105 protein-coding genes and 9 pseudogenes (1 of these 114 cut by a window edge) are annotated in these 114690 nt (G+C 59.7%); 57 read left to right on the forward strand and 57 right to left on the reverse strand.

Going from position 1 to position 114690, the window contains the following annotated elements; translation table 11 throughout:
- Nucleotides 1–110 precede the first annotated feature (110 nt).
- The 4 genes from ROS217_RS21180 (at nucleotide 111) to ROS217_RS21195 (ending at nucleotide 3214) form a co-directional block, all read left to right on the forward strand.
- Nucleotides 111–1043: a DUF2493 domain-containing protein gene (locus ROS217_RS21180; protein ID WP_009819876.1), complete on the forward strand. Its 933-nt coding sequence runs from the start codon at nucleotides 111–113 to the stop codon at nucleotides 1041–1043.
- A gap of 88 nt (nucleotides 1044–1131) precedes the next feature.
- Entirely contained in the window at nucleotides 1132–1389 is a 258-nt protein-coding gene (locus tag ROS217_RS21185) for a WGR domain-containing protein (RefSeq protein WP_009819877.1), read from the forward strand.
- A 43-nt stretch (nucleotides 1390–1432) separates the two neighbouring features.
- Nucleotides 1433–1663 (forward strand): DUF6429 family protein, encoded by a 231-nt coding sequence (locus ROS217_RS21190; protein WP_009819878.1) that lies wholly within the window; start codon nucleotides 1433–1435, stop codon nucleotides 1661–1663.
- A gap of 165 nt (nucleotides 1664–1828) precedes the next feature.
- Nucleotides 1829–3214, forward strand: a complete 1386-nt coding sequence (locus tag ROS217_RS21195) for an IS1182-like element ISRssp12 family transposase (protein ID WP_009819879.1) — start codon at nucleotides 1829–1831, stop codon at nucleotides 3212–3214.
- Between the two features lie 423 nt (nucleotides 3215–3637).
- On the opposite strand, the gene ROS217_RS21200 is transcribed toward ROS217_RS21195, so the two are convergent.
- The 4 genes from ROS217_RS21200 to ROS217_RS21210 all read right to left on the reverse strand — a co-directional run bounded on the left by ROS217_RS21200 (nucleotide 3638) and on the right by ROS217_RS21210 (nucleotide 5565).
- Entirely contained in the window at nucleotides 3638–4030 is a 393-nt protein-coding gene (locus ROS217_RS21200; RefSeq protein WP_009819880.1) for a RidA family protein, read from the reverse strand.
- Nucleotides 4031–4400: 370 nt separating this feature from the next.
- Complete coding sequence (locus ROS217_RS24930; RefSeq protein ID WP_009819881.1) at nucleotides 4401–4526, reverse strand: hypothetical protein; 126 nt, start codon at nucleotides 4524–4526, stop codon at nucleotides 4401–4403.
- A gap of 52 nt (nucleotides 4527–4578) precedes the next feature.
- Entirely contained in the window at nucleotides 4579–4866 is a 288-nt protein-coding gene (locus ROS217_RS21205; RefSeq protein WP_009819882.1) for a hypothetical protein, read from the reverse strand.
- Nucleotides 4867–5358: 492 nt separating this feature from the next.
- Nucleotides 5359–5565, reverse strand: coding sequence for a hypothetical protein (locus ROS217_RS21210; protein WP_009819883.1), 207 nt, complete (start codon nucleotides 5563–5565; stop codon nucleotides 5359–5361).
- Between the two features lie 180 nt (nucleotides 5566–5745).
- On the opposite strand from ROS217_RS21210, the gene ROS217_RS21215 reads away from it, so the two are divergent.
- The 3 genes from ROS217_RS21215 to ROS217_RS21225 are packed head-to-tail and all read left to right on the forward strand — an operon-like array spanning nucleotide 5746 to nucleotide 8447.
- Complete coding sequence (locus ROS217_RS21215; RefSeq protein ID WP_009819884.1) at nucleotides 5746–6960, forward strand: helix-turn-helix transcriptional regulator; 1215 nt, start codon at nucleotides 5746–5748, stop codon at nucleotides 6958–6960.
- Complete coding sequence (locus ROS217_RS21220; RefSeq protein ID WP_009819885.1) at nucleotides 6950–8182, forward strand: helix-turn-helix transcriptional regulator; 1233 nt, start codon at nucleotides 6950–6952, stop codon at nucleotides 8180–8182. The genes ROS217_RS21215 and ROS217_RS21220 overlap by 11 nt, the downstream gene beginning before the upstream one ends.
- Nucleotides 8172–8447: a hypothetical protein gene (locus tag ROS217_RS21225; RefSeq protein ID WP_009819886.1), complete on the forward strand. Its 276-nt coding sequence runs from the start codon at nucleotides 8172–8174 to the stop codon at nucleotides 8445–8447. The genes ROS217_RS21220 and ROS217_RS21225 overlap by 11 nt, the downstream gene beginning before the upstream one ends.
- 44 nt (nucleotides 8448–8491) lie before the next feature.
- Here the strand turns inward: ROS217_RS21225 and ROS217_RS21230 are convergent, their stop codons facing one another.
- Both ROS217_RS21230 and ROS217_RS21235 read right to left on the reverse strand, forming a co-directional pair.
- Nucleotides 8492–9928, reverse strand: a complete 1437-nt coding sequence (locus tag ROS217_RS21230) for a LuxR C-terminal-related transcriptional regulator (RefSeq protein WP_009819887.1) — start codon at nucleotides 9926–9928, stop codon at nucleotides 8492–8494.
- On the reverse strand, nucleotides 9925–10737 hold the full coding sequence (locus ROS217_RS21235) for a LuxR C-terminal-related transcriptional regulator (protein WP_009819888.1): 813 nt from the start codon (nucleotides 10735–10737) through the stop codon (nucleotides 9925–9927). Before ROS217_RS21235 ends, ROS217_RS21230 begins: the two co-directional genes overlap by 4 nt.
- A gap of 183 nt (nucleotides 10738–10920) precedes the next feature.
- Here ROS217_RS21235 and ROS217_RS21240 point away from each other — a divergent pair, with 183 nt between their 5' ends.
- The 6 genes from ROS217_RS21240 to ROS217_RS21260 all read left to right on the forward strand — a co-directional run bounded on the left by ROS217_RS21240 (nucleotide 10921) and on the right by ROS217_RS21260 (nucleotide 15930).
- Nucleotides 10921–11334 (forward strand): nuclear transport factor 2 family protein, encoded by a 414-nt coding sequence (locus ROS217_RS21240; RefSeq protein ID WP_009819889.1) that lies wholly within the window; start codon nucleotides 10921–10923, stop codon nucleotides 11332–11334.
- Nucleotides 11334–12509: an MFS transporter gene (locus tag ROS217_RS21245; protein ID WP_009819890.1), complete on the forward strand. Its 1176-nt coding sequence runs from the start codon at nucleotides 11334–11336 to the stop codon at nucleotides 12507–12509. Before ROS217_RS21240 ends, ROS217_RS21245 begins: the two co-directional genes overlap by 1 nt.
- Nucleotides 12509–13051, forward strand: coding sequence for an amino acid synthesis family protein (locus ROS217_RS21250; protein WP_009819891.1), 543 nt, complete (start codon nucleotides 12509–12511; stop codon nucleotides 13049–13051). Before ROS217_RS21245 ends, ROS217_RS21250 begins: the two co-directional genes overlap by 1 nt.
- A 423-nt stretch (nucleotides 13052–13474) precedes the next feature.
- Nucleotides 13475–13837, forward strand: coding sequence for a YybH family protein (locus ROS217_RS24215; protein ID WP_009819892.1), 363 nt, complete (start codon nucleotides 13475–13477; stop codon nucleotides 13835–13837).
- Nucleotides 13838–13867: 30 nt separating this feature from the next.
- Complete coding sequence (locus ROS217_RS24220; RefSeq protein ID WP_157046742.1) at nucleotides 13868–14542, forward strand: hypothetical protein; 675 nt, start codon at nucleotides 13868–13870, stop codon at nucleotides 14540–14542.
- Nucleotides 14543–14559: 17 nt separating this feature from the next.
- Entirely contained in the window at nucleotides 14560–15930 is a 1371-nt protein-coding gene (locus tag ROS217_RS21260; protein ID WP_040652136.1) for an IS1182 family transposase, read from the forward strand.
- Between the two features lie 32 nt (nucleotides 15931–15962).
- Here ROS217_RS21260 and ROS217_RS24560 read toward each other — a convergent pair whose 3' ends face one another.
- Nucleotides 15963–16115 carry a hypothetical protein gene (locus ROS217_RS24560; RefSeq protein WP_217623022.1) on the reverse strand — a complete coding sequence of 51 codons (153 nt, stop codon included), beginning with the start codon at nucleotides 16113–16115 and terminating at the stop codon, nucleotides 15963–15965.
- Between the two features lie 367 nt (nucleotides 16116–16482).
- On the opposite strand from ROS217_RS24560, the pseudogene ROS217_RS21265 reads away from it, so the two are divergent.
- Nucleotides 16483–17655, forward strand: a pseudogene (locus tag ROS217_RS21265) (IS5 family transposase).
- 149 nt (nucleotides 17656–17804) lie between these two features.
- Here ROS217_RS21265 and ROS217_RS21270 read toward each other — a convergent pair.
- Entirely contained in the window at nucleotides 17805–18074 is a 270-nt protein-coding gene (locus tag ROS217_RS21270) for a hypothetical protein (RefSeq protein WP_009819899.1), read from the reverse strand.
- Between the two features lie 383 nt (nucleotides 18075–18457).
- Between ROS217_RS21270 and ROS217_RS21280 the strand changes: the two genes are divergently transcribed.
- Nucleotides 18458–18937, forward strand: a complete 480-nt coding sequence (locus ROS217_RS21280; RefSeq protein WP_157046743.1) for a hypothetical protein — start codon at nucleotides 18458–18460, stop codon at nucleotides 18935–18937.
- Here the strand turns inward: ROS217_RS21280 and ROS217_RS21285 are convergent.
- Together ROS217_RS21285 and ROS217_RS21290 are read right to left on the reverse strand one after the other, a co-directional pair.
- Nucleotides 18894–19427 carry a hypothetical protein gene (locus tag ROS217_RS21285; RefSeq protein WP_157046744.1) on the reverse strand — a complete coding sequence of 178 codons (534 nt, stop codon included), beginning with the start codon at nucleotides 19425–19427 and terminating at the stop codon, nucleotides 18894–18896. The two genes, ROS217_RS21280 and ROS217_RS21285, sit on opposite strands and share 44 nt — an antisense overlap.
- 148 nt (nucleotides 19428–19575) lie before the next feature.
- Entirely contained in the window at nucleotides 19576–20367 is a 792-nt protein-coding gene (locus ROS217_RS21290) for an AAA family ATPase (protein WP_009819903.1), read from the reverse strand.
- A 677-nt stretch (nucleotides 20368–21044) separates the two neighbouring features.
- Here ROS217_RS21290 and ROS217_RS24225 point away from each other — a divergent pair.
- From ROS217_RS24225 to ROS217_RS21305, 3 genes are read left to right on the forward strand one after another with little or no spacing between them, the layout of a single operon-like run.
- Complete coding sequence (locus ROS217_RS24225; protein ID WP_009819904.1) at nucleotides 21045–21593, forward strand: helix-turn-helix domain-containing protein; 549 nt, start codon at nucleotides 21045–21047, stop codon at nucleotides 21591–21593.
- Nucleotides 21586–23460 carry a relaxase/mobilization nuclease domain-containing protein gene (locus tag ROS217_RS21300; protein ID WP_009819905.1) on the forward strand — a complete coding sequence of 625 codons (1875 nt, stop codon included), beginning with the start codon at nucleotides 21586–21588 and terminating at the stop codon, nucleotides 23458–23460. The genes ROS217_RS24225 and ROS217_RS21300 overlap by 8 nt, the downstream gene beginning before the upstream one ends.
- Nucleotides 23461–23472: 12 nt before the next feature.
- Nucleotides 23473–25404 carry a type IV secretory system conjugative DNA transfer family protein gene (locus ROS217_RS21305; protein WP_009819906.1) on the forward strand — a complete coding sequence of 644 codons (1932 nt, stop codon included), beginning with the start codon at nucleotides 23473–23475 and terminating at the stop codon, nucleotides 25402–25404.
- Nucleotides 25405–25446: 42 nt separating this feature from the next.
- Here the strand turns inward: ROS217_RS21305 and ROS217_RS21310 are convergent, their stop codons facing one another.
- The 22 genes from ROS217_RS21310 to ROS217_RS23770 all read right to left on the reverse strand — a co-directional run bounded on the left by ROS217_RS21310 (nucleotide 25447) and on the right by ROS217_RS23770 (nucleotide 46034).
- A complete protein-coding gene (locus tag ROS217_RS21310) occupies nucleotides 25447–26511 on the reverse strand; it encodes a GIY-YIG nuclease family protein (protein WP_254656505.1) in 1065 nt (354 codons plus the stop codon).
- Between the two features lie 118 nt (nucleotides 26512–26629).
- The gene (locus ROS217_RS21315; protein ID WP_254656506.1) at nucleotides 26630–28510 is read right to left on the reverse strand and encodes a pseudomurein-binding repeat-containing protein; all 1881 of its coding nucleotides are present in this window, start codon (nucleotides 28508–28510) and stop codon (nucleotides 26630–26632) included.
- 343 nt (nucleotides 28511–28853) lie between these two features.
- Entirely contained in the window at nucleotides 28854–30281 is a 1428-nt protein-coding gene (locus ROS217_RS21320) for an ATP-binding protein (RefSeq protein WP_198134944.1), read from the reverse strand.
- Between the two features lie 41 nt (nucleotides 30282–30322).
- A complete protein-coding gene (locus tag ROS217_RS24230) occupies nucleotides 30323–30469 on the reverse strand; it encodes a hypothetical protein (protein WP_009819910.1) in 147 nt (48 codons plus the stop codon).
- A 2-nt stretch (nucleotides 30470–30471) separates the two neighbouring features.
- Nucleotides 30472–30771: a CcdB family protein gene (locus ROS217_RS21325; protein WP_009819911.1), complete on the reverse strand. Its 300-nt coding sequence runs from the start codon at nucleotides 30769–30771 to the stop codon at nucleotides 30472–30474.
- On the reverse strand, nucleotides 30771–30992 hold the full coding sequence (locus ROS217_RS21330; RefSeq protein ID WP_198134945.1) for a type II toxin-antitoxin system CcdA family antitoxin: 222 nt from the start codon (nucleotides 30990–30992) through the stop codon (nucleotides 30771–30773). The genes ROS217_RS21325 and ROS217_RS21330 overlap by 1 nt, the downstream gene beginning before the upstream one ends.
- Before the next feature lie 60 nt (nucleotides 30993–31052).
- Nucleotides 31053–33815: a class I SAM-dependent DNA methyltransferase gene (locus tag ROS217_RS21335; protein ID WP_009819914.1), complete on the reverse strand. Its 2763-nt coding sequence runs from the start codon at nucleotides 33813–33815 to the stop codon at nucleotides 31053–31055.
- Nucleotides 33812–34234, reverse strand: coding sequence for a type II toxin-antitoxin system VapC family toxin (locus tag ROS217_RS21340; protein ID WP_009819915.1), 423 nt, complete (start codon nucleotides 34232–34234; stop codon nucleotides 33812–33814). The genes ROS217_RS21335 and ROS217_RS21340 overlap by 4 nt, the downstream gene beginning before the upstream one ends.
- 3 nt (nucleotides 34235–34237) lie before the next feature.
- Entirely contained in the window at nucleotides 34238–34486 is a 249-nt protein-coding gene (locus tag ROS217_RS21345; protein WP_009819916.1) for a FitA-like ribbon-helix-helix domain-containing protein, read from the reverse strand.
- A 126-nt stretch (nucleotides 34487–34612) separates the two neighbouring features.
- Nucleotides 34613–35623, reverse strand: coding sequence for a P-type DNA transfer ATPase VirB11 (gene virB11 / locus ROS217_RS21350; protein WP_009819917.1), 1011 nt, complete (start codon nucleotides 35621–35623; stop codon nucleotides 34613–34615).
- A gap of 110 nt (nucleotides 35624–35733) precedes the next feature.
- Nucleotides 35734–36978, reverse strand: a complete 1245-nt coding sequence (locus ROS217_RS21355) for a TrbI/VirB10 family protein (protein ID WP_157046745.1) — start codon at nucleotides 36976–36978, stop codon at nucleotides 35734–35736.
- Between the two features lie 216 nt (nucleotides 36979–37194).
- Nucleotides 37195–37926 carry a TrbG/VirB9 family P-type conjugative transfer protein gene (locus ROS217_RS21360; protein ID WP_009819919.1) on the reverse strand — a complete coding sequence of 244 codons (732 nt, stop codon included), beginning with the start codon at nucleotides 37924–37926 and terminating at the stop codon, nucleotides 37195–37197.
- A gap of 3 nt (nucleotides 37927–37929) precedes the next feature.
- Nucleotides 37930–38574, reverse strand: coding sequence for a virB8 family protein (locus ROS217_RS21365; RefSeq protein ID WP_009819920.1), 645 nt, complete (start codon nucleotides 38572–38574; stop codon nucleotides 37930–37932).
- Nucleotides 38575–38576: 2 nt separating this feature from the next.
- Entirely contained in the window at nucleotides 38577–39551 is a 975-nt protein-coding gene (locus tag ROS217_RS21370; protein ID WP_198134947.1) for a type IV secretion system protein, read from the reverse strand.
- Between the two features lie 26 nt (nucleotides 39552–39577).
- Nucleotides 39578–40066, reverse strand: coding sequence for a hypothetical protein (locus ROS217_RS21375; RefSeq protein ID WP_151975968.1), 489 nt, complete (start codon nucleotides 40064–40066; stop codon nucleotides 39578–39580).
- A gap of 3 nt (nucleotides 40067–40069) precedes the next feature.
- Nucleotides 40070–40879, reverse strand: a complete 810-nt coding sequence (locus ROS217_RS21380) for a type IV secretion system protein (RefSeq protein ID WP_009819923.1) — start codon at nucleotides 40877–40879, stop codon at nucleotides 40070–40072.
- A complete protein-coding gene (locus ROS217_RS21385; protein ID WP_198134948.1) occupies nucleotides 40869–41900 on the reverse strand; it encodes a lytic transglycosylase domain-containing protein in 1032 nt (343 codons plus the stop codon). Before ROS217_RS21385 ends, ROS217_RS21380 begins: the two co-directional genes overlap by 11 nt.
- Nucleotides 41901–42122: 222 nt before the next feature.
- Entirely contained in the window at nucleotides 42123–44492 is a 2370-nt protein-coding gene (locus ROS217_RS21390) for a VirB4 family type IV secretion system protein (RefSeq protein WP_050766488.1), read from the reverse strand.
- Nucleotides 44482–44757 carry a type IV secretion system protein VirB3 gene (locus ROS217_RS21395; protein WP_009819926.1) on the reverse strand — a complete coding sequence of 92 codons (276 nt, stop codon included), beginning with the start codon at nucleotides 44755–44757 and terminating at the stop codon, nucleotides 44482–44484. Before ROS217_RS21395 ends, ROS217_RS21390 begins: the two co-directional genes overlap by 11 nt.
- A gap of 23 nt (nucleotides 44758–44780) precedes the next feature.
- Nucleotides 44781–45065, reverse strand: a complete 285-nt coding sequence (locus ROS217_RS21400; protein ID WP_009819927.1) for a TrbC/VirB2 family protein — start codon at nucleotides 45063–45065, stop codon at nucleotides 44781–44783.
- The gene (locus tag ROS217_RS23765; protein WP_296663607.1) at nucleotides 45062–45643 is read right to left on the reverse strand and encodes a lytic transglycosylase domain-containing protein; all 582 of its coding nucleotides are present in this window, start codon (nucleotides 45641–45643) and stop codon (nucleotides 45062–45064) included. The genes ROS217_RS21400 and ROS217_RS23765 overlap by 4 nt, the downstream gene beginning before the upstream one ends.
- Before the next feature lie 49 nt (nucleotides 45644–45692).
- The gene (locus ROS217_RS23770; protein WP_009819929.1) at nucleotides 45693–46034 is read right to left on the reverse strand and encodes a hypothetical protein; all 342 of its coding nucleotides are present in this window, start codon (nucleotides 46032–46034) and stop codon (nucleotides 45693–45695) included.
- A 197-nt stretch (nucleotides 46035–46231) separates the two neighbouring features.
- Here ROS217_RS23770 and ROS217_RS21410 point away from each other — a divergent pair, with 197 nt between their 5' ends.
- The 3 genes from ROS217_RS21410 to repC all read left to right on the forward strand — a co-directional run bounded on the left by ROS217_RS21410 (nucleotide 46232) and on the right by repC (nucleotide 48640).
- Entirely contained in the window at nucleotides 46232–46501 is a 270-nt protein-coding gene (locus ROS217_RS21410) for a hypothetical protein (protein ID WP_009819930.1), read from the forward strand.
- An 85-nt stretch (nucleotides 46502–46586) separates the two neighbouring features.
- On the forward strand, nucleotides 46587–47246 hold the full coding sequence (locus tag ROS217_RS21415) for a hypothetical protein (protein WP_009819931.1): 660 nt from the start codon (nucleotides 46587–46589) through the stop codon (nucleotides 47244–47246).
- A 200-nt stretch (nucleotides 47247–47446) separates the two neighbouring features.
- A complete protein-coding gene (gene repC, locus ROS217_RS21420) occupies nucleotides 47447–48640 on the forward strand; it encodes a replication initiation protein RepC (RefSeq protein WP_254656508.1) in 1194 nt (397 codons plus the stop codon).
- 369 nt (nucleotides 48641–49009) lie between these two features.
- Here the strand turns inward: repC and ROS217_RS21425 are convergent.
- A pseudogene (locus ROS217_RS21425) lies at nucleotides 49010–49207 on the reverse strand (transposase); the annotation flags it as partial.
- A gap of 262 nt (nucleotides 49208–49469) precedes the next feature.
- On the opposite strand from ROS217_RS21425, the pseudogene ROS217_RS21430 reads away from it, so the two are divergent.
- Nucleotides 49470–50660, forward strand: a pseudogene (locus ROS217_RS21430) (IS110 family transposase); the annotation flags it as partial.
- Between the two features lie 138 nt (nucleotides 50661–50798).
- On the opposite strand, the pseudogene ROS217_RS23775 reads toward ROS217_RS21430, so the two are convergent.
- From ROS217_RS23775 to ROS217_RS21470, 8 genes and pseudogenes are all read right to left on the reverse strand, one after another.
- Nucleotides 50799–51205: pseudogene (locus ROS217_RS23775) on the reverse strand (transposase); the annotation flags it as partial.
- A 455-nt stretch (nucleotides 51206–51660) separates the two neighbouring features.
- Entirely contained in the window at nucleotides 51661–53982 is a 2322-nt protein-coding gene (locus tag ROS217_RS21440; RefSeq protein WP_009819936.1) for a N,N-dimethylformamidase beta subunit family domain-containing protein, read from the reverse strand.
- Nucleotides 53983–53984: 2 nt separating this feature from the next.
- The gene (locus ROS217_RS21445) at nucleotides 53985–54323 is read right to left on the reverse strand and encodes a hypothetical protein (protein WP_157046747.1); all 339 of its coding nucleotides are present in this window, start codon (nucleotides 54321–54323) and stop codon (nucleotides 53985–53987) included.
- A 38-nt stretch (nucleotides 54324–54361) separates the two neighbouring features.
- Nucleotides 54362–56017 (reverse strand): branched-chain amino acid ABC transporter permease, encoded by a 1656-nt coding sequence (locus ROS217_RS21450; protein ID WP_009819938.1) that lies wholly within the window; start codon nucleotides 56015–56017, stop codon nucleotides 54362–54364.
- Nucleotides 56014–56895, reverse strand: coding sequence for a branched-chain amino acid ABC transporter permease (locus ROS217_RS21455; protein ID WP_009819939.1), 882 nt, complete (start codon nucleotides 56893–56895; stop codon nucleotides 56014–56016). Before ROS217_RS21455 ends, ROS217_RS21450 begins: the two co-directional genes overlap by 4 nt.
- 39 nt (nucleotides 56896–56934) lie before the next feature.
- Nucleotides 56935–57645 carry an ABC transporter ATP-binding protein gene (locus tag ROS217_RS21460; RefSeq protein WP_009819940.1) on the reverse strand — a complete coding sequence of 237 codons (711 nt, stop codon included), beginning with the start codon at nucleotides 57643–57645 and terminating at the stop codon, nucleotides 56935–56937.
- An 18-nt stretch (nucleotides 57646–57663) separates the two neighbouring features.
- Nucleotides 57664–58404, reverse strand: a complete 741-nt coding sequence (locus ROS217_RS21465) for an ABC transporter ATP-binding protein (protein WP_198134949.1) — start codon at nucleotides 58402–58404, stop codon at nucleotides 57664–57666.
- Between the two features lie 5 nt (nucleotides 58405–58409).
- On the reverse strand, nucleotides 58410–59645 hold the full coding sequence (locus ROS217_RS21470) for an ABC transporter substrate-binding protein (protein ID WP_198134950.1): 1236 nt from the start codon (nucleotides 59643–59645) through the stop codon (nucleotides 58410–58412).
- A 563-nt stretch (nucleotides 59646–60208) separates the two neighbouring features.
- On the opposite strand from ROS217_RS21470, the gene ROS217_RS21475 reads away from it, so the two are divergent.
- The 3 genes from ROS217_RS21475 to ROS217_RS21485 are packed head-to-tail and all read left to right on the forward strand — an operon-like array spanning nucleotide 60209 to nucleotide 63676.
- Entirely contained in the window at nucleotides 60209–60907 is a 699-nt protein-coding gene (locus tag ROS217_RS21475; protein WP_009819943.1) for a response regulator, read from the forward strand.
- Nucleotides 60904–62418 (forward strand): ATP-binding response regulator, encoded by a 1515-nt coding sequence (locus ROS217_RS21480; RefSeq protein WP_009819944.1) that lies wholly within the window; start codon nucleotides 60904–60906, stop codon nucleotides 62416–62418. Before ROS217_RS21475 ends, ROS217_RS21480 begins: the two co-directional genes overlap by 4 nt.
- Nucleotides 62419–62473: 55 nt before the next feature.
- Nucleotides 62474–63676 carry an ABC transporter substrate-binding protein gene (locus ROS217_RS21485; RefSeq protein ID WP_198134951.1) on the forward strand — a complete coding sequence of 401 codons (1203 nt, stop codon included), beginning with the start codon at nucleotides 62474–62476 and terminating at the stop codon, nucleotides 63674–63676.
- Nucleotides 63677–64012: 336 nt separating this feature from the next.
- On the opposite strand, the gene ROS217_RS25050 is transcribed toward ROS217_RS21485, so the two are convergent.
- Complete coding sequence (locus ROS217_RS25050; protein WP_009819946.1) at nucleotides 64013–64294, reverse strand: IS5/IS1182 family transposase; 282 nt, start codon at nucleotides 64292–64294, stop codon at nucleotides 64013–64015.
- Nucleotides 64277–64604: pseudogene (locus tag ROS217_RS25055) on the reverse strand (transposase); the annotation flags it as partial. The pseudogene ROS217_RS25055 and the gene ROS217_RS25050, both read right to left, overlap by 18 nt.
- 331 nt (nucleotides 64605–64935) lie before the next feature.
- Here ROS217_RS25055 and ROS217_RS21495 point away from each other — a divergent pair.
- The 12 genes and pseudogenes from ROS217_RS21495 to ROS217_RS21550 all read left to right on the forward strand — a co-directional run.
- Nucleotides 64936–65925, forward strand: a pseudogene (locus tag ROS217_RS21495) (IS1380-like element ISRssp8 family transposase); the annotation flags it as partial.
- 132 nt (nucleotides 65926–66057) lie between these two features.
- The gene (locus ROS217_RS21500; protein ID WP_083781612.1) at nucleotides 66058–67050 is read left to right on the forward strand and encodes an IS4 family transposase; all 993 of its coding nucleotides are present in this window, start codon (nucleotides 66058–66060) and stop codon (nucleotides 67048–67050) included.
- A gap of 273 nt (nucleotides 67051–67323) precedes the next feature.
- Nucleotides 67324–67464: an IS4 family transposase gene (locus ROS217_RS25060; RefSeq protein WP_368072262.1), complete on the forward strand. Its 141-nt coding sequence runs from the start codon at nucleotides 67324–67326 to the stop codon at nucleotides 67462–67464.
- A gap of 15 nt (nucleotides 67465–67479) precedes the next feature.
- Nucleotides 67480–67848: pseudogene (locus ROS217_RS23785) on the forward strand (transposase); the annotation flags it as partial.
- A 255-nt stretch (nucleotides 67849–68103) separates the two neighbouring features.
- Nucleotides 68104–70035: a flavin-containing monooxygenase gene (locus ROS217_RS21515; protein WP_009819952.1), complete on the forward strand. Its 1932-nt coding sequence runs from the start codon at nucleotides 68104–68106 to the stop codon at nucleotides 70033–70035.
- Between the two features lie 78 nt (nucleotides 70036–70113).
- Nucleotides 70114–70575: a hypothetical protein gene (locus ROS217_RS21520; RefSeq protein WP_157046748.1), complete on the forward strand. Its 462-nt coding sequence runs from the start codon at nucleotides 70114–70116 to the stop codon at nucleotides 70573–70575.
- A gap of 105 nt (nucleotides 70576–70680) precedes the next feature.
- Nucleotides 70681–71229 carry a TRAP transporter small permease subunit gene (locus tag ROS217_RS21525; protein WP_040652175.1) on the forward strand — a complete coding sequence of 183 codons (549 nt, stop codon included), beginning with the start codon at nucleotides 70681–70683 and terminating at the stop codon, nucleotides 71227–71229.
- A 38-nt stretch (nucleotides 71230–71267) separates the two neighbouring features.
- The gene (locus ROS217_RS21530) at nucleotides 71268–72584 is read left to right on the forward strand and encodes a TRAP transporter large permease (RefSeq protein ID WP_009819955.1); all 1317 of its coding nucleotides are present in this window, start codon (nucleotides 71268–71270) and stop codon (nucleotides 72582–72584) included.
- 201 nt (nucleotides 72585–72785) lie between these two features.
- The gene (locus ROS217_RS21535) at nucleotides 72786–73472 is read left to right on the forward strand and encodes a TetR/AcrR family transcriptional regulator (protein ID WP_050766489.1); all 687 of its coding nucleotides are present in this window, start codon (nucleotides 72786–72788) and stop codon (nucleotides 73470–73472) included.
- A 328-nt stretch (nucleotides 73473–73800) separates the two neighbouring features.
- Nucleotides 73801–75429: an AMP-binding protein gene (locus ROS217_RS21540; protein ID WP_009819957.1), complete on the forward strand. Its 1629-nt coding sequence runs from the start codon at nucleotides 73801–73803 to the stop codon at nucleotides 75427–75429.
- A 28-nt stretch (nucleotides 75430–75457) separates the two neighbouring features.
- Nucleotides 75458–76249, forward strand: a complete 792-nt coding sequence (locus ROS217_RS21545; protein WP_198134952.1) for an enoyl-CoA hydratase/isomerase family protein — start codon at nucleotides 75458–75460, stop codon at nucleotides 76247–76249.
- Nucleotides 76246–77049: an SDR family NAD(P)-dependent oxidoreductase gene (locus tag ROS217_RS21550; protein WP_009819959.1), complete on the forward strand. Its 804-nt coding sequence runs from the start codon at nucleotides 76246–76248 to the stop codon at nucleotides 77047–77049. The genes ROS217_RS21545 and ROS217_RS21550 overlap by 4 nt, the downstream gene beginning before the upstream one ends.
- A gap of 69 nt (nucleotides 77050–77118) precedes the next feature.
- Here the strand turns inward: ROS217_RS21550 and ROS217_RS23790 are convergent.
- The 8 genes and pseudogenes from ROS217_RS23790 to ROS217_RS21590 all read right to left on the reverse strand — a co-directional run.
- Nucleotides 77119–78093, reverse strand: a pseudogene (locus ROS217_RS23790) (IS30 family transposase); the annotation flags it as partial.
- 92 nt (nucleotides 78094–78185) lie between these two features.
- The gene (locus ROS217_RS21560; protein ID WP_254656511.1) at nucleotides 78186–78959 is read right to left on the reverse strand and encodes an MBL fold metallo-hydrolase; all 774 of its coding nucleotides are present in this window, start codon (nucleotides 78957–78959) and stop codon (nucleotides 78186–78188) included.
- Nucleotides 78960–79158: 199 nt separating this feature from the next.
- Nucleotides 79159–79725: a biotin transporter BioY gene (locus ROS217_RS21565; RefSeq protein WP_009819962.1), complete on the reverse strand. Its 567-nt coding sequence runs from the start codon at nucleotides 79723–79725 to the stop codon at nucleotides 79159–79161.
- Between the two features lie 53 nt (nucleotides 79726–79778).
- Nucleotides 79779–80945, reverse strand: a complete 1167-nt coding sequence (locus ROS217_RS21570) for an acyl-CoA dehydrogenase family protein (protein ID WP_009819963.1) — start codon at nucleotides 80943–80945, stop codon at nucleotides 79779–79781.
- Nucleotides 80942–82960, reverse strand: coding sequence for an acetyl/propionyl/methylcrotonyl-CoA carboxylase subunit alpha (locus ROS217_RS21575; RefSeq protein WP_009819964.1), 2019 nt, complete (start codon nucleotides 82958–82960; stop codon nucleotides 80942–80944). The genes ROS217_RS21570 and ROS217_RS21575 overlap by 4 nt, the downstream gene beginning before the upstream one ends.
- Nucleotides 82945–83739, reverse strand: a complete 795-nt coding sequence (locus ROS217_RS21580) for a crotonase/enoyl-CoA hydratase family protein (protein ID WP_009819965.1) — start codon at nucleotides 83737–83739, stop codon at nucleotides 82945–82947. The genes ROS217_RS21575 and ROS217_RS21580 overlap by 16 nt, the downstream gene beginning before the upstream one ends.
- 9 nt (nucleotides 83740–83748) lie before the next feature.
- Nucleotides 83749–85347: an acyl-CoA carboxylase subunit beta gene (locus ROS217_RS21585; RefSeq protein ID WP_009819966.1), complete on the reverse strand. Its 1599-nt coding sequence runs from the start codon at nucleotides 85345–85347 to the stop codon at nucleotides 83749–83751.
- A gap of 3 nt (nucleotides 85348–85350) precedes the next feature.
- Entirely contained in the window at nucleotides 85351–85965 is a 615-nt protein-coding gene (locus tag ROS217_RS21590) for a TetR/AcrR family transcriptional regulator (protein ID WP_009819967.1), read from the reverse strand.
- Between the two features lie 363 nt (nucleotides 85966–86328).
- On the opposite strand from ROS217_RS21590, the pseudogene ROS217_RS23795 reads away from it, so the two are divergent.
- The 5 genes and pseudogenes from ROS217_RS23795 (at nucleotide 86329) to ROS217_RS21620 (ending at nucleotide 90589) form a co-directional block, all read left to right on the forward strand.
- A pseudogene (locus ROS217_RS23795) lies at nucleotides 86329–87569 on the forward strand (IS256 family transposase).
- A 473-nt stretch (nucleotides 87570–88042) separates the two neighbouring features.
- Nucleotides 88043–88897 carry an SDR family NAD(P)-dependent oxidoreductase gene (locus ROS217_RS21605; protein ID WP_009819971.1) on the forward strand — a complete coding sequence of 285 codons (855 nt, stop codon included), beginning with the start codon at nucleotides 88043–88045 and terminating at the stop codon, nucleotides 88895–88897.
- Nucleotides 88890–89693: an enoyl-CoA hydratase-related protein gene (locus tag ROS217_RS21610; protein ID WP_009819972.1), complete on the forward strand. Its 804-nt coding sequence runs from the start codon at nucleotides 88890–88892 to the stop codon at nucleotides 89691–89693. The genes ROS217_RS21605 and ROS217_RS21610 overlap by 8 nt, the downstream gene beginning before the upstream one ends.
- A gap of 90 nt (nucleotides 89694–89783) precedes the next feature.
- Complete coding sequence (locus ROS217_RS21615; protein WP_254656512.1) at nucleotides 89784–90182, forward strand: PaaI family thioesterase; 399 nt, start codon at nucleotides 89784–89786, stop codon at nucleotides 90180–90182.
- Complete coding sequence (locus tag ROS217_RS21620; RefSeq protein ID WP_009819974.1) at nucleotides 90179–90589, forward strand: PaaI family thioesterase; 411 nt, start codon at nucleotides 90179–90181, stop codon at nucleotides 90587–90589. The genes ROS217_RS21615 and ROS217_RS21620 overlap by 4 nt, the downstream gene beginning before the upstream one ends.
- A gap of 18 nt (nucleotides 90590–90607) precedes the next feature.
- Here the strand turns inward: ROS217_RS21620 and ROS217_RS21625 are convergent, their stop codons facing one another.
- On the reverse strand, nucleotides 90608–91957 hold the full coding sequence (locus ROS217_RS21625; protein WP_254656513.1) for a TetR/AcrR family transcriptional regulator: 1350 nt from the start codon (nucleotides 91955–91957) through the stop codon (nucleotides 90608–90610).
- Nucleotides 91958–91994: 37 nt separating this feature from the next.
- On the opposite strand from ROS217_RS21625, the gene ROS217_RS21630 reads away from it, so the two are divergent.
- The 5 genes from ROS217_RS21630 (at nucleotide 91995) to ROS217_RS21650 (ending at nucleotide 96887) form a co-directional block, all read left to right on the forward strand.
- Nucleotides 91995–92822 (forward strand): glucose 1-dehydrogenase, encoded by an 828-nt coding sequence (locus ROS217_RS21630; protein WP_009819976.1) that lies wholly within the window; start codon nucleotides 91995–91997, stop codon nucleotides 92820–92822.
- Nucleotides 92823–92906: 84 nt separating this feature from the next.
- Complete coding sequence (locus ROS217_RS21635) at nucleotides 92907–94844, forward strand: AMP-binding protein (RefSeq protein ID WP_009819977.1); 1938 nt, start codon at nucleotides 92907–92909, stop codon at nucleotides 94842–94844.
- Nucleotides 94841–95695: an SDR family oxidoreductase gene (locus ROS217_RS21640; RefSeq protein ID WP_009819978.1), complete on the forward strand. Its 855-nt coding sequence runs from the start codon at nucleotides 94841–94843 to the stop codon at nucleotides 95693–95695. Before ROS217_RS21635 ends, ROS217_RS21640 begins: the two co-directional genes overlap by 4 nt.
- The gene (locus ROS217_RS21645; RefSeq protein WP_009819979.1) at nucleotides 95679–96410 is read left to right on the forward strand and encodes a helix-turn-helix domain-containing protein; all 732 of its coding nucleotides are present in this window, start codon (nucleotides 95679–95681) and stop codon (nucleotides 96408–96410) included. The genes ROS217_RS21640 and ROS217_RS21645 overlap by 17 nt, the downstream gene beginning before the upstream one ends.
- A gap of 21 nt (nucleotides 96411–96431) precedes the next feature.
- Complete coding sequence (locus ROS217_RS21650) at nucleotides 96432–96887, forward strand: PaaI family thioesterase (RefSeq protein WP_009819980.1); 456 nt, start codon at nucleotides 96432–96434, stop codon at nucleotides 96885–96887.
- Between the two features lie 103 nt (nucleotides 96888–96990).
- Here ROS217_RS21650 and ROS217_RS21655 read toward each other — a convergent pair whose 3' ends face one another.
- On the reverse strand, nucleotides 96991–98991 hold the full coding sequence (locus tag ROS217_RS21655; protein ID WP_040652188.1) for an NADPH-dependent 2,4-dienoyl-CoA reductase: 2001 nt from the start codon (nucleotides 98989–98991) through the stop codon (nucleotides 96991–96993).
- Between the two features lie 127 nt (nucleotides 98992–99118).
- On the opposite strand from ROS217_RS21655, the gene ROS217_RS21660 reads away from it, so the two are divergent.
- The 10 genes from ROS217_RS21660 to ROS217_RS21705 are packed head-to-tail and all read left to right on the forward strand — an operon-like array spanning nucleotide 99119 to nucleotide 111137.
- On the forward strand, nucleotides 99119–100300 hold the full coding sequence (locus ROS217_RS21660; RefSeq protein WP_009819982.1) for an acyl-CoA dehydrogenase family protein: 1182 nt from the start codon (nucleotides 99119–99121) through the stop codon (nucleotides 100298–100300).
- Complete coding sequence (locus ROS217_RS21665; RefSeq protein ID WP_009819983.1) at nucleotides 100297–101076, forward strand: enoyl-CoA hydratase/isomerase family protein; 780 nt, start codon at nucleotides 100297–100299, stop codon at nucleotides 101074–101076. Before ROS217_RS21660 ends, ROS217_RS21665 begins: the two co-directional genes overlap by 4 nt.
- Before the next feature lie 9 nt (nucleotides 101077–101085).
- Nucleotides 101086–102246 carry an acyl-CoA dehydrogenase family protein gene (locus ROS217_RS21670; protein ID WP_009819984.1) on the forward strand — a complete coding sequence of 387 codons (1161 nt, stop codon included), beginning with the start codon at nucleotides 101086–101088 and terminating at the stop codon, nucleotides 102244–102246.
- A gap of 26 nt (nucleotides 102247–102272) precedes the next feature.
- Complete coding sequence (locus tag ROS217_RS21675) at nucleotides 102273–103664, forward strand: phenylacetate--CoA ligase family protein (RefSeq protein WP_009819985.1); 1392 nt, start codon at nucleotides 102273–102275, stop codon at nucleotides 103662–103664.
- On the forward strand, nucleotides 103661–105268 hold the full coding sequence (locus ROS217_RS21680) for an acyl-CoA carboxylase subunit beta (RefSeq protein ID WP_040652101.1): 1608 nt from the start codon (nucleotides 103661–103663) through the stop codon (nucleotides 105266–105268). The genes ROS217_RS21675 and ROS217_RS21680 overlap by 4 nt, the downstream gene beginning before the upstream one ends.
- A gap of 10 nt (nucleotides 105269–105278) precedes the next feature.
- On the forward strand, nucleotides 105279–107285 hold the full coding sequence (locus ROS217_RS21685) for an acetyl/propionyl/methylcrotonyl-CoA carboxylase subunit alpha (protein WP_009819987.1): 2007 nt from the start codon (nucleotides 105279–105281) through the stop codon (nucleotides 107283–107285).
- Nucleotides 107286–107289: 4 nt separating this feature from the next.
- On the forward strand, nucleotides 107290–108249 hold the full coding sequence (locus tag ROS217_RS21690) for a hydroxymethylglutaryl-CoA lyase (protein WP_009819988.1): 960 nt from the start codon (nucleotides 107290–107292) through the stop codon (nucleotides 108247–108249).
- Nucleotides 108250–108261: 12 nt separating this feature from the next.
- Entirely contained in the window at nucleotides 108262–109176 is a 915-nt protein-coding gene (locus tag ROS217_RS21695) for an SDR family NAD(P)-dependent oxidoreductase (RefSeq protein ID WP_009819989.1), read from the forward strand.
- Nucleotides 109176–109970 carry a citryl-CoA lyase gene (locus tag ROS217_RS21700; protein ID WP_009819990.1) on the forward strand — a complete coding sequence of 265 codons (795 nt, stop codon included), beginning with the start codon at nucleotides 109176–109178 and terminating at the stop codon, nucleotides 109968–109970. The genes ROS217_RS21695 and ROS217_RS21700 overlap by 1 nt, the downstream gene beginning before the upstream one ends.
- Before the next feature lie 3 nt (nucleotides 109971–109973).
- Entirely contained in the window at nucleotides 109974–111137 is a 1164-nt protein-coding gene (locus ROS217_RS21705; protein WP_009819991.1) for an acyl-CoA dehydrogenase family protein, read from the forward strand.
- A 144-nt stretch (nucleotides 111138–111281) separates the two neighbouring features.
- Here ROS217_RS21705 and ROS217_RS21710 read toward each other — a convergent pair whose 3' ends face one another.
- The 4 genes in view from ROS217_RS21710 to ROS217_RS21725 are tightly spaced (at most 33 nt apart) and all read right to left on the reverse strand, a layout consistent with a single transcriptional unit that may run on beyond the window.
- Nucleotides 111282–112478 (reverse strand): phenylacetate--CoA ligase family protein, encoded by a 1197-nt coding sequence (locus ROS217_RS21710; RefSeq protein WP_254656514.1) that lies wholly within the window; start codon nucleotides 112476–112478, stop codon nucleotides 111282–111284.
- Nucleotides 112479–112505: 27 nt separating this feature from the next.
- Nucleotides 112506–113315, reverse strand: a complete 810-nt coding sequence (locus tag ROS217_RS21715) for an enoyl-CoA hydratase/isomerase family protein (RefSeq protein WP_009819993.1) — start codon at nucleotides 113313–113315, stop codon at nucleotides 112506–112508.
- A gap of 33 nt (nucleotides 113316–113348) precedes the next feature.
- Nucleotides 113349–114500 (reverse strand): acyl-CoA dehydrogenase family protein, encoded by a 1152-nt coding sequence (locus ROS217_RS21720; protein WP_009819994.1) that lies wholly within the window; start codon nucleotides 114498–114500, stop codon nucleotides 113349–113351.
- Nucleotides 114500–114690, reverse strand: partial view of an acyl-CoA dehydrogenase family protein gene (locus ROS217_RS21725; RefSeq protein WP_009819995.1) — the 3' end only. It continues 931 nt past the right edge of the window; the window shows 191 of its 1122 coding nt (coding positions 932–1122); the start codon falls outside the window, past its right edge — the gene reads right to left on this strand; the stop codon is at nucleotides 114500–114502. Before ROS217_RS21725 ends, ROS217_RS21720 begins: the two co-directional genes overlap by 1 nt.

Genomic DNA, 114690 nt, shown 5'->3' on the forward strand with positions numbered 1-114690 from the left:
TTCCGGCCCCGAAGGCGGGGTGAAGGGGCGGCCCCCGTGACGGCTTTCGCAGCCCATGAAGGCCGCGCGGGTTGTCGCGCGGATGAGACAGGCCCGGAGGCAAGAAACAGATGACGATCCACACCCACGACGACGCGTATGAACCCGCCCACACCGCATCCCAGACCGCCCATGCGCTCGACGAGTTGCAGCTTTATGGCTTCCGTCCTTTTGATGAGCCCGATCCGCGCCCGATGCCCGATGGGCAGCGCCTTGCGGTCGCCGTCGCCGACATCTTCGATGCCCTCGTCGCGAGCCTTGAAGACACCCGCATGGAACCCGACCTCGAAGAGGTGCTCTGGGGCCAGGTCAACCTCTTTCACCGCGCCACGGCGAGGATTGAGCGGTCGCTCGACGAGAACGAACAGGCGCAGCGCCGCCTCCAGCGCGAGCAGGACGGCTCCGAGGTGAAATCCGTCGAGCTCGAGCGCCTGACGGCCGAAGGCCTGACGCTGATCGAACGACGCAACTGCATGGACATGATGCGCGATCACGCCGCCACCGAGTTTGTCCATCACACGGGATCGACCTGGCGCCCCCGCACCGGCTCGATGGTGAACCGCCAGCACATGACCGCGGCGCTGATCGACAGCCGCGATTTCCTGGCCGCCAAGCGCCGCGCGGAAACCGAGGTGATGCTCCCCGCAGGCCCCAAGGTTGCCCTCACCGGCGGGACCGACTTCAACGATCACCGCCTGATCTGGGGCAAGCTCGATCAGGTCCGGACCAAGTATCCCGACGTGGTCCTCCTCCACGGGGGCAGCCCAAAGGGCGCAGAACTCATTGCCGCCAAATGGGCCGAGTCCCGGGGCGTGACGCAGGTCGCCTTCAAGCCTGACTGGACCAAGCATGCCAAGGCCGCGCCCTTCAAGCGCAACGACGCCATGCTGGATGTGCTGCCCGTGGGTGTTCTGGTGTTCCCCGGCACGGGTATCCAGGAGAACCTTGCCGACAAGGCCAAGAAGCTCGGCATCCCGGTCATGAAGTTCGAGACGGGGGCGTGAGCCCCCTTTTCCCCTTGCGGGGAAATCAAGGTGGAAGCACGCGCTTGCACCTGATATCATGGCATAAACCCCGCAACCGGATTGCGACATGTTTGATAGCGTCAGCCAACTGGAGATCTTCCCCACCGAGCTGCAGATGCGGCGGGTCGATCCCGCATGCAACATGCGTCGCTTCTACTGCATGAGTATCCAGCCTGACCTGTTTGGTGGCGCAAGCCTTGTGCGTGAATGGGGGCGGATCGGTGCGCGCGGTCAGATGATGATCGAGCAGCATCCCGATGAAGGGCGCGCCGTCACCGCGCTGATGAAACTCGCGCGCGCGAAACAGCGGCGGGGATATGCGTGACGCGCCAGCCGATACGGTACGAAACCAGCGCAAGGGGAGGCGGATGACACTCGACACGGACAAGATCGATGACGCAGCCCTCGCGATCCTCAGCCTGACGCTACATGACGGTGATCGGGTCTGGAAGGGGGTCGATTGGCACATCACCAACCGGCTTTTCGAGAAAGGCCTGATCCATGATCCCAAAAACAAGGCGAAGTCGCTGAGCCTGACCCCAGAGGGGGTCGCGCATGCGCGGGAAATTCTCGCGCGGGAGTTCAGCAAGGCCGAGTGACGGGCGGCTTTGCGGGTGACCTTCCAGTCGTTCGCTGCATCTGCGCGCAATTTGCCCGCATCCGCAGCATTAGCAACGTGCACGGCGTATTTTGTTGAAAAACTCGTGCTTGATCGAAGCGTAAGTTGCTGATTCACTTCTTCTGACCAGCGGGAGAATTGAGCAATGTTGGGACCGAGACAGGAAGCGCAGGCAGCACTTTTCTACGAGTTCTCGCTTGAGGATCACGTTCCGCAAGACCACCTTCTTCGCTCCATCGACCGGTTTGTCGATCTGAACAGCATCCGCACCCATCTTGCCGGTTTCTACAGTCACACCGGCCGTCCGTCGGTCGATCCCGAACTGCTGATCCGGATGCTGCTGGTCGGGTATTGCTTCGGCATCCGGTCCGAACGGCGGCTGTGCGAAGAGGTGCATCTGAACCTCGCGTATCGCTGGTTCTGCCGGCTTGACCTGAGTGACCGGGTCCCGGATCATTCGACATTTTCCAAGAACCGACATGGGCGTTTCCGCGACAGCGAACTTCTGCGACACCTGTTCGAGACGACTGTCGCGCGCTGCATCGCGGAGGGTCTGGTCAGTGGCCAACGCATGGCCATCGACGCCAGCCTGATCGAGGCGGATGCCAACAAGCAGAACTCGACACCGAAGGACGACTGGGACGCGGCGCGGATTGATCCGGCGGATGCACCCCGTGCCGTGCGCGAGTATCTCGACACGCTGGATGAGGCGGCATTCGGCGCTGCCAGCGAGGTGCAGCCCAAGTTCACCTCGCATTCGGACCCGGCCAGCCAGTGGACCGCCGCGCGCAAGGGGCCCGCTTTCTTCAGCTATTCCGACAACTACCTGATCGACACGGATCATGGCGTGATTGTCGATGTAGAAGCCACAAGGTCGATCCGGCAGGCCGAGGTCGGATCGACCAAGACCATGCTGAAGCGGGTGAAGGCCAGGTTCGATCTGCACCCCGAACGCCTGATCGCGGATACGGCTTACGGCACCGGGCCGATGCTGGGCTGGCTGGTCGATCGCAAGATCGCGCCGCACATCCCGGTTATAGACAAGTCCGGACGCAACGACGGCACTTGGACGCGGGCAGAGTTCGAGTGGGACGCCGAGAACGACCAATATATCTGCCCCGAGGGCCATGAGCTGAAGCAGTTCCGCCGCAACTACTCGGACCCGAACCGGGGACCAACCGGCAAGGGCACAGCCCGTTACCGCGCATTGAAGGACGTCTGCCAGGCGTGCCCATCCAAAGCCAAATGCTGCCCCAACGCCGAGGCGCGCAAGATCACCCGCGAAGAGCATGAAGACGCCCGCCAAGTCGCCCGCGACATCGCCAAGACCCGCCAATACGACATCTCGATGAAGCTCCGAAAAAAGGTCGAGATGCTATTTGCCCACCTCAAACGCATCCTTGGCTTAGGCCGACTGCGATTACGTGGTCCATGCGGCGCAAATGACGAATTCCTCCTCGCCGCAACCGCCCAGAACCTCCGGAAACTGGCCAAGATCTTTCCCGCACCGCAGCAAACGCGAAAAGCCTGACAGGAAAGGCGCTCGCGCCGCATTTGGAACAGACATTTCTGCGCTCGCAAACGTTAGTTTTTCCACACAATCGGCGGAAAGTGTGAATTCGCTGCACCTGCGCAGATGTTACGGCAGTTTGATAAAAGCTGACGTTCGAAGGTCGAAAGAATTCGGCAAATTATCTGCAACCCGCGTCATGATCGGCTGTGTGCCTGGCGCAGAATCCTGGCTTTGCAAAGTCAGGGTTTCCTGGCGTGGGACACTGTCACGACGGTGCCTGACCTGTATCCAAAACAGCATCGACCTTCTGCGGCGCGCCTCGCTTCAAGAGGTATTCGCGGGAGTAAGAATGTTTGAGTCTGGCGCTGCGACCGAAGTCCGGGCGTGCCCGCAATTATTACGGCGCGTGCCCGATGTCAGGCTTTCCTCGGACGAGCAAACTCAACTTCCGCTGCCGACCACTGCGACTGCTTCAATTTCAACCAACAGTGCAGGCATGACGAGAGCCGGTGTCGCATAGGCAGCACTGGCGGGAACACCTGCGGGGAAAGCTTCAGTACGCGCCCTGCTGAATTCGCCATATTGAGATATGTCGGTCAGGAACGTGTTTATCTTTATGACGTCGGCCATGCTGGCCCCGGCGGATGCAAGCAACTCTTCGATATTCTTCAGGGTCTGTTTTGATTGCGTGTACATGTCCTCGCCTACAACATTCCCGTCACTGTCGAATGCGACCAATCCCGAGGTGTAGATGGTGTCGCCAATTTTCACTCCAGCGGAAAGATTGAACTTCTTGGTCCAGGCCCATCGAGGATCGAGGCGCTGCTGTTTCATGTCTTGCTCCCAAGCTGAAAGGCTACTGGTTCAGATCCGTGCTTATCAGAGTTCCGGGATCTCGCGCAGGAAAATCTGGCAGCCCGGCCTATTCAAGCGACTTCCCGTCCGGCCTGAACTACATGACAGCCCTGAAAATGATGCTGAAATGATCCACTCGGATTATCTACTTCAAATCACGCTTTTCGATCTCGCAAGACCTGAAGGTCTCTGGGCGGTACGGTGGGGCCCCAGCCTCGTTTATCATCAACAATCGCCTCAAGACAGCTGTCAGGCGTTACCGCAAAGACTTGCGCGGCCTCAAAGCAGTGCTGTGGCTTTTCGAGCGCACGGATGAGCACGCCACCTCCCGCCCACTATCGCAAGCCTGTCAGTCGTTTTCAGAGATGTCGTTGCGGCCATCGAGCATGCCAGAGAAGGCCTTTAACTGCCCCCGGCGGTAGGCGAGCACTACGACGTCTTCGGTGGAGATCTCGTTGCGTGCGAGCTCGGCCACGAGACCGCTTCGATCTTCGAGCGGCCTAACCTCTCCGACCGAGCTGTTGACCTCAGTTCGCCCAATTGGCGATGACGTCGTAGCCCTCGGCCGTAGGTGGGCCTTCCAGATGCTCTGCGAACTGGCCCCATAGTGCCTGCACCTGTTCCGCGTTCGCATCTGATGTCTCTTCGCTCTCAACCACCGAGATCACGTAGCCACTGCCGTCCTCGTTCATCACGTTGACGAAGTTGTGCAGGCCGTTCATGCCCATGATCGTGTCCTTCAACCGATTCAGCAACACTGTCGCGGCATCCCGTGATCCAGGCTTCATCTTGTACTTCGTCACGCGTGCAAACATCGTCTATCTCCTCAAGCTTCTCGTTGGGTATCAATCCGCCGCAAACAGCCCAGCATACGCACCTTAGCACACGGCGACCAACCGGCTCAGAGAATTTAGATCGAAATCAATAGAACGCTGCACGGGGTACGAAAGGCAGAATTGCGAAAGTTGCACCGCGGCGTCGATCTGTAGAGGTGGCGGTGGTTTTGGGCCGTTCGTGACGGTCCCGCAGTCATGGCGAAAAGTGTGAGTTCATTGCACCTGCAAGGGCTTCTGTCAAAGACATGAAAGCTGCCATTCACGGCTCAGGCTCAACGTCACCATGCTGCACCAAGCACCAAGGTCAGTACGCGGAGAGCGGACTTTGTAAAGTTTCCCACCGCGTGCATGATTGACGGACCATCCAATCCATAAGCGACATTCAACGGGCGCGTCACTCTACAGCTGTCGTCGAGCGCCGGAAGGCTGAAGGCGGCGCCCGACCGATTTTCTGAGGTTGCACCTTATGCCTTAGCGATCCTGACGGGTGGGTTCGGGGGCCGATGCGGGGCGCGTCATTGTCTGCGTCCGCGTCACCGTGTCCTGTGTCTTGCGCTTCGTTTCGAAAGCGCCCTCGGCGGGCCAGAGCGACGGGACATGGGGCATGCCGTTCATGGCATAGGCACCGGAGGCGAGCGTCAGGCCGAAGACGGTGGCGATCAAAGTAAGGCGGGTCATGATATCGTCCTTTCAATGGGGCGGGCCTTTTTGGCGCGCTGTGATCTTATGTCATTGAGGTTAGGCCGGGGCGGCGGGTGACGCATGGGCAACTTTACCCAAGGCGATCGGATTTTTTGCGGGTAAGATGGGTCTGCGGCCCGTGATTTCGCCGCGTGATTTTCCCGAGAGGTATTCGAGATGAAACCCGTCGAGATTTCGCATGCAGAGCTGAGCGGCCTGATCGGCCTGATCTACGAATCGGCCCTTGAGGACCCGCAGTGGAAACGGTTTCTGGACCGGATGGCGCAGCTTTTTCCGGCGACGAGTGCCATGGTTCTCGGTCATCAGGGCAACAGGTTGTTTCCCGCCTATACGGGAACCGGGGTGCGGCACGAGAGGTTCGAGCGCGCGGGCATCGAGGTCGATTTCGTGAACCGTCGGAATGAGAATGCGCTCACATCCAATGCGAAGATGCCAAACGGCTTTGTCGGGCGCACCCGGAAGCTGGCCGACCATGAGGTGTTCTTCAGCTCGAATTTTCATCGCACATTGATGGCCCCAATGGGGCAGGGCCATTTCATGACCCTCAAGCTTGATTCTCACAGTGATCGCGGGGCGTTTATCGTATTCTCGGTCTCTGCCGATCCCGAAGTGGAAGCGGCCACGCATGATCCGCTCTTCGAGACGCTGAAGCTGCTCGCGCCGCACGCGGTGCGCGCGTTGAAGATGGCGCGGGCGCTGAGCATGGCGCGCAACGCGCTGAGCGTGATGGGCGGGTTTCTCGACACTATCGTGCTGCCGATGGTGGTGGTGACGGGCCGGACCGAGTTTGTCTTTGCCAATGCCGCCGGGCGGCGGCTCTTGGCGCGCGAGGTGCCGATGCGGGTAGCCGGGGATGGCCGGCTGCAGATGCAGGACGCTCAGGACGCCCGCGCCTTTGCCGCCAAGCTGCGCGAGATGGAGGGGCAGCCGGTGGCGGCAGGGCTACGGGTCGAGGGCGAGGACGGCCCGCTCTCGCTCTGCCTCACGCCGTTCCGGCCCAGCCTGAGCGATGTGAGCCCGCTCGACCGCGATCTCTTGCAGGAGGAGCGGCTGTTTGCGGTCTTCATCGGGCAGCGCGGCGGGGACGCGATCAATCTGGGCCTGTTGCGCGATGTCTATGAGCTGACCGCGCGCGAGGCGGAGGTGTGTGGCGCGCTGCTGGCCGGTCAAAGCCCGGCACAGATCGCCGACGGCTCGGGGCGCGCGCTCAAGACGGTGCGCAACCAGATCCAGGCGGTGTATGAAAAGGTCGGCGTTACATCGGTGGCGGAACTGAGCGAGGCGCTGTCGGTGTTTCGCACGGTGGGGGCGGTGTTTGACGGGGGCGCGGGCCCACCGCAATTGACAGGGGGCGGGCGCCATGCAGGTTGAAATCAGTCTTGATACGTTGAGCGAGCTGATCGGCCTGGTCTACGATTCCGCGCTGGAGCCAAACCAGTGGCGGGTCCTCAATGCGCGTATCGTCGAGATGTTTCCGGGCCATGTCGCCACGGTGCTGACGCGCGATGGCAACAGGCTGCTTGGGGTCTATACCCCGGTTGGCTTCAATTCCCGTGTGCAGTCTCTCTATGAGACAATGACCGAAGAGGGCCAGTTGACTGATGCGGACTCGGCGGTGACGCCCGATCATCTCAGCCTGATCAGCCGGGAGGGCGAGCCGCAGGTCGGTGACGTGACCCAGACCAGAACGGCAATGAGTGAAGAGGAGTTTCGCAGCACGGCCGCCTACAGGACGTTCCTGAAGCCTGCCGGGCTGGGGCATTGGACCGCGCTGCGCTTTGCCCAAAATGGCACGCGCATTGCCATACTGACCTATTGCGAGAACGAGCGCGACCCGACGCCGAAAGACACTGACGGCTTGCGCCGCGTGCTGGAACTAATCTCGCCGCATATTGTGCGGGGCGCGCGCATCGCTCGGGCGCTTTACATGGCCAAAGAGGCCGCCGAGACCTACAAGGGCTTTCTCGACGGGATCGCCCTGCCGCTGCTGATCGCCGATGCCGAGGGCCAGTTGCAGGTCGCCAACCGGGCCGGACAACGGCTGCTCGACCGCGGCGCGGTGTTCGAGGCGCGCCGCAATCGGCTGCGCCTGCTGAACGACGAGGACGATCACGGGTTCCGAAGGGCGCTGCGCGGGATCGCGGCGGACAGCACGCCGCGAGGGCAGCGCATCGCGGCGGAGGGCGGCGCGCTCTCGCTCTGCATAGCGCCGTTTCACCCGTCGATGAGCACGCATCTGTCTTCGGAACTCGACGTCTATCGCCGTCAGCCGCTATACGCTGTCTTCGTCGGCACGCAGGGAAAACATGCGGTCAATACCGGGCTCTTGCGCGACGTGTTCGATCTGACCGCGCGCGAGGCAGAGGTTTGCGCCGCGCTTCTGGCCGGTCAGAACCCGGCGCAGATCGCCGAAGGCTCGGGGCGCGCGCTCAAGACCGTGCGCAACCAGATTCAGGCTGTGCATGAGAAGGTGGGCGTCACCTCGGTGGCGGAACTGAGCGAGGCGCTGTCGGTGTTTCGCGCGGTCGGGGCGATGTTCGACGGGCGCGCGGGGCCACCGCAATTGACAGGGGGCGGGCGCCATGCAGGTTGAAATCAGCCATAAAGAGCTGAGTGGCCTGATCGGGCTGATCTACGAGTCGGCCCTTGAGGACCCGCAATGGAAACGGTTTCTGGACCGGATGGGGCAGCTTTATCCGGGTATCGGCGCGCTGGTTTATGGGCACGAAGGGGAGCGGATGTTTCCGGCTTACGTGCAGACGCAAGACTTTTTGTCGGATGAAGCCGAGGTTGATGTTTTTACCCCCGACAAGCAGTCCGCTCTGACGGCGACGCTTCGTGCCCCCAACGCTGTTTGACACGAGGGGCGGACAACGGACCTTCGCTGTACGCCTTTCGAATGTCAGATTTGCGGCTTCGCAGCAAATCCCGCAGCACAAAGCCGGTCTCGAAACTCCTGCATCTTCGCTGGATCCCGCAGCGGAATGCGTTCGGCATCCGCGAGCGAGATGCCCGGCAGCACAGCCTGACAGGCTGCGACAGCGGCACGCGCCGGTTCGGGTCGCCCGAGTGCGACGTGACTTGCCACCAACAGGAAATGCGCGAGATACCAGCGCGGCATGCGGTGTATGGCACGTTCAGCCCAGAGGATCGCCGCGTCGAAATCGCCTGCGGTGTAATGGGCCAATGCCAGACCCGAAAAGCGAAAGAAGATGCTGGGATCGCGCGGATTCATCCGGATCGCGACTTCCTGGTTCGCGATAGCCTCCTCGGCCCGACCGGCAATTGCGAGCGCGGTGCCGAGGCTGCCATAGGCAACTGAGCAGTTGGGATTGAGCTCGACCGCACGCTCAAGGGCCGCGATCCCCTCATCGAGCCGGTGCAATCCCCAGCAACTGATGCCAAGCGCCCAATGCGCATATTCATTGCGGTCGTCGAGCCGCGTGGCGCGCCGGGCAAGGGCGTAGGCCGCTTCCATGGCAGGGCCCGGGTCCTCGGCAAAACCCATCAAGGCGATGTGGTGATTGATCAGCGACAGGACCATGTTGGACTCGGCGCTTTCCGGGTCGATCGCAAGAGCGCGCTCCAGCAAAGTCTTGGCCGAGGCATAGGCCTCGGGCGTGAAATCATAGAGCAGGTGCCAGGACCGCATGGTCAGCTCCCACACGGTCAGGTCCGGGCGGTTCAGGCGTTCGACAGGTGCCTCGACGGTGCTGCGATGCACGATGGTCTGGACCTGCGCGACAACCTGCCGGGTGATCTCGTCCTGCAGGTCGAACACGTCCTCGATGCGGCCGTCATAGCGCTCGGACCAGACATGCCCACCGGTCAGCCCGTCGATCAGCTGTGCCGTGACGCGCACCCGCTCGCCGGCACGACGGACGCTGCCCTCCAGCACAAAGCGCACGCCAAGTTCGGTGGAGACGCGCCGGATATCGACGCTTTCGCCCTTGTAGGTGAAGGTGGTGTTGCGCGCGATGATGAACAGCCAGGGCGACCGGGAAAGGGCGGTGATGATGTCGGCAGTAATCGCATCCGAGAAATATTCCTGCCCGGGATCGTCCGACATATTCTCAAAGGCGAGCACCGCAATCGAGGGCTTGTCGGGGCGCGGCGGCAGGTCCGGTGCCGGATCGGCGGGCGATACGTCCTCGATGCGCTTGCGCAGGTCGAGCTTGGTGGAGACCCCGAGTTTCCGGTAGATCGTCGCAAGATGCGTGCGCACGGTCGAGGGGGCAAGGTTCAGACGGTCGGCGATCTGCTGATACGTCTCACCGTCGGCGAAGGCTTTGGCAATCTGGCGTTCACGCGGGCTGAGCGGATTGGCGGCAAGGCTCATGTCCGCGTCGCCTTCTGACGCAAGGCGTCGATCATCCGCGCATTGTCGAGCGCGATGACGCTCTGATCGGCAAAGCTCTGTGCCAGCGTGGTGGACTGCGCGCTGAAGGGCCGGACGGTTTGGCGGTAGATCGTGAAGGCACCGACCAGCGTATCGCCCGACATCATCGGAATGGCGACAAAGGACCGCGCGCCGCCGAGGACCGCGGTGGCATGGCGCAGCGGATCGTCGGTCTGGAAGATTTCCTCGGCCCGGACATCGTAGATATTCACGACACTGCGGCTCTGCGCGAGACGCCCGAGACCGGTGCGCGGGCCCGCCTGAAAGAGGCCCTGCGCGTTGAACCAGTCGCGGAACGGGGTCGGGATGCCCCGCGTATGGCTGGCCGCAAACCGCCCTTGCCCGTGATGCTCGAAGAGGATGCCGAACTCCGCCTCGCAGAGGTCAAGTGCAAAACCGAGGATCGCCGACATCACGGCGTCGATGTCGCCGCGCGACCGGCTGATGATGTGCAGCACTTCGGCCAGGGTCTGTTCGCGGCGCAGGGCCTCCTCGAGGCTCAGTGCGAGTTCCGAGATGATCGCCGCATGATCGGTCTGCATGTCTGAGGCGGGCTGCGCACCGCCCAGCCGGGCATGCAGGTCCAGCTTGGATGACACTTCGAGCTTGCGGTAGATCGTGGCGAGATGGGTGCGCACGGTCGACGGCGCGATGCCCAGCCGCGCCGCAATGGCCTGATAGGTATCGCCCTGCGCATAGGCGCTGGCGATCTCGATCTCGCGCGGGCTGAGGATTTCGTCGGGCGACACGGGACAGGCACATCCTTCGGCAGGGTTTCTCCCCGATCCTCTGGCACCGGGGTCAATCAGGCAATCCTGCAAATGCTGTAGCAGAATACTGCACGCTCGGGGCGCAGAATACAGCAACTGGCCGATATTCAAGGCCCGGCCACAGGCGCATCCTGATCGCAGGATCAACAGGGAGGCGGACCAATGACACTTGAACGGACAGCACGGAATTTCTTCGAGGCCTGCGAAACCGGCGGCGGCTGGGCCGCCTGCAAGGCATTTTGTCATGATCGTGCGAGCTTTTCCTGTCAGGCCGACGCACTGGCGGACACGACCACGCTGGAAGATTACGCGGAATGGGCGAAAGGCCTCCTGGGTCCGATCCCGGACGGGCGCTATGACCTGACCGCCTTTGCGGTTGATGCGGATCGAAGCACGGTGGTCGCCTCGGCGGTGTTCCAAGGCACCCAGACCGGCGCAGGCGGGCCGGGCGCGCCGACAGGAAAGGCCGTCGCATCCGACTACGCCTATGTCATGCGCTTCGACGGGGATCGCATCGCGCATATGACCAAGATCTGGAACGACGCGCAGGCGCTGCGTCAGCTCGGCTGGGCGTGATGCGCTGGCGCATCCTGGCGCTGCTCTTTCTCGCCCGTGTCGGGGCCGGTTTCCAGTTTCAGACCATGGGGTCGGTCGGCACTGAGCTTTCGGGTGCCTTCGGCCTCGACAATGCCGAGATCGGGCTCATGATCGGTCTGTTCATGGCACCGGGCCTTCTGCTCGCCTTGCCGGCCGGGTTTTCCGGGCGCTTCGTCTCGGATCGCATGCTGGTCGGACTGGGGCTTGCGGCGCTGGCACTGGGCGGCGCGATTTCTGCTCTGGCGACAGCCCCTGTCGGTATCGGTGCCGGTCGGGTGCTCTCCGGTGCCGGGTTCGTGATTGCGGGGCTCTATTTCACCAAGATGGTGGCGGACTGGTTCGAGGGCCGCGAGATCGCCACGGCGATGAGTGTTCTCGTGATGAGCTGGCCCTTCGGCATCGCCATGGGGCAGGTCGGGCACACCTGGCTGACAGAGATCCATGGCTGGCGCGCGCCTTTTGCAGTCGCCTCGGTCTGGTGCGCCCTTGCGGCCCTTGCGGTCTTCACGCTCTATCGTCCACCGAACGGCCTACCCTCCGGTGCAGGCACCTGGATAAAGGGGCTCCTGCCGCATGAGTGGGGGCTGGTTGTCTGTGCAGGCACCGCCTGGGGCGTTTTCAACGCGGGGTATGTCGTCTACCTGAGCTTCGGCCCGAGCATGCTCGAGGCGCAGGGCATGGGCACCTTGGCCGCGGCTTCGGTGATCAGCGTCGGCAGCTGGCTGATGATCCTGTCGGGGGCTGTCTGTGGTCAGATCGCAGACCGCTTCGGGCGACGCGAGACAATTCTGGCTATCTGCACCGCCGCTGCGGTTCTTTCCCTGCTGTTGCTCAAGATGCCCGGCACTGGGCTGGCGGCAAGCCTGCTCTTCGGCCTGGTCGGGATGGCACCTGCCGGCGTCATCATGGCGCTGGCAGGTCAGGCGGTGGCGCCCGAACGACGCGCGTTCGGCATGGGGGTGTTTTTCACCACCTATTATGCCATCATGACCGCAAGCCCACCGATTGCGGGCTGGCTCTTCGACCAAAACGGGGTGCCAGACAGCGCCATCCTCTTCGGTGCCGCGATTTTTGCTCTCGTCTTACCCGTCGCCATTATATTCCGGATGCTCAAGACCGGAGCCGCCGCAGAACCACTGAAGGAAACGGCCTGATGCTGATCCGAAAGACAATGCTGATCCGGGACCGGACCGAGACCGACGAGATGGGCACCCCCTGCGCCCCTCTCACCCGCGTAGCGGCGTTGGCCGTGCTGCGCAATCCCTTTGCCGGGATCGATCAGGACGACCTCACAGAACTATTCGAATTCGGCGCAACGCTTGGCGCGCAACTGGCCGCAGAGGCCGTGGCCGCCCTCGATACGCCGCCCGTCAGCTACGGCAAGGCCGCCACCGTCGGCGCTCATGGCGCGGCAGAGCACGGCGCGGCACTCTTGCATCCGCGACTGGGAAAACCCGTGCGCGCGGCGATCGGCGGCGGTCAAGCACTCATGCCCTCGATTGTGAAACTGGGTGGTCTTGGCTGTTTCATCGATCTGCCGCTCGGGCACAAGGACGAGGCCTGGTCCTTCGATCACATCGATACCCTGAGCATTGCAGTGCCGGATGCACCGCTCCCAAACGAGATCGTCGTTTGTGTCGGCATGTCAGATGGCGCGCGCCCTCGGGCACGTGTAGGAAAAGGTCCAAGCCAATAAAGTTGCGGTCCATTTCTGCTGGACAGACGAACTCTTGATCGAAGCAGACATTCACTGTGACCCAAGCCGATGTCAGCAATGCCTCGGGGCCGTTTCACGTCGCTCAAGCAAGCGCGGCGGAATTCCCGACTTTCTCTGCAGGTGTGAATAGCTCGTGTCCGGGAGGGAAAAGCGGCCATTCACGGCAAGCATGATCATGACAGCGATGCCGCACCATGCATCGAGGTTGGCAATGCGCAGGAAGCGGAGTCTTCAAAGTCATGGCCGTTTCCCTACACCGGACCTGCGTGCTATGTGCAACGCATTCGGGCTCTGAGTCCATTCTTGCCTCCCGCCTTTTCCGCCAACTTGGCATAATCCTTTTACTTTGTCTTACAATTGGTTCAGCATCTCACCAAAGCGTTTGAGGGGCCGAGAGCACCAATGGCGACGACTGACGAAATGCGGGTGCTGCTTCAAAAGTATCTGGAGGCCTACCGTAAAAAAGATGCCGCAGGATGTGCGGCATGCTTCGCGTCGAACGCTGTGTTGTACTCTTCCTATGCAGCGCCTGCTGAGGGCCGCGACGCAATTGAAGATGTACATCGTGATTGGGTCTCTGAAGGTGGTGCTGACAAGACGCTGGATATTTTACGCGCAGGTTCTGACAGGGAAAGCTCTTGGTGCGTTGCGCGTTTTTCCGACGGAGATCCGCCAAACCAAGGGTTTTCATTGAATGTATTCGAACGCGATGAAAACGGAGCTTGGTTGATTTCCGTGAGCAGCCTCTCAGAGTACGAAGGCTAACCCAAAGGTGATGTTCAAGAGCAGGTCAATATGAAGGTAATAGAGGCGAATCCTGCTCAATTCGAAGCCGCTATCAAGCTGATGACGCATTGCTTTATTGACGATCCCGTGTGCCGATACCTCTACCCGAACACGTCCCAGTATCTCGAGTTTTTTCCTGAATATGTGCGCATTTACGGTGAGAAGGGCGTGGCGCGTGGCGGGGCCCATATTTGCGGTGACCGTGGTGCTGCGCTCTGGGTTCCACCGGATGTCCATCCTGACGAAAAGGCGCTCGATGCCCTTCTGACGCGTAGTGTTGCGCCTGAAGCTAAGGCTGAATTCTTCGATGTTTATTCTGAGTTTGATCGTGCACACCCATCAGAGCCTCATTGGTTTTTACCGTTGATGGGCGTTGATCCGTTTATGAAGAAACGGGGCATTGATGATGCATGGATTGAATATGTGCGATCAGGACGGAACGATCGCCTACCTCGAGTCAACAAAGCCAGAGAACGTCCCATTTTACGAGAGGTTTGGCTTCAGATCGCACTACACAATAGATGTGGGCGGTCACCCAAAGGTCGTCACGATGGTGAGACCAGCGAAGAAGGCAAATCCGTAGGAAGAAGGTCGACAAGCAGAGTGCGCGAAGGGTCGCTTCGTCCGGATACTGTTGAAAAAGTCCGTTGCTTGGCGTTCGAAGCTTTGATTCACTCTTTCTAAGAGTGGAGGGCATCGCGATGATGGGGCCAAGGCAAGTTGCGCAGGGCGCGCTGTTTTACGAGTTCTCGATCGAAGGGTTCGTGCCTCTGGATCACCCGGTGCGCGGTATCGACCGGTTCCTCGATCTATCGTATGTGCGGCCGCTGCTGGCACCTTACTATAGCTCTGGCGGCCGCCCGTCGATCGATCCTGAGCTGATGATCCGCATGTTGCTGCTGGGCTATTGCATGGGCATCCGGTCCGAGCGGCGGCTCTGCGAAGAGGTCCATGTCAATCTGGCGTATCGGTGGTTTTGCAGGCTCGATCTGACCGATGCGGTGCCCGATCATTCGACATTTTCCAAGAACCGCCACGGCCGCTTTCGCGAGAGCGGCCTGTTCAGGAATCTGTTCGAGACCGTCCTGCAACGCTGCATGGATGAAGGTTTGGTCGGCGGCCACAGCTTCGGCGTCGATGCCAGCCTGATACCGGCGAATGCCAATCAGACACGCGGCATCGACAGCAAGGAAGGCCTGCCGCCGGACCTCACGTCCCGCGCTGTGGACGAATATCTTGAAACACTCGACGATGCGGCCTTCGGCGCAGCAACCGACGCCATTCCCAAATACGTCTCGCCGGTGGACCCGGCCGCGCGCTGGACGGGTGCCGATGGCGGTGCCGCCTACTTTGCCTATTCCACCAACTATCTGGTGGATCTGGACAATGCCGTGATCGTGGATGTCGAACCCACAGCTCCGATCCGGCCAGCGGAGGCGCGTGCTGCGCGGGACATGATTGACCGGGTGCAGGCACGCTTCGGCATCAAACCTGGCAAGCTGGTCGGCGATACAGGCTACGGGTCGGCCGAGATGCTTGGCTGGCTGGTGGAGGACCGCAAGATCGCACCTCACATCCCGGTCTGGGACAAATCGAAACGCACCGACGGCACCTTCTCGCGTGAGGACTTTGCCTACGATACGACCGCCGACAGGTATACATGCCCTGCCGGAAATACGCTCGAGACGTCCCGCCGGAAATTCTCGAAGCCGCGCCCCACGAATGTCAGCAAGGACGGTTTGATCCGCTATAGGGCGCGCAAACAGGATTGCGAAACCTGTCATCTGAAAGCGCGATGCTGCCCGACCCAACCTGCCAGGAAAGTGCTCCGATCCGTTCACGAAGCAGCAAGAGATATCGCCCGCGACATCCGCAAAACCGACGCTTACATGACCTCGTTCATGCAAAGGCGAAAGGTCGAGATGCTTTTTGCCCATCTGAAGCGATACATCGGGCTGCGAACGATGCGACTGCGTGGACCCAAAGGCGCAACCGAGCAATTCCAGCTTGCAGCAACCGCCCAGAACCTCCGCAAACTGGCCAAATTGGTGCCCGTGCCAGCCCCCTCATGAGGGACTGGCAACCGGCTCACTTTGGATGCCGGTCAGAACGTTTCGATCGTCGACTTTTTCAACAGTATCTCCGCTCTACCGACCTTCACCCTCCGAAAATGCTGCACGATGCACGAATGGCCGGTCTGGTGAAGTTGCGCCGCAGCACCGGTCACCTTGGCGAGCGGCAGCAATGGGCCGAACACGATGCTGCACCTGCGAAAGAGGCTTCCATGCTGCGATGTGCGTGACTGTCTGCAATGGTGAAGGTTTCGACATGGGCAAGCCCCGCAAGCGGGGCCGGGCTGCTGAGGCTCCGCCCTGAATTCTGACCTTGCTGTCTTCCTGTGCCAATACGTCTTGGTCTGTCTCATCCTGAGCCATCCCAAAACGTTTGCCACATGGTCGGCTTCACGATCAGCTTTCAGCCCTGACGGGTCTGCATCCCTCTTGCAAGGCGGACGCTGCCGCCGGGCGAAGCCGAGGGGCTCTAGCAGGTTGCTGAATTAGTCGGCCCTCGACGCGCTTTGAGGAACATGATTCACTCTTTGCACGGTAAATGCGGGGGTGGTGATGCGCGGGACGGATGACAAGAGCGGTTCGCTTTTCAGCTATGTTGATCTTGAAGATCGGATTCCGACCAAACACCCTCTGCGCAATATCCGGCGGGTCGTGAATGATGCTCTGGCCAGTCTCGATGCGGAGTTCGAGGCGCTTTACACCGATTTTGGGCGCCCCTAGATCCCGCCGGAACGTCTCATTCGGGCGAGCCTGTTGCAAATCCTGTTCTCTGTCCGGTCCGAGCGGCAGTTGATGGAGCAGATGGACTACAACCTGATGTTCCGCTGGTTTGTTGGGTTGGGCATTGACGACCCGGTCTGGGTGCCGACGGTGTTCACCAAGAACCGCGACCGGCTGTTGAGCACGGAGATGTCGCGCAAGGTGATGGCGGCGATCCTTGCGCATCGCGAGGTCGCGCCGCTCTTGTCGGATGAGCATTTTTCGGTTGATGGCACGCTGGTCAAGGCGTGGGCGTCGATGAAGAGTTTCCAGCCCAAGGCCGATGCCGCCCCGCCTGACGATGAAGGGCCGGGCGATCCGCCCAATACGGACACCACTCCCGAGACCAAGACTTCCGAAACCCCAGTCGAGACCGACCCGATGCCCCGAAACACCAAGCCCCACCGCAACGCCGAGGTCGATTTCAAGGGCGAGAAGCGCTCGAATGCCACCCATGCTTCGACCACCGATCCTGATGCCCGGCTCTACAAGAAATCCCCCGGCACCGGGGCGATGCTGTGCTTCATCGGGCATGCGCTGATGGAAAACCGCAACGGTCTCATCGTGCAGGGCGACCTGACCCAGGCCGACGGCCATGCCGAACGCAAGGCCGCGCTGGACATGGTTCATCGCCATTCCCCCGGATCGACCCGGCGACTGACGCTTGGGGCCGACAAGGGCTACGACGCGGGTGGGTTCGTTTCCGACCTGCGCAAGGCCTGCGTCACGCCCCATGTCGCACAGAAGGCGAGATATTCAGCGATTGATGGTCGCACCATCCGGCATAAGGGCTACGGCTTGTCCCAGAAGCACCGAAAGAAGATCGAAGAGGCGTTCGGTTGGGCTAAAACTGTCGGTGGCATGGCGCAGACAATGTATCGCGGCGTCGAACGTGTCCGGTCGCGGTTCATCCTGACAATGGCCGCCAACAACCTCGCCAGACTGCCCCGGTTGCTTGCAGCATGAAGTAGAGAAACGCCTCTCAGGGCGCATGTCAAACCGCCGAAAGGCCTCACAATAACGCGGTACAACCCTGATGAGGGGACAGCGTTCTGCCTCGGCGACTAATTCAGCGACCTGCTAGTGTTCGCCACCTGGCATAAGATTCCGAAGGGCTATGCGTCTGGCTTCTGGTCGAACAGAATAACGTGCGCGCCTTCTTCACTGTCAGGGTTGCCTACCAGCACGAACGGCATATCCGACCCGTACTTCTCGTAGAGACAGCGGTATTTCATCTGGCCGCTGAGCGGATCGCGCACTTGGTCATAGCGAAAGCTGTGCTGAACGCCGTCTTCGATCCAGGCCTTGACGCCATCGGGGGTCACCAGTGCAAGCGGCGCGCCGTCCAGCAAGATTGTCTCGCCAACGTTGAAAATCTCTTTCATCTCATGGGTCTCCTATCGGTTCTCTTTGGTAGCGTTGCAAGCCGTCGTCGCCTTTGCAACAATCTCTGCCCCGCGTGTTCTCTCTCTCGGTGTCATTGCCCCCGGATCACAATCGTGTCCTGCTCAGCTCGCTCGCGAGCATTTTAGGGCTGGAGGCGGTCTATCCTGCGTCCTCATAGGGCTCGTACCTCAGGTTCGCACCGTCCGACGGCTCAAAGTCATCGGACCATCTTGTACGGCGCATGCCGCAGATCCACTGGAATACGACGCCAACCTCGACATCTTCACCGTTTACCGACGCCCAAATGACTTCGACGGGGTAACCCGCATAATTCTTCATGCTCAACTCCTGACCTCCATTTGGTCGGAGCCGCAGTAATCAGGTGGCAGGTATCTGCCTGTACCTATATATGCGTGGCCAACACAAAACGGAGTTTACAAACTTGCTTTACAGGCCTCTACATATTGCGCTCTTTCTGGGCGCGGCTTCATCGGCTGTCGCTGCCGAGTGGGAGATCGGCTTGTCGCGAGGTCTGGAGACCTATGCTGCGACTTCGAACGACGGAACTTTGCTCTTAGTTTGCGATCCTGACCGTGTCTACAACCCAAACGTGAGCCATGCGTACTTTTTGTCGCATTTTGACGATGACCAATTCCCGCAACAAGTTGTTCTTCTCGCGGCGACCGGAGAGCAGGCTGCCTTTTCTGTGCAGAACGGGATCGCAACGCAACGCGATGCTGATCCTGCCGAATGGGCACAGCTCATCGACATGATCGAGGCGGGTGGTCAAATCGCTGTCGTGACTGCACGCGATGCCTTTACGCTTGATCAGGACGCGCTGCCCGGGCTTCGATGCCGCTGATCTTTTGAGCGAGTTCTTCGATCTCGGATCTCAGCAGTGCCTTGCCGAAGGCGGACAACAGTTGCGTCACCCCATACACGTTGAGCGGGTCATCAATGCTTGTCTGCAACGCCGCCACATGGGCTGCGTCGAGCCTGATCATCGATTTCATGAAGGGGGCACCAGTGCCTTTGGACTCGGCCAGGCGTGGTCGTGCAGCGGAGGCAACCTCATGCCAGGTCGCGGCGTCGCGCAGTTTTTGCATGCGGGCGCGAACCGCTTTGATCAAGGCACGCCGAACGTAGTCCGGGTCAAGGCCAGATCGTTCTGCCAGCGCATCAATCCGTGCCTGATCTTCAGCCCCGATGCGCACGTAAAAGGTTCGAGACTGCGCTTCGGTGCGAGTGCTGCAAGCATCATCCGCCAACGGCTGGGTAGATACCCCCGAGTTGATGCGCGCCGTTTCAGCCGAGCCTGCCTTTTCCCCTTTCCGGGGTTCTTTCTTGTCCACCGAATTTGCCGCTGGGCCTTCTGTCGCGACCGCTGCCGCCGTACTCTGATTGAATGCGGCATATTTCGTGGCGCTCGTGGCGAACTGCCGCGACCGCGCCAGCCTGTCTTCGTTCGAGACAGCGGTCCCGGACCGGTTTGGAATCTTCCTAGCCATTGGCAGCGTCCACCATGGCCTCGATGTCGCAAAGGACATCGCCGCACAGTGTCAGGGCTGAGGAAAGATGCCCCGCCTGCAACCGATGACGAAGATCTTGTTCATAAATGTCCCGCACATATCCCAGTGGTCCGGTCAGCGGCATGCGCTGGATCGCAGTGAGATGGGGCACCGGCGTGGGCAGGAGCGGCAGGGTTGAAATCACCTCGAAGACCTCAAGGTCCTGCCGGTGAACCCTGCGTCTTGCCGCATCACGCTCAAAGTCATCGCCTGCGGTCACGAAATCGATCGCGCGTTTGTCCGCGTTCATCAATACCGCTGAAAACAGCGGGGCGGGGTCATCCGGCCCGAGGGTCTCGATCATGCGCATAACCCATGTCAGGGTTTTCAGGGCCGCCACGAAATCCGATTGTACCGGCACGGCCGGCACTAGGATCATGTCGCAGGCCAGCGCCAGTGTTTCGGTGTCGGGGTGTTCGCCGGGGCGGGTGTCGATCAGAACCAGATCCACACCTTCAGCTTCAAAGCCGTCCAGCGCGTGGTATAGGCCTTCAACGGTCTCGGGGGCATCGGCCACGGTCAAGCCTGTGGGCCATGGAAGGCGTGGCAGATCACCAAAGTCGGCGCGCGCGCTTTTTGATTCCCATTCGAGGATCTGCTTGTCAGCATCCGCATCCATGACATGCACACGGCGGCCGCGTGCGAGCATGGCGGACGCAAGCATCTGTATGAGAGTTGTCTTTCCCGATCCGCCCTTTGCGGAGATGGCTGTCACAACAAGCATTCAATGTCTCCATCACGTATATTTTGCGCCGTTATGGCGATGCCTCGGGATGGCGTCCAGACCTTGCGCGATACAGGCGTTCAACCTTTGGGTCAGACAGATGTGCAGCTGCTGAGGCGATGTGCTGTTTTGGCGATCATCTACGTACGCGTTCGGTCAATCGGTCAGCCGGTCACTCACGCCGACCGTCATTGCAGCGCCCATCCTTTTCGCCATCGCGTCGTTGTGGCAATTTCTCAATGCTGCCCTCAGCCTTCGAGGTTTCGGGTCACCTGACCATCGACTATCCGTATCAGCGCCGACGTAATACGCACGGTGCTGCGCAGGCGTTCCAATCCCACAAGGTCTTCTTCTCCTTCCAGGAGAACCCCTTTGAGCATTCAACGCCAATGAAGCGATATCGTGTCGGCTGCGCCGACGTCATTCCCGCGCCTGTTCAGGATCCGGGCCAAGGTCCCGGATCGCGGCGCGGGGGAGGCGGTGTCCCTTCGGTCTGTTCGTTGTCGCGTGGGGTTTAAAGCAGGCATGGCCAAGGCCCTGCCTGCTGATCACCGAAGGTGCGACAACGGACCGAAGGGACGTTGACAGGAACGGTATTGTGTATGACAAAACTTGTACGGTGACTCATTAGAGTTTTCGTGTTTGCAAAAACTATCTAATGATAAATCTTGCCGCCCATGTCCAAACGCCTCTCCACCATAGCCCGACAGGAGGTTCTCCGGCTTGCCGCGCAAGGACTTGGCGATGGGGAGATCGCCGTGCGTGTTGGCTGCTCCCGGCCCACTGTCGCCCGCGTGCGGGCGCGCGGTGTGGTGACGGATCGAACCACAAAGGGCCGCGTGCTGCAGGTTCGGGTGTCCGCCCGTGAGGCCGAAGCATTCGAGGCGCTTGTGGCTGAGACGGGCATGACCACGTCGGGTCTGCTCCGGCACATGATCCGTCTGTCATCCGGCATTGTCGCGTTTCGCCGGGACGAGGTCACGGCGCTCAAGGCGTCAGCCAATCAGCTCAATGCCTTGGCGCGCAATCTTGTGCAGATGCTGAAGCTTGCCAATGCGGGCAAGCTGCGGTGGAACGCGCGCGACGCGGCAATGGTCGGTCGGCTTGCGGATCGGGCCGAAGAGGTTGCCCGGGCTGTGCAGGCTTTGCGCGCGGCCTCGCTGCGCGGGTCCTTCGTCCGGGTGTCCGATCTTCGGGACGTTGGGGAGGGGCAGCGCGATGGCTGAAACACGCACCCTCCAGCAGGCGGTATTGGGCGAGATACTGCCTCATGTGGGGCGGCGGTCTGCAGCCATGGCAGGCGAGGCGCGCGTCTCGCCGGGCCGTCGGCGGGGCACGTCCGGCGGGGCAGTTGCGGTAATGTCCTGGAACGCGCTGCGGGTGCCGCAAAGCGTGGTGAAGCGGGTTGGCACGGGCGGGTGTCATTCACCCAAAGAGTTGCGCAGACAGATGAAGTACATCCTGCGCGACGAGGCGCGGGTCGCAGCCTGGTCGAACCAGATCGGCATCGATCGTGTCTTTGGCGAGCGTGGCATGGAGAATGTCATTGCCGATTGGAGTGCCTCCTGGTGCGGGGCCCCGAAACGGGGTCATACCGATCACATCATCCTGTCCTTTCCCAAGGGAACCGAGGCGGAGTTGGCGGAAGCCATCTCGCGCGAATGGGCGCAGGAGGTGTTCGGCGGGGATTACCGGGATCGATATCGGTATGTGGCGGCCCTTCATTGCAACACAGATCATGTGCATGCCCATGTTCTTGTCGACAAGGTTGGAATGGAGGACGGCAAGTTCCTCTCGATCAGCCGCCATTCCGAGATCAGCTATGACATGATGCGCGAGCTGCATGCGCAGATCGCGGGCGAGCACGGGCTGGTGCTGAACGCCTCTTCCCGTCTGTCGCGCGGCATCATGGAAAACGCTCCGCGGGACACCGATTTGCAAGCGGCCCGCAAGGAGGGACGGGAGCCAGTGGTTGCCCCGCTGGATCCTGAAAGCCGCGCTCTGCGCGAGGCCGAGATACGCAGGCACGCTGAGGGGTATCGGCAGCTGGCGCAACTTGCCGGGATGCGCCTGGAGGCCGACACCCCTCCGGATGGATGGATGGGGCGCATCGCGGAGGGCGCAGAGCTTGCCGCCACCAACTTGATGAAAGGAATGCCGGTGAAAGAAGGGTTTGCCGAAGGGGTTGATATCCCCGCTGCCGGAGCGGATGTGATCGGTCGTCTGATCGCCGCCCGCGAGACATTGCAGGCGGAAGCCGACACCGCCTGGAGCGCCATTCAGGACATGGCGCCCGGTGCCGAGAAGGTAGAACTGGAACAGCTCTTTGCCGGGCAGGCCCGCGAAATGGGCACGCTTCTGGGCCGCGACTTTCTTGCGGATCATTCTTCATCGGTGTCGCCCGAGCGCGATCCCTACAGAGTTCAGGGGATTGCGGGGCTGGTCGCACGGGCAGGAGACGAGGACAATCCGCTCGTCGTTGAGGCCGATGCTGCACTGGGTCGTTTCAGAGCGGAATTGGCGCGGGTTCTGGCACCGATGGAGTCACGGCTCGAGGAGGCGGGCAGCAGCGTCGAAGAAGTCGCTGCCCGTTTCACCGCACCCCATCGCAGCGAGGCGCAACTCGAAGCCTCACGCCCAGTGGACGCACAGGAGCGCTCGGACTGGCTTGGGCTCGAACGCGACCTGCAGGCGCGCGCGCGTGATGTTTTTGCGGGGCTGCACATGGATCGTGATCTTTTGGCGGATCTGGCGCGTCAGGACATTCTCGACGCGGGGCAGGGCAGCCGCCTTGCCGACATCGCCACGCTGGACAAGCTGATCTCCGACGTGCGGCAAGACCTGCGCGACGGGGATATGGATCAGCTGGCAGCGGGCCGGATCGATCCGCTCATGGACCGCATCGAAGACCCTGGTCTGCGACAAGCCGTGTTCTCGGAGCTAAAGGCCATCGCCGCGGTGGATGCGGGTGATGACATTGCCGGGCGCGACAGCGAACCCGCCGCCACCTATCGGACCCGGATCGAGGCTTTCGAGCGCGCCGAGGAGCGGGGTCGCGACCGGGACGATACCAGTGGCGATTACGGGCTCTAGAGGATTCAAAACATGCTGCATGCAATGGAAAGCCGTTGGCGGTATCCGATCGCCATCCTGCTCGGTCTCGGTGTTGGCACCTGGATCGGTGCCGCGATCGCCACGCTCTATCTGATGGCGCGGTTTGGCGAAGACCTGGGTGGGTTCGATATTTTCGAACTTTGGCTGCTCAATCTGTCTGATCCACGGATCAAGGCAAACCCTGCTGTGGAACATACTGCGTGGCTCATCACGGCACTTCCTGCCCTGCTTCTGGCGGCGACAGGAGCGACATCCGTTCATCGCGGGTCGCTCACCGATTATGATGATGCGCATTTCCAGTCGCGTCCCGAGCTCCGCCGCAACCGTATGTCGGCGTCTCTTTCCCAGAACGGCTTTCTGTTCGGCAAGCTCGGGTCACCTGCGTCCCGCGCGCCTTTCGTGTCGGCCACGCCAGATCGCTTCCCACACGCAATGATGATCGCGCCAACGGGCCGGGGCAAAGGGGTAGGCTTCGTTTTGCCGAACCTTTTGCACTTCCAGGGCAGTGCCGTGATCCTCGACGTCAAGGGCGAGAATTTCGAGAAGACATCCATCCACCGCCAAAAGGCGCTGAACAATCAGGTCTGGTACTTTTCGCCTTATGACTACGTTCAGCCCGAGGGCAAGAACGGGCCCGTCCTGACCCGCACGCACCGGTTCAATCCTCTCCAGCGCATTGCCGATCTGCCCAGCCCCGAGCAGCAATACACCGCCGTCAACACCATGGCGGATTTGTTCCTCATCGTCGAAAGCGTGAACGCGCAGAGCTTTTTCCAGGCCGGACGCAGCCTGTTCGTGGCGTCTTGCCTCTACGCCATCGAGACCGGCAAGCCGACGATCGGTGAGGCGCTGCGGATCATGACTGGCGGCGGCAATAAAAAGGAATTCTACAAACGGGCCGCGATGCAGACCGCAAACCCGGTGGTGGCAGAGATTTTCCTGAGCATGGCCGACGAAGTGGACAAGATTCTCGATTCCTATGTCAGTGTGATCCGCGGGGCCGGATTGGAGCTCTGGCTCGATCCGGCGGTGGACCGGGCAACACAGGCAAGCGATTTCGACTTCGGGACGTTCCGACGAGAGCCACAGTCGCTCTATATTGTTGTGCAGCCGGAACACCTGAAAACACTGGCCCCCCTGATCCGGCTCCTGTTCGCCGATGCCATCGCATGTCTGCAGCGCGCGCATCCCGGACCGGACGAGCCACATCCCGTCATGTTCCTGATGGATGAATTCGACCAACTGGGCAAACAACCCCTGGTCTTGCAGAGCATAAAGACGATCCGCTCCTATGGCGGGCGGCTCTTTATCATCTCGCAGTCGATCCCCGGTCTTGAGGGCATCTACGGCGAAACCGACCGCCGTGCGCTACAGGCCGGTGCGGGTGTACAGATTTACATGACCCCGCAGGATGATCGCACCGCCGACGTGCTGTCCGCAGCCCTGGGCAAGCGCACGATCGTGGGCAAGACCAGATCACAGGCAACCGTGCGCAAGCTCTCGGAAAGCGCAAATATCAGCCGTCGCTCGGAAGAACGGGCGCTGGTATCCCCCGCTGAATTGCTGCGTTTCCCGCTCGACAAGGTCCTTGTCCTGCCCGAGGGGCAATATCCCATCAAGGCGGATCACATCCGTTACTATGCGGACCGGCATTTTGAGGAGATCGACAAAGCACGGCAGGGGCATGCCTTGCCCTATCCTCCTGCTGCAGCGCCAGTCTCGAACAGGCCGAAGAAAATCACCCTCGAGAAACCAGAACCCGCGGCACCCGCGGCGATCTCCATGGGCGACAAGGAATTCGAGACTGCGATCCAGACCTATACAGGAGCGCTACAGGGATACGCAGAAGCCGCGAGGGCAAAGCCAAAGAAAACACGTTTCGGTGGTCGGGCGCGCTCTTCGGACGCAAAGGCGAGGGGATGATCTGGAAATCGAATGTGGCTGTGCTGTTCTGCCATGCGCCAGCTATGAGACAGATACCAATCGCGCCTGTTTCGGGTCATAGACATAGCCCGAAATCGTCCCGTCCTTGATCCGTTCAACTGCATCCTTTATCGCGAATATTGGCACAAGAAACCACTCCCTCGGAATCACGGGCCTACCAAAGCGATCCATGATTTCGATCTCGAGCCGCGCGGGCTCGAAGATGCGATGGATCAGGTTCTCCAGTTTTGTCCGGTTGATGTTGTAGAGTTCATAAGTCGCAACCACCTCGACGTTCGCCATCAGAAACGTTGGTTGCAGATGTGCGCCAGCGATCCGCTTTTCAACGCTCATATTGGTGACGCCGATCTTGTGTACGAGGTCGCGATTTTCGGCCACAAGTGGATGATCGGACTTGCTGCGAAGCACATAAATTGTCCCGCTCGCCTCGTCACCATCGATTGTCTGATCGGAAAAAAGTGGCCCTGCCGATTGGTCGGTGATCCGCCGTCCGGCGTCGTCCTTGTTCAACGCGCGCTGAAGCGAGCGCATCAGCATGTTGCTCTCGGTCCCGTTGTCGAAAATCACCCGCAGACGCGCATCCGTGCGACCTTGCTCGTTGGTGATGGTCTCGCCCTTGTCGGCGACATAGGCTTTTTGACCACTGACAATGAAGAAGCGTCCCTTCTCGATCTCGGCTTTCATCTCGAACGGGCGAGTTTCGCGCAAGCCGCTATCCAGTTCTTTCTGGACCTGCTCAAACAAGGGTTTGAACGTCGCGAAATCCTCGCATTTCTCGCGGTTTGCGACTTCATCGGCAGCCTTTTTCTCGGCTGTTGACCGGACATGCTTCAATTCCGTGAGGGGTGATTTAGCAACTTCCACGCCCAGTTCGGCGAGGAGGGCATCGTCATCGAGGTCATCGGAGTCTGATGCTGAGGGCGTAGGGGTGTTTGCTAGGAGACCCTGCTCGTCAAGTGGGGCAAGGAGGTCGCGGCATTCCTGCAAGTCGCGGATCCGATCAAGACGCACGGCGTAGAGGCGTTCAAAGATATCACGATCCTCCCCGTGCTGGGGAGGCCGGCCATGCTCATCTGCAAATCGCAAGATTTCCTCAAAACCTGCGATGATGCGTTCTTCGCGTGGTGTGCGGCTGAGCTGCTTCTTGACCTCGACCTCGACGCCAAGCTCAGCAAGGAGGGCATCATCTTCGTCGGTGAAACTCTTAGCCATTGGCAGCCTCCTGCTTCATGCGCGCGAGATAGGCCACGCCTTCGGCCATTTTCTTTTCCCACGGATCAGGCGATGTGATGGAAGGCAGACGGCCCCGCTCCTGCTTGAACTTGACGGCGCGTTTCGCCAGATCTCGCGCCTCGTCCGGTGACAGTTGCACCTTTTTCGCAGAGATGACGGCCTGGACCTGCCGAAGGCTTTCCTCGCTCATCGTCTTTGCCAGAATCGAGTAGGCTTCGCCGAACGGGTTGATGCGATCAATCAGATCGATGTCGAGTTCGCGCACGTCCATTGCGAATTTGCGCACCCCGTCGATCAAGGCGGTATTGCCGGTTGTTTCTGTGTCATCGCGGTTCGACAGCGCGATCTCTTTCGCCTTCTGGGTCAGGTTCAGCGCAGCAACTGCGTGTTGGCGCACCGCTTCCTGATCCTCTGCATCTAGCTCTGGGAACCTGGCACCGACAATCTTGCCCATGCGGACCTGCGTCAGTTCCTCCGGCACCAGCTCCTCATCGAAGAGCCCGCGCTCGATCGTGGTCTTGTCCTGAACGAAAGCTGTGATGACTTCGTTGAGGTCCTCCTGACAGATGCGTTTGGCTTCCTTGCTCTTGGGTTCGACCAGACCTTTGATTTCGATCTGGAACTGCCCGCTGGCCTCGCTGAAGCCAACGTTCTCTTTGTTGGGGTCATAGCCGCCCTCGCCGTAATCGAACCCTTCGACAGGGCCACTTTTCACGGTCTTGGGCGTGAAGTTGAAACGTGGGGCCAGCACCTGCTCCATCAGCAGGCTTGCAGCGATCGCCTTCAGTGTATCGTTGACTGCCTCGGTCACGGCTTCGGCCGCGGCGTCGGGCTCCGCGATAAGGTTGGTGAACCGCGCTCGGGTCTTGCCCTCGGCATCGCGGGTGGCGCGGCCGATGATCTGCACGATCTCCGTCAGGCTGGCGCGATAACCCACCGTCAGGGCGTGTTCGCACCAGATCCAATCGAACCCTTCTTTCGCCATACCCAGGGCGATGATGATGTCGACATGATCGCGGTTGTTCTTCTGCGTGGAGTCTTTCAGCGCGGCGGAAACCTTGTCACGCTTGGATGGCTCGTCGTCCACCAGATCGGCGATGCGTAAGACTCGCTCGTCGGGCGTCTTGACCAGCTGAAAGCCTGTGATGGGATCCGCTCCCTGCCAATCGCCCAGGGCGTCAATGATATGCTCGACCTCGCGATGCTTGTCCTTGGTGCTTTCGCGCGAGTTCACGTTCGGGATGTGAAGGATTGTCTTCTCGGTCGGATCCAAAACCTTGAGGATGTCGTCCGCATAGGACCCGGAATAGAAGAAATACCCGATGTCGAGCGTCTTGAGGTATTTGTAACCATTCAACTGCTGATAGTAGGTATAGGTGAAGGTATCGAACTTTGCCTCATCTTCGGGCGACAGAACGGCTTCGGCATCGCCGCGGAAATAGGACCCGGTCATCGCAACCAGATGCACCTTGTCGCGCGCGACCAGTGCGCCCAGATGCGTGCCCAGCTTGTTATCAGGGTTGGCAGAGACGTGGTGAAACTCGTCTACCGCGATGAGCCGATCATCAAACGCTTCAATCCCGAACTTGTCCACGGCGAACCGAAAGGTCGCGTGGGTGCAGACCAGAATCTTGTCGTCGCTCGCCAGAAACTTGCCGACAGCGCCGACCTTGCCGTCATCCCCGCCGGGAGCGTTGCATAGGTTCCATTGCGGTTGCACGGTCCAGTCTGCCCAGAAGCCGTACTTGCTCAGCGGCTCGTCGTTGAAGCTGGACCCGATGGACTTTTCCGGCACCACGACGATGGCCTGGCGCAGGCCCTGATTGTGCAGCTTGTCGAGCGCGATGAACATCAGCGCGCGGCTCTTGCCCGAGGCCGGGGGCGACTTGATCAGCAGGTATTGCTCGCCCCGCTTCTCATAGGCACCCTCTTGCATTTCGCGCATGCCAAGCTCGTTCGATTTGGTCGAGCTTCCATTGGCCGCGTAATTGACAGAGACGGAAGGAACCTGCTGTGTCATGATGTTTTCCTTCTGAGGGGCGCGGAATCATTCGCTTTGGGGCAGGCAATCAAAACCCGATCAAGTAGCGATACCGCACCCTGCCTATCGTAACAGTATGATTTATATGTATTTTCCAATTTACGCCCTCTAGCCTACATACGCACAATCAAAACCCGATCAAATGTTGTCCCTGTCACGCCCATGAGGGGACATATCCGGCCCGAGGGCGTTCAGCATCCGCAGGACGGATCAGACCAGTATCCAGCGTTGCGCGAATAACCCGCGACGCCTGCGCAGCGTTCTGGTCGTCGATGCCAAGCCGCTCCCGAAGTGTCGCGTTCGTCATCTTCTGTCCGCCCACGTATTTGAGCGCAGCATGTTGGTAACACGCTCGCACGGCTTCTTCCGGTGTCATGTCCGCAAAGCGGCGTGGTGCAAACAGAACTACGCGCACTGCGTCACCCTCCATGCGGAAATCCGGTGGCGGCAACTGGTGTAGCTCAACCGCCGAGATCACCTTGTCGATGCCGGTGCCTTGTTCTTCGCAAAGTTTCATCCGCCGCATCAACGACGCAAGGGCTTCATTTCGGGAACGCGGCGGCGAGTCCAAAAACCGGTCGGGGCTAACCAAGGGGGCGCCCGGATTAGTGATTTCCATTCGATCATTGAACAACTCGATGAGTGGTCCTGCACCGGTGATTGTCATGTCTTGGTGGATCAATGCGTTGGCGATCAATTCGCGGATCGCGATCGACGGGTAAAGCGGTCGCTCCTCGCGGAACGCTTTACCAATCAGTTCGTTGCGGGGCAGAAGACCGTCGATATAGTCCACCAAACCCTGAAAACCCGCTGCATAGCCGCGCTGGCCATCCTGGCGGTGACTCACGTCATCTGCACGTCCGGTGCCAGCATAGGCCACGAAACGGACGCCTTTGCGCTCTACAGAGGGGCCGAAATCGGCAAGTTTCTTGGCATACAGGATTGCACCCAGATTGGTGATGTTCCAACGGTCGCTTACATCTTTCTGGATCAGGCGATCTGCCAATAGCCTGTCGAAGATCCCCTGCCTGTTATCCGGCAAGGGCTGGCCCGTAAGATCGAAGTAGTTGGCGTAATTCAGCCGCTCAAGAACGTCGTCGCCGGTTAGGAACTGCGCTGCGACCCCTGTCTCCCAAGCGTAGGGTTGCAACTTGGCCCAGAGGGCGCGCAGGCGTTCTGGATGGTCGGACAGGCGCGGCGTGGCGCTGCCGATGCGCAAATAGGCTGTGCGGTCAAATTCTACCGGGGCGGTTGCGGCGGCGGGGATAGTTAGCAGGATCAGGCGCCCCCCATCGTGATCGACTTCTTCGAACCGAAACTCGATGCTTGGCGACAGGTGGTTCGCAATCCACAATTCGAGCGGCTGCCCCTTCTCCTTCTTCACGGTCGGCTCGAAACTCGTGCCGACAACCGCATGATCACCGTCTCTCACCCCCCAGACCACATAGGCAAAGTGCTGATCGGCCAGCCGTGCGGCATTGGACAAGGCCGAGATCAGCTTGCCGATCAACGGCCCGTCAGCATTGTTTTCCTTGAACTCGATCCAGGTGGTTTCCGCTGGTTTGGCGCGCAGATCATCCACCAGCCTGCGGGTGCGTTCGGCGCTCATGACAGGGTCAAGGGTCATCGCGTGTTCACTTTCTGAGCCACCACGCCCGGGCAGAGTTTGTCATAGGCGCGTTCCTGCATCGCGCGCATGCCTAGCTCGTTCGACCTGGTCGAGCTGCCATTGGCGGCGTATTTGACAGAGATGGAAGGAACCTGAGCCATGATCAAAACCCGTGAAACAACATGTCGAGCGCGGATGTGACCGCGTCGAAGTTTTCGGACAAATCCCCGACCGGGGCTTTCAAAATGCTGGCCGGGACAGCGGCGATGTATTGCGTCATCATCAGATGCGTTGCCCCCTCGATCTCGAACACCGGGTTCAGACGGCTGGCGGCGATGGGGGCATTGCCTTGCGGCAAGAGCGGCACCACCGTGCGCACGTTCAGCCCTTCCAGCAGGTCGTTCTGCACATCCAGCATATAGCCATCGCCCGTAGGGTTCGGGAACACGTCATATTGCGCCATCAGAACTGCCGGTAGCGTTCAAGCGGCAGCCCGTGCTTTTCCACCCAGTCATTCGAGCTTTGGATCGCGGCACGGTTTTCTTCCAGCCAAGCGGCGGCCTTGCGCGCACGCACGGCCTCGCGCAGGCTGGCCTCGAACGTGGCGGACAGGTTGATGTTCAGGCTGCGCGCCTCGTCCAGCAGGGCGGGGTCGATGGTCAGGTTTGTGGCGCGTTTGGTCATGGGTGCCTCCTGTGGGCCGATCATGCGCATTCATAGCACACATCCGGGCTATGGCAAAGGTCAGGCGCTCACCTTGGTCGTCATCCGCGTATACATCTCGAACAGTTTTTCCAGCCGCTCGGTGTCGTTTCGGAAGCGGCGGCCGATGTAGATGCGTTCCAGCACCTCGTCGTTGTGGTCATGCGCGGCGCGGAGGTTGGCGGGCATTTTCTCGGGGTTGTAGAGATCGGCGATGGTGGCGGGGAAATGCGCCTCGCGGGCCAGAAGGATGCCTTCCGCCGCCGCTGTCAGGTCGGCGCGGTTCTTTTCGGTCAGTTTGGGGACGGGGAAGGTGTTCCAGCCAAGGGTGTTGGAATAGCGGAAATCGGTTTTCATTTTCCCGCAGACCGTCGCGATCCAGACCAGATGCAAGCGCGAGGCGATCAGGGCCATATTCCAAAGCGGCGCGTCGTAGAGGGCGAAAGCGAGATTTGATACAATGCTACCGGGAGCTGAATAACCGCAAGGAAGATATGGGCGGCTCTCAGATGACACGCTCGGGACAATAATCACTGTTTCCGAACCTGTTTGCCGCACTTCCCCAAAGCGATGGGGCGTCGCTGCCAGCGCCTTGGTTGTTGCTCGATCCGATTTCTTGCGCTGTTGCTTCACTGCGGCAAAACGTTCTTTCAGCCACTCTACACAATTAGCCTCGTCGAGATCTTCATCTGTTACCCATACGCAACGTCGTTCGTTACCTCGAATAAACTCCTGCGATCCGACAAACGGACGAATGAATTTGCGCGGCACACCGTAGCGCTCAATCACTTCTTCTGCCTGTGATGCGTTCAACAGAAGGTGGCCGCCTTCGTTCGGCATGTTGCCAAAACTCATAGCATTTTGACCGCCTAGCGGTTTTGGGGCTGCGCTCACGGTGATGTTTGCCGCCGCCACCAAATAAGCGTTGATGTTATCAGCATCCTTGACCACTGCGCCACCATCATCGGCCAAGTTAAACAGCTTCCGCACCGGACCCGGGCGATTTGCAATGCCAACGATCACAACGGTCACACCTGCATTATGGCTGGCAAGGTTCGCCCATTTGAAACTGGTATGGGCAAAGGCGATCTCGTGTTCTGTCTCGAAAATTAGTGGCCATAGGGTTGCGACCTGTCGCCCCTGACAGACCGAGTTGGTGGACACGAAGGCCGAGACGGTGGGCGTGTGCAGCCCGTAATCGGCGGCCTTCATGAACCAGCCTGCGACATAGTCGAGCGATTTCCAGCTTTTCGTGCGCCCGTCGAAAATGCGCTGCAAATCCTCTTTCTGCTCTGTGCTTTGCCACTGGCTCCCCAGATAAGGCGGGTTCCCGCAGATATAGGTCTCGCCCCCCTCGTTCGCGAAGTCGATCTGCGCCTGATCCAGCGGCGACATGAACAGGTCATCGGCCTGAAACTTCACCCCCGTCCCCGTGGGCGGGCAGACCGACAGCCAGTCCAGCCGCAGCGCGTTGCCGCAGGTGATCCAGTTCTGCGCGTCCAGCGGCAGGAACTCGGCCAGCGCCTCTTTCTGGCCGCGATAGCGCACGTCGCATTGGTATTCCGCGATGATCAGCGCCAGCCGCGCGATCTCGGCCGAGAAGTCGCGCAGCTCGATCCCGCGATAGTTGGTCAGGGGAATGTCGGTGCGGCGCAGCGGCTCGCCCCGGCGCTTGTTGATCTCATACTCAAGGCTGCGCATTTCCTTGTAGGCGATGACAAGGAAGTTGCCCGACCCGCAGGCGGGATCGAAGACGCGGATCTTGGCCATGCGCGCGCGCAGATTGGCCAGCTTGCGCGCGTTGTCGCCCGCCGACTCCAGCTCTGCGCGCAGGTCATCGAGCAAGAGCGGGTTCAGCACCTTCAGGATGTTCGGCACGGAGGTGTAGTGCATGCCGAGGACCGAGCGCTCCTCCTCATCCGCGACGGCCTGGATCATGGACCCGAATATGTCGGGGTTGATCTGCGTCCAGTCGAGGCTGCCGATATGGGACAGGTAACGCTGCGCGATCTTGGAAAAGCGCGGCACATCGGTGCTGCCCGAGAAGAGACCGCCGTTCACGTAAGGAAAGGCGTCAGCCCAACGGGGCAGCTTGGCCTCGGCGCGTTTGGGTATGGCGGTGTTCATCGCGCGGAAAATCTCGCCGATGACTTCGTGCGTGTTGGACCCGTCGCGGTTGGCCATCTGGTCGATGGTGGCGGTGAACAGGTTGTCGCTGACGAAGATGTCGGTGTCTTCGGCGAAGAAACAGAAGATCAGCCGCGCCATGAAGTGGTTCATGTCGTGGCGTTTGTCAGCGCTGCCCCAGTCGGGATTGTCCTTGATCAGCTCGACATAGAGCCGGTTGAGGCGGCTGGTCGCGCGGATGTCAAAGGCGCTTTCGCGGATTTGCTTGACGGTGGAGATACCGGCGAGCGGCAGGAAGAAGCCGAAATGGTCGGGGAAATCGGTGTAGCGGCAGGCGATGGTTTCGCCGGTGGTGATATCCTCGGCCTCGAGGTCGATACCATCGGTGGCGAGGATGAACTTCGCCTTGGCGCGGGTGGTCGCGGGGCTGTCGCGAAGGGCGGTCAGGGTCGCCGCGATGTTGCCCGGCGCGCAGGTGGCAAGGTGGATGTTGTTGGTTTGCAGGACGCCGCCCCAAGGGCCATCAAAGTCGGACTTGTTCGACGCGCCGGTGCGCAGCCGCTTGATCGTCGTGTCCTTGTTGCCGAAGGCCAAGAGGAAGGCATAAGGGAATTCGGCCGCGTCAAAGGGCTGCTCGGCGAGTTCGGAAACGGCTTGTTCGATTTCAACGGCGTTCATGCGGCTGTCCAGGGGTTGATCAGGTCGATCTCGCAGCCCTCGAAGTCAGGCGTATTGCGCGTGGCGACGGTGGCGCCGCAGGCGTGGGCAATGGAGGCGATCTGGCAATCGGCCTGGGCAATTGGCCGCCCGGCGGCGCGACGTGCGGCGGCGATGGTGGCGTAGGCCTGCGCGGCGTCGCTGTCGAAGGGCAGAATGCGACCGGCAAGGTCTTCCCGCAGGATACGGTCCACGGCGTCAACCAGCGCGGCGCGGCGCTTGCCGTTCCCCATGATCGCGAGGCCATAGCGCAGCTCCGCCTCCGATATCGAGGTCAGGTAGACGTTGAGCCCGTCCTGGGCCGACAACCAGTGTTCGACCTTGGGCTCCGGGGCCGGGCGCAAAAGCTCGGAGATGACATTCGTGTCGAGGATGATCATGCTTCAGGCCCGATCAAATGCGGGCGGTTCACGCATGGCCTCACGCTGCGGAAGGTCGAGATCGACGCCACCCAGAGGTGCGACCCGTGCGCGGATGGCCGCGGCAAGATCGTGGGAGGGCTTCGCTTCGCCGACGACATGGCGCAAGATTTCTCGTGCCTCCTCTTCCATTGAACGGCCATGTTCGGCCGCGCGGATGCGAAGGCGGCGCTTCACGTCATCGTCAAGGTTCCGGATGGTAATGCTTGCCATGATATCCTCCTGAGAGGAGTGTAATCATCGCAATCAATGCGATCAAGTGCAAACGCGCTTATGTTGTAGCAAGACGGGAGAGATTACCGTCCGAAAGTACTCAATGCGCACGCTTCCAAACATCCTTCAGCTGGTCACTTCTGATTTTTCGATACCAGGCACCCACACCTGTTCGACCCCGCGCCGTCCGTCCTTGCGCCCAAGCTGCACCACGACATCGATGCTGGAGGCGGCATAGCGCCTTACCTCCTCAAAACTCATATTGATGCCCACAGACATGACCATGAGGGCAAGGCGGTCGAGCGCCTTTTGCGCCGTATCTGCGTGAATTGTGGTGAAAGAGCCGGAATGGCCGGTGTTGATCGCGTCGAGGAAGGTCTTGCACTCATCGCCGCGCAATTCGCCAAGAATGATCCGGTCAGGACGCATGCGCAAAGAGGTCTCCAGCAATTTGGCCGCGGTGCGTTCACTTGAGGGGATACGGTCAGCCTTGAGCATCGCGCGATTGGGCTGTGGAGGAAAGAGCTCGAATGCGTCCTCGATGGTCACGATACGTTCCGCCTCGGTCACCAGCGCGAGAAGTGCCCGGGCAAAAGTCGTTTTGCCCGTGGACGTCCCGCCGCTGATCATGATGTTCAACCGCTCATCGATGCAGAGTTTCATGGCGGCTCGAATATCCCCCGCTTGGGTCAGCGCGATCACCCGTTCGGCTTTTTCCTGTCGTTCGGCGTCCAGGTCCACCAGTGCACCGTGCAACAGACCGATGTCGCCCAAGGTGAGTTGGTCTTCACTGTAGCGGCGCAAGGTGATCGACGGCCCGCCATCCACGACCGGTGGATAGACGACCTGTGCCCGGATCGGCTTGCCGTTCATCTCGATCTTGCCGGAGACGAGCGGCTTTTTCTCGCTGATCTGTCCGTGGGTGGCGCTGGCAATGGATGTTGCAAGGTCCCGAGCTTGGGAAGGGGAGAAAAACACACCTTCGAGGCCGACCATATGCTCAGCCCCCCGGGTTTCCACCCAGACCTTTCCATCGGGATTGACCGCTATTTCGACCACGCAGGGATCGGAGAGCGGTGCAGCCAGAGGTTTTAGATAGGTCGAAAGAAAACTGGTTTTTTCTGCCGACGGGTTCATGGCTGGCCGCCTGTGCGTTTCAGGTTTGTGTTGTTTTGAGACACGCGGCCTCTCCCTTCGGTCGAACGCGTGTTTCGGCACATGATTATTTTGTCGAACCTGAAACGCACTCAATAGAACTCGAGATCACGGTCGACGATCACACTGATCGCAGCACCTGGCTGGACCGAGATAACCGGAGGCAGGGTGGCATATTCGCCGATCACCGCATCGGTGGTTTGCGTAAAACTGCCCGCGACATCCTCGGCAATTTCTGATCCGGTCTCGGAGCTGGCCTCGGATGCGGCGATTGCCGGTCCTGCGCCGATGATCGAGAGCAATGCGGCTGTGCCAAAGCGCAGCCCAAAGCGGGAGTTCACGGAGCCCGTCACGCCCGAGCGGCCCTGATCGTCCGCGCCAAATGCGGCGAGCTGAACCGATTGCCCCTCGGGTGTGACGATGCGTGACCAGCCAACCAGAATGCGGGCCTGGCCCAAAGAGACATTCGAATTATAGGTCCCGAAGAGGCGGGAGCCTTCGGGAATGAGAACGCGGGACTGATCGAAACTCCAGACCGGGTAGTTAACGATGGCGGTAATCTGTCCGGGCAATGTGGATTCGATGGCGGTTTCCAGTGACGCTTGAATGAGCGTGCCCTGCAGCACCGTATTGGAAGGATTGGCGATAACCTCCGCTGTCGCGACTTGAACGGGCAGGGCACCGTCCAACACGAAGGCGCGCGCCGCTGCATCTCCGACCGCAGGTCCCCTCTCAGGGTCAGATGCCGGACTGCCCGTCTGGCCGCCCGCATCAAAGATCACCCCTTCGGACCGGATTTGTGTGTTGCGCAGCGCCGCCGCCTCGGCACGCCGACGGTCCAGTTCAGCCCGTCGCGCGGCTTCCTCGGCAGCGAGCTGATCCCGCTCGGTTTGCGCGCGTAGAGCGTCACTCATACCGTCATCGATCTGCTGTTGCAGGGCGTCGTTCTGGCGCTGCAGTCCGAGCATTTGCTCCATCAACTGCTCCATCCGGCCATCGGCAACACGCGCGCGTGCGGCAACCTCATCAGCGAGACGTTTTTGCGCTTCAAGATCGGCTTCTGCCAACCGGGTGTCCATCTCGCTTTGCATCTGGGCGATGAGCGCCGTGTTCTGTTCCTGGACCGAGCGCAGCGCTTCGGCCAGCTCGGCGGAATTGTCGGGGGCAGGGGCCTCGGCCAGTCTTGACAACTGGGCTTGTAGGGCGACCACGTCGCTCGCAAGCTTGGCGTTCTGTTCCTCGAGGGCTTGGCGCTGCGCCGCGAGTTCATCCTCGATTGGTCCGGGATCGAACCTCGGCTCCGATCTTTGTCCGGTCGGTTCAGCGTCGGCTGTCATGCGGCCAAACCCGTCGCCGTCGACCTGATCCTGAAAGTCGTCGGCTTTCGATGTTTCAACGGCAGAAGTGATGCCGCTGCCTTGCACAAGCGGGTAGGCAATTATGGCCGTTCCCGCCAATAGGAGCGCACCCAGACCCAAGTCTCAGCCCGAGAGATGCACGCCGCCTGGGCGCGAAACTGTATTCCTTTTCCCCGGCTTTCCCGTCGCTCATGATCAGAACTCCCGTCCACGCAGGGCGGCCACGGCAGCAGCCTCGGTCGTGAATCCACCTGTCTCGCGGATAATGCAGATATGATCGTCGCCCATACGGATCGTGTAGGCGTCCCGCACGCCGGTGACCCTCACGACCGCACCTTGGGTCTGGCTGTTCTGGGTGATCTCGTAGCCTTGGGCGTTCAAGCCGAAGATCGAGGGCCGCACGCCGGGCCGGAATTCAAAGAAGGTCGAGCGCCCATCATTCCAGACCCGCACCGGGCGGATCGCACCGCTGCCCGCGAACTGATAGCCGGTATCTCGGCCTCCAGCCGCAAGCTGGCGCCCGGCGGGTCGCTCGTCGGGAAAGTTTACGACGACCCGGAAAGACTGTGTCCGCGAGCGTCCCTCTGTCAGATAGAAGGCGACAGCGCGGCGGTTGGTAAAGATCGTCAGGTTTGTCGCAGCCCGTGCCTCGACAGGCTTGATCGAGATCGTATTGCGGTTTGACAGAACCTCCACTTCATAGGACGCGGAGTCACCGATCAGGACTTGATTGATCCGTTCGCCGGGACCGAGTTCGATTGACGTGTTTACCCGAAGGTGGGTGTCGATCCGGATCACATCCGTAGGGTTGAAGGTCACGTGGCGAACGCGGGCGTCCTGACCCATGGTGACCGGTGCACGCTCGGCCCATGCGGGCGTTGCGAGCAATCCCCAGACCGTTGCGATGGCAAGAAGAAAGGATTTCATGAATTATTCTCGTGTCAGTGTTTCGGCATCGACCCGGTAAGCGGTCACCGAGAAGCCAAGGGGATTTTCCCAAACGCGTGTCAGGGAGCGTTCGCGGCGGGGGGCAAATTCAAACCCTACGGTGGCGATGAATGTTTGCGTGACGGGGGTCTGGTTGGGTCGGGTGAGGCGTTTGTCGAACCGGATCTGGGCCACTTCGTCTTGCAGGAAGGTGATCGCCCGCACGCGGACATCGACCTGCGCATTCGCGCCATAGCTGCGTGGTGGATAATTCTCGGACCCCGTGGTCCAGAGTTCTATCAGCGAGGCGCGCGCTGGCCCGCTGGAGCGCCGCTGGACACTTTCGAGCCGTTCTTGAATGCCGTTTCTAAAATAGCTTTCGCGGTCGCTGATATAGCTGACAAGCAGGGATTCCTTGATCGCTTCCTCATCGGTGATACCGGTCGGCTGAACCTGGTAGATGCGTTCTGCTGCACCCGACGTGCTGTCGACGAGGACCGTAAACACTTCGGTTTCGCGCAGGGGCAACATAACCGTAATGGTCAGAGCCAACAGCACGGATACGGCGCAGGAACAGCCCGCAACGATCCATGCGGCGCGCGCTGCCCGGCGCGGACCCATCACCAAATCGATATCGAAACCACTCATGACTATCCCTTCTTCATCTTTCCGGCGAGCTTGACCGCACCGCCCGCATAGCTCCCGGCACGGGCCGCGCTGGATGATCGGTCGGAGACGCCCTGTCCCTGAACTCCTGCGTTGAAGCCCCGTCGCATGTCATCGCCGCCCCGGATCGTGGCACCGGTATTGCGCCACGCGTTCCCCGGCATCCGCGCGGCATTTGCACCGATCGAGGCGAGGCCGATGTTCGTGGCGGCAAGCCCTTGCGCGAAAGTTGGCACGAGCAACATCAGGCCGGCGCCGATCATCATCACCACGACGAACGAAATCGCGTCCCCGAGTGTTTCGACGCTGTCGAGGCTCCCCGGCGCGACGGCGTTGCCAGTGGCAATGGTAAATCCTGCCATGGCAGCCACGAAAAGCGGCACAAAGGAAAAACCGATGGCGAGTTTGACCCAGGCCTCGAACAGCGGCGCGGATTGTTTGAACAATGTGCAGGCCACGGCCACTGGTGCGATGGCGATCAATACCGCCAACATGATCTTGGCAGCCGACAGAACGATGATGGTGATCGTCGCCATGGCGGCGGCCACAAGAAACATGACCACGCTGGTCATGGCACCGGCCAGCCAGCCTCCATTCTGGCTGATCACCTGTCCGACATTCAGGGCTTGGGAGTAGAGATCGTCGATTCCATCATAAAGGTTCCCAACTGTGCCGCCTGACAGTGAGTTCAGTATCCCAGCGCCGAGCTCCGCCGGGGCGTTTGTCAAAGCGTCATAGGGGACAGAGAGGTTCGCGAAGGTCAGGAACACGTTCACCAACGCCAAACGCAGACCAAGGGCGACGATCGTTGCACGCGTAAGTTCAACGCTTTGGATCAGCAAATTGGCACCAACGAGGATCGTTACTAATACGGACGCTGCTCGCACCACGGGGCGCACAGCTGCAACGGTGTTGTCATAGGTATCAGCTGCGACACCTGCCACAGTCGCGTCGACCATAGTCAATACGTCCGCGATGATCGCCATTACGAGCCACAGCTTTCTTTGCGAAAGGTTGCATACCGTTGATCAATGGTATTCCACTCAGCATTTCGATACCGGCGCATGGTATTGAAATCCGCCGCTGTGAGCGCATGCGCAGGCTTGTCGACCCGTTCAGTTGTGAACGCATCGAGCGACCCGAGATCATAGATGCAGCCGCAGAAGCCCTGCGACATTGCTAGCTCTCTCAGGTCAGTGCCAAAGCCCCATCGAACCGCTCCACGGAAAATCTCGTTGCCGAAAAAATCAGTGTCCGGATAGCTGAATGTGCAGGTTTGCGGCTTCGGGAACATCAAGAGCCCTCTTGCCTGTACCTCGCGCATCAGATCGAGGAGGCGTTCTTCCTCCCCATTTTCGGTGGCAGTGACGACCTCCCCGAGCAACGTATCGTCGGGCAGGTCTTGCAAGTCTTCCGCCCAGGCACTGCCTGCTAGGGCGATGAAAACTGCAACTGCTTTGAGTGATGTATTCAAGGGTCAGTCCTCAGCGCCGGAAAAATCAAAAAAGGAGCGTGTGCGGGCCTGCTCGGCCGCGAAATCGATGCCATTTTGACCTTGCGCCAAGCCTTGGGCGGCATTCAGGCGCCACATCTGGCCCAGCATGTAATTCGTCTCCGCGGCCATACGCGTGTTGAGATCGATCGATTCCTTGAGCGTTTCCTGATCGCCAATCGCTTCCACCAGCCCATCGATACGCTCGATGCTCTGGGCGGCTTCCTCGTAGGAAATTTGGGCTTGCCCGATAACCATGGCATTGGCAGCCGCCAGATCGGCTATGGCAGCGCCTTGCGGGTTCCCGGCGTCGTTCAGCTCGGTGAGCTTTTCCGAGTTGAACCCCGCACTGGCCATGGTCTCGCGCATGGCATCTGCGGCGCGGCGCTCACCCATGGTGACGTCGCCATCGAGCAGATCGTCCAGCAGGCTGTCAAAATCCCCGAGCGACAGACTGTCCATGAAACCCGATAGATCGGTGATCTTCTGGGCACGGGCACGCAGGTCCTCCACATCGTTGTAGAGGGCTGCGATTTCATTCAGGCCGGTAATTGAACCCAGGACGTCATCAAGAAGGCCCTGAATATCAGTGAGGCGCTCGATCTGGGTGCGCAATTCCTCGATTTGCTGGAGCTGGTTTTCCGCATCGCGCAGCGCGGCCTGCAGCTGCTCGATGTTCTGCGCGAGGTTCGATCCATCGATCACAGGCACACCCTGAGCGAGGGCAGGGGGCGGGTGTGCCGCCATGAGAGTGCCCGCGACAATAATTGCGGCAATGCGGGTGTCAGCCCTCATCGGAATACCTCCAGAAAGTGGATTGCTCTAGGTGATCGGCGGCCTCGGTCAAACCTTGTGCCGCTTCGACTTTCACGTGGGTCGCGCGCAGACGCAGCGTCAGCGCCATGAGCCGCGCCCGTTCAGCAAGCATATAGGTGGAGCGGTCCAGCGCCTCTTTTGCGTTACGGGGCGGATCTTCACGCAAAAGCGCCGCGATCCTCGTCATGGCCTGATCGATCTGGGTGCCCATGTAGGCGCCATAGCCGACCGAGGCATCCGCCCAGTAGCCCCAGGCGGCCGAGGCACCATCGAAGCCCGCCAGTGACCCCGTCATGTCGACGCCGGTGATGGTGCCAAGATAGTCGTTGTAATAGCCGTTGATGCGCCGGATGTAGGTCTGGGTTTCCTCGAAAGGAGGCACACCACCATATTCGAGAACACGGCCGGGGCCTGCATTATAGGCCGCCAGAGCGTGATCGATCCGACCGAAGCGGTTCAGTTGCGTGAGAATGTAGCGTGCGCCACCGTCCAGGTTTTCCCAAGGATCATACGGGTTCACACCGAGATCCGATGCTGTGCCCGGCATCAGCTGGCAAAAACCGCGCGCACCCACGTGGGAGACGGCTGCATTGTTGAAACGACTTTCCTGCTTGATCAGTGACTGAAACAGGATACGCCATGTCAGTGGCGTCAGACCGGCGGCCGCAACACCGGGATGACCCTCATAGCGCCGCGCCACCGTGATGATCATGCGCTCCACGTCGCTTGGCTCACCGAAGAGGCGATCGGCATCAGGATGATCTTCCTGGGCTGGGTAAGTCTCTGCAGCGCTCGCCCAGCCGGGCCCACCAGCCTCGAACCCACTCAGGTCGGTGACACCGGTGGTCTCCGCAAGGAAACGCTCATAGGCTTCAAGCTGCTCTTGATAGATATCCGCTTGTTCCTGGCGGGTGTCGCGCTTCTGGCCCTGTCGCAAGGCGTCGCGTGCGAGCTCTTCGACGCGAGACACAGCGCGGGCAAGGTTGGAGCCATCGATCACTGGCACGCCCTGCGCGGAGGCAAGCGACCCAAGACCCAAGGCCAACGGAATCGCCATTCTAGAAGCTCTGGAAATCACAATGCGCATTCCGTGAAACAAGGTCGGGAGCAGGGGCCGAGAACGCCATAACGGGCCGCTCAAAACAGGGCGATCGCACGCCTGTTGATGCACCTTCGCAAGCGCTCAGGACCGTCGTGGCGACCAACAGAAAAAATCGTGCTTTCACATCATGTCCTTCCAGAATTCTTCTTTCTTGCGCCAATCAGCAGGCGCCTTTTCCTCGCCGGTCTTGCCGCCACCAAGAACAGTAACCAGGCCGCCCAAGCCTGCGAGATCGGTATTGACGAACACGCTGTCGGCGCCGGAACGGATCAATGCCAGCCGCAACCCGGCTGTCGGGCTGGAAAGAAAATCCGCCTCGCGCGCGTTCAGGCGCAGGATGCTGTAATCCTCCGGATTTGCCCGTGGATTGGGAAACAGGATCTGGGTTGCCACACTTTCCGCGATGATCTGGCCGACCGAACTTTGGTCCAGATGGCCCGGTGTCTGGGTCAACATCATCACCACGCAGTTGCGCTTGCGCATGGTAACCAGCCAGTCATGGAGGCGCTTGACGAAGATATCGTCAGCCAACATCTTCCACGCCTCGTCGATCACAATGATTGTTGGTCTGCGATCCTCGATCACGCGCTCGATACGGCGGAAGAGATAGGCGAGCAGGGCGGAGCGTTCTGCGTCCTGGTCCAGAAGTTCGGTCATGTCGAGACCAAGGACATCCTCGCCAATGGCAATCGACTGGGCACTGGGCCTTGAGAAAAGCCAACCGTACCGGCCGACTTCTGTCCATTCCCGTACGCGGGACACCAGGTCGCCATCATCATCGGTAGAGGCCACGAGACTTGCCAAACCGTCGAAGGTTCTGAGGCCTGGCTCCGCGGCGGCGATCTGACGAACCGCCTCGTTCAGTGCTGCGGTCTGGACCGTCTCAAATGGACGGTGACGGGCCAGAATGTCGCCGAGCCAATCTGTCAGCCAGGCGGCCCCCCGCGCATCGGTCTCCGTGGTCATCGGGTTAAAGCCGGTGGGCTGGCCCACCTTGATTTCGCTGTAGCTGCCACCCAAAGCGCGGATCGCCATCTCCAACCCCTGATCCTTGTCGAAAACGATGACTCGCGCACCCACTCTTCGGGCCTGTGCCATGAGAAAAGCCGTGCCGAGTGTCTTGCCGGACCCGGTGCGGCCCAGAACAAGCGTGTGCCCGACGCTTGGTTCATCGGTCCGGCGCCCCGCTTCGTGAAAGTTGAACCGGTAGAGGCTGGAGGTCACGGTCGGGAAGGCCGTGATCGTCTTGCCCCATGGGCTGGCCTCAGGTCCGCGCCCTGGCCTTGTCTTATGAAACGCCGCAAGTTCCGCGAAATTGTGCGACGAAACGATCCCGTCACGGATCCGGTAGGCCCAGTTTCCCGGCGCTTGTGCGAAATAGAGTGCCTTTGCGGCCCAAGATTCCCTTACCAGAACGGCACCGGTCTCTTGCCCCGCCCGCCAGATCTCGGAAGCTGCCTGTTCCAGTTCCTCGGCGCTATCACAGAAGACCTGCACGGATGCATGGTGTGTCCCAAAGGTCGACCGGCCGGATGCCACGGCGTCGGCGGCTTCGATCAATTGCTCTGTCAGGCTGACACCAGCATCTTCGGAGGCACCCCGCTGACGAAAGGTGCGTTGAATGCGCTCAACCATCTCATTGGCGCGCCGCGGCGTGAAAGAGTTGGTGATCGTGATGTCATAGGGCAGTTCCAACGCATCAAGCATGGTTGGCCAGGTGCGACTGGGATAGGATTTTATCCCGAAAATCGCGCCGTATCGTGCGCTGTCGCCGCTTTCCAGCCGCATGGTTTTGCCTTGAAAGCTGACGTCGAAATTGCTCATCGTGTCAGCCAACAGTTGCCCGGGGGCCGCGATGATCTTGCCGTAGCTCTGTCCGTGAACCGCGGCCAACACTGCAAGCCAGTCCCCGCTCGAGACTGTCAGGCGCGCTGCACCTGCATCGGAATACATCGCCATGAGCAGGGTCATGGCCTCTTCCAGGGCAACAATTCTCGTATCGATGTCTTTCTGGAAATCGCGGCCGCCGCCAAGGGCGCCCAGAACCTTCGAGAATGCCTGCGGCATCGACGGACGCATCAACACTGTCAGCATCAAGGTGCGGGCTTTCAGCTCACGTGCGCGCAGGCTTCTCTGCCACGCCGCGTCTACCGCACTTGCAAAGGGCATGCCGTCAGGCGCAGCAAGGTCCGCGGCGTCCGGGCGTGATACCTTGTTGATGTGGAAACCGAAACGCTCGCCCAACTGACTGACGATCCGGGCAAAGCCTTCACTGATCTCACCGATCCAGGCGTCATCGCTGGTGAAGCTGTCGATCCCGCCAAGCGTGACCGACGCCATCAGATCACCCTGCCGCGTCAGGATGACATTGTCTCGCACCGCAGCAATGTAAGGTAGGTGCCGCCCGAGACGCTCGGCTTTCAAAACCTTGTCCCCAAGTGCATCCCGAACAGCGCTGCTGGCAATCAACCCCCGAAACTCACGCGACATAGAGATCGCCCCCATCACCGGATCGCACACTCGTTCGCGGTGTACGCGACATCACCACGTTCAAAATCTGAAACAGATGTGGATTGCGGTCTGCGACCAGCCAAAGCGGTGGGTAGCCCGCGAGGAAAACCAGCAGGAACCGCATGTCGTCAACCAGAATGAAAGGGATCACGGATGCGAAGACCAGCGCCACGAAATATCCAATCGGGAGACCGAATATCCGTGGCGGCTTGGTCAGCCCCAGAAAGAGTGGTGTGTCGCGCATGGAGGTCTCTGCGGCCTGTCAGATCAAGGAGCCGCAAAGCCGTCGATGATGGTCTCGGCCGAAAAGATCAGCACCACGCCTACAAACACGGCGACGAAGATCGGCCAGTTGAGGCGCCCGAAAAACATCATGACACCCGATCCCACGAGAGCGAGCACACCGAGGCCACGACCGATCGGCCCCGTCACCGCGTCGATGATGTTGTCGATCATGTCAGAGACCGGGCTAAGGTCTTGTGCGAGCGCCGGGGCCGCAGCCAACATCAGCAACGCGGCCAATGCCGCCCGGGTATAGTCGATGCGTTTCATATCTGGTCTCCGATGGATTGGGCATAGACGGCCATGACCTTGCGAACATGGCCTTGGGTTTCGCGGTAGGGGGGAATCCCGCCATGGCGCGCCACGGCTTCGGGGCCGGCGTTATAGGCCGCGAGCGCAAGTTGCGGCGTGCCAAAACGATCAAGTTGTGTCAGCAAGTAGCGGGCGGATCCATGCAGGTTTTGCTCAGGATCATGCGGATCGACGCCAAGCACGCGTGCAGTGTCCGGCATCAACTGCCCAAGCCCGATTGCGCCGACATGCGACCGCGCGCCTGGATCAAATGCGCTTTCAATAGCGATGTTGGCGCGAAACAATGCGAGCCACTCGCGAGTGGACATCCCGGCCCTGCGCAGGGCCGGGTGCTCCGCGTAGACCGACCCCACATCAAGGATCATGGTCTCGATCGCAGGGCGGCCCGATGGGGCCCGCGGCGGAGACAGGCGTGGTGAATCAAGAGGGACGACCTCAGAGCGTGCGACACCGTCGCTTTGCTCGGGTTGGGGTCTTGCAAAGTCGAGAACGCTACTGGTCAGTCGACCAATACGGTCTGGAGCATCGAGATCGATAACGGATTGTGCATGAGTGGAAGGGCCTGAAAGCCCCCAGAGAACGAGGCTAGCCGCTGGTAGGATACCTTGTCGTCTCAAACTCCCACGTGCCTCTCTCACCTTCTCGGAGAGGGCAGCTGAATACCTTTGCGTCGAGCTCCAGGCAGAAGCTCATGAGCCCTGCTGCGGTCTTGAAGACGCGTGGTTTCAGATCCCGGTTGGTCACATAGACCGACCGGTGCACACCGCCTTGACCGTCATTGGAGCAGACGAAAACCGTCCAGCCACCCCTATGCGTATTGCCGCCCTTTTCCGGGGCTTCAACGCATTCCACCTCGATCCATGCCCCACCCTCGATCGCCTCTTGCATGTGCGATGTTAGGATCACGGGGTATTTTGTTCCTGCCATTTTGCCTCCGAAGGAAAGAAGTTCCTACGGAAGTAACCTGCTTTTGCACCGCTTCAAACAGTGCATGTCACAAGATATGCGGCGACGTAGCGGAAAACACTTTACGAGGTCAATAGATATCTTTTGATTGATTACGATATTTTTTCGGTGATAGGTCCGACACACGATTCGCCCACAGATTGTCGGGAGACCACCAGATGTCGCGGTTGCTGGCATGTAGCACATTCATCGCCGTAGCGATCCCAGCAACCGCCGAGACGCTGGCGATGGACTGCGTGTTGCCGTTGCGGCCGGAGCTGGCGGCCTCGCCTGCGCTCCTGAACGAGTACGGCGATGACATCAGAGCCGAGTTCAACACCTACTTCGATGAGGCACAAACCTATCTGAATTGCCTCGCCGCAGCATCAGCTTCCGCGCAGGCCGAAGTCCGTCTTGTGCTTGACGCTTACCAGGAGATGTTCCAATGAAACGACGCACAAAATATGTCAGTAATTATGACTTGCGTAACATAAATCCAACTATACGCCAACAGGTTAGCGGCTGCGCTCTGTCATGAGGCGGCTTTTGTCAACTGCCGCGATCTTCGCGATCGGGTTCACACCGCTTGCTGTCAAACCCGCTGCCGCACAAGGCTACCAGATCGACTGTGCGATCCTGTTGTGCCTCGCAGGCGGTTGGCCTGCGTCGGTTCCCTGTGCGCGGGCGCGTGCGGAGTTCATCCGCCGCATAACACCCTGGCCGGTCGAGCCACCACTGCAGATCTGGCGCTGCCCGATGCGCGCGGCGCTTCGAGCGCCAGACCCGGTCGCGCGCCTTTACAGGCTGGCGGGGGTCAATCCCGGGCCAGCAGTTTCCCCGGCCCCCCAGATGGAAGGGCTCCATCTCGCGCAGGCTGTCGGACATGGTGCTGATATCGATGTCAGCGGGTCCGCCTTCGCGTTTATCCGCTCCATTGATGTGTTTGACGCTTATTTGTCCCAGGGGGTGGTCGGCGAAGGCGAGCATTGTCGTCGCACGGCCCGGATCCGGCATGGTTCATACGACAGCACCGGACAGTTTCGATGGCGGATCGCGTCTCCGGGGGAGCTACCACCGGCATTTCAGGGTGACGAGGGTTTTGGAGCCACCTGCCCGAGCATCCGGGTCCGTGCCGTCTTTGTCGACTGGGAAGATCACGAGGGCACTTACGGCTCTGAGCAGGTCAATTACTGATCCCCAACCCCGATAGAAGGACTCGACACCCCAGAAAAGAGAAACCCCCGCAAGGCGGCAACCATGCGAGGGGCTCAAAGAACAACGGAATTGGCGTTCCGACAGGTCAACTCAAACAGTGGCCTTGTTTTAGCAGTCCCGACAGTCAAGGCAACGAAAAAACGTATCTCTTGCCGGGATGCGGATGCCCAGTTGCTGCCTTGTCCCATACTGACAAGGACAAGATATTGACCTCCATTCGAAACCACCCGGCCTTGCCGGAAGGCTGGACCAAAGGCGCAGTCATGGCGCTTCTGTCAGAGGTTGCCCCTCATATCGGCTTGCGCCCGGCGCGCCTTGCGGTGCTGAACTACATTATCGGACGGACCCGCGCCTCTGACTGGACCTCTCCACACCGGGAACCGGTGTTCTTTGGGGCGCAAGACCTGGCGGCTATCGAGCTGGGCAAGACAGCGCGGCAGTTGCGCACGGATGAGGCTGCGCTGGCGAGGCTCGGCCTGATCGTGAAGCGCGTCGCCGCCAACGGAGCCCGCTTTGGTCGCGCCGGTCTCGGCTTGATCCTCACGCCGCTGATCGCGCGCCTGGAGGAGTTCATAGCCCTTCGCGATCGGCTCCGCGCGGAACGGAAGCATTTGCGCTCTTTGATGGATCTTCGGTCCCTGCGATTGCGGCACATGAAACGGGCCATCTCCGCCCTGCCCTCCTGGGCCACCGAGGATACGGAGGTCGCAGATATTCTTGGCAGTTTCGCAAGCTGGCCACGCAGCGATGCGTTGAGCCGTCTTGGTTTGGGCCGGCTTACCGCCCACCTGCAGGCGAGTTCCGATCTGTGCAACCGGATCGATGACTGGCTTGAAAAACACGGGCTTTCTTCCGGCGAACCAGCGCAAAACTTCCGGCCCTTTACACAGAGCACCAAGGAAGAATTTCAAAATGTAGAGGAGCCCTCTGCTGTGGATAACTCCGCAAGATGCGAAGAAGTCGCAGACAGTAAATTGTCGCCAGTACCTCCTTGCCACGCGTCACCGACTCTGACGCCTGAGAATCTTTATGACATTGCTGGCGACGGCCTACGCATGCTGCTTGACGCGCGCCAACAAAACAATGGGCCGCTCAGGGAACGCGACATAATCGAGGCCGCCTGGCGGCTATTGCCGATGCTCGATATCCATCCGTCAGTCTGGTTTGAGGGCCAGAGCACCTTGGGTGATCATGGATTGGCGCTCTGCCTTCTCCTAGTCGATGCTGGAAGAGATCACCCCACATACCATGTGCGCAATCCGGGCGGATTGATGCGCGAGATGATCCGTCGAGCCAAGGCTGGAAGGCTCGACATCAATGCAGGGCTTGTAGCTCTGAAACGGCGCCGTACCGATGTGTTCTTGGCAAAATAAACTTAGGGGCTCTATGTCCTCGACGACATCGGTCTGTTACAACTGTTCGGAAGGAACCAACGCGTGAGAGTTGCGATTTGAAACTGATAACATTCGGGGGTTCACAAATCGGCTGCTCGACGGGCGGCTTAACTTTCATCCGAGGGTGGCCAGAACAGCGTCTGGATTCGCAGAGGCACAGAGTGTCTTGCATTTTGCCATTTGAGAGATCGCATTTCTTTCAAAAGACGAGATCGTCGCGCAACTCAATGCGGCTTGATATGACTGGGCTATCCACAATCTTGACAGCCCAGAATTCTGGATAGTGTTCCGTAACATGGTGTAACTGGCGCTGATCGTCACGGTGATGTTCGGCGCGGGCCTGCTTGATCAGGATGCCACTGTGGGTAGGCTGATGACGGCATCATCGCCCATCGGCGCGATGGTTTCCAGTGTCATGTAGCGGGCACGCGGAACGACCCATTCGTCGTTTTGCTCCAATAGCAAAGCTCAAACAAAGCGGACGATGGCGTCATCGTTTGGAAAGATGCCGACGACATCGGTGCGCCGCTTGATCTCATCCGTAACCGGTATGAGGATCTCGGTGCCAATGTTTGGCTCTGATTCTCGGATCAGGGTGTATGCTGCGAGCATCCGGGACAGAGGCACCGGGAGCACGAAGGTGTGGGCAGGCCGATCCATACGATGAGCCGAGAGCTCGTGTTAGTAGCTGGCCGCCTCTGCGACTCGCCCGGTTGTGCCGAGAGCACGAATCCGTAGTTGTCGTGTTGCCCGCCGCTCCCGCTGTTTTCAACTGGCAAGGGAGGCGCGCATGCGACGCGTGATCGGAATAGATATCCACCGGACTTTCGGGGAGGTGGTGATCTGGGAGAACGGTCTGACCCGACATGAAGGTCGGGTCGAGATGACCCGCACGGCCCTCGAGGGGTTCGGCAGGCAATTGAAGAAGACGGACGAGGTGGTGATCGAGGCGACGGGAAACTGCATGGCGGTGTCCCGGGTTTTGTCGCCCCATGTGAAACGGGTGGTGATTGCCAATCCCCTTCAGGTGAAAGCGATCGCCCATGCCCATGTGAAGACCGACAAGGTCGACGCAGCGACGCTGGCCAGCCTGCATGCGGCCGGCTATCTGCCGGAAATCTGGACACCGGATGCGGCGACGGAACGGATGCGCAGGCTCGTGGCGCGTCGCTATCAGGTTGTCCGGCACCGGACCCGGATCAAGAACGAGGTGCATGCCATCCTGCATGCGCATCTGATCCCGAAATGTCCGCATGCTGATCTCTTCAACAAGCGTGGCCGCGACTGGCTGCACCGCCAGCCGGTGCCGGAAGACGAGCGCGCCGCAATAGCGCGCCATATCCGCGAGTTGGACCGGCTCGGTGAGGACCTCGCCGTGCTCGACCGTGACATCGCCCAGGACGCGATTGATGACGAGGCAATCCAGCGGCTGCTGACCATCACGGGCGTAAATCTGACGGTGGCGGCCGGGCTGATGGCGGCGATCGGGAGCATCGACCGGTTCAACTCACCCCAGAAACTGGTGAGCTATTTCGGGTTGAACCCGCGGGTGCGCCAATCCGGACTCGGCCCCGCCCATCATGGTCGGATCAGCAAGGCCGGGCGCAGCCACGCCCGCGCGATGCTGGTCGAGGCGGCCTGGGCTGCGGCGAAAGCACCCGGACCGCTGCGGGCTTTCTTCATCCGCATCCGAGCGCGCCGCGGACATCAGATCGCCGCAGTCGCTGTCGCACGAAAGCTCGCGACCCTGTGCTGGCACATGCTGACGAAGGGCGAGGACTATCATTGGGCCCGGCCAAGCCTGGTCGCCCATAAGCGCCGCGCCATGGAACTGGCCGCCGGCCAGCCACAGAAGAAGGGTAGCAAGCGCGGCGCGAGCTATGCCTACAACGTAAAGGATCTGCGCCAGCAGGAGGCACGGATCGCGGAGCACGCGGAAAAGAGCTATGAACAGTTCGTTGCCGCCTGGCAGACGCGCCCTCCGAAAAATAGCGGGGGGTGTGCGATCGCCTCAAACCGGCAGGGACTGAGTAGGCTGCCCGGTGACGCTTCCAGCCGACACGCCACGCTTCGCCACGAGGTCGACCGCACAGAGAAAAAATAGCAAAAACCAACAGAAAAGTCTTTTCGATCTCATCCGTTCGATCTCATCCGTCCGTTCGATCTCATCCGTGCTGTGCAAGTTCGCGCGGTGTTCTTTGGGAAGTTCGCGCCGGTCCGCCGCAGGCGGCAAACTGACCGGTGGACGGTTTGAGGCAAGAACGGGCGCAGCCCAATGTAGGCCAGCACGTCGTGCTCGGCGTCATCCATCAGCGTGGCCAGCCTAGGCACCTTGGGACGGATTTGATCAGCGACACTGCGCCCTTGGGCGCTGGCGGTCTCGGCCGTGTCCTGCGCAAAGGCGGTGGCGATGAAGGCGGAGACCACTCTGCGGCCGCTCTTGCCGACATGAGCGGCGATATTCCTTTGAAAATGGACGCGGCAGCGCTGCCACGTGGCGCACAGCACCTTCGACACTGCGGCCTTGATGCGCCCGTGGGCGTCCGGTTGCGTGGTCGCAAAGTGGACCCGCTTCCTGCCCGGAGCGACGACGCGATCGAAACTGACTTTGCACTCATCATACGGCTCGCCCGCACCTTGAATAGGGCATTGATGAGGTCAGGAATGCGACCGAAATGCAGTGGAGCAATGGTCAAGCCGAAGGTCAGATCAACCGACTGAACACCTTGAAGAGAGGGATGTATGGTCGAGCCGGGTCGAACTTGCTTCGGGCGCGAATGCTTCCGTTCCACAACACAAATGGAGGGTGACCCGATTTAAGGGCTGCGCGACAAAAAGTTAACCACAAAAACTTGGCAATACCCGGCGATCTGTTCAAGGCCCTCACCGGGGGGATCGGCGAGGGCGGTCAGCCCCCCGCCATTCGCCGGTTGGATATCCAGCGCAAGCGGTCTGAGGCGGAAGGCATGAGTACAGTTGCTAAGAATTGTCGCGTTTGGCTATCGCCACTGTTTCTCCTCCAAGGTCCATTTCTGTCCCGGAAGTGGTCCGTCCTTGATGAAGGCGTCCACAACATTGCCCAGCATTCTTGCCGCGCTGTTGTCGAAATTATTCGCAGGCAGTGCTTGCCCGTATCCGATCGAGCCGGTGCTGAAAACCGCCCCGTCATTGGGCGCGGTAAAGAAGGTCACGTCGCCGCGGATGCGATAATCCAGCGATCCGACCAGCCCTGCGTAGGCATACAGCAGTTCTTCGGTAACCAGCACGTAATTGTCCGAATGACCGCCCGAGGCCGCGATGATCTTGGTATGCGGCGGAGTTCCCAAGCTCAGGTCGTAGCGGTCCAGTTCGATACCCGCCGCCCCACCATAGGCAAGGCCCGCGTCACCGATGATCTCACCCTCGATGCCGTCGGTGATCCATGACACGGTGCGGTGCCAGGCATCGGGCATCTTGCGATAGGGCGAGGCCGTCTCGAATCCTTCGGCAATGAAGCCCACGCCAAGCAATTTCTGAGGTGCCCGGCCCCGGTTGCGCCAGAGGCCGCTTTTTTCGCCCGTGGTCTGAAGATAGTGCTCGCCCGGTCTGGCGGCCCAGGCGCGCATGCCGGAATCAAGCTTGCGGACCTCCATGCAACTGGGCTGCGCCGCATCAAAACCGATGGCCCAGTAATATCCGTTGCCGCCCATATAGATCAGGCGACCGCCCTGAATTACGAAATCCTCCTGCGCGTCCAGCATCCGCTCCGAGACATATTCTGGATGGGTGCCGGAAATCACACAGTTGAAGTTTTTCAGGAGGTCCAGCCCCTCGCGATGCAGGTCTTCGTCGGTGATGAATTCACAGTCATAGCCCTGATGCTCGATCCAGGCGACGATCGACAGATCGGCCGGGAACTGCCAGGTGATGTTCATGCTGGACATCCGGTATTTGGGCCGCATGTTAATGACCGGCCTCAGATAGGACGAAAAGCACACGCCGCCGCCATCCTCGAACGTGTCGTAGGTCGACAGACCGTACTCGCCGTGCTCGTAGGTTTCGACGTCGATGTCGGTTACAACAGGCGGCTGGCCTGTCATTGGCTGAATGATATGGGCATTAAAGCTGAGGCTTTCATTGCCATAGGCCAGATAGCTGGCAGTCGGCACCAGAAAGCACAGCTTTGCCTTGGGGCGCAGCGACCGGACGACGAACACGATGTATTCCTCGGCAATACCCTCGCCGGGACCGACCCGCAGACGGATGGCGTAGATGCCGCTTGGAAGGTCCTTGGGGATCGTCATGCGGTTGGTTTCCGGCCAGCGACAATCGGTGACGGCATCGGGGTGAAATTCGATCCCGCCGTATTGTGTAGGATCAAGCCGGAAACTGTCGTCCTTGCCGTTCCAGTTCCAGCCGGTCATGCCGCGCACAGGATGATTATACCCTGTCGCTGTCAAACCATGCGGGCCGGTATCCATCACATCGTGGCCGATGCCGTCCTTCGTGTATCCCGCCGCCGTGTCCCAATAGGCAAGGATCGTGTCTTCGGGCGGGCGGGTCCCATTTCGGCAGGCGTCCATTTCGGCGCGTGTCAGAACCCGGTTGCAGATCAAGGGCCGGTCAATCTTGCCGGCGTAGAGGTCATTGAAGAAAAAGCCGCGTTGCGAATGAAAGTCGCGCGCGCCGCCCACAAGGAACGGAACGTCCGGCTTGTTCACCTGGCGAAAGCGGAACGTCTGGCTGACGTGACTGCGGAAATCATACGGCACTACCGGGCCGATCAGCGAGTTATAGCGGTTCAACGCGCCCTCCTGGTGCAGTGTTGCCTTGCCGCTGGCAGGGTCCCAGGACACACCGACAAAATACCAGACCTTGGCCATCAGGGGCAGCTCGGAGGTGACGTAATCAACTTCCTTGCCGTCGCCCACCCAGAATTCCAGATACCCATCGGGATTGACGCCCAGACCATAGCCGGTCTTGTTCAACGTATCCCATCGCCCCATGATGACTTGCCGCATGCCGCGGCGCGGCATGGTGGGCCAGATGTGGCAAGACATCGACAACGCCCCGTTTACGGCCAGACGGTTTTCGGGATCGGCCACTTTCAGATAATTGCCAAGTTGCGTGAATTGTTTGCCGACGGTCCAGGTCCCGTTGATCGGATTGGCGATCTCGGCTTCGACATGGCCGGGCCCTGCTTCGTGCGCGTCGCCGTGGATCAGACGGACAAGCTGTGCCTCAGCTGTGGTCGCGCCATCGGCGTTGGCGTGAAATGCGATCTCTTCACCCTGCTTGACCGAAATGCGATTGGCATAGCCGAATATTTTCTGTTGAGCCATTGTCAGCCTCCTGTCAAATCTCTGATATGTTTTAGGAAAACGCCGTGTCTGGCGTCGTCAATTGTCGCGAAAACCGTTTCACCGACGTAGGCGGGAGGTATGCCGCGCCGCCCCGACATGCGGATGATCCGATAGCCGCCATCTGCCCCGAGGCGGAGCGAATATTGCTGATCTATCGGCCTGCGATGACACCACGCCAACAACCGCGCCAAAGGTTCGCTATGGTGCCCCATCTGTTTGTGGCGATGCTCCTTGATGATGTCATCGTTCAGCACCATCAGCAGATACTTGCGCGTCATGGCGTCAAAATTTTCCCGCACATGATCATCGGCATCCAGCAACGTGGGGAATGTGTCCTTATCTGTCATCATGGTGGCCCTCAGGTTTCCATCAGGTCGTGGACGCGGCGCATAAACACGCCGTGGTAACCCTCGTCCAGGGTTGCGTATTCGCGATCATCCACCAGACGGGGCGACACTCCGCGCACACCGGAAAACGCGATGATCTTGTAAGGCCCCTGTGCCCCCGCTCGGTGCAGCGCGTATTTGTCTTCCATTTTCGCGCGGCGGAAATAGAGCAGCACACGTTCCAGCGCCTCGCTGTGCTGGCCCAGTGGCTGTTTGCGGTGCTCTTCGATGATCTGTGGCGTGACCAGGCCCTTGAGATAATCGCGCTGCAGCTTGTCGAACCGGCGGAAATAAAGGTCGTCCTTGTCCTCGATCTCGGTCGCCTCTTCGGGCAGGGCCTCGCCACCCTTTTCAGATCTTGACGACCTCCATTCACCGCGCTTCTTGTCGCGCCACGCGTTGAACTGCTGCTTTATGCCGAAATAGCCATTGTTCAGAAACAGCACGACGCCTAGCATCAGTGCCCCGATCATGAAATGACGGATCGGGCCCAGTTCCAGCAACACCTTGTCCAGAAATACCACGACAAGCGTGCCCAGAATCGCGCCCTCGGCCTTGCCGATCCCGCCGATGGCCAACATGGCAAGGCCTAGCAAGACGGTATCGAACCCGAAGATCGAAAACGCGATTCCCCGGTATTGCGCCGAATAGAACCCGCCGATGAACCCCAGGGCAATCGATGTGACGACAAAGATAGTGATCCGCGCGCGCTTGTAGTCGACACCGCACGCCGCCGCGAAGGCCTCGCGCTTCTCAGGGGCCATGCGCAGGATGCGGCCTAACCGTTTGCCGTGGATCAGCCTAAACAGAAACAGGGCGCCAATCAGCAACGCGAAGGATGAATAGTAAGTCACCATCGACTGTGTAATCGGCTCCCAGGTGTCATTGACGAAGGTCGATGCCCCGTAAAGCCCGCCCGATGCCGACCCGAATTCATTGGAAGTGGTGAAAAACACGCGGCACAGCTCGTTCAGGCCAAGCGTCAGAAGCGCATAGTAAAATCCGTCCAGACGCAAAGCGGGAATGGCGATGGCCGCGCCAAAGATCAGGCCAACACCGCTTCCGATGAAGGGCAGAAAATACCACGGGATGCCGTATTTGATTGACACCCATGAGCTGATGAACCCCGCCGTGCCCACCACCGCGTATGTCGCGAGTGAAAAGATACTGGCCGTGCCTATAATCAGCGTCCAGCACACATTGATTGCAGCAAAGACACCAAAGATCGCGCCAGCAGTCATCAACGTGTTCATCATGTCGGCGGGAAAGAAAAGCGGTCCCAGTGCGATGATCAAAAGGCAGAGCGCCCAGTAGATCGGCCGACGGTCGATGATCTTCTTTTCGGCGGCCAGCGTCTTGCGGTTGTACTGTCCCTTGATGTGAAGCAGGTTGCGCCGCGTTGGCCACCAGCGCATCCTGTTCCACAGCCTGTCGCCATGTGTGGGCCAGATGATATAGTGTTTCAGGCGGCCAACCTTGTAGGTCGGAACCTTGAAGGCGCGGTTTTCATCCCAAACATCACGAGGGTCGGGCACCTCGATCGAGTCCGCCTTTTCATTGCCGGTGGCCGTTCCCCAAACCGCGAGCGGATTGTGCCAGACATAGTCTTTTCGGTTCGCGTCGCTCATTGTTCCCGTGCCTTGTCCAAAAGTCCCGAAATCCCTCTTGGCCGCACGATCAGCACCATGATGATGACCAGAAACTGCGTCATCAGCACATATTGGCCTCCAAGAAACTGATTGGTCAGGGCCTCGACCAGGCCCAAAAGGATCGCCGCGATGACGGCCCCCTGAACCGAGCCAAGCCCACCGCAAAGCGCAATACTGACCCCCTTGATCAAAGGCGTCAGGCCGCTGAACGGAGAGATGTAGTAGGTCTGTGACAGCAGGATCGCCGCCAGCCCTGCCATCGCGCCGGTCATAGCCATGACGTACACGCCCGTGCTGCGAATACCGATGCCGACAATCGCCGCCGCGTGAGGGTTCATCATCATCGCGCGTATTTCCAAGCCGCGCCGACTACCGCGCATCCAGAACACCACGACAGCCAGCATCGCGATGGAGCAGACCACGATGCCGATCTTGTCCGAGGTCAGGGTGATGCCCAGAAAATCAACCTTCCAGAACCCGAATATTTCGGGCAGCGCCTTGGGGCGTGGGCCGAAATACATCAGGAACGCCTGGCTTCCAATCAGGCTGATCGCCAGGGTGGCGATCATGCCGCGCGTCGTGAAATTCGGCTTGTCATGCAGGGGTATGAACACCGTAAGACATACGATAACTCCGCCCAACGCGCCCACCGCAATGCCCGTGGCGGCCACCAAGGCTGGGTTTTCGGTGACATATTCGGCCATCATCCATGCGCCATATCCGGCAAAGGAAAAGATGAACCCGTAGGCCAGATTGATCAGTCCCAGACTGGACCAGGTGATGGACACCGCGATTGCGATCAACCCGTATATACATGCCACAATAATGGCATTCGTCAGGACGAATGTGATGTCCATTCCGCTACCTTCCCGTATTCAAATCATGTTGAAATTGCATCAGCCGCCGCTGCCCAGCTGAACGCCGGACGATGCCTCGCCCTTCAGTTTGCCGGCGTGCATACCTATGATTCGGTCGACGCGCCCTTCCAGAAGGGCAACGTTCTGTTCGGCGATGAACATCGCGCTGTCCTTCAGATCGATCGCCAGCAGTGCATCCATCACGGCCAAACCGATCTTGGGTGCCAGGCCCAGAGAGGGCTCGTCCGACAGGTACAGCTTGGCGTCGGTCATCAGGCCGCGCCCGATCGACACCATCCGCCGTTCGCCGCCTGAAAGACGCCCGACTGGGGTTTTCATCAGCTTGCGCAGTGGGTCGAAAAGATTGAGCACCCGTTCCTTGCGCTCCTTGCGGGTGCGCCAGGCCTCGGGGGTGAAGGCCCCGCTGTCCAGATGCTCTTCGACGGTCAGCCCGTTAAAGATCTCGTCGCCCTGCGGCATGATCGCCAGACCCTGCCGCACGATCTTATGGGTGTACCGCCCCGCCCCCTGACTGCGCGACCGGCCGATCTGCTGACCGTTCAACAGGATCGAACCGCGCTGCCAGCCGGTCAGCCCGGCAATGGCATAGAACAGTGTTGTTTTTCCGTGCCCGTTCAGGCCGACGATACCGATCCTTTCGCCCGGATGGATGACAAGATCGAGGTCATGCAGAACGCGCAAAGGGCCATAGCCCGCCGAAAGACCTTCGACTTTCAAGACTTCTTTCATGGTGTTCCCCGCACTGTTTCAGGCCGTTTCGAAATAGGCGGCGCGCACGGCGGGGCTGTTTATGATGTCAGCCAGCTCGCCCTGGGCGATGACTTCGCCTGCGTCCATCACAATCACCCGGTCCGCTATCGATTCAAGCAGCTCGATCCGGTGCTCGACGATCAGGACGCCGACGTTCATCTCCTTGGACAACATCCGTAGAATCTGATCGATTTCGTCGATTTCGGCGTTGATCAACCCTGCCGCAGGTTCATCCATTAGCAATACCTTGGGCTGGCGCATCAGTAGGTTTGCCATCAGCAGCTTGCGACGCTCAAACGTCTTGAGACGGGCGCAGTGCGTGTCGTGGGTCGTGATGAAATTCACCAGTTGCGCGCCATATTCTGCATCAAACCGGGTAAGCCAGGGGCGAAACGCCTGACGGGCGGCCTTGAACGCTTCGCCGACTGTCAGATCTTCGGGGACGATCGGTGTCTGATATGTCCGACCTATTCCGCGCCGCGCCCTTTCAAACAAAGGCAGTTTGGTGATGTCTTTGCCTTCATAAATCACCTTGCCGGTCTTTGGCTGATACCTGCCGGAGAGAATCTCCAGCAGGCTGGTTTTTCCGGCACCGTTGGGTCCGATGATGCCCAGAACTTCACCCGGCTTCAGGTCAAATCCGATGTTCGTCAGAACCTCGCGTCCGCCAAGGTCCAGTGACAAGCTTTTGGCGGAAAACACCGCTTCGATATGGGGAGAAGCTTTGGTCACTGGCACCAACCTCACGTCCACCAAGGTGCCGGGCGCAGCGTGGATTCGGCAATCTCGTTCGGCCAGATGACCTTGTGTTCGCGGTCCTGCACCTGAACGAACAGCTGACCCATGCCGTCTTCCAGATTGGCGGCCTGATTGCCAAAACCGTTATCGGGAAAATGCAACGCCTCCTGAAGGTCGTTGTTCATGTTCATCATCCCGTTCACGCCGCGGTAGGGATTGTTGCGGATCCAGGCGACGTTGGCGGCAAAATCGTCCGGATCGCCTGTCGCTTCCCAGGCCAGCTTGAGGTAGTTCATGATGTCATAGCCGTTGCCGGTATAGACTAGGCCCATGTTGCCTTCAAATTCAGGATAGCGCGTGAGGTATTTCTTGCGGAAATCCTGGCCGTTCTGGTCGCCATAGACGCCCAGAACGGTGCTCCAGCAAAAGCCCTCGGTCGCGCTGCGGCCTAGTTCCAGAAATTCGGGCTGAGACGGACCGTATTGCAGATAGACCAGCGAATTCTCGACCGGATCAGCCGAGAACTGCTTGCAGAACGCTGCATATTCGGCGGCAACCCAATGGTTGATCATGATTGCGCCAGCGTCGACTTCTTTCAGCTTTTGGATGACGGGGCCCCAGTCGTTGACAGGATACTGGATGTCGGTCACTTCAACGAGCTCGAAGGTCGAGTTCGGTATTGCCTCGCGGGCGGCCTTGAGGATGGTCTGGCAATAGCCGACCTGTTCGGCCACGATGTGGATCTTGCGGTTCTTGGGGGTCCAGACGCCGGACTCTTCCATCTTTTCCAGCCACTTCGGATAGGTCCAGCCGTAGTTCACTTCGGACGGGTCCGTTTGCAGAATGTGGCTGTATTTCTCAGGGTCGGACCGATACATTTCTGTAGCAGCCCTTTGGGTGTTGCCGTTCAGATAGGGGCATTTGTATTTTGCTGACTCGTCCATCGCCGGGATTGGCGCGAACAGGAATGAATTCGATATTGCGTGCACTTTCTTGTCGATACAGGCCGCGATGGCCTGACGGCAGCTTTCGGGTGACAGCTTGTCAACGTCGGGCACGAACAGTTCGATTTCCCGACCCAGAATACCGCCGGAAGAGTTGATTTCTTCCAGCGCCAGATTGGTGCCGTTCAGATGATCGGTGTCGTCGGCAACGCCGTAAGGCGTGGACAGCGACGATGGAACGCCGATCAGTAGCTTGTCGCTCAACCCTTGGGACAGCGCCGGTGCAGCCAGGCCCATCGCCGCGCCACCCGCGGTCAGTTTGAGCGCGGTGCGACGCGATATCATACGCCCCTGAGAGCGGGAGTGCGTTTTATTGGTCATATTCATCTTACCTCCGGTTGGTGCAGCGCATTATCGCCCACCTTTACAGGGAGCAGTGCTGTCATTGTGAGAATCACGAGTTATATACCTAAATATCTAGACGTTATGATATATACTAGGAGGAGAAGAAATGGCCTGTCAACGCTGTTTGTTGCATCATGGCGGCCGAAATACCTCAAAATATTTGGAAACTCCTAATTCTTCATCGATATGCTTATCGAAAAGCACTTTGTATGCTAGGCTAATTATCTAGTTGAATATACGTGTAACGTATAGATTCTTCATCGTAATGTTAGATTATAGCTCTAGTTGAGCCGTCTGGTTAACAGCGCCCTGACGCAACGACAGAACAGTGACAAAGGTTGGCAATCTTGATGAATGCAATTAGATACTGGCGTATCCAAATGACCTGACGTCGGATCAGTCCTGCATGCGAAAGCCGCTTAGACATGACACCACAGCAATCTAGGAAGATTCCGATGGAAAGACCCGTCGTTTCGCCGCCCTCTTTTAGCATATTGATAGCGGACGATCATTGGGTCGTGCGACAATCGCTCAAGCAGGTGGCACGCGGGATCGACAAGGATGTCACGGTTCTAGAGGCATCCAGCTTTAACGAGGCGCTGTTGGTGCTGGCGCAGAATTCGGGCATCGGCCTGCTGTTGGTCGATCTGATAATGCCCGGATTCAGCGAATTCGAGGGCCTGCGCCTGATCCGCAGCAAGTTTCCGGAAATTCCTGTCGTGATCATCTCGGTTCACGAGGATTCGGAATATGTCCTGCGGGCGATCCAGCATGGCGTCATCGGGTATATTCCGAAATCTGCCAATGCTCAGGAAATCAAGCACGCCCTTTCGCGCGTCATCTCGGGCGAGGTGGCCTTCCCCCGGGATATTCTGGCCCGGACACTGGCCGAACCTGCTGCCTCGGCGGTGGTGACTGCGACCGACAGAGACAGCGATTTTGGCTTGACCCGACGCGAGGCGGAAATAATGACGATGCTGGGAGGCGGTGCCCCGGTGTCAGATATTGCGGATGCGTTGGACATAACGCGGCAGACCGTCCGGGTTCATCTGGCCAATGCCATTAAGAAGACCGGCCTGAAATCACGTGAGGCCGCTGTTCGCTTTGCCATGGAAAACGCCGCCATGCTTCGTTCAATCGCGGACAGGCCATGACGGATCCGCTGGCTGGAACTAGTGCCGACTCAGACGCCCTGCGCAGCATTGGTCACGCCCTTGCGATCTGGTCAGTAGAGTCCCGGTTGGTCTCATGTAATCCGGCCTACGCCGCGCTCTTTGAACTTGGGCCGGATCTGCGCCAGATCGGCTTTGAGAACAGCGCGTTTTTTGAGGACGCCAAAGAGCGGGGAGTTCTGATTGGCTTCTCACAGTCGAGCGATGATATCTGCGCCCCTTGCCCCCCGAATGGCCCCTGCACACGGTTGCTGTTTTCGGACGGAACTGTCTGTCTTCTGGAACAATGGCCGCTGCCGCAGGCCGGTGTCGTGACGATGCTGCGCGATGTGACCAATGCCGAACGCACGCAAAAGGCCCTTGCAAAGGCCCGCGATGCAGCGGCCGAGGCCGATCAAAGCAAATCACGGTTTCTGCGCGCGGCAAATCACGACCTGCGCCAACCTTTGGCTGCGCTCAAGATCCTTATCTACAGTTGTTATGATGCCGAAGACGCGCGGGAGCGCGAAGAAGCCCTGCATGCGATGGACGTGTCCGTGTCGATCATGGAGGACCTGTTGGGGGCCCTTCTAAACATCGGCCAACTGGATGCAGGTAAGATCAGGCCGAACGTCCAGACGTTCCAGATTTCGACCGTTCTGGAACGCTTGCGGGTTCAGTTCGCGCATCAAGCCCACGAAGCGGGTTTAGACCTGCACATTCTGCCCAGCAACGTCGCTGTGATCAGTGACCGTGTCCTGCTAGAACGAATCGTCAGCAATTTTGTTAGCAACGCCCTGCGCTATACTCCCAAAGGCAGAGTGGTCGTTGGGTGCAAACGCTATGGCAGCCGCCTGCGCGTGATGGTGATCGACACGGGTGTGGGGATCGAGGAAGAATATCAGGAAGCAATATTTCAGGAATTTTTCCGCATTGATGACAGCCAGATATCGAGTCGTCACAGTCTTGGGCTGGGCCTGAATATATCCAGACGGCTTGCCCAGATCTTGAACCACCCGATCCATGTCACAAGCACCCTTGGAAAGGGCACGAATTTTTCGATTGACCTTCCGATCGGCAACGTCCTGCATAGCTCCATTGGAGAACCGGAAATAAATGAAAGCATCGGTGGCCAGTTCGCCGGGCTGATCTGCCTCCTGCTGGAAGACGATGCCAACCTGCGTGAGGCATTGACCACCCTTCTGGTACGCTGGGGCATTGTGGTGATGCAGATGGACGTATTCGATGACGTGGCATCCAGCGTGGCTGCTTTGGAACATGCGCCCGACATCATCCTGACCGATTACCGGTTGCAGGGAAAAATTCAGGGCACGGATGTCACGCGCGACATCAACGCATTGCTGCATACCTCATGCCCCACGATTGTAATGACGGCAGATACCAGTCCCGAACTGATCCAGTCGATCCGCGATCAGGGGTTCCCCGTCATGATCAAACCGATCAGCCCGCCGGGCCTGCGCGTCCTTATGCACAACCTGTTGTTTGAAAACTAAGAAGGAACCGGGCACCGTCGAAGCGTGGGCGCGCCCAACCCAGAGGAATATCGCCTTGTCACACGATACGATCCCAATCGGAAGCATGGTTCCTTTGACCGGGACATCGGCAGAAGATGGTCACGAATTCCGCAACGGGTTGATCATGGCGATTGATGAGGTTAACGCGCGCGGCGGCGTCAACGGGCGCAGATTGGCCCCGATTTTCGTGGATACGGGCGATCAAAGCGCTGAAAAGGTTGTTCGCGCAGCGCGCATCTTGATCGCCGAGCACGGCGTTCATGCGATCATCAATGGCTATAATATCGGCTCGCAGAATTCGGAATATGAGGTGATCGCTGACGCCGGTATCATCTATATTCACCACAATACGCTTTTGCAGCATCATGACACTGTGGCCAGCGATCCACAGCGCTATTTTGGCTGTTTCATGGGCGATCCGGCGGAATACTGGTACGGTCAGGGGTTTATAAAATTCCTGTCATGCCTGCGCGACACCAAGCAATGGAAGCCACGCAATCGCCGCATTGCCATCCTGTCAGGGCCAAAACCCTACAGCATCGTCATCGCCAATGCGATGGCATCGGTTTCGGCGCAGTTCGGATGGGAGGCAGCACCCCCGCGCGTGTCGCGCAGCATTGTCGGAAACTGGCGCGCGATACTGGACGACATCCGCAAAGAGGACCCAGCCGTCTTGGCCTTTACCCATTTTCACGCAACGGACATCGCAAAATTCCATTTGCAATTCATGGAAAACCCTTTGCCCGCATTGCTTTACCTTCAATATGGAGCGTTGCACCGCAAATTTTCGGAGATTGTCGGTGAAAAGGGGCGTGGTGCGATTGTAGGCACGGTCATCGGGTTGCCACGGGATGAACTGGGCTGTCGGTTTGCCGAGAAATACATCGAAAGGTTCGGGCCACTTTCCACCCCCGAGGTCGGATGCCAGCCCTATACATCGCTGCACCACTATGCCATTGCGGCCGCGATCGCTGGCGGCACTGGCGGGCCGGGGCAAGACACGCAAAACCGGCGCATTGCGTCCGCTCTGTTGAATTTACCCTACCGCAGCGTCGCGGGGATGATCCGCTATCATCATAAATGGCAGGCTGCCGTGCCTTACCCCAACGCCACGAACGACCCTTCACTAGGGTTGCCCCATCTTTTCTACCAATTGCGCACTCCAGGCGAGCGGGCAAATCTGGTGGCCCCTGAGCCTTTTTCAGACTCGGCCTTCGAATTGCCGCCTTGGCTGTAAAATGGCTCGCTTCGGTCGGCGGTGCCGAGTGCATTGAAGCGATTGATAAGTACGATGCGGATGTGGACTTCGCGGTTTGGCGGTCGGGGATCTCGTGCGGCGTTGAGCTCACCGAAGGACTTGATGCAGCGCGTCTTGGCCTCGATACGGCTTGGGGCGTGGAGTCCGGTCCACCGTTTCCAGAGTGTCCTGCCATGGTGACGCTTAGTGCGCAGGGTTCCGTTGCGCGCTCGGGCGGCCGGACAATTCTCTTTCCAAGATCGGCCATTCTTGCGGATCGGAATAGATCGAGACCGCATCGCCTGCGAGGATAGCGTTGTGGCATCGGCGTGTGTCTTAGGCACCGTCCGCGGTCACACTGCCAACTTCTTCGTTGTCGGGAATCTTGTCCAGAAGGCCCGGCAGGATAGGGCTGTCACCGTCCCGTCTGGGAGCAAACTCGACGGCGCGGATGTCGGAGGTGGCCATATCCATGGCCAGATGGACCTTTTGCCATTGGCGCCGTCCCTTAACACTATGCTTGCGGGCTTGCCTTTCCCCCTCGCCAAGGAATTTGATGCCGGTGCTATCCACCAGCAGGTTGAGTTGCCCGTCGGTACGGCGATACGGTATCCGCATTTGGAGGGTCTTCTGCCTTCGCACAAGGTCGAATAGTCCGGCGCGGGCCAGTCTAGCCCCGCCAGCTGCAACAGGCTGGCGACCATCCCCGATGCTTGCCTGACGGCAGTTTCGAAAGTACCATGATCGACCGACAGAACTGGATCGCCACAATCGAGAACACTGGCGGGCGCCCTGGACGCCGCTCATGCGGCGCGTGCCAGGCCATCTTCTTGTCAAGCCAGAACAACAGCGACCCGCGCTTGCAAAGCGCTGCGCTATATCTGGACCAGTTTGTTGTGCGATAGCGGGCGGGTTCGGGCTTGCTCATGCCATCCGTCTAACCGCATGAATTCGCGAAATGAATCCTCGACGGCCAGAGTCTTACAGCAATGCCATTTCTCAATGCGGAAGCGGTATAAAAGCGCTTCCTGAACCTCTTTCCAACCCATCATGACCAGAGCCTATAACCCTTCTGATTCAATTAAATCAGTCAGTTAGCCCCTAGACTGATCGAAGAGTGATTCACCACCATCTACCCAAGTCGTCCCTTAACCCGGATAATTCACGAGAAGGCGGCGGAGGTATCGTAACCATCTGAAATGCTGTATGTTTTGGGTGCTACCGCCAAACATGCAGCTTTTGAGAGGACGACCCCCGCCATGGTCCAATCTACGTGCTCCACGCCCCGCCTGTCACCCCTCAATGGCAAGCCGATCCTGCTTGGATTTGACGGCGCAGACATGAGCTCCGACGCAGGGCTGACGCTGCTGCGCGAGATCGAGCGCAAGGCGGGTCTGGCGCAGCGGCTTGCAGATTGCCTGTGCGATCCGCGCGATCCGGCAAAAGTTCAGCATAGCCTGTGCGACATCATCCGTTTCCGGATCATGATGATCGCAGCTGGGTATGAAGACGGCAATGACGCGAACGCCTTGCGGCACGATCCCAGCTTCAGGATTGCACTGGAGCGCGGCCCGGAAACCGGGGCGGCATTATGTTCGCAGCCGACGATTCCACGCATGGAAAACCTGCCCGATACTCGCGCGCTGATCCACATGGGTCGCGAGATGGTCCGGTTCTACTGTGAGTCCTTTGCGCGCGCTCCAGGCCGGATCGTGCTCGATATAGATGATACCTTTGATGCGGTGCATGGCCACCAGCACCTGCGCCTGTTCAATGCGTTCTACGACGAGTTCGGCTTCCAGCCGATCGTCGTGTTCGACGGTGAAGGCCGGCTCGTGGGGATACTGTTGCGCCCGGCCCGCCGGCCCAAGGGAGCCGAGAGCGCGGCCCATATCCGCTGGTTGATCCGGCAGATTGCCAGGCATTGGCCCGAGACGGAAATCCTGCTGCGGGCGGACGGCCATTACTGCACCCCGGAGGTTCTGGACCTGTGTGACAGGCTCGGGCTGAGCTATGTCTTCGGTCTGTCAAAGAACGGCCGTCTGGCGCAAAACATCTCGGCTATGGAGGCATCGACGGCAGCGCGCTACACACGCACCCTTGGTCAGAAACTGCGCCGGTTCAAGACCTTTTCCTACGCGGCCCGGTCGTGGTCGAAACCGCGCCGCGTGATAGCCCGCGTCGAGGTTGGCCCAATGGGGCGCGATACCCGCTACATCGTCACCAATCTCGAGGGCGGCCGCGGCAAGCAGTAACCGCGCCATTGGCCTTGCAGTTACCCATAAGTTGTGTGGCAAATTGATTCACCCACTAGAGTTGGCCTTGCTCAAATTGACTCAACCATGATTCGTCATGTGGCACCGAATGATTGAGGTGGAAACATGGAGCAGAGTTGGGTGGAAACAGAGACCGCTGAGTGCGATCTTGGGGATGCGCGGCTAAACCGGCGTCTCGGGAGAATGCTCGAGGCTCTCGGAGAACATCCCGGGAAATCGCTGCCGACAGCGTTTCAGGATTGGTCGAACACCAAGGCTGCTTACCGCTTCTTTTCGAACGCAAATGTCAGTGAAGACAAAATCCTCGAAGGCCATTTCGCCGCCTCTGATTTGCGCACACGCGCGACCGATGGTCCAATTTTGATCCTGCAGGACATAACGGAATTCTCTTTCAAGCGCGCTGAGCCGGAGAAAGTCGGGTTTACCGGAACATCATGCGGCCGCAAGATGAAGGACGGGCGTCATCAGAGCCACGCCATCTGCGGCATACGGATGCATGTGAGCCTTGCCGTCACGCCGGAAGGCCTTCCACTCGGAATAACTGCGGCAAAATTCTGGTCGCGTGACAAATTCAAAGGCACGAGGGCCCTTAAGCGCAAAATCAATCCAACTCGCGTCCCCATTGAGCAGAAGGAAAGTATGCGCTGGCTGGACAACATACGCCTTTCAACCGAGTTGATCGGTGCGCCAGAACGCTGCGTTCATATAGGCGATCGCGAGAGCGATATCTACGAGCTCTACTGCCTGGCGGAAGATTTGGGGACCAGCTTCCTCGTCCGAAGCTGCGTTGATCGCTTGGCCGAAGACGGGGATACGACCGTCTCAAAGGTGGTGGCTACGATCCAAGCCAGTGGTACGCATGAAATTCGGTTCCGCGATGCGCAGGGCAAGACGCAGCAGGCCGTGCTTTCGATCAGGCGCGCTACGATGACAGTTCGCCCGCCGATCGGGAAGCAGAAGAAATACCGGCATCAACAGCTCCAGATCATCCATGCTGAAGAGCTCAACCCGCCAGAAGGCCGGGCGCCCGTGTTCTGGAAACTGATCACGAACCTGCCGGTTGCGACCCATGCGGACGCCATTCACAAGCTCGAGTGATATGCGCTGAGATGGAAGATCGAGACCTTCTTCCGGACCCTGAAAACCGGGTGCCGGATCGAAGGGCTGCGCTTGGCAACGGCTGGTGACTGGCAAACTGCATTGCACTGTGCTGCGTCGTGGCCTGGCGCGTGTCCTGGCTGACGATGCTCAGGCGCGAGACACCAAACATCACCCGCTGCCGTCTTCACCAAAGCCGAGCGCACCCTGCTCGAGCGCCTGACGACAGAAAACAAACAGAAGGTTACGCGCGATCTCGATTTCTATGTCAGGATTGTTGCGCGGCTTGGGGGCTATCTTGATCGCACATCGGATGCGCCACCAGGCACGACAGTCATATGGCGCGGCCTCTCCCGCCTCGCCGACCTTGTCGAAGGCGCTCGTATCGCAGAAAGACAGGAAACTTATGGGTAACTGCAAGATCAACGGGGCGCTTACGGCAAGCATCTTTACGAGAAGCTTTATTCCGCACGCGGTCAGGCGGAAAACCACATCAAGGCATGGAAGACCCATCTCCCATCAGACCGAACATCATGCTCGAAGGCGAACGCCAACCAGATGCGTCTGATGCTGCACAGTTGCGCCTACTGGCTCTGGTGGAAATTGCGCGCCGCCTGTCCAAGGAGATCCCCATGGCGCCGCGCCCAATTCGACACCCTGCGGCTGCATCTCGTCAAGCTGGCTGCAACCATCGTCGAGAAGAAGACCCGGATCAGCATCACACTGCCGACATCATGTCCGCGACAGGGTCTCCTCCATCTTCTCTTCGACGCGCTCGCCCCACCGAAAGCAGCCTGACGCGAGCGGCCCGACAACCCCGAAACATCAATCCATATTCAAAAACAACCACGTCAACGACCGGCCAGCAAACCGGACGCAAACATCGGATGCGCGCGACAGACCCGAGATCCGTGAAACCGGCCCCAGGAACACATGAAGGCAGCTTCATGAATTATCCGGGTTAAGTGCTGCCGGAAGAAAAGTATTTGACTGGTGAGTCACCATTCATGTAACCTCAATGAAAGCGAACATTACTTATTGATCTGGGAATCTATGAACGAACATCCGGCGGACTTTCTTAAGCGCAATATCGAAGCTGGGGACATGCGTACCCTGCTAATGGTTCTCGTGCAGATGACGGGTGATCTTTCCTGGCTTGACCCGCCTTACCGGCCAAAGCGGGATATTCGTTTGTTACCTGCGCGAGATGCGGGTCTACCGAAAGAAGTGCAACGTGCGATTCAAAATGCTCTGCTGAACTTCATTGGGTCCGGAAAAGAGCTGAAGTTACCTGATCCCGACGAAGAAACCTTACATAAAATGATGTCGGTATGCTTGGGGGAGGATGTACCTTTCGAATACGCGTCCTTGGTTCGCGAAGAGCTTGGCTTTGAGAAAAGGCAAGTCGAATGGAGCAATTCTGAACATAGATCCGCAAATGATAGTTCAGTGCTAATAGTTGGAGGCGGGGTAAGCGGAATCAGTCTGGCCGTTGCACTGAAAAATTTGGGCATCTCATTTACGATCGTCGAAGCCCAGGACGATGTCGGCGGTGTCTGGAATATGAATCGGTATCCTGGCTGTGGTGTGGACACTCCGAACTACGCATATGCCTATTCGTTCGAAAAGAACTTTTGGTCGAAGTATTTCTCATCGCGCGAGGAGATTCTGGAATATCTTCAGCGTGTGGCGACGAAGTATGATCTACGCAAGTCTATCCAGTTTTCGACTAGTCTGACTGGGGCTGTGTGGGACCCACGGCGAAAGGAATGGATTGCTACGCTGGAAAATGACGGCGAGACTACGACCGCACGAACGCGGTTTCTTGTCAGCTCGATTGGACAACTCAGCGATCCGTCGATCCCGAAGATAAAAGGGCATTCAGATTTTTCTGGCCCCATTTTCCATTCGGCACACTGGCCTGAAGATCTGTCGGTTGATGGTAAACATGTTGCCATAATCGGTACCGGCGCAACGGCCATGCAGCTTGTTCCTGCGATTTCCGACCGTGTCGAAAAAGTAAGCGTCTATCAACGGACACCGCAGTGGTCCCGTCCAATCGAAGGATATCTTGACGAAATCCGCGAGGAGGAGAAATGGCTGCTCAAGACGCTACCGTTTTATGCGGAGTGGTTCCGGTTCAACATGTTCTGGCGGTATGGCGATGGGCTCCTACAAACGCTTCGCCGGGATCCCGAATGGGTACATCCTGAAAGGTCGATCAATCGTACAAACGACCGGCATCGCGAGGAACTGATAAACTTTATAAACTCCGAAATCGGGGATCTTCCGGAGTTGGTGGAGAAATGTATTCCAACATATCCACCGTTCGGAAAACGTATACTGCTTGACAATAACTGGTATAAAACGCTGCGAAAACCCAATGTAGAACTTGTCGATACGCGGATAGAACACATCGGAAAGGATTATGTAAAATCCATTGACGGCGTGTGTCGGGCTGCCGACATCATAGTTTACTGCACAGGTTTCAAGATTAATGAGATGGCTTCCCGTCTGGGCATCCACGGCCGTGATGGCCTGTCGCTTGCCGATGCTTGGGCAGACGAGAACCCAACCGCTTATCTAGGCATGACTGTTGAGTGCTTCCCAAACTTCTTTACAATGATCGGGCCGAACTCGGGACCAGCACACGGGGGAAGTGTAGTATTTCAGGCTGAATGCCAGACCCGATACATAACCTCGCTGATAGTGCAGATGGTAGAAAAAGGTTTTAACGCCTTTGAAGTTAAGTCCGATGTACTTCGTCAATTTGTCGAAGAGGTAGATGCCGAGCACGAAAAGTTAATTTGGACGCATCCGGGCGTAGATACCTACTACAAGAACCGCCACGGTCGGGTGACTTCCGTAATCCCATGGCGTTTTGTGGATTACTGGAAGATGACGCATGATGCGCAATTGTCTGACTACGAATTCGAACAGGAGGGAAATCGATCACAGACCAATGATAATTCCTCTGTTGCGTGATGCTACTTTGCCTTGGAGGAGGCGCGGAAGTTGTATCAAGTAGCTTCGAAACGAAATAAACCATATGGGAGGATCACAATGAAACGCCGTAATTTTCTGAAATCTGCCGTGGGCGGAGCAACAGCAATGGGCATCGCAGCCCCTGCCATCGCGCAAACTTCAAAAGTTGGCTGGGACATGCCAACATCTTGGCCATCCGGACTCATGCTCCATGACTCTGCCACAATTTTTGCTGAACGCGTCACGGATCTGACCGACGGCCAGTTCCAGATTAGGGCCGAACATGTTACCCACTGCCAGAATCTTGATCGTATCACCATCGCGGAGCTTCAAAGTGGCGATGAAGACGTCGAGTTCCGCGCTCTGCCCGACGATATCCTCAATGCGCTTAAAGCTTCTGCGGAAAAGCATCTGAAAATTTTCAGCGATGAAAGTGAAGATTTCGCTCGCATTTACGACAACTATAATAAGTTCTCTACCGAGATAAGGGCGCTTCAGAACATGACCGTTTATCCGCTTGAGCGTCAACGCAATAGCTGAAAGCGGCGGTGAAGATGCTCGCCTAGATGTTGTCTGACGAAGCTATTTCTCAAACAGCATCTAGGCTGCAATAATCGGAATATAGTCCGGAATTGGTGGGTGAACGTGTCGTATTTATTGACGATCAGCTACTGGATTGATGCACTTAACGTCAGGATAGCAAGAGTTGTTGTCTGGTGTACGCTGGTAATGATTTTGCTGTCGTTCCTGAATGCCCTTCTCAGGCGCGTTGGTCGCACCATTGGCGAAAATCTCACGTGGGGAACGGCGACAGACCTTCAGTGGGTTCTGTTCGGTTTTATGTTTATGATGGCTGGCGGCTATACGATACTCACCAACTCGAATGTGCGGGTCGATATTTTCTACAGCAGCTTTTCGCCACGCAAGAAGAGTTGCATAGAAGCTGCAGCTGCAATTTTTTGCATAATCCCGTTTTCGGCACTGGTGATATGGATGTCTTGGCCAATGGTCTTCAACTCAATCTTCATATGGGAGCGGTCGACCGTTCCGGGGGGCATAAGCCCGTGGCTGGTCAAACTGATTATCCCGTTAGGCTTTTTCCTGATCCTAATCCAAGGCGTTTCGGTTGCCATCAAGCATATCGCTTTCCTGACCGACAAGGCACCCGATCCTAATGTACCTTTTGAACACTGACCATCCCTCTCCCATGACTTGAGATTTAGGAATTTAGCATGGCTTTATTGATGTTTCTGCTGCTGCTAGTGTTTCTTTTCACTGGAATTCCGGTCGTCTTCGTCTTGTTCGGTGTAACGCTTATTTCAATCGTCTTCGGCGTACTCACTGGCGAGTTTAATCCGCTGCTTTTGCAGGCTTTGCCGCAACGTATCTACGGAACCATGCAGAATTTCACTCTGCTGGCTATTCCATTTTTCATCTTCATGGGGCTGGTTCTTGAACGCTCCAAGATCGCGGAACAGCTTCTCAAGACCACGGGCTTGCTTTTTGGACGGTTGAACGGCGGCGTTGCCATTTCTGTCGTTGTGATCGGTGCGCTGCTGGCGACTAGCACGGGAGTGATCGGGGCCTCGGTGATCGCTATGGGGCTCATCTCCATGCCGATCATGCTTCAATACAAGTACAGCCCGCAACTGGCTTGCGGCGTGATAGTGGCCGCCGGCTCCCTAGGACAGATCCTACCCCCGAGCATCGTTCTGATCGTACTGGGCGATCAAATGGGGGTGTCGGTTGTCGACCTTTTCGTAGCCGCGATCATTCCCGGAATGATGTTGGTGCTGGGCTACATCGTTTTTATCGCAGTTCTCGCCATCGCGCGGCCTGCAACCATGCCGGCAATTCCGCTTGAAGAACGCCAGAAAACATCAGGGCGCGCATTGGCCAAAGAGGTGACCGTGGCAGTTGTGCCGCCGCTCGCCCTTATCTTGACCGTTCTGGGAAGCATCATCACGGGGTTTGCCACGCCAACCGAGGCGGGAGCGATCGGCGCGATCGGGGCCATTCTGTTGTGCTGGCTGAGGGGGCAGTTGGGAATAAAACTTTTGCGCCAGGCGCTGGATGCCACGGCGCGCTACACGTCGATGGTGCTTCTTATTCTCATCGGCGCAACGGCCTTTGCGCTAGTGTTCCGGGCAATGGGGGGAGACTATGTTCTTCAGGATATGCTGACAGGCTTGCCTGGCGGGAAGAATGGCTTTGTGCTGATGTCGCTTCTTACGATCTTTATACTCGGGTTCTTTATCGACTTTTTTGAGATCGTCTTTATCTCCATTCCAGTTATTCTGCCCGTTGCGGTTGCATTCGACGTTGATCTTCTTTGGTATGGTATTCTTTTTGCGCTTGTCATCCAGACGTCTTTCTTGACCCCACCTTTTGGCTTTGCCCTCTTCTACCTCCGCGGTGTGGCGCCACCGTCAGTGTCAACGTTGCATATTTACCAAGGGGCAGTGCCTTTTATTTTGGTTCAGCTTTTGGTCGTGGCCGGAGTCTATTTCTTTCCAGAGATCGCAAGGTGGCTGCCATCTCTAAGGTAGGCACACCGCTCGTTCGGCGCGAAGGAGAGTAGAGTCCCTAGTACTTGACTGTCCCGAAGTTGTAGTCTTGTCACTTGCAAGGGGTTACAGTTTCATATGGTGTAGGGCAATTTCACCCTCGCAAAAAACTGCTTATCACACACCACAGATTGACCTGACAGTGTATCACCAAACTTGAAAAATAATCTTAGGAGTTGCCTGTTGCGGAAAAATGACTTGGATTCTTCAGTCGGCGCCATCTCAAAAACGGGAAAACGCCGAAAGAGTTCGCGAGACGAGAAAAGTCAGGCTTTGCGTAAAGCCCTGTTCGATGCGGCTGTGAAAGTTGTTGGCACGTTTGGCTATGCAAAGTCAAAAATTTCGGCTGTGGCCGACGAGGCAAATGTCGCTCAAGGGACTTTCTACAACTATTTCGAGTCTCGTGAGGCGCTGTTTGACGAATTACTTCCGGCGCTCGGGGAAGAGCTGTTGAATTACATCAGCGCGCAGACAGCAGACGCGGAAAACTTCGCTGACAGGGAAATAAAGAGCTTTCGCGCCTTTTTCAGTTTCCTGAAAATCCGCCCCGAGTTCTACCGCATCCTGTACGAGGCTGAAGTTTTCGCGCCAGAGGCCTATCAACGCCATATGGACCGAGTAGCAAACGGGTATGTACGAACCCTAAAAAGGGCTGCGGCGCATGGTGAACTGCGCGAGGCGGACACCGAGTCGCTTGAGGCGCTGTCATATATTCTCATGGGGGCGCGGCATTACCTATGCATGCGCTATGCCCGGGCGGAAAACGAAATGCTGGACCTGCCGGATTGGGTGCTGAACGTCTATGTGGATCGTGTAGTCAATGGCATCTACATCAGGCCAAGGGCTGACGGCGAAAAGCCCGCTTCCTGAGCCCCGAGATGGGTGAGGAAAGCAGTTGAAACGCGGTCGGGGTATATCCATGCATAATTGTATGCTTCGGAAAGTTTATCATTTTATATTAATCAGTTATGGATAGAATATCAACAATATGAATCGTGACTCGAAGTTCATTTTTCTTGACTGACATTGAGGGCTCGCTTACAATTCAAGATGTAGTCAGCCGCAGACCTCGCATGGGCACTCAGGCTTTCAATGGTTTCCAAGGGGAACACGGGCGGAAGCCTTGGATCTACCCGCGATTGAAAACAACCTTTCAATTGCCACGTGTTAGAAGAAAACCACACTAAGAGTCAGAAATATGGATTGGACGACAGTGACTATCGGCAGAACACTTCGGATCGCGGCGGGCAATTCTCCGAACAAGACCGCTGTTGTCGATCCTTACGAACGCATCAGCTTTGCAGAACTGGACCGGCGGGTGGACAAGTTGGCCACAAGCCTGAAGCGGCTTGGAACGAACCGCGGCGATCACGTGGCCCTTTGGATGACCAACTGTACGACTTGGATCGTCACGTGGTACGCTTGCGCACGTATCGGTGCGGTCTTGGTTCCCATCAACACGCGATACAAGACCGAAGAAGCGCGCTATATTCTGAAACAGTCTGAATCCTCTGTTTTGGTCATGATGGACCGTTTCTGGGGCATCGACTACACGGATATGGTCGAGCAAATGATGCCGAGAATCAAGGATATGGATCCTCGGCGCCTATCCTCTGAAGAGTTGCCCGATCTTTCCGCCGTAATTCGTTGGGGGAGCGAAGAAAAAGACGGTTTTTTATCTCTTGACGGGCTTATGAACGAGGCTGGGGACGTGCTCTCCATAGACCATGCTGTCGATACGGATGATCCCACGATCGTGGTCTATACATCAGGCACTACGGGCGCCCCGAAAGGTGCAGTTCACAGTCACATTGTTCTGAGGAATTCCAATAACATTGCAAACGCCCTTCACATTGAGAATGACGACATCGTGCTCGGTCATATGCCATTTTATCACGTCGCCGGAGCTTTTGCCGCAGCTTTGACCGCATTGTCGCGGGAATGTACGTTGGTCGCCGTACCACATTGGAAACCCAAAGAGGTACTTGAACTGATAGACAAAGAGGCCGTGACCATCATGGCAGGAATTCCAACCCACTACATAGATTTGGTAGAGGCGGTCAAACAAGGCGGGCCACGCCCAAGCACGCTCAAGACTGGCTGGATCGGCGGCGCGGCCGTGACGCCTGACGTTGCCGCCACAGCGATTAACGAACTCAACATGCAAACGCTGCAAGTAGTCTACGGGATGACTGAAACGACATCGTCTACGACTCTCAGTCGTTTTGAAGACCATATAGATATAGTCTGTGACAATCGCGGCGTCCCCATAGGGGATTTTGAAGTCGCCGTTTTTTCGGAGGACGATGTAAAACTGCCCGTGGGCCAAGTTGGCGAGGTGCGCGTGCGGGGGCATTTGGTTATGCAGGGATATTACAAAAACCCCGAAGCAACGGCGAAGGTCATTACCCCCGACGGCTGGTTTAAGACCGGGGATCTGGGCGTGCTCGACGAGGTTGGGTATCTCAAGATCACCGGACGCAAGGCCGAAATGTTCATCGTGGGCGGGTCCAACACTTATCCCGCTGAGATCGAGAAAATGCTTCAGGCACATGATGCTATTAAGCAGGCTGTCGTTGTGGGCGTGCCGGACCGCAGGCTTGGTGAAGTCGGATATGCATTTATTCAGCGAGAGGCCGGAATGACACTGACCGAGCCTGAGTTGCTGGAATATTGCCGCAGCGCGATGGCGGACTACAAAGTCCCGCGCTTTTTCGAATTCGTGGATGAATTTTCCAAGACCACGACAGGAAAGCTGCAGCGCAGCGAATTGGTGGCGCGCGCCGTGTCCATGTCTCAACAAAACGCAGCGGACGGTCCGGCGTAAGTCGCTGCGGATAATTCGGAAAAGTCTCATGCCCATAATCGTTTCAACGCTTAACGGCGGAATAGCATCCGTCAAGATTTCAAACATTGCGCGTCGGAACGCGCTTGATCAGGACATGTTTGAGTGCCTGGCGGCTCTCTGGCCCCAGTTGGCCGCAGATGCATCTGTCAAGGTTGTCCTTTTGCAAGGAGACGGGTCTGAATTCTTCTGCTCGGGAGCCGATCTTTCTGCGGATCTCGAGAGCTTGGACAGTATAGACGAGCTGGTAGGCCGTGCGCTTTTGAAGACGCAATTCTTTCCCAAACCGATCGTGGCGGCGATCCAGGGAGGATGCGTTGCAGGGGGACTTGAACTGGCAATGGCGGCGGACATACGAATCGCCGCCAACGATGCAAAGATAGGTTTTCCCGAAGTGTGCTGGGGAATCGTACCTTCCGGTGGTGCCGCGATGAAGCTTGCCGACCAGATCGGGCAGACGTTTGCACTGGACCTGCTTTTGACGGGGCGGATCATCTCTGGCGCCGAAGCAGAGAAAATTGCGCTGGTTACATGTGCATGCCCTCACGATAGGGTTCTGGCGCTGGCGCTTGAGCGCGCGCAGAAAATAGCCACCAACAGCTCCATGGCCGTTCAGGCTACAAAGGAATGTGCACTGGGTCACCGGATGCGGCAGTACAGCTTCCTTGAGGTACAAGAGCGCTCCGTTGTCGCAAGAGTCAGAGCAAGCGGCGATTTCAAAGAGGGAAAAGCCGCTTTTCTGGAGAAACGCCTTCCGGATTTTGATAACAGCCGAAAACTCCAGGGCCTGAACCAAAAATGACCAAAGAAATCGAGAATGTCACGTTTCTGAATAAAATCGCGGTAGTCACTGGCGGTGCCAGCGGTATCGGTAAGTCCTGCGCCCGGCGACTTGTGGAGCGCGGCGCTACCGTGGTCATATGCGATCGCGACGCAGAGTCCAGCATGGAAGTGGCAACAAAGCATTGCTGTATATCAATTCCACTTGATGTTGGTGATCCAGCCGCGATCGAAGCGGTGAGCGACAGGATCGAAACCGAGATCGGTCCGGTGGACTTTCTCATTACAAGTGCCGGGATAATCCAATCGACTCCCGAATCTCCAGAAAACATTGGCATTGAAGAATGGGATGCGATTGTCGATATCAATTTGCGCGGCACTTACCTTTGCTGCACGAATTTCGCGAAACACATGTGCAAGCGCGGTTCGGGGTCAATCATCACAATCGCCTCGGTGATGGGCATGAGATCGGGTCCGTTTCACGCTTATGGGCCCGCTAAGGCCGGTGTCGTGCATATGGCGAAGACATTGTCCGCCGAATGGGGGCGCAGCGGTGTGCGTGTCAATACCATCTCGCCCGGTTACGTTTTAACACCTGTCCTGCAGAGCGCCATCGACGCCGGATTGCGCGATATTTCTGTCATGGAGGAAAGCTCAGCCCTTGGACGCATGGTTGACCCCGATGAAATCGCTGAGGCGGCCTGTTTTCTTTTGTCGGATGCGGCGTCCGCCATTACTGGGATCAATCTGCCTGTCGACAACGGGTGGCTGAGCGCTGTGAACTGGCATACTTATGGGGGTGTGCGCCAAACTGGCCGCTGAAATGGTCGACCTTCGAAGCAGTTGAGAAACCTGGTACACTCTCGGCAGGACATCGGCGGTAGTGTTGGTCCTGAATGCTTCCGTCGGTGTGCGCCAACCAAGACACTTTCTTGGGGTGCCGTTGAGGCGGTCGCAAATCGCCTTCATATTGCGATTTGAGAGCGCCGCGAGTTGGGTGTCACGGGGCAGGTATCGTCTTGCGCGTTTGTTAAGGTTCTCGACCGAGCCCTTTTGCCAGGGTGCTTGTGGGTCACAGAACCAGCTGTCAGTGCCGATGCCCGACTTGAGCTTCCGCCACTCCCTGAACTCGAAACCACGGTCGAAGGTGATCGATTTGCGGGCCGGCTGGGGTAGGGGTTCCATCACATCCATTAGCTTGCGCATGAAGTGGGTGGAGCTGCGATCATTGTTGCGGAACAATACGGCGAACCTCGTCTTGCGCTCGACAATGGAAGCAACATTCATGTTGCCTTGGGCGCGCTCAAAAATCATCAGATCGCCTTCCCAGTCGCCAAATATCTCGCGCGCGTCCACGTGCTCGGGGCGCTGATGAATGGACCGATCTGGCGGAAATACCTGTCCCCTAGGGCGTCTAGCATACCGGGGCCGCCGTTTCTTGCGGCGACTTGGAAGGTATCTGGCGAGTTGTTCCGATTGCCCTTCAGCGCTGTAAACATGGGTGTAGATAGTTTCATGGCTTACGCGAATGGTATGTCCTTCAAATGCAAGCCGACCGGCAATCTGCTCGGGTGACCAGCCTTCTTTCAACTGAGTGATGACGGCCTTCCGAAGCTTGGGGAGACGGATCAGTTTCCGCCGCCGCGCACGCCGGGCTTCTGCTTTCCGCTGTGCAATTACACCATAGTAGCCACTGAGATTCGACAGTTCACCATCGGTGCAAAAGTTCCTCTTGATGTCGCGATAGATTGTTGAGCGGTGTCTCCCAAGCTCAGCGGCAATTTTTCTGATCGAAAATTTTGCATTGAGCATGTCCTCGATTACACGTCTCTCACGCAAATCCAGCTCTGTGTGGGCCATCTTCATTCTCCTTGCTTTCCAACAAGATAGAGGATTTGTCGCAACCCAGTTTAGAATGTGCCCGTTGTACAACCTGTTGTCGTATAATGATAGTTATGTTAAGTGGCTTTCCAAATCCCTTCGTCCTGAATCACCCGCGATTCTGAAAGAAGCTTCTCCAGATGCGCCGCAACGTTCCGTTCGGCGGCCAATGCAATATGCGGGTCGGACTTCCTGTAGACCGAAGTGGCAATATTCTGGAGCGAATCGGAGGTATTCGAGAGGTGCGCGAGAATTTCTGCCTCCCGACGCATTCGATTGGCGAGCAACCGTTGGGCGTAAGGTCTCAGGTCGCGGAGTTCGGGTCCGTGCCCCGGCAGGCAGATCTTATCGTCGCGCTCAATGAGCCGCTGAAGCTGGGCGCAGTAATCGCGCATGTTGCCGTCAGGGGGGCTGACGATCGAACTGTTCCAACTCATCACGTGGTCGCCCGTGAAAAGCACTCCATCCGGCCTCGCGAAGCAGAGGTGATCGCTCGCATGACCAGGTGTGTGCAGGACAGTGAGACCAGCGACCACCTGTCCGTCTTCCAAGAACCCGTCAGGTTCAAACGCATCGTCAGGAAATGCCCGCGAAACATAAACCGGCAAACCTGTGCGTTCGCGCAATGCCGGCACGGCCCCGAAATGATCGGAATGGTGATGTGTCAGGAGAATTCCGGCTGGGTTGGCTCCCAAATTCTCGACGATTGCTTCGAAATGTGCACTGTCTTCTGCTGGACCGGGGTCGATAATGAACCGACCGTCAGGAGTATCAATGATATAGCTATTCGTCCCGTGATAGGTCATCTTCCCGGGATTGTTCGCAACGATCCTTAGGATTCCCTCGGCCACCTCTACGCCATGCGCACGAGGAGGGTCAGGCTCAGAGTAAAACATGTTGTTTCTTGTCATTCTTTACGACCATGTATTGACTGCGAACAATCCGGATCATGCAGCTCCGCCTCTTGCTCTTGCATAGATTCGGAATCCTCAGGCTGGTTTCCAGCGTCGGTCAAACCCGGCACTGGAACAAAGCAACGAAGCCCAGCGTTCAAACACGGCCCCGATTGTGGAACCCTGTATACAGCACCACAGCAATTGCCGCCTTGGCCAGATCTCCAAGCAGGAACGGGTAAAGCCCGACGTTCAGCAATTTTTCTCCATAGCCGACAAAGCCGCCCAACCATAACAGCCCTGCGCAATACATAAGTGCAGAACCGAAAAGTACAGCGACAGTTGCTCTGAATGCAGGCTGAAACCCTCTCAACTTTTGAACCATCCATCCGGCGGCAGCCGCTGCGAATGCGAACCCAATCAAGTATCCGCCTGTGGGGCCGGCAATATAGACCAATCCGGCCGGCGCGGGAGGCGTGCCAGCGAAAACCGGAAGGCCAAGCGCGCCTTCCAGAAGGTAGATTACTACAACAAGACCACCGCGAACCGGACCCAGAAAAAGTCCAAGGCCCAGGACTGCTAGGGATTGGGTCGACATCGGAACCGGGTAGAAAGGCACCAAGATTTTCGCGGAGAGTGTCAGAAGAATGGTGCCGATGAGTATAGTTGCGAACTCTCGGGACAGACTTGCGATCGGTTGGCGTTGAGTGGATTCCAAATTCATGTCGTTAGTCCTTGTGTCAGCTGGTCGTTGATATGGTTTTTGTAATGGTGAGGTCACATCCGCTTGGCGACCTCTTCGAGCATGACCTCGGTGGCACCGCCGCCGATGGCCTGGACACGGGCATCGCGCGACATGCGTTCCACGGGTGTTTCCCGCATATAGCCCATACCGCCATGGAACTGGACACAGTCGTAAAGCACGCTGTTCACCAGCTCGCCGCAATAGGCCTTGACCATCGATACTTCCTTGACGCAATCGCGGCCCGCGGCATCCAGTGACGCGGCGTGATAGATAAGCTGGCGTCCCGCCTCGATCCGGGTCTGGCAATCGGCCAGCCGCTGGCGCACCGTTTGCTTGTCCCACAGCACACCACCGAAAGCCTTGCGCTGCTTGACATAATCCACAGTCATTTCCAGTGCGGACTGCGCCTCGGCGCAGGCCATGGCGCCCAGCACGATCCGTTCGTTCTGGAAGTTCTTCATCACCGAATAAAAGCCCCGGTTGACCTCACCCAGCACGTTCTCTGCCGGGATGCGCACATCCTCGAAAATCAACTCGGCGGTGTCCGAGCACAGCCAGCCGGTCTTGTTCAAGGCCCGGCCGACCGAGAATCCGGGCGTGCCCTTTTCAACCGCGAACATGGTGATCCCGCGCGATCCCTTGGCGTCCGGGTCGGTCTTGGCGCCAACGAAATAGATGTCGCCATGCACGCCGTTGGTGATGAACATCTTGGTGCCGTTGATCACCCAGTCCGATCCGTCCTGCACCGCGCGCGTGCGCATCCCCGCCACGTCAGACCCGGCGCCGGGTTCGGTCACGGCCACCGCAGCGATCTTTTCGCCCGAGGTGATCGACGGCATCCAGCGCGCCTTCTGTTCGGGTGAGCCGGCGTTTTCAAGATGCGGCGAGGCCATGTCGGTATGCACCAGAACCGTGGCCGAAAACCCGCCGAAGGTGGAACGCCCCACTTCCTCGGCCAGCACGACGCTGGACATCACATTCAGCCCTGAGCCGCCATATTGCTCGTCATAGCGCATGCCCAGCACGCCCAGATCGCCCATCCGGCGCAGCACGTCGCGCGGCACCATGCCGTCTTTTTCCCAAGGCTCGGCCTTGGCCGTCACTTCGGTTTCGATGAACCGGCGCAGCTGCGCGCGGATCATGTTCAGGTCTTCACTGAACGGGCCTGTGGCCGCATCAGTCATGCCATGCTTGGTCATTGGATTTCCTCCGGATCGAGTTTTACAAGGGGCGCTTGCGCGGCGACGGTATCGCCGGCGGCGCAGTAGATTTCAGCTACGATGCCCGAAACGGGGGCGGTCAGGCTCTGCAGCAGTTTCATCGCCTCAAGCACCACCAGCGTGTCGCCGGCCGCCACCCGGTCGCCGGGCGCGACGCGCAGTTCGACCACGGCACCGGGCATCGGCGCACGCAGGGTGTCTGCCCCCCCGGCCTGTTCCGAGGCGCGTTGCAGGTGGCGGTCTGCCAGCGTTTCAAACCCGAAGGTGGCCATGCCGTCGGGCGCGGACAGATGCACCTGCCAGTGATCTTTGGCGCGGCGCAGATGCGCGGTGCGGGCAAAGGGGGTACTGTCGATGCGCCCGGTTAGGCGATTGGCGGCCAGGTCGGGCGCTGCAATCGCCAAATGGGCGCCGTCGGGCAATATCACTGCCAGCTTCGTTGCATCGCCCGCCACGCGGGTCGGATCGTCATCGCCCAAGGCCCAATAATATGCCGCACCCGGTCGACCCGCAGGCGCGGTCAGGCGCCATGCGCCCAGCGTTTGCCACGGGGAGTTGCCGGTCTTTGGCGCCAGATTCAGATGCAGGGCCAGTGCTGCCAGCGCGCGGCTTTGCGCATCTGGTTTGGGGGGTGTCCATCCGTCTGGAAACAGCTCGGCTAGCCCGGCGGTATGATGCCGGAGCGCGGCAAAATCGGGATGCATCAGCAAGGCGCGCTGAAACGCGAGGTTCACCCCCACCCCGCCCACGGCGAAGCGATTGATCGCGGCCACGCTCTCGCGGATCGCCGTTGCCCGGTCGGGGGCATGGACGATCAGCTTGGCCAGCATGGAATCGTAATGGTGGCCGACAACTGAGCCCTCACTGACGCCGGTATCGAGCCGAACGCCCGAAGGCGGCGCCCAAAGCGTGATCGTGCCGGTTTCGGGGCGGTAGTTTTCAGCCGGGTTTTCGGCGGCGATGCGCACCTCGATGGCGTGGCCGTCGAAGCGCAGATCGGATTGCGCAAAGCCAAGCGCCTCGTCCCGCGCGATGCGCAATTGCCACTCCACCAGATCAATCCCGGTGATCGCCTCGGTCACGGGATGTTCGACCTGAAGGCGGGTGTTCATCTCAAGAAAGTAATACTCGGCGTGCTCGGGGTCATAAAGATATTCCACCGTCCCGGCAGAGCGGTACCCGATCGCCTGCGCAAGCCGCACGGCGGCGGCGCGCATGTCCTCGCGCAGATCGTCCGGCAGATCGGGGGCCGGGGCCTCTTCGATCAGCTTCTGGTGGTTGCGCTGAAGCGAACAGTCGCGGTCGCCCAGGTGCAGCACGGTGCCGTTTGTGTCGCCCAGCACCTGCACCTCGACATGGCGGGCGCGGGGGGCATAGCGTTCCAGGAATACCGCCGGATCGCCGAATGCGCCCTGCGCCTCGGCCCTGGCAGAGGCGATCGCCTCGGGCGCGTCGGCCATATCGGTGACAAGGCGCATGCCGCGCCCGCCGCCGCCGGCGCTGGCCTTGACCAGGAACGGCGTGCCGAGCGCCTTGGCCTCTTGCAGCAGTCGCGCGTCGGACTGATCGGCACCGCGGTAGCCGGGCAGGACGGGCACGCCAGCGGCCTCGGCGGCGGCCTTCGCCGCGATCTTGGACCCCATTTTCGCGATGGCGTCGGGTTCCGGCCCGATAAAGACCAGCCCCGCAGCTTCGACCGCCGCCGCAAAATCGGCGTTTTCGGACAGAAATCCATAGCCGGGATGCACCGCACCCGCGCCCGTGGCGTGCGCGGCCCCGAGGATGGCCTCGATGTTCAGATAACTGTCAGATGGCGCGGCCCCGCCAATACAGATGGCGTGATCCGCCTCTGCCACAAACGGCGCGTCGCGGTCGGCTACGGAGAACACCGCCACGCTTTCCAGCCCCAGCTTGCGGCACGCGCGTTGGATGCGCCGGGCGATCTCGCCCCGGTTGGCGATGAGGACGCGAGTAAAGCTCATTTCACGCGCCATGACGGGCTGCCTTTGGCAAGAAAGCTGTTGATGCCCTCGATCCCTTCGCTGGTTTCCCAGGCATCGGCCAGCCGGTCGGCGGTGTAGATCATGTTGGTTTTCAGGTCATGCGCCGCGACATGGGCGATCAGCGCCTTGGTATCGGCCACGGCACCGGGTGCAGCCTGAAGGTGATCATGCACCACCCGTTCAACGGCAGCGTCCAGCGCGTCGGGGGCCACGACCTCGGTCAGAAGCCCGATCCGTTCGGCGCGCGCGCTGTCAAACAGGGCGCCCGAAAGCATGGTCTCGCGCGAATGAACCTTGCCGATGCGGGCGACCACATAGGGCGAGATATTCGCGGGCAGCAGGCCCAGTTTCACCTCGGTCAGGCCGAACCGCGCCTCTTCGGTGCTGATCGTATAGTCGCAAACCGATATCATGCCGACCCCGCCGCCATAGGCCGGGCCGTTGATCCGCCCGATCAGCGGTTTGGGCAATGTGTCGAGCCGGTGCAAAAGCTGCGCAAGCGTCGCACTTTGCGCGACCCGCTCGGCGCGGGTCTTTTCTATATTCGAGGCGAACCAGTTGAAATCCCCTCCGGCGCAGAAGCTTTTGCCGACGCCAGTCAAAACCACGATGCGCACATTGTCGGCGAATGCCAGCCGCCCCGCCGCATCATGCAGTTCCGCAATCAGCGTGCCGTTCAGGGCGTTGTGTTTCTCGGGTCGGTTCAGGGTTACGGTGGCGACACCGCGCGCATCGGTCCCGATCAGGAGGGTTTCATACGTCGTCGTCATGTCATTGCCTCACATTCTGAATACGGGTGTATGGCGCCCTGCCCCTGGCACCGATGTTACGATGGCCAGGCACAGGCCAAGGATGTCGCGGGTCTGGCCAGGTTCGATCAGCCCGTCATCCCAAAGCCGCGACGTGGCATAATATGGATCGGACTGTTCGCCATATTGGGCGCGCACCTGCGCCTCGATCCGGGCCATGTCGGCCTGCATCCGGTCAGGGTCGCCGCCTTTCTGGCGGCGCAGTTCCAGCATCACGTTGGTGGCGATATCGGCCGACATAGTGGCCAGTTCTGCCGTGGGCCATGCGAACAGGAAATCCGGCCCGAAGCCGCGCCCGCACATGCCGTAATTGCCCGCGCCGTAAGAGCCACCCAGCAGGACCGACAGTCGCGGCACCTTGGCCACAGACATGGCATAGACCAGCTTGGCGCTGTCCTTGGCGATGCCGCCGCGCTCGGCCTCTGTCCCGACCATGAAGCCCGAGATGTTGTGCAGGAACAAAAGCGGGATATTGCGCTGGTCGCACATCGAAACAAACTGCGCCCCCTTGAGTGAACTGTCCGACAGAAGCGCGCCGTTATTGGCCAGGATGCCGACGCGATAGCCATGGATGCGCGCCGTGCCGCAGACCAGCGTCTCGCCCCAGCCGGGCTTGAATTCCCGGAACTCGCCCGCGTCGATCATGCGCAGCAGAACTTCGCGCATGTCGTAGGGCTCCTTGCGGTCGGCGCTGATGATGCCGGGCAATTCGGAGGGATCATGTGCGGGCGGCGCGGGGGCTGCGTCGGGCTGCATCGGGCGCGATTGGCCGAGCTCGGCCACGATGTCGCGCATCAGCGCCAGCGCATGGTATTCATCCTCGGCAAGATGGTCGGACACGCCCGAGACGCGCGTGTGCATTTCGGCACCGCCAAGCGTTTCGCCATCGACCTCTTCGTTGATCGCCACCTTGACGATCGAGGGTCCGCCCAGATGGATGCGGGCGTTGCCGCGCACCATGATGACCTCGTCCGACAGGGCGGGGATATAGGCACCGCCCGCCGTGCAGCCCCCGAACACCGCCGAGATCTGCGGCAGCCCGCTGGCCGACATGTTGGTCTGGCGATAGAAGGAATTGCCGAAATGGCGGGCGTCGGGAAACACCCGATCCTGTTCCGGCAGATAGGCCCCGCCGCAATCCACCAGATACAGGCAGGGCATCCGGTTGTCCGCCGCGATTTCCTGGGCGCGGATGTGTTTCTGCACGGTCTCGTGGTAAAAAGAGCCACCCTTCACCGTCGCGTCATTGGCGATCACCATGCAGGGCAGCCCATGAACGATGCCGATGCCGGTCACGATCCCCGCACCAGGCACCTCGCCGCCGTATTGCCCGTAGGCCGCGAGCGACGACAGTTCCAGAAACGCCGTGCCCGGATCCACCAGCAGGTCGATCCTCTCGCGCACAAGGAGCTTGCCGCGTTTGCGGTGACGTTCCACCATATCGGGGCGTCCGCCCGAGGTGGCCTCGGCAATCCGCGCGCGCAGCGTCTCGACCCGCGCGCTTTGCGCCTGGTGATTGCGTGCGTAGATCTCTGATGCGGTCAGCACGGCTGTTTCAAGGCGCGCCATGGGTCAGGTCTCCTGTTCTTCGAGTATTCCGTGGAGGAACACATCGGCATAGGTTTGCGACAACGCATCTGCACTGCCGCGATCTGGGTCGAACCATTCAAGCGTGGCGTTCAACGCGCCAATCAGCATCAGGCGCAGGCGGCGAATGTCGAGGCCAGCTTTCAGCGCGCCGGTATTCTGAAGCCAGGACAACAGGTTGTCCCATTCGGCCTCATAGGCGCGGCGGGTGGGCAGATTGGCATCCCGGACGGATTGCGGCACCTGCCCGAAAATGCGCACATTGGCCGAAGAATAATCGCTTGCATCGAGAAGCGCGCGCAGATGCGCTCCGATTGCGGTTCTCAGGATCGCTTCGGCACCGGTGCCCTCGGGCAACGCGGAAACGGCTTGGCGCATGCTCTCGTGAACGACTTGAATACCTGCATCCAGAACGGCCGCGACGATCTCATCCTTGGAGCCGAAATGGTAGTAGATGCTGCCCGCCTTGATCCCTGCGGCCTCGGCGATCTTTCTGAGCGACACCGCTCCATAGCCCTGTTCGCGGAAGAGTCGCGCGGCAACATTCAGCACGCCCTCGCGGCCCACCACGTTGCGCGGGGTCTTGCTGGTCTCGCTCATCGTGGTATCCGGCAAGGCTTTTCTTTCGCAAATTACATAACTAACATACGTTAGGCATTCCAGCACTACCCTGTCAACCTTCTCGACACGTTTACCGGCGGTCTCTGAAATAGCCGTGGCCGTGTCGATGTCCTGATGAGTCGTCAAGACATATGCGGCCATCGTAGCCTCCCTGCTGCCGAAACAGTGCAACCAAGTTTTTCGCGGTGATTTGGTTTGCCCTGGGTAGTGCCCCACCGGGTGGTGTAAGAGGCCGCACGCGGAGCCTTTTGGCGTAGCGTAGCGTGCGGCCGGGCTGGCGGCCACCGCGCTTCTTCGTAGTCTGAGGTTGTTCAAAGACCGATGACAACGAAGGAGAGCACGATGACCGAGACCATGATTGACCTTCCGAGCGTGATCGCCAAGAGCGATGATGCCGATTTTCTGCGCGAGCTGATCCAGGATGCTGCACAGCGTCTGATGGACATCGAAGTGGCTGCTGTCTGCGGTGCCGGACACGGCGAGCGCAGCCCGGACCGGGAGAACCATCGCAACGGCTACCGACCGCGGCAATGGGACACCCGGGCAGGCACCATCGGCCTGAACATCCCCAAGCTGCGCAAGGGCAGCTATTTCCCCACGTTCCTGGAGCCGCGCCGGACAGCCGAGAAGGCGCTGATGGCCGTGATACAGGAAGCCTATATCCACGGGATCTCCACGCGGGCTGTCGACGATCTGGTGCGCGCCATGGGACTGACGGGCACCTCCAAGAGCCAGGTCTCACGGCTGTGCGAGGTGATCGACGAGAGGGTACAGGCATTCTTGAACCGGCCCCTCGAGGGCGACTGGCCCTTCCTCTGGCTCGACGCCACTTATGTGAAGCTGCGCGAGGGCGGACGCATCATCTCGATGGCGGTGATAGTGGCCGTCGCGGTCAACACTGACGGGCGGCGCGAGATCCTGGGGATCACTGTCATGCCCTCCGAAGCCGAGACCTTCTGGGTCGACTTGCCTCACGGTCTCTCACGCGTCGTGGGTTGCGTGGCGTGCAGTTGGTCATCAGCGATGCGCACGAGGGCCTCAAAGCGTTCGTCGGGCAAACGGTCCCCCGGACCGTTTGCTGATCCTCCTTACCACGCAAGGTCCTGGGCACCGGCTGGCAGCGCTGTCGCGTGCATTTCCAGCGCAACCTCCTCACCCGTGTGGGAAAGACCAACAAGCCGGTGATCAGCGCCGTGGTGAAGACCGTCTTCGCCGAGAAGGACCGCGACCAGGCCCATGCCCGCTGGCGCGAGGTCGTCGACAGCGTGCGCGAGCGGTTCCGGGATGTCGCTGAGCTCATGGACGAGGCAGAGCATGACGTGCTGGCCTACATGGCTTTCGATGAGAGCCTGCGCTCGAAGCTGCACAGCACCAACCCGCTGGAGCGCGTCAACAAGGAGATCAAGCGACGGACCAACGTTGTCGGGATCTTCCCCAACCGTGAAGCCGTGATCCGGCTCGTCGGCGCGCTGATGCTGGAGCAGAACGACGAATGGGCCGTCTCCCGCCGCTACATGCCGGTGGAAAAGCTGACCGCCATGTGCCACGATGAAAGTGAGACGGCGATGATCGCCGCTCAGTGAACGAGCAGCACCAGCTATGAAGAAGCAGGTGGACGCCAGTTCCTACACCACTCCTCGGGGCACTACCTTGCCCTGACCGCAGGTGTCATAACATCCTAGCCCTATAGCCTCGGATTTTTCCGGCCTTTGACATGGAACAATCCTGACATGGCCAACTTAAGCCTTGTCGCGCTTTTCTTTCTTTCATTTCTGATTCGGCGTACTATCAACGATGCGCCGGTTTGCCTCGCTGCCTGATCCGCCGCGCTTTCTGCTGATTTCGATCGTCTTTTGATCAAAGCAGATACGTACCCAGTTCTTGTCTCAGTTCGAGGGCCAGCGGCCGGGCAGTTGACGTGTTGCCAAAGCCTCCCCGCATCTTTCTTTCGCTTTGGGTGCAACGTCCCGTCGCAAAAAAGCTTGGCTTGATCTAATTTCTAACATGTGTTTGATTTCAGTCGACGCGATTGACACTCTGTTCGGCGGGTAAATACATGAGCGAAGAAAAAGCGCGGCGCTTTGCGCCAGACCTTATGGCCGGCCAGGTCGCGCTGGTTACCGGCTCCGGCTCGGGCATGGGTCGTGCCACGGCGCTGGAAATGGCTTCTTGCGGGGCTAGGCTGGCGCTGTTTGCGCGCCGTCAGGAGCCGCTGGAAGGGACCGCCCGGATGATCCGCGCGGCGGGTCGCGAGGCCTTTGTCGTGCCCGGCGACACCCGCGACGAAGACAGCATCGAAGCTGCGATGGGGCGCATCAAGGACCACTACGGGCAGCTTGACGTGCTGGTGAACAATGCGGGCGGCCAGTATATCGCTGCCGCGCGCGACATCACCAACAAGGGATTCGAGGCCGTGATCCGCAACAACCTGATCGGATCCTGGCAGATGACCCGCGCCGTGGCCGATCATTTCATGTATGACAGCGGCGGCTCCATCGTCTTTGTCACCGCCATTTCAGCGCGCACCGCGCTCACCGGTTTCACCCATACCGTCGCCGCCCGCGCCGGTGTGACGGGTATGATGAAGACGCTGGCCGCTGAATGGGGCGAATACGGTATCCGCCTTAACTGTGTGGCGCCGGGCACGATCAAGACCGAGGCGCTTGGCCGCTACCCCATTCCGCCGGAACGCTGGCAGGAACTCAACCGCTCGGTCCTGAACCGGATGGGCGCGGCCGAGGACATCGCCGGCACGATCATCTTCCTCGCGTCCCGACTGGGGAATTTCATTACCGGTGAAGACATCTATATAGACGGCGGGGAAACCCTGCACATGGCTCACGATGCCCGTGACATGATAAATCCCGAAATGTTCGAGAAACGCGAACGAGGAGATGGCAAGAATGAGTAAACCCCCCGTTCTTCTGGATATCTCCGACAGGATCGCCACAATCACGTTGAACGATCCCGAACGTCGCAACCCGGTTACCGGCAACGACATGATTGCTGTCCTTCTCGAGACATTCGAGAAGGTACAGGCAGACCCGCAAGTAAGCGTCATGATCCTGACCGGGGCCGACCCGGCCTTCTGTGCAGGCGGCGACATCAAGGAGATGAACGACCCCGAAAGTGTCTTTCGCAAGGAACCGTTTGCGGCGGCGCAGAGCTATGTCGACGGGGTGCAGCGCCTGCCTCTGGCGCTTTACAATCTGGATATTCCGACCATCGCCGCGGTCAACGGCCCGGCGGTTGGCGCGGGATGCGACCTGACCATGATGTGTGACATGCGCGTCGCCTCGGAAAAGGCGCGGTTCGGCGAGGTGTTCCTGAACCTCGGCATCATTCCAGGCGACGCGGGCAGCTGGTTCATGCTGCGCCGTCTGGGCCACCAGAAAGCCGCCGATCTGACCTTTTCGGGACGCATGGTCGATGCCGCCGAGGCGCTGGAGCTGGGTATGGTTCTGGAGGTCGTGGCCCATGACCGGCTCATGGACCGCGCCCGCGCCCGCGCGGCCGTCATCGCATCGAAGCCGCCGCGCGCAGTGCGTGTCGCCAAGCGCCTGATGCGCAATGCCGAACGGATGGATCTGCCCGATTTCCTGAATTCCGCGGCGGCCTATCAAGCGTTGATGCATCAGACCGAAGACCACCATGAGGCGGTCGCGGCGTTTCTTGAAAAACGAAAACCGAACTTCACAGGGCGCTAGGGGAAACAACGCATGCGTGACATTACACGGGAGAAAATTGACCAGATCGCACAGATGTGGAATGCGCGCGGTAAGGGTCTGATTGACCATATGGCGCTTGAGATCGAAGAAGTATCGACCGAAGGCGTTCGGGTGAGGATGCCGTTCAATCCGGATTTCTGCGTTGACAGAGATCAGACCCTTCTTCACGGCGGCATCCTGACGGCCCTTCTCGACAGTGTATTCGGACTCGCAAACTTTATTGCCATCCAGGGTGTCAGCACGATGGCAACGCTTGACCTAAGGGTCGATTACCTGCGGCCTGCACATTCCCGAGCAGATATCTTCGTGCGTGCCCATTGCTATCGTCAGACTCGTCATATCGCCTTCAATTCTGGCAATATCTGGTTCGATGGCCATGAGGATGCGGAGATTGCCCGCGGATCCGCCTCGTTTGCCTTGACGCGCGGTGAAACCAGCCTGTTTGACGCCATGACAAGGGAAAAATGAACATGATGACCTTGCAAATCGTCAATGCAAATGTCTCCCGGGTGCCGTTCTTCCGATTTCTCAACTTCGAGGTCCAGAGCATGGACAGTCTCCATGCCGAAGCTGAGATGACCTTTTTAGAACGCCATATCGGCAACCCGGTCATGGAGCATTACCACGGCGGCATAATCGCAAGCTTCATGGAAGCCACTTCTGCAATCGCTGTTCAGCCGGATTTTGCGGACGTCCCTGCCAAGCCGATCAATCTTACCGTCGATTATCTCAGGCCGGGCGTGAGAGGCCCGCTCTATGCCCGCGCTACGGTGACGCGCAAAGGCAAGCGCATCGCGAGCGTGAGGGTGATGGCATGGCAGACGGACCAAGAAAAACCAGTCGCGGAAGGGCTTTACCACTTCCTTTTGGTCTGATCGCAATAGTTGCGATCATTAAATTCCTGTTTGCGTGGCGCAACTGGCGTTATCCCTGTCGCAGATCCCTTCAAGAAGAAGCCTAATGAGCATGTCAGAAAACTCGGGCAGTGAAAGATACCCCTGCTTTTCTGCCTTGTTGGGATCGAACCACTCCACCGTCCAATTCAGGGCACCCAACATAACCTGACGCAGGGGTACAATTTTGATATCGGACCTGATAGCATCGTCTTGCTGCGCTTCGCGAAGAACCCTGTCCCAGAGTCGTCCGTATTCATGTCGAATCTTCCTGTGTCGCTCCCTGAAATGTTTGGGTAGCATACCGTAGCTTCTGATGTTGGCAGACGTGAATTCGCTTGCCTTGAAGAGAAAATGAAGATGTGTCCAGATTGCGGTCGCGATCCTTGCATGATGGTCATATGGCTTATGAAATTCTTCGACTGCGGCGCTGACACCAGATAGCAAATCGCTCAATCCGGCGTTCAGAACCTCGTTTACGATCTCTTCTTTGGATTTGAAATGGTAGTATACGCTGCCTGCCTTCATATCGGCTTCTGTCGCGATCTGTCTTAGCGTTGTCGCTTTGTAGCCATTGTCCCTTAGCACGCATGCTGCCGCCCTCAGGATTTCCGCGCGGGTATTTGCGGCCTTGGTGATCGATTTAGCTGCTTGGACGGGAATGGCGGCGCTTGTCTTCTGCCCCTCTGTGTTAGCTTTGTGGCGCGTACACATTCCGTCGAGTATCAGTTTGCTCATACGGTCCGAGAGGACACTCACGGGATATCGATCCACATCATACCATTCAACAGTCCAGTTCATTGCGCTCAAAACGAACTGGCGGATCGCGGTTATGGAAATGTCGCTTCTCAGGTGGCCGGCACGCTCCGCGTCTTTCAGAAAACTGCTCCATACCTCTGCATACGCGGCACGCAACTCACGGTGTGGGGCGCGGGCCTCATCCGACAGCATCGGATAGTTCCGGATATTGGCCGAGGTGAAGTCGCTGTCAGCCAAGAGAAAGGTGAGGTGCGTTTCGATGAGAATGGCGAAGGTCTTGCGAAAGTCCGGTATCTTTGCCAATCGGACGATGGCGCTGACCTTTTCGTAGAGTTCCCGAACCCCGATATCCAGCACTTCACTCAGAATTTTATCTTTTGATTCAAAATGATAATAGATGCTTCCGGCCTCTATTCTAGATTTCTGCGCGATGTCGCGCATCGTTGTCGCATAGAAACCTTCGTGCCGGAAAAGGTGAGCCGCCGCAGAAAGAATCTCCCCGCGAGTCCTCTCTGATTTGCTCAGATCGTCTTCCGTATTCTTGATTGCATCAAACGATCGTACCATTGGCTGTCGATACTTGTCTGCCACAAGAGTGTCCATTGCAATAAATCTAACAATTGTTAGAATGAACGATGAGACGCTTCGAATCAAGATCTTTACCAAGATGATACCGGAAAAGGAGGACCTCCATATGAGAGGGTTAAGGGGAAAACGCGTGATCATAACCGGCGGCGGCAGCGGCATCGGACGCGCGGTTTGCGAACGTTTCGGTGAAGAAGGTGCCGAGGTTGCGATTTTTGACCTGAACGACGAGGGAGCGCATGAAACGACCCGTTTGATCCAGCAAGCGGGGGGAACGGCGCAAGCATTCAACGTGGACATCACCGACCGCACCCAGGTCGACAAGGCCGTAGCCGCAGTCGAGGCCGGAGGCCCGATCGATGTGCTGGTGAACAATGCGGGATGGGACGAGATCAAACCGTTCCTCGACACGGACGAGGCCCTTTGGAAGAAGGTTATCGACATCAACCTTTACGGCCCGCTCAATATGCACCACGCGGTGTTGCCGGGCATGGTCAAGAACGGTGGCGGCCGCGTGATCAACATCGCCTCGGACGCCGGCCGCGTCGGCTCGTCGGGAGAGGCCGTTTACTCGGCCTGCAAGGGCGGGATCATCTCGTTCACCAAAACGGTCGCGCGGGAACTGGCGCGCAAAGGCGTCCAGTTGAACGCTGTCGCGCCAGGCCCGACCGACACGCCGCTCTTTGCCCAGATTGCTCAGGGTGAGGGCGGTGAAAAGATCGCAGAAGGTCTCAAGCGGGCCATTCCGATGAAGCGGCTGGCAAAGCCGACAGACTATCCGGGAATCATCTGTTTTCTGGCATCCGACGACGCCGGGTTCATCACAGGCCAGGTCATTTCGGTTTCAGGTGGCTTGTCGATGCACGGGTGATCGCGTCGCGATGCGATGTGATACGGCACAGCCGTAAGGCCGTGCCACAGGCGCGGCCTTGTCTGGCTTAGAGAAAGGTCAAGGATGTTCCAGCCATCTCCCGACATTCAGCGTTCAAGTACGCTTGCCGCTTTTCTGGCTGACTGTGCCGCGGACAGCTATGAAGATCTCGTCCGCCGCGCCAACGCCGCGCCGGACTGGTTCTGGCGCCGGATCATCGACCATGCCGGCATCCGGTTCAGCCGCCCCTACTTACAGCTTCGCGATATTTTCAAGGGACCCGAATCGATCCGATGGGCCGTTGGCGCCGCTCTGAACCTGACAGAGACATGCCTTGATGCGCGCATCGAGGAGGGGTTGGCGGACAAGATGGTGATCGACTGGGTCGGCGAGGATGCAAGCCGCCGCTGTTGGACCTATGCCGAGCTTGCCGCCGAGACCGCGCGCGTGGCATCGGCGCTTGCCGCGCGCGGGGTGAAACCGGGCGAAAGGGTGGGCATCTACATGCCGATGATCCCTGAAATCGCGGCGGCGCTTCTGGGTATCGCCCGGCTGGGGGCCGTGGCGGTGCCGCTGTTCTCGGGCTTCGCGCCGCCTGCCATCGTCAGCCGCCTCCAGGATGCCGGGGCGGTGGCGGTTCTGACGGCGGATGCCACGCCCCGGCGCGGCAAGCCCGTCTGGATGGAGGCCGCGCTGGCCGAGGCGCTGACCGAGGTGCCCGCGGTCCACACCGTCATCAGCCTGCGGCGATTCGGGGGCGTAGTGGCCGATCTGGCGCGCGATCTGGACTGGCAGGAGAGTGTCGGCAAGGCCGATCCGACACGCCCCGCCCATCCGGTCGAGGCCGACGCGCCGCTGCTAATCGCCTATACCTCGGGCACGACCGGCAAGCCCAAGGGCGTGGTGCATACCCATCTTGGTGTGCCGGCCAAGGCCACGGCGGATTTCCTGCTGTGCCTCGACATGAAGCGCGACGACCGGCATCTGTGGATGACCGATATGGGCTGGGTGATGGGGCCGCTCACCCTTCTGTCGGTGCTGCTTTCGGGGGCTACGCTGGTTCTGGCCGAGGGCGCGCCCTCGATGCCCGGCGACCCCTTCCGGCTGTTGCGGATCACCGCGGACATGAAGGTGACGCACCTGGGCATTGCACCGACGCTGGTGCGCCAGTTCATGACGCACGATCCCGCGCCGCTTTCCGGCTATGACCTTTCTCCCCTGCGTATCGTCGCCGCGACGGGGGAACCCTGGACCGACGATGCCTGGCTCTGGCATCTCGACCATATCTGCCGCCGCCACGCCGTGCCGCTGAACATCTCCGGCGGGACCGAGTTGTTCGGGGCCATCCTGACCTCGACCGTCCTGCACGAGATCAAGCCCGGCGGGTTTTCGGCCGAGGCCCTCGGTGTGGGCGCGAAAGTGCTGCGCGAGGATGGCAGCGAAGCCGCGCCGGGCGAGGTGGGCGAACTGGTCGTAAGCCAGCCGCCCATGGGCCTGACCCCGGCGATCTGGGGCGACCGGGAAAGATATCTTGAAACCTACTGGTCCACCTTCCCCGGTGTCTGGCGGCACGGCGACTGGGTGCGCCGCGATCCGGACGGCACATGGTATATCCTCGGCCGCTCGGACGATACGCTCAACATCGCCGGCAAGCGCATCGGCCCGCCCGAGATCGAGGCAGCCCTGACCGAAACCGGAGAGGTGGTGGACGCCGCCGCCATCGCCGCGCCCGATGATATCAAGGGCGTGGCCGTGGTCTGCATCTGTGTCGCGGCACCAGGTGTGACGCCCGATGCCGCCCTCGTGGACCGGCTCAAGGACCGGGTGGGCGAGGTCGTCTCCAAGCCCTTCCGCCCGCGCGAGATCCATTTCGTCGAGGCGCTGCCCAAGACCCGCAGCATGAAGACGATGCGCCGGATCGTCCGCGCGGCCTATCTGGGCGAGGATCCGGGCGATCTGTCATCGGTCAGCAATCCCGAAACCATGCAGCCCATTGCAGACCTGCGAAAGGAAACGCCATGATCACTGTCTTCGGAGCCACCGGAAACACCGGCGCGCCGCTTGTCGATACCCTTCTGGCCAAGGGGGCGGCAGTGCGCGCCGTCACCAGCGATCCCGCCAAGATCGAAAATCTCAAGGCCAAAGGGTGCGAGGCGGTCACCGCCAATTTCACTGACCCCGCCGCCCTGGAACGGGCCTGTGCCGGGGCCGAGAGGATCTACCTGGTGACGCCTGCGCATCTGGACATGCGCCGCTGGAAGGCGAATGCGATCGCGGCCGCCAAGGCCGCGGGCGTGCGCCATGTCGTTCTGGCCACCGGGCTGGGTGCGTCGCCCAAGGCCAAGGTGACCTTTGGCAAGTGGCACTCCGAGACGCAGGAACTGCTGAAGGAAAGCGGGCTTGACTGGACCTTCGTGCAGCCGACCTATTTCATGCAGAACCTGCTCTGGCAGGCCGACACCATCGCCAAAGACGGTGTCTATTACGACGATCTGGGCGGTCCTGTGGCCTGGATTGACGCCCGCGACATCGCCGATGTCGCCGCCGAGGCGCTGACCGGCCCGGGCCATGAGGGCAAGACCTATGGCCTGACCGGCCCCGAGGCCCTGACCGGCGAAGATATCGCGGCCATGCTGTCAGAGGTGACCGGACGCACCATCACCTGCGCGCCCCTGTCGGTCGAGGACTCCAAGGCGGCCATGATCGCCGCCGGGATGCAGGAAGAGGTCGCCGCAGCCATGGTCGAACTCGCCTCCATCGCCCCAAAGGGCTATCTCGCGGGGATCGAGACCACGGTCAGCGACGTGCTTGGGCGCCCGGCCCGCCGCCTGCGCGATTTTATCGCCGAGAATCGGGATGCCTTCGTCCAGTGACCTGACGGCGGCGCCGTTTTATCTCGAGTTCGCGCCGCCTGCGGGCGCGGAAGCACAGGTCGAGACTCTGTACGTTTTCCGCGACGCTGGCGTGCTGAGCCGTCGCGGAAGGGGGCTGTTCGCAACCGATCTGTTCGACCTGTCGGTGAGCGTTCTCAACGCCTGCGATACCGGCCCGCATGTGTCGCTCGCGCCACCCCGCCCCGGCTTCGTTCCCCGCCGGGCGTCTTTTTGCGGCATCGTGGCCGGGCTGCGGCTGTCGTCGCGACCGCAGCATATGCCCCCGGCCGAGACTTTCGACTCTTTGGCTTCGATCCTGCGACGGGTCAGAGTCGGCGATGACGCGATGCCTGAACTTGTCACCGCACTCGATGGATTGGCCGAAGACCTGTCATTCGCGGCGATCCCGCAGGCGTTCAGCGACCGGACCGGACGCCGCAGAATCCGGGCAGAGACCGGCATGTCACGAAGACGGCTCGCCGCGATCCGGCGTTTTCGCCGTCTGGTTGATGAACTTGCCTGCCAGACCCTTCCGTTGAGCGATCTGGCCCTAGACGCCGGGTTTTACGACCAACCGCATATGTCATCCGCTTGCCGGGCCTTTGCCGGCATGTCCCCCGGCGCGCTTCGCGGTCAGGCGGCGCGGCAACCGCTTGGCCATTTCTTACAAGATGAGCGGCTGAAGACCCGTGTAAAACATATCATCAACGGATAACGAGAGGAGCGAAACCAGATCATGCCGAATTTCGAGCCGCGAGACCCCGATTTTGATACGCGTGTGCGCGACAGTTTCAACCGCCAGAACGTGATGCGCACGATGGGGATCACCATCGCCGAGCTTGCGCCCGGTCACATCGTTCTGGAAATGCCGCATGATAACGCGCTGACCCAGCAGCACGGGTTCCTGCACGCTGGGGTCGTTGCGACCGCGCTTGACAGTGCGTGTGGCTATGCCGGGTTTTCGCTGATGCCCGCCGAGGCTGCGGTGCTGACGGCGGAATTCAAGATCAACTTGGTCAACCCGGCGGATGGCGCGCGGTTTCGCTTTGTCGCCGACGTGCTGAAACCGGGGAAAACCCTGACCATCTGCGAGGCGCGCGCCTATGCCGTGAAGGGCGGGGAGGAAAAGCTCATCGCCACGATGACCGCGACGCTGATGGCGATGGTGGGGCGGACCGGCGTGGCCGGGTGAGGACGCGGCGCTTGCCCTCGTGATTTCCCGCGCCGATCGGCTTCCCATGCAGGCGGTATCACCAACCGCCTGCTGACCTTGCCTGTCCCCGGCCGCTGTCGGGTCAGAGACCTTGCGCCAGACGTACCCCTTCATCGATGGCGCGCAAGGCATCAAGTTCGGCGGCCTCCTTTGCCCCGCCGATCATCGTGACCGGGACGCCACGCGCGGCGAGGGCCTCGGCCAGGGCGCGTTCGGGTTCCTGCCCGGTACAGAGCACGATCGTGTCGGCGGCGATGACCTCTGGCTTTCCGTCCACGAGGATATGCAGCCCCGCGTCGTCGATGCGGTCATAAACCACCCCGCCGATGGCCTCGACCCCATGCTTGCGCAGCGCGTTGCGCAGGATCCAACCCGTCGAAACGCCAAGCCCGGCACCCGGTTTCGAGGTTTTTCGCTGAAGCATGACCACCTTGCGCCGCGATGGTGTCGATGCCAGCGGATCGCCCACCAGCGCGCCCGACGCGGCGAATTCCGGGTCTACGCCCCATGTCTCGCAGAATGTGTCAGCGCTGCGGACCTCTGCCGATCCGGTCACGAGGAACTCGGCCACGTCATGGCCGATGCCCCCTGCCCCCATCACCACTACCGTATCGCCCGCCATGCTTTCGCCGGACAGGATTTCGGCATAGGTCGCGACCTTGGGATGGTCGATGCCCGGCAGGTCGGGAATGCGCGGCGTCACCCCGGTGGCGATAACCACATGGTCAAAGCCGGTCAGATCACCGGCGTCAGCCCGCTGCCCCAAACGCAGCTTGACCCCGTGTTTTATCATCTGACCGGTATAATACCGCAGGGTTTCGTCGAACTCATCCTTGCCCGGCGCGGCGCGCGCCAGGTTCAATTGCCCGCCCAGCTTGTCCTGAGCCTCGAACAGGGTAACGTCGTGGCCCAGCCGCGCCGCCTCGGTGGCCGTGGCCATTCCTGCGGCACCGCCGCCGACAACGGCCAGCTTGCGCGGCTGCGCGGCGGGGGTATCGCGGAATTCGGTTTCGTGGCCCGCCCGGGGATTGACCAGGCAACTCACTGGCCGGTCGGAGAAGATGAAATCCAGGCAGGCCTGATTGCAGGCAATACAGGTATTGATCTCGTCCGCGCGGCCCTCGCGCGCCTTTTTCACGAAATGCGGATCGGCTAGAAAGGGGCGCGCCATCGAGATCATGTCTGCATCCCCTGAGGACAGTATGTCCTCTGCCATTGCGGGCGTGTTGATCCGGTTGGAGGCGACCACCGGGATCGACACCGCCGCCTTGATATTGGCCGCCGCCTTGCGCCAGGCCCCGCGCGGCACCGGATAGGCAATCGTCGGCACGCGTGCCTCGTGCCAGCCGATGCCGGTGTTGAGAATGTCGGCCCCCGCCGCCTCGATCTTGCGCGCGAGCGCGGCAATTTCATCTGCGGGCGCGCCGCCCTCGATCAGGTCGGCCGCCGAAATCCGATAGATGATCAGGAAATCCGGCCCGCACCGCTCGCGCACCGCGCGCACAATCTCGACCGGAAAGCGATGGCGGTTCTCGGCGCTTCCGCCCCAGTCGTCTTCACGCTTGTTGGTATGCGTGACGGTGAATTCGTTGATAAGATAGCCCTCGGACCCCATGATTTCCACGCCATCGAACCCCGCTGCCTGCGCATTGGCGGCGGCTTTGGCGAAATCCTCGATAGTGCGGCGGATATCGGCATCGGTCATTTCACGCGGAACGAAACGGTTGATCGGTGCCCGGATCGGAGTTGGGGCAACGCAGCCTTCGATCTTTGCATAGCGCCCGGCATGAAGCAGTTGCGCGCAGATCAGGCTGCCTTCGGCCTGGACCGCCTCGCAGATCGGGCGCAGGTGCCGCGCCTGATCCGGGTCATCGATGCGCGGGCCTTCGGGATCGAATATCCCCTCGGCATTGGGCGAAAACCCGCCCGTGACCAGAATCGCCGCCTCGCCACGCGCTCTTTCGGCGTAAAAGGCGATCTGTTTGGCGAGACTGTCCGGCTCGGTTTCCAGCCTGGTGTGCATCGACCCCATGATAACACGGTTTCGCAACATGTGCCCGCCTGCGCGGATGGGCGAAAGCATGGTCCCGAAGCTTTCCCTCTGCGTATTTTCCACTGTGAACGCTCTCCTCAAAACTTCGCTTGATCTATATTCTAACATTCGTTAGATTTTTGGAAAGAAGAATTTTCGGTCACGGGGAGCAGCACCGATGCAATTCCAGCCAACAGAAGATCAAAAGGCGTTTCGCGAAACCGCGAAGCGATTCGCCACCGAAAAGCTAGCGCCCGGCTACCAGCAGCGCGCAAGCGGCCACACCTTTGATCGCGCGCTGATCAGGAAAATGGGCGCACTGGGTCTAATCGGTGCCGATCTGCCCGAGGCATTCGGCGGGCTTGGCGAAAGCTCCGTCACTGCGGGACTCATAGTTGAAGAGATCGCCTATGCCGATTTCAACGCAAGCTATGTCCAGCTTCTCGGCTCTCTCATGGGGGGAATGGTGGCCAAGCACGCCTCCAAGGATATCGCGTCGGAATGGGTGCCCAAGGTTGTCTCGGGGGATGCCGTCATCGGTCTGGGCCTGACGGAGCCGCGCGGCGGATCGGATGCGGCGAACCTGGTTCTCAAGGCCACCAAATCCGGCAACGGCTGGCGGCTGAACGGCGAGAAGACCTCGATGAGCTTTGCATCCCAAGCCGACGCGGCGGTCGTCTTTGCGCGCACCGGCGATCCGGACGGCGGCTCACGCGGGGTCAGCGCGTTTTTTGTCGATCTGAACCAGGAGGGCATCAAGCGCACCCATTTCGACGACATCGGCACCAAGCCAGTCGGACGCGGATCGGTGTTTTTCGACGATGTGTTTGTGCCGGCCGAAAGCATGATGGCCGAACAGGACCGCGCTTTCGGCACGATCATGGCGGGGTTCGACTATTCCCGTGCGTTGATCGGGCTGGAATGCCTGGGCGCGGCACAGGCATCGGTGGATGAAACCTGGGCCTATGTCCGGGAACGCGAGGCGTTCGGCGCCCCCATCGTGCAGTATCAGGGCGTCAGCTTCCCGCTGGCAGAGGCCGAGACGCAACTTACCATGATGCGGCAGCTTTGCTTTTACACGCTGGACCTGCGCGACCGCGGCTTGCCGCACACCTCCGAGGCGGCGATGTGCAAGTGGTACCTGCCCAAGACCGCCTGCGAGATCCTGCATCAGTGCCTGATCCTGCATGGGCATTACGGATACACCACCGACCTGCCCCATCATCAGCGCTACAACGACGTGCTGGGCCTACAGATCGGTGACGGCACTGCGCAGATCCAGAAACTTGTGATCGCGCGCGAAAAGGTCGGCCGCGTGGCGCTGCAATACGACAAGAAGGCGAAGGGAGTATCGAAATGAGTGATCCCGTCGCCGTAAGCATCGAAGGTAGCGTAGGCATCATCGAGTTGGCGCGCCCCGAGAAATTCAATTGCCTCTCACTCGAGGTGCATGAATGCATTTCGAACGCGCGTGCCAGCTTCGAGGCCGCCCGGAATATCCGGTCGATCCTGATCCGGGCGCAGGGCAAACATTTTTGCACGGGCGCCGATCTGACTGAGGTGAAGGGCAAACTGACCGACCCCGCCGCGCTGGACCATTTCATCTCCTTCGGCATGAAAAACCTGCGCGCGCTCGAGTCGAGCCCGCTTCCTGTCGTGGTAGCGGTGCAGGGCTTGTGTTTGGCCGGCGGGATCGAACTGATGCTGGCATGCGACGTATGCTTTGCCGCCGAAACCGCCCAGTTTGGCGATCAACACGCACAATTCGGCCTGATCCCCGGCTGGGGCGGGTCGCAGCGGCTGACACGTCTGATGGGGCTGCGCCGGGCGCTCGACCTGATGTTCTCGGCCCGCTGGCTCAAGGCGGACGGGGCCAGAGAGGCTGGTCTGGTCAATTACATCGTGCCGGATGCCGAGTTGCACAAGGCCGCGCTGAACTATTGCCAGACCATCGCTACCCGCTCGCGCCCCGGTATCGCCGAAATGAAACGGCTGGCGCGGGAAGGTGCGGACCTTGGCATCGACCAGCAGATGCGGCTTGAGCGCGATGCAGCCGTGCGCGCGCTGCCCGGCGATGACGTCGCCGAAGGGCTAGATGCTTTTGAGGGCCGGCGCAAACCGGCTTTTCAGTGTTGAGGAAGAACCATGGATTTCACCCTGAATGACGAACAACGCCAGATCTACGAATACGGCGGCCAGTTGGCGCAAAAATTCGACAATGATTACTGGCTGCGGCACGCGCGCAAGCACGAGTTTCCGCACGAGATGTTCCGGCAGATCGCCGATGACGGCTTTCTGGGCATCATGGTTCCCGAAGAATACGGCGGTGCCGGGCTTGGCATGACAGAGATGGCCCTGTTCATGGAGGGCACGGCCAATCACGGCATTCCGTTGCTGATGATGGTGGTCGGCCCAACCATGTCACTGGCCCATATCGCCAGCCACGGGACCGACTTCCACAAGAAAGAGCTGCTTCCGGCCGCCTGCCGGGGCGAAATCCAGTTCTGTTTCGCGATCACTGAACCGGGGGCCGGGTCCAACACGATGAAGACCACGACGCTGGCCAAACGCCGGGGCAACCGGTTCAGCCTGTCGGGGGAAAAGACCTTCATCACCGGGGCCGACGTGTCTGACTATTGCTTGGTGGTGGCGCGAACCAAGCCGCACACCGAGGTCAGCCGCAAGACCGACGGGTTCACCCTTTTTGCCGTGGACCTGAAAAAGAAGGGCGTCGCGCAACAACGGGTGAAGATCTCGATCCCCCTACCCGAAGAACAGTGGACCCTGTTTTTCGACGAGGTGGATCTGGGTCCCGAGGACGTGGTCGGCGAGGTGGACGAAGGGTTTTCCATCCTGTTCGACAGCCTCAACCCCGAACGCATCATCCTGGCCGCGCTGTGCTGCGGCATCGGCCGCTTCGCCCTGAACAAGGGGGTGGCCTATGCCTCCGAGCGCAATGTTTTTGGCCAGCCTATCGGCGCGCATCAGGGGGTGCAACACCCGATGGCCAGGGCGCATACGGCGGTCGAGATGGCCAGCCTGATGACCCGCCGCGCGGCATGGGAGTTCGACAACAAGCTGCCGGCGGGAGCCTCGTCGAACATGGCGAAATATGCCGCCGCCGAAGCCGGGATCGAGGCTGTGGACGCAGCACTTCAGGCGCATGGCGGATCCGGCTTTACCGAGGATACGGGGCTTTACGAAATGTATCCATTGGTGCGGCTGCTGCGCACCGCGCCGGTGAACCGCGAACTGTGCCTCAGCTTTATCGGCGAAAAGGTCATGGGCCTGCCAAGATCTTATTGATCTCACCGTCTGTCAGGGAGAACGACATGCAATTCGGAATGCGCTTCCGGCGGCAAGACGCCGCCGACAAGGTGAACGATCGCTTCTGGCACGAAATCGAGGGCACCCCCCTCAACGACGTGCGCCGCATCCAGGAAGAGCGGCTGCGCGAGCAGATGGCCTATCTCAAGGCGAACTCGACATTCTATCAGGAGAAGTTCGCCAAGTCGGGTGTGGATTTCGACGATATCCGAACCATCGAAGATATTCAAAAATTGCCTTATACCTACAAGACCGAGATCCGCGAAAGCCTGGCCACCGAGCCGCCCTTTGGCAAGCACCGCGCCGCGCCCATGGCCGATATCATCCAGATGCAGGCCTCGTCGGGCACCACCGGCAGCCCCTCATATGTTGCCCTTACCGAATCCGACGCCGAGATGTGGCACGAGATGACTGCGCGCTGCTTCTTCGCCAACGGGGTGCGTCCGGGCGATTTGGTGCTGCACGCGTTTTCGCTGGCCAAGGGTTTTGTCGGCGGTATCCCGATAATGCAGGGGCTGCAATACATGGGCGCGATCGATGTGCCGGTGGGGGCGGATGGCGGTGCCGAACGGCTGCTGCGCGCCTGTGACGACATCCACCCACGCTGTATCGTCGGGGCACCGAATTTCGTGTTGCACCTGGCCGAAAAGGCTCCTGAAGTGCTTGGTTGCAAGGCCAGTGAACTGGGTGTCGAACGGGTGGTTGTGGGCGGCGAACCGGGTGGCGGTATACCGGCGATCCGCGCCAGGATCGAAGAGGCCTGGGGCGCCAAGTGCACCGAAATGCTGGGTGGCACCGATCTGGGCGTGACCTATTGGGCCGAATGCGACGCGCAGTCGGGGATGCATATGGTCAACATGGACTATGTGCTCACCGAACTGCTCGACCCCGAAAGCGGCGAGATCATTCCATGGCAAAAAGGCGCTCAGGGCGAGATGATCTATACCGCGCTTGGCCGACAGGCGTGCCCGCTGGTCCGGTTCCGGTCGGGCGATTATATCGAGGTCATCGACACCGAATGCTCCTGCGGGCGCACCGGCCCCAAGATCCGCTGCACCGGGCGGACCGATGATATGCTGATCGTGCGCGGGGCCAATGTGTTCCCTTCCGCGATCAACAGTGTGATCACTGAAATGGCGCCGGAAACCAATGGCGTCATGCGGATCGTGGCGGATTTCGAAGGCCACACCACCCAGGACGCGCTGAAGGTGATCGTTGAACGCGGTCCCGGTCGCGATCCGGCGGATGACAACGCCCTCAAGAAGAAGATCGAGCAGCGCTTGCGCGATGCCCTCGTCTTCAAGGCCGACGTTCACCTGGTGGCGCCTGACACGTTCGAAAAACCCGGCGCCGCCAAGGTTGCCTTTGTTCTCAGAAAGTATCCTGACCTGCCATGACCAGAATGAAATCCCTGCTCGACACCAGGTCCGACGACTTCCGGGCAAATGACGCGGTTTACCGCGAAAAGGTCGGCGAGTTGCACGCTCTGCGGTTGCAGCAACGCGTCGGTGGCCCGGAAAAGGCGCGGGAACGGCATGTGAGCAAAGGCAAGATCCTGCCGCGCGAACGGATCGAGCGGCTGATCGACCCGGGCACGCCGTTTCTTGAGATCGGCGAGCTTGCCGGGCTGGACAAATATGACGGCGTGCCGCCGGGCGCGGGCATCATCACTGGCATTGGCGTGATCGAGGGCCGTCACTGCATGATCATTGCCAACGACGCCACCGTGAAGGGCGGCACCTATTTCGGCATGACCTGCCGCAAACACGTCCGCGCACAACGCATCGCCTGGAACAACCGCCTCCCGGTGATTACCCTGGTCGATTCCGGCGGGGCGTTCCTGCCCGAACAGGCGAACATCTTTCCCGATGATGGGCAGTTCGGTTCGATCTTTCATCAGCAGATCGGCATGTCGGGCGACGGTGTGCCGCAGATCGCCGTGGTCATGGGGCCCTGCACCGCGGGCGGGGCCTATATCCCGGCACTTTGCGACGAGGTGGTGATCGTGCGCGGGCAGGGTTTCATGTATCTGGGCGGGCCGGAGCTGACCTTTGCGGCGACCGGCGAAACGGTCGATGCCGAGACGCTGGGCGGTGGCAAGATGCATTCGTCCGTCTCTGGCGTGACCGACCACCTGGCCGAGGATGACGCGCACGCGCTGGCGATCACCCGCGAGATCGTCAGCCATCTGGGCGAAAAGGCTCTGCCCCGCAAGACGCCCATCACCCCGCGCCCGCCCGCCTACCCGGTCGAAGAAATCTATGGGCTGGTCAGCCGCGACCCGAAGGTGCCCACCGACAACCGAGAGATCGTCGCGCGCCTGGTGGACGACAGCGATTTTCACGAGTTCAAGCCGCTTTACGGCGACACGATCATGACCGGCTGGGGGCGCATCCATGGCCACGAGGTGGGCATTCTGGCCAATACCGGCGTGCTTTTCGTCGAGGCGGCGCTGAAGGCCACGCATTTCATCAATCTCTGCGTGCAGCGCGATATCCCGCTGCTGTTTCTCGCGGATGTGAACGGTTTCATGGTCGGCCGCGAGGTCGAGCAGATGGGCATCGCCAAGGCGGGTGCCAAGATGATCACCGCCATGTCCTCGGCGCGGGTGCCGAAATTCACCATCATCACCGGCGGTTCCTACGGGGCGGGGTATCTGGCCATGCTTGGCCGACCGTTCCAGCCGGACGCGATGTTCGCCTGGCCCACGGGCCGGTCCGCGATCATGGGGCCGGAACAGGCCGCCAGCGTGCTAGCGCAGGTGCGCGCCCAGATCAACGAACGCGAAGGCAAGAAATGGACACCCGAGGAGGAAGAGGCCTTCAAGGCCCCTATCCGCAAGGAATACGAGGATTTCCAGGGCGCCTACAACTTCGCCTCGAACCTCTGGATCGACAGCGTGATCGAGCCGTGTGAAACGCGCGATGTCATGGCGCTGATCCTCGATCTGGCGTCGCGCAGGCCCAGGGTCGAAACCCATTTCGGCGTGTTCAGGATGTGAGGCGGATCCCATGAAAATCAAGACGCTTCTCATCGCCAATCGCGGCGAAATCGCCTGCCGGATCGCGCGCACCGCGCGGGTCAGCGGCATCACTCCGGTCGGCGTGCATTCGCAGGCCGACGCCAACGCGCTGCATGTCCGCGAGATCGGCAAATCCGTCTGCATCGGTGCCGGTCCCGCCTCCGAGAGCTACCTGAAGATCGACGCAGTCATCGCCGCCGCGAAATCCGTCGGCGCGGATGCGATCCATCCCGGCTATGGCTTTCTTGCCGAGAACCCCGATTTTGCCCGCGCGGTCGAGGCCGCGGGCATGATCTTCATGGGGCCGACGCCCGAGACGCTGGAACGTTTCGGCGACAAGGCCAGCGCCAAGGCGGCCGCCGTGGCCGCCAGCGTTCCGGTGATCTCGGGCGCGCAGGGCGCGCGCTCGGACCCTCGGGAAATCGCCGAGGAAGTGCGCAAGATGGGCCTTCCGGTGCTGCTCAAGGCGGTGGGCGGCGGCGGCGGGCGCGGGCAGCGGCTCGTGACCGACGAGACCACGCTGGAGGAGGACATCGAGGGCGCGCTGCGCGAGGCAAAATCCACCTTCGGGTCCGAGGGCCTGCTGCTCGAACGCTTCCTGCCCGAGGCGCGCCATGTCGAAGTGCAGATCGCGGGTGACGGCAAGGGCCATGTGGTGCATCTGTTCGAACGCGACTGCACGCTTCAGCGCCGCCACCAGAAGGTCATCGAAGAGGCCCCGGCCTGGGGCCTGCCGCGCGCGCTTCTGGATGAGATTGCGCATGATGCGGTGCGACTGGGCGAGACGCTCCACTATCGCGGCCTGGGCACGGTGGAGTTTCTGGTTGCAGGGGACAAGTATTACTTTCTCGAAGTGAACCCCCGCATTCAGGTGGAACACCCTGTCACCGAGGCAATCACCGGGCTCGATCTGGTCGCGCTGCATCTGCGTATCGCCGAAGGTGCGGGCCTTGGCCTTGTGCAGGGTGATCTGAAGATCAACGGTCACGCCGTCGAGGCCCGGCTTTATGCCGAAGACCCGGCGATGCACTTCGCCCCTTCGACGGGGACATTGACCACGCTCAGCCTGCCTGACGGGTTGCGCATCGACAGCGGCGTTGAGCAGGGCGACGCGGTCACGCCCTATTACGATCCCATGATCGCCAAGCTGATCGTGCATGCGCCCGACCGGGAAACCGCGCTGGCGCGGCTGGCGACAGCACTCGATCATGTCGCGGTGGAGGGGGTTGAGACCAACCGCGCCTTCCTCAGGGCGCTGGCGGGCAACGCTGAATTCGGGCAGATGCAGGTTCATACCCGGTGGATCGACGGGCGCCTCGACGCACTGACGCAGCCACGCGCCCTGTCCCGTCCGGAACTTTGGAAAGCCGCCGCCGCCATTCTCTTTGTGGCAGCGTTGCGCCGCGATGCAGAGGCAGATCCCTGGACCAACCGTGACATTTTCACCGGTTGGCGGCTTGGCTTGGGCGGCGATGCGATCGAGGCGGGACAGCGTGTGACCCTCACGGATTCCGTCGGCATATCAGAGGAATTGCGCGTCGGACCCGTCAAACCCAAAGACAGATACACGGTCCTTTCGGAAAACGGCGATGCGGTGACCCTGACAGCGCGTGAAATCACGCCGGGCCGCTGGCGCCTGAACGAGGGCGATGCCGTCCTTCTGATCGACGCGCGGCAGCACGCCGGGGTGATCGAACTGGACACGCCCGAAGGCCGCCTGATCTTCCGTCCGGCGGCCCCGCTTGACTTCGTTGGCGGAGATGCGACGGCGGATCGCTCCGTGACCTCGCCGCTGACCGGCCTGATCGTCGAGATCAAGGTGGCAGAGGGCCAGACTGTGGCCGAAGGCGACGTGATCGCCGTCCTGGAATCCATGAAGCTCGAAATCTCGATTCGCAGCAACGCCGCTGGCACGGCCAGCAACATATCCGTCTCGAATGGTGATATGGTCGATCGCGGTCAGGTCATCGCCGAAATCCTAGCACCCGAGGAGTGAACACATGAGCGATTTTCCAAAATTCGTCGAATTTCGCGAAGAGGGCCCGCGGGAGGGCTTTCAGATCGAGAAGAAGATCTATCCGATCGAGCAGCGAATCGAATTGATCGACATGCTCAGCGAGACCGGGCTGAAACGCATTCAGGTGGGCAGTTTCGTCAGCCCGAAATATGTGCCGCAAATGGCCGATACCGGCGAGTTGTTCCAGCGTATCAAGCGCAGGCCCGGCGTGAACTACACCGGGCTCTGGTTGAACGACAAGGGCTTTCGGAAGGCGCTGACCGCGCATGAGGTCGATATCGACGCTCGCCTGCTGTTCTACCCGTCCGAGGCTTTTGCGCAGGCCAACAACAACTGCTCCGCCGCCGAAATGCGCGAGAAACAGCGCGAGTGGGTCCGAATCTATAAGCAGGAGGGCTACACGGTCGATGCTGCCTATGTGATGACGGCCTTTGGCTGCAACTATGAAGGCCCGATCCCGCAAGAGCGCATCCTTGATGATTTCCGCTTTATCCTGCAGATTTGCGAGGAAGAGGACATTCCGGTCCCGATCCTTGTCATCGCCGACACCATGGGCTGGGGCAACCCCGAGGCGGTCAAACGCATGATTGGCGCGCTGCGGGATCTGGCGCCGGATGCGCGGATCGGGATGCATATCCATGACACGCGCGGCCTTGGCATTGCCAATCTCTATGCGGCCCTGTCGATGGGGGTGGACATGTTCGAAAGCTCGATCGCCGGGCTGGGCGGTTGTCCGTTCGCTGGCCACGGCCACGCGCGCGCCGCAGGCAATGTCTGCACGGAGGATGCCGTGTTCCTGTGCCACGAGCTTGGTATCGAGACGGGAATTGATCTCGACAAGCTGATCGCGGCGGCGCTCAAGGCAGAAGAAATCATCGGCGCGCCGCTCATGGGTCGGGCCATGCATAGCGGCGGTCTGGACAAATATCGCAAGGCAAGTTGAGGAGGGAAAAACATGGCAAGGGCACTTGAGGGAAAGGTGATCCTGGTCACCGGGGCAGGTGGCGGGATCGGTCGCGATATTGCCTTGATGGCAGCGTCCGAAGGGGCCGCGGTGGTGGTCAACGATCTGGGCGCGTCGCTGAAAGGCACCGGCCAGACCGAAACCGCGGCGCAGAAGGTCGTCGGGGAAATCAAGGCCGCGGGGGGCGATGCGATCGCCGATGGCGGGTCGGTCGCCGATCTCGACGCCGCGCGCGCGATGGTTGAGGCCGCCGTCAAGGAGTTCGGCCGCATCGATGCGGTGGTGAACAATGCCGGCATCCTGCGCGACGGGTTCTTCCACAAGATGACCTATGAGGATTTCGACGCGGTGGTGAAGGTCCACCTTTACGGTGCCTTCAACACATCCCGCGCCGCCGCCGATTACTTCCGCGAACAGGAAAGCGGGGCGCTGGTGCATATGACCTCGACCTCGGGGCTGATCGGCAATTTCGCGCAGGCGAACTATTCCGCCGCCAAACTGGGGATCGCGGCGTTTTCCAAATCGGTGGCGCTTGACCTCAAGCGCTGGAACGTGCGCTCGAACTGCATCGCCCCCTTCGCCTGGAGCCGCATGATCTCGTCGATCAAGACCGATACGCCCGAGCAGCAGGCGCGGGTCGAGAAGATCAAGCAGATGACCCCTGCGAAGGTCGCGCCGATGGCCTGTTTCCTGATGAGCGACCGCGCGGAAGGCGTATCGGGCCAGATCTTCGGGGTTCGCATGAACGAGATATTCCTGTTCAATCAGCCCCGCCCGGTGCGATCCGTCCATTCGAGCGATGGCTGGACAGCAGATGAAATCGCCGAGCGCGCCATTCCCGCACTCAAATCGCAATTCACACCGCTTGAGGTTTCGGCGGATGTCTTTTTGTGGGATCCGGTCTGATGGGAAAACGCAAGGAAAGGATCAGCTCGAACATCGGCTGGAGCACCCCCGACAAGATCTGCGTGCGCGGCCTTGACCTGCCGAACGAGATTCTGGGCCACATGAACCTGGGCGATCTCGCCTTTCTGCAACTGACGGGCCGCAAGGCGACGCCCGAGGAAAGCCGGGTCTTCAACGCCATCGTGATCACCTTGGTGGAACATGGCATCACGCCTTCGGCGCTGGTCGCGCGCATGACCTATATGGGCGCGCCGGAATCGCTTCAGGCGGCGGTGGCGGCCGGGCTGTGCGGGCTGGGCACGGTCTTTGTCGGCTCGATGGAGGGCGCATCGAAGATGCTCTATGAGGCGCTGCCGCAGGACAGGCTCGGCACCGGCGCCGATCTGGATGCCATCGCTGCGGATACGGTGGAAAAACTTCGCGCCCGCAAGGACATCGTGCCCGGGCTGGGCCATCCGGTGCACAAGCCGGTTGACCCGCGCACCCCACGCCTGTTCCAGATTGCGGCCGAGAACGGAAAATCCGGCGAATATGTCGAACTGATCCAGAAGATTCAGGGCGTGGCCGAGGCGAAATCGGGCAAGATGCTGCCGATCAACGCGACCGGCGCCATTGGTGCGATCTGCTGCGAATTCGGCTTTCCGTGGAAGATCGTGCGCGGCTTCGGTGTGATGGCGCGGGCCATCGGGCTGGTCGGCCATATCCTTGAAGAAAGCGAGAACCCGATTTCCTTCGAACTGTGGCAACGCGCCGAAGAGGAGATCCTCGAAACCTCCGGCCCCGGAGCGAAATAGGCGATGCGGACATCGGCCCCTGAAAAGCATAATGACCTGCGCGACGCCCTGCGCGCGCTTTGTGCGCAGTTCCCGCCGGAATACCATCGCGAAGCCGCCGCCGCCGAGACCTACACCGAGGCGTTTGTCCATGCGCTGACCCGCGAGGGCTGGCTTGCCGCGATGATCCCCGAGGAATATGGCGGCTCGGGCCTTGGCTTGACCGAGGCCTCGATCATCATGGAAGAGGTCAACCGCTGCGGCGGCAATGCGGGCCATTGCCACGGGCAGATGTACAATATGGGCACGCTTCTGCGGCACGGCTCGGACGCGCAGAAGCAGAAATACCTGCCCGGCATCGCCAGCGGCGCGCTGCGCCTGCAATCCATGGCCGTGACCGAGCCGACCACCGGAACCGACACCACCAAGCTCAAGACCACGGCGGTCAGAAAGGGCGACCGCTACGTGATCAACGGCCAGAAGGTCTGGATCAGCCGCATCCAGCATTCGGACCTAATGATCCTGCTCGCCCGCACCACGCCGCTGAGCGAGGTGAAGCGGAAATCCGAGGGGCTGTCGATCTTCATGGTCGATCTGAAAGAGGCTATCGGAAGCGGCATGGAGGTCCGCCCCATCGCCAACATGCCCGGCCACGAGACCAACGAGGTGTTCTTCGACAATCTCGAAATCCCCGCCGAGAACCTGATCGGCACCGAAGGCAGGGGCTTCTACCACATCCTCGACGGGCTGAACGCCGAACGAACCCTGATTGCCGCGGAATGCATCGGTGACGGCTACTGGTTCGTGGACAAGGCGCGCGCTTATGCTGGCGAACGGATTGTGTTCGATCGCCCCATCGGTCAGAATCAGGGTGTGCAGTTTCCCATCGCCCGCGCCTATGTGAATGTCGAGGCTGCCAACCTGATGCGCTTTGAGGCGTGCCGGCGTTTTGACGCCGGGCTTGATTGCGGGGCGCAGGCGAACATGGCCAAGCTGCTGGCGGCCGATGCCAGCTGGGAGGCGGCCAATGCCTGCATCCAGACGCATGGCGGTTTTGGCTTTGCGCGCGAATACGATGTCGAGCGCAAGTTCCGCGAGGCCCGGCTGTATCAGGTGGCGCCGATCTCGACCAACCTGATCCTGTCCTATGTGGCCGAGCATATCTTGGGTATGCCGCGGTCCTTTTGAACTAAGGAAGTTTCAGCAGATCAATCCTGGCGTGCAGGGGCCTTGCCGTACGCGCCAGATTCAGGGACGACCGGAACGGGCGGCGCGCTTTCATGACCGGTCGTTCCAGCACTTGACGACCATCCCGGACTGGATCGTGAGGGATCAGACGTCTTTCGCGTTCACGATCAGATCTGCCCCTTCCGGTAGTTCAGCCAACACATTAACTGCATCGGCGCGGATTCTTGCGTGCTGCTTGAATGCCTCGGCAGCTGCAGCCACGGCGGTAGCGGAATCGGCACCGCTTTCCAGGACGAGCGATAGGCGGATGATGTCGCGGTCGTTCTCGCGCGTCACCACGGCTTGCGCGGCCCTGGCGCCCGGCGTTGCGATGACGACCTCCTCGATGACGCGCGGATAGACGAAGATCTCGCGCACCTTCACGGCCGCGCCGACCCGGCCCTGCAAGGCGGAAAGGCGGCGGACGCCGCCATCCTTGTTGCTTTCAAGGGCGAATGCACTGTCGCCGGTGCCGAAGCGGATCATCGGCCAGGTGGCGTCGCGCGCGGTCACCACAACCTCGCCCGGCTCGCCATGGGCCACCTGCGCGCCGCTGACCGGATCGCAGATCTGCACCACCCGATCAGGATGGACCACATAGCCCTCGCCGCCATCCTCATAACCGACAAGGCCCAGATCGGCGGTGGCATAGGCGGCCCAGGTGGAGACGCCATACTCGGCCTCGATCCGGCGGCGCTTGGCCATCCAGTCGCCCATCTCACCGCCCAGAAACGCGGTTTTCACCTTCCAGGCGTCGCGCCCATAGGTTTCGATCACCTTGTCCGCCAGCGTCAGGAAGAAAGCGGTCGATGCGCAGATTGAGGTAACGCCGACCTCGACAATGATCTGCGCCTGAAGTTCGGTATTGCCGACGCCGCCGGGGATCACCGTCGCCCCCGCAGCCTGCGCCGCTTCGTCGAACAAAAGCCCCGCCGGCACGAGGTGATACATCCAGGTGTTCAGGATGATGTCTCCTGCGCCCACGGCGGCCGTCTTGAACAGCAGATCCAGACCATGCCCCCCCGCTCCGGGAAGTGTGGGTTCGAAGATCGGGCCGGGCGAGACGTAGATCCGCCCGATATCCTTGAGATCAGCGGCGAGGAACCCGCCGAAGGGCGGGGTGTCACGCTGGAGCTTGAGAAGCTCTTCCTTCTTCATCATCGGCAGGTGCGACAGATCCGCCAGGGATGTGACGGCGGCCGGATCGAACCCGACCGCCGCGAATCGCGCTTTCAGGCCCGGGGCCTTTTCGGCCGCGGCGGCATAGGCTTGTGCGATGTCCCGGTAGATATCGTCAGACATGACCATGCCTCCCTGACCGTGTGTGGATCAAAGCGGGCAGTCCTTGCGGAAATTCGGCGCGCGTTTTTCGCGGTGCGACAGAACCCCTTCCTTAACATCCTCGCCCATAAAGCCGAGCATTTCCAGCGCCGTCGAGGCATCGAAGATCGGCCCGGCCTGGCGCAGCCAGTTGTTGAGCGAATACTTAGTCCAGCGAATGGCGCTTTGCGAGCCGTTCGATAGTTCCACAGCCGTGTCCAGCGCGATCTGTTGCAACTCGTCATCCTCGACGCACATCGACACAAGACCGATGCGCTCTGCCTCTTCGCCGGAAACCGGCTTGCAGGTCATCAGATAGTATTTCGCCTTGGCCATCGAGGTCAGCAGCGGCCAGATGATCGCCGCGACGTCGCCAGCGGCAACGCCCAGGCGCGGGTGACCATCGACGATCTTGGCCTTTTTCCCGGCGATCGAGATGTCGGCCAGGATGGCAACAACAAGGCCGGCACCAGCGGCAGGGCCATTGATGGCGGAAATGATCGGCTTGTTGCAGTTGATGATGTTGTAGACGAGGTCCTTGGCCTCTTTCCACGTCTTCATGATCTCGTAGGAATTGCCGATCATGTTCTCGATCAGGCTGAAATCGCCGCCGGCCGAGAATGCCTTGCCCGCGCCGGTGACGATCACTGCATTGATGTCGGGGTCGCGGTCGATATCGATCCACATATCCGTCATTTGAGTGTGGGTTTCCGCGTCCACGGAATTGAATGACTCGGGACGGTCGAATGTGATGCGCAGGACGCGATCAGCCGGGTAGTCGAATTTCATCTTGTGATATTTTGCGTAACGGTCCGACATGATTCTGTTCCTTCGTTTGATGTCAGTGTGGGTTCAACCAGGCAGTCCAAGGACGGCCTTGGACACGATGTTGCGTTGAATCTCGTTCGATCCGCCGTAAATCGTTGTCGGGCGGGCCTTGTAGAAGTTCGACAAGACATCCACGCTTACGTTGCCAACCTGAAGCGGGCCAACAGTGCCGCCATCGGGTCCGGCCGCCTCGATCATCAGTTCGCTGATGCGCTGAAAGCACTCGGTCACCCAGATCTTGAGCATAGAGACATCCGCGCCCAACGTTTCGCCTCGCTTGAGTTGGTCGGCAAAACGGGCGTAAAGCGCGGCGTGATCTTCAACATCTAGCGCGGCTTGGGCAAAACGGTCGCGGAATACCGGATCGTCGAAAGCGCCACGGCTCCGGGCGAAGCTTTCAAGCTGACCCAGGGCGTTCTGGGCCAGGCTTGGCGAACCGATGAAGATACGCTCGAAACTCAAGAGCGCCTTGGCCATCGTCCAGCCCTCGTTCAGCTCGCCCACAAGGTTCTCGCGCGGGGTGCGGGCATTGTCCAAAAAGACCTCGCAAAACTCGGGTTCCCCCGAAAGCGTCGTGATCGTACGCACATCGACGCCGGGCTGATACATCGGCGCCAGAAGAAAGCTGATGCCTTGCTGTTTCTTTGGCGCATCCGGATCGGTCCGCACCAGCATGAAGATATGCGTGGCATCATGCGCCATTGTGGTCCAGATCTTCTGGCCGTTGATGACAAAATCGTCGCCGTCGATCTCTGCGCGGGTGCGCAGGTTGGCCAGATCCGACCCGGCTCCGGGTTCGGAATAGCCCTGACACCAGATGTCTTCGCAGCTCAGAATGCGCGGCAGCCAATAGTCTTTCTGCTTCTGGGTGCCGAACTTGATGATCAGCGGACCGACCATCTGGACACCCATGTCACGCCCACGGTTCACGCCCCAGAGCTGCTGTTCCTCGTAGAAGATCAGAAGCTTGGACGCGCTCAGCCCCATGCCGCCATATTCCGTGGGCCAGGCCGGGGCAACCCACCCCTTGGCGTGAAGCTTGCGGTGCCAATGCTCGATTTCGGAAAATTTCGGACGGTACGGCAGATGTCGCAGATCATCGGGGTATTCCGCCTCAAAGAACTGCCGGATCTCCTTTCGAAATTCCGCGTCGCTCATTGCGTTCCAGTCGGTCATTATGCTGCCCCCTCTTCTTCGCGCGTCTCGAACCAGATCCTTCGGTGATGGGCGTCGTCGCCCAGCCAAGCCGACAGGACGAGCGCGCGGTTCAGGTAAAGCCCGATATCATACTCGTCTGTATAGCCGACCGCCCCGTGCATCTGGATCGCATCTCGCGTGATCCTCCTGGCGGCGGTGACCGCACGCG

The organism is Roseovarius sp. 217 (assembly GCF_000152845.1).
Taxonomy (GTDB): Bacteria; Pseudomonadota; Alphaproteobacteria; order Rhodobacterales; family Rhodobacteraceae; genus Roseovarius.

Excerpts from the sequence above, each read along its gene's own strand:
- ROS217_RS21180 (WP_009819876.1), top strand. The coding sequence starts at position 111 with ATGACGATCCACACCCACGACGACGCGTATGAACCCGCCCACACCGCA.
- ROS217_RS21185 (WP_009819877.1), top strand. The coding sequence starts at position 1,132 with ATGTTTGATAGCGTCAGCCAACTGGAGATCTTCCCCACCGAGCTGCAG.
- ROS217_RS21190 (WP_009819878.1), top strand. The coding sequence starts at position 1,433 with ATGACACTCGACACGGACAAGATCGATGACGCAGCCCTCGCGATCCTC.
- ROS217_RS21195 (WP_009819879.1), top strand. The coding sequence starts at position 1,829 with ATGTTGGGACCGAGACAGGAAGCGCAGGCAGCACTTTTCTACGAGTTC.
- ROS217_RS21200 (WP_009819880.1), bottom strand. The coding sequence starts at position 4,030 with ATGAAACAGCAGCGCCTCGATCCTCGATGGGCCTGGACCAAGAAGTTC.
- ROS217_RS21205 (WP_009819882.1), bottom strand. The coding sequence starts at position 4,866 with ATGTTTGCACGCGTGACGAAGTACAAGATGAAGCCTGGATCACGGGAT.
- ROS217_RS21210 (WP_009819883.1), bottom strand. The coding sequence starts at position 5,565 with ATGACCCGCCTTACTTTGATCGCCACCGTCTTCGGCCTGACGCTCGCC.
- ROS217_RS21215 (WP_009819884.1), top strand. The coding sequence starts at position 5,746 with ATGAAACCCGTCGAGATTTCGCATGCAGAGCTGAGCGGCCTGATCGGC.
- ROS217_RS21220 (WP_009819885.1), top strand. The coding sequence starts at position 6,950 with ATGCAGGTTGAAATCAGTCTTGATACGTTGAGCGAGCTGATCGGCCTG.
- ROS217_RS21225 (WP_009819886.1), top strand. The coding sequence starts at position 8,172 with ATGCAGGTTGAAATCAGCCATAAAGAGCTGAGTGGCCTGATCGGGCTG.
- ROS217_RS21230 (WP_009819887.1), bottom strand. The coding sequence starts at position 9,928 with ATGAGCCTTGCCGCCAATCCGCTCAGCCCGCGTGAACGCCAGATTGCC.
- ROS217_RS21240 (WP_009819889.1), top strand. The coding sequence starts at position 10,921 with ATGACACTTGAACGGACAGCACGGAATTTCTTCGAGGCCTGCGAAACC.
- ROS217_RS21245 (WP_009819890.1), top strand. The coding sequence starts at position 11,334 with ATGCGCTGGCGCATCCTGGCGCTGCTCTTTCTCGCCCGTGTCGGGGCC.
- ROS217_RS21250 (WP_009819891.1), top strand. The coding sequence starts at position 12,509 with ATGCTGATCCGAAAGACAATGCTGATCCGGGACCGGACCGAGACCGAC.
- ROS217_RS24215 (WP_009819892.1), top strand. The coding sequence starts at position 13,475 with ATGGCGACGACTGACGAAATGCGGGTGCTGCTTCAAAAGTATCTGGAG.
- ROS217_RS24220 (WP_157046742.1), top strand. The coding sequence starts at position 13,868 with ATGAAGGTAATAGAGGCGAATCCTGCTCAATTCGAAGCCGCTATCAAG.
- ROS217_RS21260 (WP_040652136.1), top strand. The coding sequence starts at position 14,560 with ATGATGGGGCCAAGGCAAGTTGCGCAGGGCGCGCTGTTTTACGAGTTC.
- ROS217_RS21270 (WP_009819899.1), bottom strand. The coding sequence starts at position 18,074 with ATGAAAGAGATTTTCAACGTTGGCGAGACAATCTTGCTGGACGGCGCG.
- ROS217_RS21290 (WP_009819903.1), bottom strand. The coding sequence starts at position 20,367 with ATGCTTGTTGTGACAGCCATCTCCGCAAAGGGCGGATCGGGAAAGACA.
- ROS217_RS24225 (WP_009819904.1), top strand. The coding sequence starts at position 21,045 with ATGTCCAAACGCCTCTCCACCATAGCCCGACAGGAGGTTCTCCGGCTT.
- ROS217_RS21300 (WP_009819905.1), top strand. The coding sequence starts at position 21,586 with ATGGCTGAAACACGCACCCTCCAGCAGGCGGTATTGGGCGAGATACTG.
- ROS217_RS21305 (WP_009819906.1), top strand. The coding sequence starts at position 23,473 with ATGCTGCATGCAATGGAAAGCCGTTGGCGGTATCCGATCGCCATCCTG.
- ROS217_RS21315 (WP_254656506.1), bottom strand. The coding sequence starts at position 28,510 with ATGTTCATCGCGCTCGACAAGCTGCACAATCAGGGCCTGCGCCAGGCC.
- ROS217_RS24230 (WP_009819910.1), bottom strand. The coding sequence starts at position 30,469 with ATGGCTCAGGTTCCTTCCATCTCTGTCAAATACGCCGCCAATGGCAGC.
- ROS217_RS21325 (WP_009819911.1), bottom strand. The coding sequence starts at position 30,771 with ATGGCGCAATATGACGTGTTCCCGAACCCTACGGGCGATGGCTATATG.
- ROS217_RS21330 (WP_198134945.1), bottom strand. The coding sequence starts at position 30,992 with ATGACCAAACGCGCCACAAACCTGACCATCGACCCCGCCCTGCTGGAC.
- ROS217_RS21335 (WP_009819914.1), bottom strand. The coding sequence starts at position 33,815 with ATGAACGCCGTTGAAATCGAACAAGCCGTTTCCGAACTCGCCGAGCAG.
- ROS217_RS21340 (WP_009819915.1), bottom strand. The coding sequence starts at position 34,234 with ATGATCATCCTCGACACGAATGTCATCTCCGAGCTTTTGCGCCCGGCC.
- ROS217_RS21345 (WP_009819916.1), bottom strand. The coding sequence starts at position 34,486 with ATGGCAAGCATTACCATCCGGAACCTTGACGATGACGTGAAGCGCCGC.
- virB11 (WP_009819917.1), bottom strand. The coding sequence starts at position 35,623 with ATGAACCCGTCGGCAGAAAAAACCAGTTTTCTTTCGACCTATCTAAAA.
- ROS217_RS21355 (WP_157046745.1), bottom strand. The coding sequence starts at position 36,978 with ATGACAGCCGACGCTGAACCGACCGGACAAAGATCGGAGCCGAGGTTC.
- ROS217_RS21360 (WP_009819919.1), bottom strand. The coding sequence starts at position 37,926 with ATGAAATCCTTTCTTCTTGCCATCGCAACGGTCTGGGGATTGCTCGCA.
- ROS217_RS21365 (WP_009819920.1), bottom strand. The coding sequence starts at position 38,574 with ATGAGTGGTTTCGATATCGATTTGGTGATGGGTCCGCGCCGGGCAGCG.
- ROS217_RS21370 (WP_198134947.1), bottom strand. The coding sequence starts at position 39,551 with ATGGTCGACGCGACTGTGGCAGGTGTCGCAGCTGATACCTATGACAAC.
- ROS217_RS21380 (WP_009819923.1), bottom strand. The coding sequence starts at position 40,879 with ATGAGGGCTGACACCCGCATTGCCGCAATTATTGTCGCGGGCACTCTC.
- ROS217_RS21390 (WP_050766488.1), bottom strand. The coding sequence starts at position 44,492 with ATGTCGCGTGAGTTTCGGGGGTTGATTGCCAGCAGCGCTGTTCGGGAT.
- ROS217_RS21395 (WP_009819926.1), bottom strand. The coding sequence starts at position 44,757 with ATGCGCGACACACCACTCTTTCTGGGGCTGACCAAGCCGCCACGGATA.
- ROS217_RS21400 (WP_009819927.1), bottom strand. The coding sequence starts at position 45,065 with ATGAAACGCATCGACTATACCCGGGCGGCATTGGCCGCGTTGCTGATG.
- ROS217_RS23770 (WP_009819929.1), bottom strand. The coding sequence starts at position 46,034 with ATGGCAGGAACAAAATACCCCGTGATCCTAACATCGCACATGCAAGAG.
- ROS217_RS21410 (WP_009819930.1), top strand. The coding sequence starts at position 46,232 with ATGTCGCGGTTGCTGGCATGTAGCACATTCATCGCCGTAGCGATCCCA.
- ROS217_RS21415 (WP_009819931.1), top strand. The coding sequence starts at position 46,587 with ATGAGGCGGCTTTTGTCAACTGCCGCGATCTTCGCGATCGGGTTCACA.
- ROS217_RS21440 (WP_009819936.1), bottom strand. The coding sequence starts at position 53,982 with ATGGCTCAACAGAAAATATTCGGCTATGCCAATCGCATTTCGGTCAAG.
- ROS217_RS21450 (WP_009819938.1), bottom strand. The coding sequence starts at position 56,017 with ATGAGCGACGCGAACCGAAAAGACTATGTCTGGCACAATCCGCTCGCG.
- ROS217_RS21455 (WP_009819939.1), bottom strand. The coding sequence starts at position 56,895 with ATGGACATCACATTCGTCCTGACGAATGCCATTATTGTGGCATGTATA.
- ROS217_RS21460 (WP_009819940.1), bottom strand. The coding sequence starts at position 57,645 with ATGAAAGAAGTCTTGAAAGTCGAAGGTCTTTCGGCGGGCTATGGCCCT.
- ROS217_RS21470 (WP_198134950.1), bottom strand. The coding sequence starts at position 59,645 with ATGGGCCTGGCTGCACCGGCGCTGTCCCAAGGGTTGAGCGACAAGCTA.
- ROS217_RS21475 (WP_009819943.1), top strand. The coding sequence starts at position 60,209 with ATGGAAAGACCCGTCGTTTCGCCGCCCTCTTTTAGCATATTGATAGCG.
- ROS217_RS21480 (WP_009819944.1), top strand. The coding sequence starts at position 60,904 with ATGACGGATCCGCTGGCTGGAACTAGTGCCGACTCAGACGCCCTGCGC.
- ROS217_RS25050 (WP_009819946.1), bottom strand. The coding sequence starts at position 64,294 with ATGCGGATACCGTATCGCCGTACCGACGGGCAACTCAACCTGCTGGTG.
- ROS217_RS21500 (WP_083781612.1), top strand. The coding sequence starts at position 66,058 with ATGGAGCAGAGTTGGGTGGAAACAGAGACCGCTGAGTGCGATCTTGGG.
- ROS217_RS21515 (WP_009819952.1), top strand. The coding sequence starts at position 68,104 with ATGAACGAACATCCGGCGGACTTTCTTAAGCGCAATATCGAAGCTGGG.
- ROS217_RS21520 (WP_157046748.1), top strand. The coding sequence starts at position 70,114 with ATGAAACGCCGTAATTTTCTGAAATCTGCCGTGGGCGGAGCAACAGCA.
- ROS217_RS21530 (WP_009819955.1), top strand. The coding sequence starts at position 71,268 with ATGGCTTTATTGATGTTTCTGCTGCTGCTAGTGTTTCTTTTCACTGGA.
- ROS217_RS21540 (WP_009819957.1), top strand. The coding sequence starts at position 73,801 with ATGGATTGGACGACAGTGACTATCGGCAGAACACTTCGGATCGCGGCG.
- ROS217_RS21545 (WP_198134952.1), top strand. The coding sequence starts at position 75,458 with ATGCCCATAATCGTTTCAACGCTTAACGGCGGAATAGCATCCGTCAAG.
- ROS217_RS21550 (WP_009819959.1), top strand. The coding sequence starts at position 76,246 with ATGACCAAAGAAATCGAGAATGTCACGTTTCTGAATAAAATCGCGGTA.
- ROS217_RS21565 (WP_009819962.1), bottom strand. The coding sequence starts at position 79,725 with ATGAATTTGGAATCCACTCAACGCCAACCGATCGCAAGTCTGTCCCGA.
- ROS217_RS21570 (WP_009819963.1), bottom strand. The coding sequence starts at position 80,945 with ATGACCAAGCATGGCATGACTGATGCGGCCACAGGCCCGTTCAGTGAA.
- ROS217_RS21575 (WP_009819964.1), bottom strand. The coding sequence starts at position 82,960 with ATGGCGCGTGAAATGAGCTTTACTCGCGTCCTCATCGCCAACCGGGGC.
- ROS217_RS21580 (WP_009819965.1), bottom strand. The coding sequence starts at position 83,739 with ATGACGACGACGTATGAAACCCTCCTGATCGGGACCGATGCGCGCGGT.
- ROS217_RS21585 (WP_009819966.1), bottom strand. The coding sequence starts at position 85,347 with ATGGCGCGCCTTGAAACAGCCGTGCTGACCGCATCAGAGATCTACGCA.
- ROS217_RS21590 (WP_009819967.1), bottom strand. The coding sequence starts at position 85,965 with ATGAGCGAGACCAGCAAGACCCCGCGCAACGTGGTGGGCCGCGAGGGC.
- ROS217_RS21605 (WP_009819971.1), top strand. The coding sequence starts at position 88,043 with ATGAGCGAAGAAAAAGCGCGGCGCTTTGCGCCAGACCTTATGGCCGGC.
- ROS217_RS21610 (WP_009819972.1), top strand. The coding sequence starts at position 88,890 with ATGAGTAAACCCCCCGTTCTTCTGGATATCTCCGACAGGATCGCCACA.
- ROS217_RS21615 (WP_254656512.1), top strand. The coding sequence starts at position 89,784 with ATGGCGCTTGAGATCGAAGAAGTATCGACCGAAGGCGTTCGGGTGAGG.
- ROS217_RS21620 (WP_009819974.1), top strand. The coding sequence starts at position 90,179 with ATGAACATGATGACCTTGCAAATCGTCAATGCAAATGTCTCCCGGGTG.
- ROS217_RS21630 (WP_009819976.1), top strand. The coding sequence starts at position 91,995 with ATGAACGATGAGACGCTTCGAATCAAGATCTTTACCAAGATGATACCG.
- ROS217_RS21635 (WP_009819977.1), top strand. The coding sequence starts at position 92,907 with ATGTTCCAGCCATCTCCCGACATTCAGCGTTCAAGTACGCTTGCCGCT.
- ROS217_RS21640 (WP_009819978.1), top strand. The coding sequence starts at position 94,841 with ATGATCACTGTCTTCGGAGCCACCGGAAACACCGGCGCGCCGCTTGTC.
- ROS217_RS21645 (WP_009819979.1), top strand. The coding sequence starts at position 95,679 with ATGCCTTCGTCCAGTGACCTGACGGCGGCGCCGTTTTATCTCGAGTTC.
- ROS217_RS21650 (WP_009819980.1), top strand. The coding sequence starts at position 96,432 with ATGCCGAATTTCGAGCCGCGAGACCCCGATTTTGATACGCGTGTGCGC.
- ROS217_RS21655 (WP_040652188.1), bottom strand. The coding sequence starts at position 98,991 with ATGCTTTCGCCCATCCGCGCAGGCGGGCACATGTTGCGAAACCGTGTT.
- ROS217_RS21660 (WP_009819982.1), top strand. The coding sequence starts at position 99,119 with ATGCAATTCCAGCCAACAGAAGATCAAAAGGCGTTTCGCGAAACCGCG.
- ROS217_RS21665 (WP_009819983.1), top strand. The coding sequence starts at position 100,297 with ATGAGTGATCCCGTCGCCGTAAGCATCGAAGGTAGCGTAGGCATCATC.
- ROS217_RS21670 (WP_009819984.1), top strand. The coding sequence starts at position 101,086 with ATGGATTTCACCCTGAATGACGAACAACGCCAGATCTACGAATACGGC.
- ROS217_RS21675 (WP_009819985.1), top strand. The coding sequence starts at position 102,273 with ATGCAATTCGGAATGCGCTTCCGGCGGCAAGACGCCGCCGACAAGGTG.
- ROS217_RS21680 (WP_040652101.1), top strand. The coding sequence starts at position 103,661 with ATGACCAGAATGAAATCCCTGCTCGACACCAGGTCCGACGACTTCCGG.
- ROS217_RS21685 (WP_009819987.1), top strand. The coding sequence starts at position 105,279 with ATGAAAATCAAGACGCTTCTCATCGCCAATCGCGGCGAAATCGCCTGC.
- ROS217_RS21690 (WP_009819988.1), top strand. The coding sequence starts at position 107,290 with ATGAGCGATTTTCCAAAATTCGTCGAATTTCGCGAAGAGGGCCCGCGG.
- ROS217_RS21695 (WP_009819989.1), top strand. The coding sequence starts at position 108,262 with ATGGCAAGGGCACTTGAGGGAAAGGTGATCCTGGTCACCGGGGCAGGT.
- ROS217_RS21700 (WP_009819990.1), top strand. The coding sequence starts at position 109,176 with ATGGGAAAACGCAAGGAAAGGATCAGCTCGAACATCGGCTGGAGCACC.
- ROS217_RS21705 (WP_009819991.1), top strand. The coding sequence starts at position 109,974 with ATGCGGACATCGGCCCCTGAAAAGCATAATGACCTGCGCGACGCCCTG.
- ROS217_RS21710 (WP_254656514.1), bottom strand. The coding sequence starts at position 112,478 with ATGTCTGACGATATCTACCGGGACATCGCACAAGCCTATGCCGCCGCG.
- ROS217_RS21715 (WP_009819993.1), bottom strand. The coding sequence starts at position 113,315 with ATGTCGGACCGTTACGCAAAATATCACAAGATGAAATTCGACTACCCG.
- ROS217_RS21720 (WP_009819994.1), bottom strand. The coding sequence starts at position 114,500 with ATGACCGACTGGAACGCAATGAGCGACGCGGAATTTCGAAAGGAGATC.